The 115,343-nt window shown below is 68.0% G+C and carries 60 protein-coding genes (2 of these 60 cut by a window edge); 34 read left to right on the top strand and 26 right to left on the bottom strand.

What is annotated here, in order from left to right; all coding sequences use genetic code 11:
* From LVJ94_46540 to LVJ94_46515, 6 genes are all read left to right on the top strand, one after another.
* On the top strand, window positions 1-3,443 hold the end of the coding sequence (locus LVJ94_46540; GenBank protein ID WXB04351.1) for a non-ribosomal peptide synthase/polyketide synthase. It extends 17,407 nt beyond the left edge of the window; only the last 3,443 of its 20,850 coding nucleotides appear in the window; its start codon lies beyond the left edge, outside the window; it ends in the stop codon at window positions 3,441-3,443.
* Window positions 3,440-25,186, top strand: a complete 21,747-nt coding sequence (locus LVJ94_46535) for a non-ribosomal peptide synthase/polyketide synthase (GenBank protein WXB04350.1) — start codon at window positions 3,440-3,442, stop codon at window positions 25,184-25,186. Before LVJ94_46540 ends, LVJ94_46535 begins: the two co-directional genes overlap by 4 nt.
* Window positions 25,187-25,194: 8 nt before the next feature.
* Window positions 25,195-26,895 carry a cyclic peptide export ABC transporter gene (locus tag LVJ94_46530; GenBank protein WXB04349.1) on the top strand — a complete coding sequence of 567 codons (1,701 nt, stop codon included), beginning with the start codon at window positions 25,195-25,197 and terminating at the stop codon, window positions 26,893-26,895.
* A 111-nt stretch (window positions 26,896-27,006) separates the two neighbouring features.
* Window positions 27,007-28,218, top strand: a complete 1,212-nt coding sequence (locus LVJ94_46525) for a hypothetical protein (protein WXB04348.1) — start codon at window positions 27,007-27,009, stop codon at window positions 28,216-28,218.
* Between the two features lie 15 nt (window positions 28,219-28,233).
* Window positions 28,234-29,436, top strand: coding sequence for a PepSY domain-containing protein (locus LVJ94_46520; GenBank protein ID WXB04347.1), 1,203 nt, complete (start codon window positions 28,234-28,236; stop codon window positions 29,434-29,436).
* Complete coding sequence (locus LVJ94_46515) at window positions 29,433-29,612, top strand: hypothetical protein (protein WXB04346.1); 180 nt, start codon at window positions 29,433-29,435, stop codon at window positions 29,610-29,612. Before LVJ94_46520 ends, LVJ94_46515 begins: the two co-directional genes overlap by 4 nt.
* Here LVJ94_46515 and LVJ94_46510 read toward each other — a convergent pair.
* The gene (locus LVJ94_46510) at window positions 29,609-30,628 is read right to left on the bottom strand and encodes a hypothetical protein (GenBank protein ID WXB04345.1); all 1,020 of its coding nucleotides are present in this window, start codon (window positions 30,626-30,628) and stop codon (window positions 29,609-29,611) included. The two genes, LVJ94_46515 and LVJ94_46510, sit on opposite strands and share 4 nt — an antisense overlap.
* 64 nt (window positions 30,629-30,692) lie before the next feature.
* On the opposite strand from LVJ94_46510, the gene LVJ94_46505 reads away from it, so the two are divergent.
* Complete coding sequence (locus tag LVJ94_46505) at window positions 30,693-33,431, top strand: hypothetical protein (protein ID WXB04344.1); 2,739 nt, start codon at window positions 30,693-30,695, stop codon at window positions 33,429-33,431.
* 32 nt (window positions 33,432-33,463) lie between these two features.
* Here the strand turns inward: LVJ94_46505 and purS are convergent, their stop codons facing one another.
* The 7 genes from purS to LVJ94_46470 form a co-directional block, all read right to left on the bottom strand.
* Window positions 33,464-33,712, bottom strand: a complete 249-nt coding sequence (gene purS, locus LVJ94_46500) for a phosphoribosylformylglycinamidine synthase subunit PurS (GenBank protein WXB04343.1) — start codon at window positions 33,710-33,712, stop codon at window positions 33,464-33,466.
* Window positions 33,713-33,732: 20 nt separating this feature from the next.
* Window positions 33,733-34,707 carry a phosphoribosylaminoimidazolesuccinocarboxamide synthase gene (locus tag LVJ94_46495; GenBank protein ID WXB04342.1) on the bottom strand — a complete coding sequence of 325 codons (975 nt, stop codon included), beginning with the start codon at window positions 34,705-34,707 and terminating at the stop codon, window positions 33,733-33,735.
* 320 nt (window positions 34,708-35,027) lie between these two features.
* On the bottom strand, window positions 35,028-36,209 hold the full coding sequence (locus tag LVJ94_46490) for a site-2 protease family protein (GenBank protein WXB04341.1): 1,182 nt from the start codon (window positions 36,207-36,209) through the stop codon (window positions 35,028-35,030).
* On the bottom strand, window positions 36,202-36,801 hold the full coding sequence (locus LVJ94_46485) for a hypothetical protein (protein ID WXB04340.1): 600 nt from the start codon (window positions 36,799-36,801) through the stop codon (window positions 36,202-36,204). The genes LVJ94_46490 and LVJ94_46485 overlap by 8 nt, the downstream gene beginning before the upstream one ends.
* On the bottom strand, window positions 36,789-36,998 hold the full coding sequence (locus LVJ94_46480) for a hypothetical protein (GenBank protein WXB04339.1): 210 nt from the start codon (window positions 36,996-36,998) through the stop codon (window positions 36,789-36,791). Before LVJ94_46480 ends, LVJ94_46485 begins: the two co-directional genes overlap by 13 nt.
* On the bottom strand, window positions 36,995-37,846 hold the full coding sequence (locus LVJ94_46475) for an MBL fold metallo-hydrolase (protein ID WXB04338.1): 852 nt from the start codon (window positions 37,844-37,846) through the stop codon (window positions 36,995-36,997). Before LVJ94_46475 ends, LVJ94_46480 begins: the two co-directional genes overlap by 4 nt.
* Entirely contained in the window at window positions 37,843-39,027 is a 1,185-nt protein-coding gene (locus LVJ94_46470) for a thiolase family protein (protein WXB04337.1), read from the bottom strand. The genes LVJ94_46475 and LVJ94_46470 overlap by 4 nt, the downstream gene beginning before the upstream one ends.
* A 178-nt stretch (window positions 39,028-39,205) precedes the next feature.
* Between LVJ94_46470 and LVJ94_46465 the strand changes: the two genes are divergently transcribed.
* Window positions 39,206-40,732, top strand: coding sequence for a serine/threonine protein kinase (locus tag LVJ94_46465; protein ID WXB04336.1), 1,527 nt, complete (start codon window positions 39,206-39,208; stop codon window positions 40,730-40,732).
* Here LVJ94_46465 and LVJ94_46460 read toward each other — a convergent pair.
* Complete coding sequence (locus LVJ94_46460) at window positions 40,680-42,128, bottom strand: MFS transporter (GenBank protein ID WXB04335.1); 1,449 nt, start codon at window positions 42,126-42,128, stop codon at window positions 40,680-40,682. The two genes, LVJ94_46465 and LVJ94_46460, sit on opposite strands and share 53 nt — an antisense overlap.
* A gap of 84 nt (window positions 42,129-42,212) precedes the next feature.
* Here LVJ94_46460 and LVJ94_46455 point away from each other — a divergent pair, with 84 nt between their 5' ends.
* Entirely contained in the window at window positions 42,213-43,103 is an 891-nt protein-coding gene (locus tag LVJ94_46455) for a LysR family transcriptional regulator (GenBank protein WXB04334.1), read from the top strand.
* Window positions 43,104-43,474: 371 nt separating this feature from the next.
* Here LVJ94_46455 and ligA read toward each other — a convergent pair whose 3' ends face one another.
* The 6 genes from ligA to LVJ94_46425 form a co-directional block, all read right to left on the bottom strand.
* Window positions 43,475-45,511 (bottom strand): NAD-dependent DNA ligase LigA, encoded by a 2,037-nt coding sequence (gene ligA, locus LVJ94_46450; protein ID WXB04333.1) that lies wholly within the window; start codon window positions 45,509-45,511, stop codon window positions 43,475-43,477.
* Window positions 45,508-46,758 carry a patatin-like phospholipase family protein gene (locus LVJ94_46445; GenBank protein ID WXB04332.1) on the bottom strand — a complete coding sequence of 417 codons (1,251 nt, stop codon included), beginning with the start codon at window positions 46,756-46,758 and terminating at the stop codon, window positions 45,508-45,510. The genes ligA and LVJ94_46445 overlap by 4 nt, the downstream gene beginning before the upstream one ends.
* Window positions 46,755-51,266, bottom strand: coding sequence for a protein kinase (locus tag LVJ94_46440; GenBank protein ID WXB04331.1), 4,512 nt, complete (start codon window positions 51,264-51,266; stop codon window positions 46,755-46,757). Before LVJ94_46440 ends, LVJ94_46445 begins: the two co-directional genes overlap by 4 nt.
* 41 nt (window positions 51,267-51,307) lie before the next feature.
* On the bottom strand, window positions 51,308-51,685 hold the full coding sequence (locus LVJ94_46435; protein WXB04330.1) for a cytochrome c: 378 nt from the start codon (window positions 51,683-51,685) through the stop codon (window positions 51,308-51,310).
* A 22-nt stretch (window positions 51,686-51,707) separates the two neighbouring features.
* On the bottom strand, window positions 51,708-52,364 hold the full coding sequence (locus LVJ94_46430; GenBank protein ID WXB04329.1) for a hypothetical protein: 657 nt from the start codon (window positions 52,362-52,364) through the stop codon (window positions 51,708-51,710).
* Between the two features lie 129 nt (window positions 52,365-52,493).
* Complete coding sequence (locus LVJ94_46425) at window positions 52,494-52,799, bottom strand: YggT family protein (protein WXB04328.1); 306 nt, start codon at window positions 52,797-52,799, stop codon at window positions 52,494-52,496.
* Window positions 52,800-53,080: 281 nt separating this feature from the next.
* Here LVJ94_46425 and LVJ94_46420 point away from each other — a divergent pair, with 281 nt between their 5' ends.
* The 11 genes from LVJ94_46420 to LVJ94_46370 all read left to right on the top strand — a co-directional run bounded on the left by LVJ94_46420 (window position 53,081) and on the right by LVJ94_46370 (window position 73,549).
* Window positions 53,081-54,970, top strand: coding sequence for a protein kinase (locus tag LVJ94_46420; protein ID WXB04327.1), 1,890 nt, complete (start codon window positions 53,081-53,083; stop codon window positions 54,968-54,970).
* Between the two features lie 92 nt (window positions 54,971-55,062).
* Window positions 55,063-56,367, top strand: coding sequence for a 6-phosphofructokinase (locus LVJ94_46415; protein ID WXB04326.1), 1,305 nt, complete (start codon window positions 55,063-55,065; stop codon window positions 56,365-56,367).
* Window positions 56,364-57,461 carry a PAS domain-containing sensor histidine kinase gene (locus tag LVJ94_46410; GenBank protein ID WXB04325.1) on the top strand — a complete coding sequence of 366 codons (1,098 nt, stop codon included), beginning with the start codon at window positions 56,364-56,366 and terminating at the stop codon, window positions 57,459-57,461. Before LVJ94_46415 ends, LVJ94_46410 begins: the two co-directional genes overlap by 4 nt.
* Window positions 57,462-57,641: 180 nt before the next feature.
* On the top strand, window positions 57,642-57,956 hold the full coding sequence (locus LVJ94_46405; GenBank protein ID WXB04324.1) for a hypothetical protein: 315 nt from the start codon (window positions 57,642-57,644) through the stop codon (window positions 57,954-57,956).
* A gap of 105 nt (window positions 57,957-58,061) precedes the next feature.
* Complete coding sequence (locus LVJ94_46400; protein ID WXB04323.1) at window positions 58,062-58,535, top strand: DUF4279 domain-containing protein; 474 nt, start codon at window positions 58,062-58,064, stop codon at window positions 58,533-58,535.
* A gap of 35 nt (window positions 58,536-58,570) precedes the next feature.
* A complete protein-coding gene (locus tag LVJ94_46395) occupies window positions 58,571-59,155 on the top strand; it encodes a hypothetical protein (GenBank protein ID WXB04322.1) in 585 nt (194 codons plus the stop codon).
* 440 nt (window positions 59,156-59,595) lie between these two features.
* Window positions 59,596-62,442 carry a poly-gamma-glutamate biosynthesis protein PgsC/CapC gene (locus tag LVJ94_46390; GenBank protein ID WXB04321.1) on the top strand — a complete coding sequence of 949 codons (2,847 nt, stop codon included), beginning with the start codon at window positions 59,596-59,598 and terminating at the stop codon, window positions 62,440-62,442.
* Window positions 62,442-64,481, top strand: coding sequence for a hypothetical protein (locus LVJ94_46385; protein ID WXB04320.1), 2,040 nt, complete (start codon window positions 62,442-62,444; stop codon window positions 64,479-64,481). The genes LVJ94_46390 and LVJ94_46385 overlap by 1 nt, the downstream gene beginning before the upstream one ends.
* A 10-nt stretch (window positions 64,482-64,491) precedes the next feature.
* Window positions 64,492-65,487: a hypothetical protein gene (locus LVJ94_46380; protein ID WXB04319.1), complete on the top strand. Its 996-nt coding sequence runs from the start codon at window positions 64,492-64,494 to the stop codon at window positions 65,485-65,487.
* Window positions 65,484-69,710, top strand: a complete 4,227-nt coding sequence (locus LVJ94_46375; GenBank protein WXB04318.1) for a hypothetical protein — start codon at window positions 65,484-65,486, stop codon at window positions 69,708-69,710. The genes LVJ94_46380 and LVJ94_46375 overlap by 4 nt, the downstream gene beginning before the upstream one ends.
* Window positions 69,680-73,549 carry a hypothetical protein gene (locus tag LVJ94_46370; protein WXB04317.1) on the top strand — a complete coding sequence of 1,290 codons (3,870 nt, stop codon included), beginning with the start codon at window positions 69,680-69,682 and terminating at the stop codon, window positions 73,547-73,549. Before LVJ94_46375 ends, LVJ94_46370 begins: the two co-directional genes overlap by 31 nt.
* 12 nt (window positions 73,550-73,561) lie before the next feature.
* Here LVJ94_46370 and LVJ94_46365 read toward each other — a convergent pair whose 3' ends face one another.
* The 4 genes from LVJ94_46365 to LVJ94_46350 all read right to left on the bottom strand — a co-directional run bounded on the left by LVJ94_46365 (window position 73,562) and on the right by LVJ94_46350 (window position 80,863).
* On the bottom strand, window positions 73,562-76,486 hold the full coding sequence (locus LVJ94_46365) for a serine/threonine-protein kinase (GenBank protein ID WXB04316.1): 2,925 nt from the start codon (window positions 76,484-76,486) through the stop codon (window positions 73,562-73,564).
* A gap of 227 nt (window positions 76,487-76,713) precedes the next feature.
* Window positions 76,714-77,292, bottom strand: a complete 579-nt coding sequence (locus LVJ94_46360; protein WXB04315.1) for a hypothetical protein — start codon at window positions 77,290-77,292, stop codon at window positions 76,714-76,716.
* A 94-nt stretch (window positions 77,293-77,386) separates the two neighbouring features.
* A complete protein-coding gene (locus LVJ94_46355) occupies window positions 77,387-79,990 on the bottom strand; it encodes an amidohydrolase family protein (GenBank protein ID WXB04314.1) in 2,604 nt (867 codons plus the stop codon).
* Between the two features lie 72 nt (window positions 79,991-80,062).
* Window positions 80,063-80,863 carry a hypothetical protein gene (locus LVJ94_46350; GenBank protein ID WXB04313.1) on the bottom strand — a complete coding sequence of 267 codons (801 nt, stop codon included), beginning with the start codon at window positions 80,861-80,863 and terminating at the stop codon, window positions 80,063-80,065.
* 106 nt (window positions 80,864-80,969) lie between these two features.
* On the opposite strand from LVJ94_46350, the gene LVJ94_46345 reads away from it, so the two are divergent.
* The 4 genes from LVJ94_46345 to LVJ94_46330 all read left to right on the top strand — a co-directional run bounded on the left by LVJ94_46345 (window position 80,970) and on the right by LVJ94_46330 (window position 87,215).
* Entirely contained in the window at window positions 80,970-82,490 is a 1,521-nt protein-coding gene (locus tag LVJ94_46345) for a B12-binding domain-containing radical SAM protein (GenBank protein WXB04312.1), read from the top strand.
* A 529-nt stretch (window positions 82,491-83,019) separates the two neighbouring features.
* Complete coding sequence (locus tag LVJ94_46340; protein WXB04311.1) at window positions 83,020-83,724, top strand: TlpA family protein disulfide reductase; 705 nt, start codon at window positions 83,020-83,022, stop codon at window positions 83,722-83,724.
* The gene (locus LVJ94_46335) at window positions 83,724-85,898 is read left to right on the top strand and encodes a bifunctional alpha,alpha-trehalose-phosphate synthase (UDP-forming)/trehalose-phosphatase (protein ID WXB04310.1); all 2,175 of its coding nucleotides are present in this window, start codon (window positions 83,724-83,726) and stop codon (window positions 85,896-85,898) included. The genes LVJ94_46340 and LVJ94_46335 overlap by 1 nt, the downstream gene beginning before the upstream one ends.
* 66 nt (window positions 85,899-85,964) lie before the next feature.
* On the top strand, window positions 85,965-87,215 hold the full coding sequence (locus tag LVJ94_46330; protein WXB04309.1) for a Fic family protein: 1,251 nt from the start codon (window positions 85,965-85,967) through the stop codon (window positions 87,213-87,215).
* Window positions 87,216-87,499: 284 nt separating this feature from the next.
* Here the strand turns inward: LVJ94_46330 and LVJ94_46325 are convergent, their stop codons facing one another.
* On the bottom strand, window positions 87,500-89,893 hold the full coding sequence (locus LVJ94_46325; protein WXB04308.1) for a HEAT repeat domain-containing protein: 2,394 nt from the start codon (window positions 89,891-89,893) through the stop codon (window positions 87,500-87,502).
* Between the two features lie 61 nt (window positions 89,894-89,954).
* Here LVJ94_46325 and LVJ94_46320 point away from each other — a divergent pair, with 61 nt between their 5' ends.
* Complete coding sequence (locus tag LVJ94_46320; GenBank protein WXB04307.1) at window positions 89,955-91,421, top strand: penicillin-binding protein; 1,467 nt, start codon at window positions 89,955-89,957, stop codon at window positions 91,419-91,421.
* A gap of 480 nt (window positions 91,422-91,901) precedes the next feature.
* On the top strand, window positions 91,902-92,072 hold the full coding sequence (locus LVJ94_46315; GenBank protein WXB04306.1) for a hypothetical protein: 171 nt from the start codon (window positions 91,902-91,904) through the stop codon (window positions 92,070-92,072).
* A 123-nt stretch (window positions 92,073-92,195) separates the two neighbouring features.
* Here the strand turns inward: LVJ94_46315 and LVJ94_46310 are convergent, their stop codons facing one another.
* From LVJ94_46310 to LVJ94_46295, 4 genes are all read right to left on the bottom strand, one after another.
* Complete coding sequence (locus LVJ94_46310) at window positions 92,196-95,177, bottom strand: hypothetical protein (protein ID WXB04305.1); 2,982 nt, start codon at window positions 95,175-95,177, stop codon at window positions 92,196-92,198.
* 82 nt (window positions 95,178-95,259) lie between these two features.
* Entirely contained in the window at window positions 95,260-96,333 is a 1,074-nt protein-coding gene (locus LVJ94_46305; GenBank protein ID WXB04304.1) for a PilZ domain-containing protein, read from the bottom strand.
* Between the two features lie 74 nt (window positions 96,334-96,407).
* Window positions 96,408-97,274, bottom strand: coding sequence for a hypothetical protein (locus LVJ94_46300; GenBank protein WXB04303.1), 867 nt, complete (start codon window positions 97,272-97,274; stop codon window positions 96,408-96,410).
* Window positions 97,275-97,327: 53 nt separating this feature from the next.
* Window positions 97,328-98,470, bottom strand: a complete 1,143-nt coding sequence (locus LVJ94_46295) for a DHH family phosphoesterase (protein ID WXB04302.1) — start codon at window positions 98,468-98,470, stop codon at window positions 97,328-97,330.
* A gap of 205 nt (window positions 98,471-98,675) precedes the next feature.
* On the opposite strand from LVJ94_46295, the gene LVJ94_46290 reads away from it, so the two are divergent.
* The 3 genes from LVJ94_46290 (at window position 98,676) to LVJ94_46280 (ending at window position 105,447) form a co-directional block, all read left to right on the top strand.
* Window positions 98,676-100,367 (top strand): hypothetical protein, encoded by a 1,692-nt coding sequence (locus LVJ94_46290; GenBank protein ID WXB04301.1) that lies wholly within the window; start codon window positions 98,676-98,678, stop codon window positions 100,365-100,367.
* A gap of 170 nt (window positions 100,368-100,537) precedes the next feature.
* The gene (gene ppk1 / locus LVJ94_46285; GenBank protein WXB04300.1) at window positions 100,538-102,826 is read left to right on the top strand and encodes a polyphosphate kinase 1; all 2,289 of its coding nucleotides are present in this window, start codon (window positions 100,538-100,540) and stop codon (window positions 102,824-102,826) included.
* A gap of 188 nt (window positions 102,827-103,014) precedes the next feature.
* Window positions 103,015-105,447, top strand: coding sequence for a J domain-containing protein (locus tag LVJ94_46280; GenBank protein WXB04299.1), 2,433 nt, complete (start codon window positions 103,015-103,017; stop codon window positions 105,445-105,447).
* Between the two features lie 7 nt (window positions 105,448-105,454).
* Here LVJ94_46280 and LVJ94_46275 read toward each other — a convergent pair whose 3' ends face one another.
* Together LVJ94_46275 and LVJ94_46270 are read right to left on the bottom strand one after the other, a co-directional pair.
* A complete protein-coding gene (locus LVJ94_46275; protein ID WXB04298.1) occupies window positions 105,455-107,947 on the bottom strand; it encodes an ATP-dependent Clp protease ATP-binding subunit in 2,493 nt (830 codons plus the stop codon).
* A gap of 69 nt (window positions 107,948-108,016) precedes the next feature.
* Window positions 108,017-108,631, bottom strand: coding sequence for a class I SAM-dependent methyltransferase (locus tag LVJ94_46270; GenBank protein ID WXB04297.1), 615 nt, complete (start codon window positions 108,629-108,631; stop codon window positions 108,017-108,019).
* Window positions 108,632-108,722: 91 nt separating this feature from the next.
* On the opposite strand from LVJ94_46270, the gene LVJ94_46265 reads away from it, so the two are divergent.
* The 5 genes from LVJ94_46265 to LVJ94_46245 all read left to right on the top strand — a co-directional run.
* Window positions 108,723-109,781, top strand: coding sequence for a phosphotransferase (locus LVJ94_46265; protein ID WXB04296.1), 1,059 nt, complete (start codon window positions 108,723-108,725; stop codon window positions 109,779-109,781).
* A gap of 89 nt (window positions 109,782-109,870) precedes the next feature.
* Window positions 109,871-111,013, top strand: a complete 1,143-nt coding sequence (locus LVJ94_46260) for an STAS domain-containing protein (GenBank protein WXB04295.1) — start codon at window positions 109,871-109,873, stop codon at window positions 111,011-111,013.
* Between the two features lie 10 nt (window positions 111,014-111,023).
* The gene (locus LVJ94_46255) at window positions 111,024-112,874 is read left to right on the top strand and encodes an ABC-F family ATP-binding cassette domain-containing protein (GenBank protein WXB04294.1); all 1,851 of its coding nucleotides are present in this window, start codon (window positions 111,024-111,026) and stop codon (window positions 112,872-112,874) included.
* A 34-nt stretch (window positions 112,875-112,908) separates the two neighbouring features.
* Complete coding sequence (locus LVJ94_46250; protein ID WXB04293.1) at window positions 112,909-115,026, top strand: beta-galactosidase; 2,118 nt, start codon at window positions 112,909-112,911, stop codon at window positions 115,024-115,026.
* 3 nt (window positions 115,027-115,029) lie between these two features.
* A protein-coding gene (locus LVJ94_46245) for a GNAT family N-acetyltransferase (protein WXB04292.1) crosses the window boundary here: on the top strand, window positions 115,030-115,343 show its beginning. 673 nt of this gene lie beyond the right edge of the window; the window shows 314 of its 987 coding nt (coding positions 1-314); it begins with the start codon at window positions 115,030-115,032; its stop codon lies off the right edge, out of view.

Raw genomic sequence — 115,343 nt, 5'->3', positions numbered from 1 at the left:
CGCTTCCCATGACCCTCAATGGGAAGATCGCCCGCGGAGCGCTTCCCGAGGTCGATGCGCGCGAGGCCTACGTCGCGCCGCGCACGGACGCCGAGGTGGCGCTGGCCCGGCTATGGGCCGAGGTGCTCGGGGTCGATGCCGTTTCGGCCCGGGACGACTTCTTCGGCGTCGGCGGGCACTCGATTTCCGCCGTGCGCCTCGTGGCGCGCATCCGGCGCGATCTCCAGCGCGATCTTCCGCTGCGCGCGATCTTCGAGCACCCGGTGCTTGCCGACTTGGCCGCATCGCTCGACCGCGTTGCAGGTTCGATGCACGCGATCGCGGCGCGCCGAAACCGTCCGCGCGCCATCCCGCTGTCATTTGCGCAAGAGCGTCTCTGGTTCCTCTGGAAGCTCGAACCCGAGAGCGCGGCCTACACCGTGGGCGGTGCGCTCCGCCTCGAGGGCGAGCTCGATGTGCCGGTCCTGCGTGCGGCGCTCACGTCGATCGTCGCTCGCCACGAGAGCCTGCGGACCCGGTTCGAAGCTGGCCCCGATGGCACGCCGCTTCAAATCGTCTCCGACGCGCCCGACTTCGCATGGACCGAACGCGACGGCGAGCCCAGCCCCGACGCGCTCGCGCGCCCGTTCGATCTGGAGCACGGCCCGCTCTTCCGCGCCGAGCTCGCGAAGCGGGGTCCGGGTGATCACGTGCTCGTGCTCGCGATGCATCACATCGTCTCCGACGGCGCCTCCGTCGATCGGTTCCTCGCGGAGCTGGCCGCCGCCTACCGCGGGGAGAAGCTCGAGGCCCTGCCGATTCAATACGCCGACTACGCGCTCTGGGAGCGCGACACGGCCAACGGAGCTGCGATGGTCCAAAAGCTCGCCTACTGGCGCGAGCACCTGGGCACGGAGCACCCCGTGCTCGAGCTGCCCGTCGATCGGCCCCGCCGGGGTCCGCGCAGCCCGCGCGGGGCGCGGGTTGTCCGCGAGCTCGATCCCGCGCGCGTGCACGCGATCGATGCGTTGGCGCGCCGGGCCGGCGTCACCCGCTTCGTCGTGCTGCTCGCGGCGTTCGATGTGCTGCTTCACCGCTACGCCGGCGAGCGCGACATCCGCGTGGGCATCCCCGTGACGGGCCGCCGGCACGTGGAGACCGAGCCGCTCATCGGCTTTTTCGTCAACACCGTCGTCCATCGCGCGGAGCTCCGTGCCGCGATGCCCTTCGGTGCACTTTTGCGCGAGGTGCGCGCGGGGATGGCCTCCGCCCTCGCGAACCAGGACGTTCCCTTCGCCCGCGTGGTGGATGCCTTGCGGCCCGAGCGCAACTTGGGCCAGACGCCGCTCTTTCGCGTCACCTTCAACTACGAAGAGGACGACGGCGTCGCCCCGGCGCTCGCGGGCCTGCGCGTCTCGCCCGTCCCGGCGCGCACCGGCGACGTCGCCTTCGACCTGATGCTCGACGCCTCCTCCGGGCGCGGCCGTCTGACGCTCTCCTTCGGCTACGCCACGGATCTCTTCGACAAGGCCACGATGGCGCGCTTGCTCGAAGACTACACGGCCATCCTCGATGCCGTGGCCTCCGACGTCGAGCTCCGCGTCAGCGAGATCGCGCTCGGTGCCGTCGCGCCTGCGTCGGTCGCCGCCGTGCACCCGTTCGAGTCCGTGCCTGCGCGGTTCGCGCGTCAGGTGGCGCTGCGCCCCGATGCCGTGGCGTTGCTCTTCCAGGGCCAGCGCTGGACGTACCGCGAGCTCGATGCCTGGTCGACCCGCATCGGGCGATGCCTGCTCGCGCTCGGCGTGACCAGAGAGGAACCCGTGGCCGTGTGCATCGATCGCTCGGCCGCGGTGGTCGCCGCCATCCTCGGCATCCTCAAGGCCGGTGCCGCCTACGTCCCGCTCGATCCTCGCTACCCGCGCGAGCGCCTTGCCGACACCGTGCGCGACGCCGGGATCCGCCGCGTCGTGCTCGATGCGCCTTCGTCCGAGTGGGCGAGCCTCGACGTCGTCGACGTCTTCCACCTGCCGCACGCCACCGACGACGCAGGCTGGCACGTGCCCGTCCAGCGCGAGCAGCTCGCGTACGTCATCTACACCTCGGGCTCCACCGGGCGGCCCAAGGGCGTCGGCATCACGCACGCGAACGTGGCGCGCCTGTTCGACGCGACCGCGGTGCACTTTGGTTTTGGCCCGGGTGACGTCTGGACCCTGTTCCACTCGCCGTCGTTCGACTTCTCCGTCTGGGAGATCTTCGGCCCGCTGGTCTACGGCGGCTGCCTCGTGGTCGTGCCTTACGCAACGACGCGCGATCCGAGCGCGTTCCACCGCCTGCTCGGCGAGGAGGGCGTCACCGTGTTGAACCAGACGCCCTCGGCGTTCATCCCGCTCATGCACATCGATCGCCAGGCCGAGCACCCACTGCGCGATCTGCGTGCGGTCATCTTCGGCGGGGAAAAGCTCGACCCCGCGCTGCTCGCGCCCTGGGCGCACGCCCGCCGCGAAAGCTTGCCCCGCCTGGTGAACATGTACGGCATCACCGAGACGACGGTGCACGTCACCCACCGCGTCTTTGCGCCGGCGGATCTCGAGCCGGCGCGGGCGCGCAGCCTCATCGGGGCGCCCATCGACGACCTCGAGCTGTACGTGCTCGACGAGGGCATGAACACGGTGCCGGTCAACGGCATCGGGGAGCTCTACGTCGGCGGTGCCGGCCTCGCGCGGGCGTACCTGGGGCGTCCCGGGCTGACGGCCTCGCGCTTCGTGCCCGATCCGCGTGGCGGTGGCCGTCGCCTGTACGCCTCGGGCGACCGCGCGCGCCGCCTGGCCGATGGCGACATCGAATACATCGGGCGCGCCGATGCGCAGGTGAAGATCCGCGGCTACCGCATCGAACTCGGCGAAATCGAGGCTGCCCTGCGGGCGCACCCCGCCGTGCGTGAAGCGGTCGTCGTCGTGCGCTCCGACGGCGAACGCGGTCCACGCCTGATCGCGTATGCGGTGCCGGAGGAGGGCGCCCTCACGCAGGAAGCGCTGCGCGGCCATGCCGTGTCGCGCTTGCCGGGGCACATGGTTCCCACGGCGTTCGTCCTGCTCGAGGCGCTGCCGCTCACGACCAACGGCAAGCTCGATCGATCGGCGCTGCCGGAGCCGGGCTACGACGAATCGGGCGCGCGCACCGCCCCGAGTACGGAGATGGAGCTCCGCGTGGCCGAGGCTTTCGCCGCCGTTCTCGGCGTGCCCGCGGCCTTCGTCGAGAGCGACTTCTTCCACCTGGGCGGCGACTCGCTGGCGGCGGTGCGCGTGGCCGCGCGGCTCTCCGAGTCGGTGGGGCGGCACGTCGAAGTGGCCGCCGTCTTCCAGCACCCGGCCGTACGCGATCTTGCGAAGCACCTGGACGAAGCACACGCGGCGGACGATGGCGCCGTCGCCCTCATGAACGATTGGCTCGATTCCCTCACATGACGATCCCCGGAGTTACGAAGTTGCAGAATACAAGCGACGAGTTCCACCGCCTTTCGGAACGTTACGCGGCCCTGCCGGCCGACAAGCGTGCCGCGTTCCGAGCCCGCCTTGCGGAGAACGCGATTTCGCCGTCGCGCCTGCCCATCGTTCGCCTCGCGTCCCGCCCCGGGGATCTCCCGCTGTCGCATGGGCAGGAGCGCCTTTGGTTCCTCTGGAAACTCGAGCCCGCGAGCGACGCGTACAACGTCGCGGGGGCGGTGCGCCTCGAAGGCGAGCTCGATGCCGCTGCCGTTCATACGGCCCTCGAGGGCGTGGTCGCGCGCCACGAGGCCCTGCGCACCTCCTTCGACGAGATGGACGGACAGCCGCGCCAGCGCGTGACCGCCACCCCGGCCTTCGCATGGGGCACGCACGATCTTCGTGGCGCGGCGTCCGCCGAGGACGAGCTCGGGCGCGTCCTTCGCGAGCGCGCGCGTGCGCCCTTCGATCTGGCGCACGGGCCGCTTCTGCGCGCGGAGCTCGTGCAGCTCGGCGACGAGGAGCACGTGCTCTTGCTGGCGGTGCACCACATCGTCTGCGACGGGTGGTCGCTGCGCATTCTGCTTTCGGAGTTCGTCGAGTTCTACGGTGCGGCCCGCGAGGGGCGCGTCTCGCAGCTCCCGCCGCCGGCGATCGGCTACACGGACTTCAGCCTCTGGCAACGCGAGTGGTTCGGCGAGGGCGCGCTCGATGCGCAGCTCGCGTATTGGCGTGACCGTCTCGGCGGGCCCGCGACGTCGAAGTTTCCCGTCGACCGCGTGGAAAACGGTGGCGCGCGCGAGGGCGCCCAGATCGTCGCGACCGTGGGCGGTGCGCGTGCGGAGGCGTTGCGCCAGCTCGCACGCGCGCGCAGCGTGACGCCGTTCATGACCTTGCTGACCGTCTGGGCCTCGCTGCTGTCCCGTCTCGGCGGTGCACGGGACGTGCGCATCGGTGTGCCGCTTTCGGGCCGCGAGCGGCGGGAGACGCACGGGGTCATCGGCTTCTTCGTGAACACGCTGGTGCTGCGCATCGACGTGGCCCACGGCGCGACCTTCGCGTCGCTGCTCGAGCAGGTGCGCGTGCGGGTGCTCGAGGCCCGGGCGAACCAAGACGTGCCGCTCTCGCGCCTGGAGAGTGCCCTCGGGGATCGCAGCGCCGGCGCGAAGCTCTTCGACGTGACCTTCAACATGGAGGACCTCGACGAGCGTGTTCTCGCCGGGCTCCCCGGACTCACCGTCGAACCGCATGCCCTCGAGGCGGGCGATGCGAAGTTTGCCCTCTCCCTCAACGTCACCGAGTCGGCGGGGGCGTTCCGCCTGGTGTTCGACTATTCGCGCGGCGCGTTCGAGGCCGCCACCATCGAGCAGATGGCCGAGCACTACGCGGCGTTGCTCGAGGCGGTCATCGCGCAGCCGGATGCGAATGTCGATCGCATCGAGCTGGCGTGCGCGGCCGAGGCCTGGGGCGAAGGACGCACCTGGGAGGGCAACGTGCTCGCGCGGGTGGCCGAGCTCGCGCGCACCCGCACCGCCGAGTCCGCGCTGGTGCACGGGGGGCGCACCCTCTCGTGGGGCGAGCTGTGGGTATGGGCCGGCCGCCTGGCGTCCAAACTCGTCGAGTTGGGCGTACGCCGCGAGAGCACCGTCGCCTTGTGCCTCCCGCGGTCCGCGGAGCTCGTCGTGGGCATCCTTGCCGCGTGGCGTGCCGGCGGCGCGTACGTGCCGCTCGATCCGAGCCTACCGGAGGAGCGGCTTGCGTGGCAGCTCGGCGATTGCGGGGCGCGCGTCGTGATTACCGATGCGACGGCGGCATGGGTTCCCGAGGGCACCGCCGTCGTGGCCTCCGACGCCGAAGGGGTTGCCCCGGCTTCGATGGTCGTGCCGCGGGCCGAGCAAGCGGCGTACGTCATCTACACTTCGGGCACCACGGGCCGGCCCAAGGGGGTCGTCGTGAGCCATGGCGCGCTCTCGGCGTACGTGCACTCGCTCGCCTTGCGCCTGCCCACGGGGCTCGCCAGCGCGGCGTATGCCTCGACACCGTCGGCCGATCTGGGGCACACGGTGCTCTTCGGTGCGCTCTTCGGTGGCTTCACCTTGCACATCGTCGACGAGGCGCGCGCGATGGATCCGGATCGCTTCGCGGCGTACATGCGGGAGCACCGCATCGACGCGTTGAAGATCGTACCGAGCCACCTGGCGGCCCTGCTCGAAGCGAGCGATGCCTCCGGGGTATTGCCGGCCCGCTGTCTGGTGCTCGGCGGCGAGACGACGGGGGCGGAGCTTGCGGCGCGCATCGCGGTGTTGGCGCCGGCGTGCCACGTGATGAACCACTACGGCCCCACGGAGACGACCGTGGGCGTGCTCACGCACGACGGTGCCGAGACGTTGCGCCTGGCGCTTCCCTTGGGCCGGCCGCTGTCGCACGCCCGCGTGTACGTGCTCGATGGCGACGGTGAACCGAGCCCGCGCGGGGCGGTGGGCGAGATCGGCATCGGCGGCGAGAGCGTAGCGCGTGGCTACCTGGGGCGGCCCGGGCTTACCGCAGAGCGCTTCGTGCCGGACGCACGGGGCCGCGCCGGCAGCCGTCTGTACCGCACCGGCGACAAAGCGCGGCACCTCGCCAACGGCGACGTCGAGTTCCTCGGGCGCTTCGACGACCAGGTGAAGATCCGCGGTTACCGCGTCGAGCCGCAGGAGATCGCGTCGCGGTTGCGCGCGCTCCCCGGTGTTCGCGACGCCGCCGTGATCGCGCGCCCCGATGCGCGCGGTCGCATGCGTCTGCTCGGCTACGTGGTCGGCGCACGCCTCGGCGGAGAGTCCCTCCAGCGTGCCCTCGGCGCCGAGCTCCCCGCGTACATGGTGCCGGCCGTCATCACGGTGCTCGCGGCGTTGCCGCTCACCGCGAACGGGAAGATCGATCGCACCGCGCTTCCGGAGCCTCGGGAGGACGCGGTGCTCGAAGAGCGCGTGGCACCGCGCGATGAGAACGAGGGCCGGCTGCTCGAGGTGTGGCAGCGCGTGCTCGGGCGGCACGACTTCGGGGTGACCGACGACTTTTTCGCGCTCGGTGGCGAGTCGATCCTCACGTTGCAGGTGGTTGCGCTCGCCCGCAAGGCAGGCCTGGTGTTCACGGCGAAGGACCTCTTCGCCAACCCGCGCATCGACCGCCTCGCGGAGCTCGCCCGCCCGGTGGGCGAGGCGCCCGAGGCCCGGGACGAGGTTCGCGGGGAGCTTCCGCTGACGCCGATCCAGCGCCGATTCTTCGAGCGAAACCCGGAGGGGCGCCATCACTGGAACCAGTCGGTGCTCCTGGGCGTGCGCGGGGAGCTCGAGGTACCGGCGCTGGAGGCGGCGTTGCGCGCACTGGTCGCGTGGCACGACGCCCTTCGTCTGAGGTTCGCCCGTGTGGAGGGCCGCTGGACCTCGCAGGTGGCCGCCGAGGAGACGGCGCCGCTGCTCGAGACGGTCGATCTGCGTCAGGGTGTCGCGAAGCTCGACGACGAGGCGCAGCGTCTGCAGCGAAGCTTGAACCTCGAGCACGGGCCGCTGCTCAAGGCCGGCTATTTCCGAACGGGTGACGCCGAGGGCCGGCTGCTCCTCGCCGTGCATCACTTGGCCATCGACGGCGTCTCGTGGCGCATTCTTCTCGACGAGCTGGGCGAGGCCTACGAGCGCGCCCTTGACGGCGCACCGCCGCAGACCGCCGCGGCCCCTCTGCCGTGGAGCGCGTGGGCGTCGGAGCTCGCGGCGTACGCGAAACGTGACGAGGCACTCGAGGCGCTCCCGTACTGGCGTGGCGTGCTCGGTGGCATCGATGCGGCGCTGCCCTTCGGCGAGGCGGCAGATACGCGGGTGGCGGCCGGTGGCGCGATCGTTCGCCATTGGGACGAGATGGCCACGCAACAGCTTCTCGATGGCGCGCCCAAGGCGTACCGGATGCGGGTCGACGAAGTGTTGCTCACCGCGCTGGCGCAGACGCTGGCGGCATGGGGCGAGAGGCCCGGGGCGCTCATCGAGGTGGAAGGGCACGGGCGCGAGGAGATTGCGATCGGGCTCGATCCGAGCCGCACCGTGGGCTGGTTCACCACGCGCTTCCCGGTGTGGATCGCGCCCGCGCGTGGGCCGGGCGATGCGCTCAAGACCGTGAAGGAGACGTTGCGAACGGTCCCCAAGAAGGGGCTCTCGTGGGGCGTGCTCGCATACCACCCCGACGAGGCGGTGCAGCGCGAGGTCCGCGCCCTGCCGCGTGCAGTGGTGAGCTTCAACTACCTCGGGCGCGTGAACTCCGGCATGGATGCGGCGTCGCGGTTCTTCCTCGCCAAAGAGTCGGCCGGCGATGCCATCGATCCCGAGAGCACGATGGCGCACCCGCTCGATGTGCTCGCGGTGGTCTCGCACGGCGGGCTGGCCGTGCATTGGCGTTATGTGCCCGGGGCCATCGATGAGGCCACCGTGGCTCGCCTCGCGGGCGACTTCGAGCGCCGTCTCGGCGAGCTCGTGGCCCATGCCGCGGAGTGCGACGTCGAGGACGTGTACCCGGCCACGGCGATCCAGCAGGGCCTCGTCTTCCACGATTTGCTCGCACCCGGCCAGGGCGTGTACGTCAACCAGCGGCGTGCGACCTTGGCGCGCGGCACCGATGCGGCGGCGTTGCGCGCGGCGTGGGAGGCTGCGGTCGCGCGTCACGACATTTTGCGCACGCAGTTCGAGTCGATGCCGTCCGGCGCGATGCTGCAGGCCGTGCGGCGCCACGTCACGCTGCCGTACGCCGACCACGATTGGCAGAGCGAGGGCGACTACGAAGCGCGGCTCGCGTCGTTCCGCGCCGACGATCTGGCGCGCGGCTTCGACATCTCCGAGGCGCCGCTTCTGCGGGTGAATACGTTTTTGCGTCCGGACGGCGCGCTGGATCTGGTGTGGACGAACCACCACGCGATTTTCGACGGGTGGAGCACGGCGCGGCTGCTCGCCGAGATCGTGCGCGACTACCGGGCACGCGTGACCGGCACGACGGCGGTATTCGAATCACCGGTGCCATTCCGGCGTTTCGTCGAATGGTATTCGGCGAGGCCGAGTGGGGAATCGTGGTGGCGTGCGGAGCTGGCCAACGCGGGGGCGGCGGGCCGGCTCACCGACGCGTTGGGGCGGCCCGATCGGGTCGAGGCGGGCATTCACCGGCATGCGGTGAGCCTACGGGGCGAGAGCCTGCGCGCGGCGGCGCGGCGGTACAAGGTCACGCTCGGGACGATGGTGCAGGGCGCGTGGGCGCTGGTGCTGGCGCGGTTCGGGAGCTTTCGCCGGGTCGTCTTCGGCGTGACCGTGGCAGGGCGTCCTGCGGAGCTGCCCGAGGCTGCGAACATGATGGGGCCGTTCATCAATAGCCTCCCGTTCATCGCGGATCTGGAGCCGGCGCAGCCCGTGTCGGCGTGGCTGGCGGCGTTGCAGCGGCGCGGAAGCGAGTCGCGCCAGTACGAGCACACGCCGCTGGCGCGCATCCAACAATGGGCTGGCCGTTCGAGCGCAGCGCTCTTCGATAGCCTCCTCGTGTACGAGAATTATCCCGTCGACGAGGTGCTCCGCCGCACCGACTCCGTGGCCACGGTGCACTTCGAGGCGAGCGATCGGACGCACTACCCACTGACGCTTCTCATCCTCCCGAAGGAGGACGCGATCCATCTCGAGTTCGCATGGGACGGCGAGAAAATCGCGCGCCCCCGCGCCCTGGCCCTGGCCCAGCACTACGTCGAGGTTCTCTCGCAGCTCGCCGCCGACGGCGACCGCCCCGTGGGCACCCTCTCCCTTCGTGCCCCGACGCTCCCCCACCCCAGCCCTCCCCCTGAGGGGGAGGGAGCCGCAACGTCGGGAGCCGCAACGTCGAGTGTCGTTTCGGCTCCCTCCCCCGGAGGCGGAGGGTCGGGGTGGGGGGGAGTCCCGCATCAGATCGCCGCGCGTGTCCACGCAACGCCCCACGTCGAAGCCGTCTCCTGCGACGGCGCGCGCCTCACCTACGGCGAGCTCGATGCCCTGGCGAGCCGCATCGCGACCGCGCTCCTCGCGACCGGCGCACACCGCGGCGAGCGCATCGGCGTGTGCGTCGATCGATCCGTGGCCGTCGTGGCGACATGCCTGGCGATCTGGAAGGTGGGTGCGGCCTACGTCCCGCTGGATCCCACCTTCCCCGCGGAGCGGCTGCGCGCGATGGTCCAGGCAGGCGGCATCCGCCGCGTCGTGGCCGACCCCGGGAGCGCGCGTCGCGCATCGCGCGCGCTCGAGGGCACCACCGTCGTCGATGTCGAACGGATTCGCGACGCGGCGGACCGCCTCCCGTTCCCGGCGGTGCACCTCGACGAGCTCGCGTACGTCATCTTCACCTCGGGCTCCACCGGCGAACCCAAGCCGGTGGGCATCAGCCACCGCGCCCTGGCGGTCCACACCGCCGACTACCTGGCGATGTACGCCGTGACCCCGTCGGACTGCGTCTACCAGTTCGCGACCATCAATTTCGACACCTCCGTCGAGCAAATCTTCCCGACCTTGGCCGCCGGCGCGCGCCTGGTCCTGCGCGGTCCGGGCGTACCCGACTGGGATGCCCTTCACGACGTCCTTGCCGCGGAGCGTGTCACCGCGATCTACCTCCCCACGGCGTACTGGGCGCAGTCCATCGCGCACATCCGCACGGAGCCGCTGCCGGCGTTGCGCTTGCTCATCGTCGCCGGCGAAGAAGTCCTCCCCAGCGCCGTGCGCCGCTGGAAGGCGAGCCCCCTCGGCGGTGTACGCCTGATCAACGCCTACGGGCCCACCGAGCTCACCGTCACGTGCACCATGCACGAAACGACGGACGCCGACGCCGAGCGGGCCGTCGTCCCCATCGGCCGCGCCCACGCGAGCCGTCGCATCTACGTACTCGACGGCGACGGCAACGAAGTGCCGCTCTACGGTATGGGCGAACTTTGCGTCGGCGGCGACCCCACGGCCCGGGGCTACTTGGAGCGTCCCGCGGCCACCGCCGATCGCTTCGTGCCCGATCCGCGTGTGCCCGGCGAACGCGTCTACCGCACCGGCGACGTGTGCCGCCTCCTCGACGACGGCGTCATCGCATTTCTCGGCCGCCGCGATCACCAGATCAAACTGCGCGGCTACCGCATCGAGCTTGGCGAAATCGAATCGGCCCTCCTCGGCTGCGAGGGCGTGCGCGAAGCCGTCGCCATCCTCCGCGGAACCGGCGAGGCCCGCCGGCTCGTCGGCTACGTCGCGGGCGACATCGACGAGCCGCGCCTGCGCGCGGAGCTCGAGAGCAAGCTCGCCCCATACATGGTCCCTTCGGCCATCGTCGTCCTTCCCGCGCTGCCCGTCGGTGGAAGCGGCAAGGTCGACCGCGCCGCCCTGCCGGAGCCGGCACTTCGTTCGGCGGCCGGCCGCACCGCACCGGCGACGGAGCTCGAACGGCAGCTCTTGGCCATCTGGGAGGCCGTGCTCGCGCGCACCGATCTGGGCACCGGCGACGACTTCTTCGACGCGGGCGGCGACTCGATCATGAGCCTCCAGATCGTCGCCCGCGCCCGCGCGCTCGGCATCCGCGTGACGCCGAAGCAGATCTTCGAGCAGCCTACGGTGGCGGAGCTCGCGCGCGTGGCCACGTTTGGGGCCTCGTTCGGCGCGGCCGAGACGTACGGTGACCTGCCGCTCACGCCGATCCAAGCCGCGCTCTTCGAGCGGGCCTCGGAGACGCCGTCGCACTACAACCAATCCGTCCTGCTGCGCACCTCGGGTGATGTCTCCCTGCGCGCTCTGGAAGCCGCACTCGGCACGCTGATCGTGCGCCACGCGGCCCTGCGCCTTCGCTTCCACCGCGGACCGGCCGGCACGTGGACGCAGCGCGTCCTGCGCCCCGAGGCGCTTCCCACCCCGCCGAGCGTCACCTCCGTCGATCTGCGGGGAACGCCCTGGGCCGAGCGCCTCGACGAAGAAGGCGAGCGCATCCACCGCAGTCTCGACATCGAACGCGGCCCACTTCTGCGCGCGGCCCACTTCGCGGTTGCCGAAGGCGAGGGGCGTCTGCTGCTCGCCATCCATCACTTGGCGGTGGACGGCGTCTCGTGGCGCGTGCTCCTCGAGGAGTTGGAGGCCGCGTACGGCGCCGCACTCCGCGGCGAGAGGGCCCAGCTCCCGGCGCCGAGCGCGCCATGGACCGCGTGGGTCACGGCCTTGGCGGCGCATGCGACCCGCGCCGACGTGCGCGCAGAGCTCGCGCATTGGACCGAGGCACTCGCCCCTGCGACGACGATGCCCGCGCTGAACGTCGCCCGCGCCCGCGGCGAGGCGCAGGAGATCGCCTTCACCCTCGACGCGGACGCGACCCGCGCCCTCTTGGCAGCCGCGCCGCGTGCGTACCGTTTGCGCGTCGACGAGCTTCTTCTCACGGCCCTGACGCGCGCGGTCGCCCCGTCCGGTGGGGGCCTGCTCGTCGACGTCGAGGGCCACGGGCGCGAAGACCTGGGCACCGATGTGGACGTCAGCCGCACCGTAGGCTGGTTCACCACGGCGTTTCCCCTCTGGGTCGAGTCCATCGAGGACGACCGCACCGCCTTGCTGTCTGCGAAGAACCGCGTTCGTTCGGTGCCGAACAAGGGCCTTCACTTCGGGCTCCTCGCGCACTTGGCCGGTGAGGCCGAGCGCGCCGCCGTGCGGGCGCTTCCACGTGCGCAGGTTCTCTTCAATTACCTCGGCCGCTTCGAAACGACCGCCGAGGGCTCGTTCTCCCTTGCGCGCGAGTCGTCCGGAAGCACCGCGTCGTCGTCGCTCCGGGAAACCCACGCCCTCGACGTGAGCGCGCTGATCGAAGGCGGCACCCTCTCGGTGCGACTGCGCTACGCCGCCGCACTGGGCGAGGAAACCGCGCGCGGTTGGTCGCAGCGCTTCGAGGCCCATCTGCGCCGCTTCGTCGAGCATTGCGCCACCGCCGAGCCGCGCGCCACCGCGGCCGACTTCCCACTGGCCAGCCTCACGGACGCTCAGATCGACGCGCTCGGTCTCGCCGCCGCCGAGGACGTGTACCCCGCGACCCCGGCGCAGCAAGGACTCGTCTTCCACACCTTGCACGCCGGCGGCGAAGGCCTCTACGTCGATCAATTCCGTTTCACCCTCGGCGGCGCGCTCGACGTCGAGGCCCTTCGCGCGGCCTTCCGCCGTGTCGTGGACCGCTACGACGTCCTGCGCACGCGCTTCGAATGGCGCCACGGTGGCGAGCCGCTGCAGGTCGTGGAGCGCGCCGCGAACATCGACTTCGACATGCAACTCGGCGCCGCCGGCCACGACGTCATCGCCCTCGATCGCGCGCCCCTGATGCGTGCCCGCCTGGTGCAACGCCCCGATGGCGTGCACGATCTCGTGTGGACGATCCACCACGCACTTCTCGACGGCTGGAGCACCTCGCGCGTCTTCGGCGAGGTGCTCGAAGCCTACCGCAACCCCGAGGCCGCGTTCACCTCCCGCGTACCGCCGTTCCGTCACTACGTGGCATGGTTGCGCGAGCAACCGAGCGCCGAAGCATGGTGGCGCACGCGCATCGCGCAGGCCGACGCCGCCGCGGGCCTTCTCCCCAGTGTGCGCCGTCCCTCGCCGCCGCGGCCGGGGTCACACAAGCTGGCGCACCGCTTCGACACCGACGTCGACGCGCGTCTCAAGGAATGCGCGCGGCGGTGGCGCATCACCCTGAGCACGCTCGCGCAAGCGGCATGGGCGCTCGTGTTGGGCCGCTTTGGAAACCGCGATCGCGTCGTGTTCGGTGCCACGGTTTCGGGGCGCCCCGCGGATCTTCCGGGGGTCGAGCGAATGGTGGGCCTGTTCATCAACAGCCTCCCCGTCTGGGTCGACCTCCGCGCCGAGGAGCCGGTCGCCGCGTGGCTCCAGCGCCTGCAGACGCACAACACGGAGCTACGCCAATACGAACACACCGCACTGCGCGACGTGCAGCAATGGGCCAAGCGCACGGGCGAAGCCCTGTTCGACACGCTGCTCGTGTACGAAAACTACCCGATCCACGAGGCCATGCGTCAGGACGATGTGTCGCTCGACGTGACGGCCATGGAGAAGACCGACCGCACGCACTATCCGCTGACCCTCACCCTCCAGGCCGATCCCGTGCTGCGCATCGAATGGGAGTGGGACGGCGCCCGCATCGAGCGCGCGCTCGCCGAATCGCTGGCGAGTGCGTACGCGCAGGTCCTCGAGCAATTCGCCGCAGCGGAAAACACGACGCGCGTGGGCGAGCTGGTGACGGGGCCCGCATGCGCGCAGTCGGTGCCGGAGTATCGGTTTGACGCGGTGGGGGAGCGGGTGAGCCGAGCCTCGCGTGCGCACGGGAAGAAGGAGGCGGTGTGGTGCGAGGGAGCGGTGGCGACATACGGAGAGTTGGAGACGTGGTCGAACCGGGTGGGACAAGCGCTGGTGAAGCGCGGGGTGAAGCGCGACGAGCTGGTGGGCTTGTGCGTGGAGCGGTCGGTGGGGTTGGTGGCGGGTCTTCTGGGGGTGTGGAAATCGGGCGGTGCATTCGTGCCGCTGGACCCGACATACCCGGAGGAGCGGCTGCGGGAGATGCTGAGCGGGGTTCGGGTGGTGGTGTGTGACGCGGCGACGGCGGGTCGATTCGCGGATGCCGAGGTGGTTCGGATCGACGAGGTCGGCGTGGAGCCTGATGAGGGAGCGTGGGGAACGCCGCACCCGGAGCAGCTGGCGTACGTGATCTACACGTCGGGATCGACGGGGCGTCCGAAGGGCGTGGGAGTGAGCCACCGGTCGCTGAGCCTGCACGTGGACGACTTCGTGGAGACGTACGAGATAGGAGCAGAAGACCGGGTGTTGTTCTCGTCGACGATCAACTTCGACGTGTCGCTGCACGAATTGTTGCCCGTGTTGACGCGTGGCGGATGCTCGGTGATGCGGGGGAAGGAGGCGTGGGAGCTGGAGCAGTTGACGACGACGTTGCGCGAGCAAGGGGTGACGTTCGCGCGGGTGTCGACGGCGTACTGGCAGCAGTGGGTGCATCGGTTGCCGGAGGCGTTGCCGAAGCTGCGGCAGGTGACGGTGGGCGGAGAGGGGCTCGCCGGCGACGCCCTCGCACGCTGGTTTGCGGGGCCGTTGTCGACGGTGAAGCTGGACAACCTGTACGGCCCGACGGAGACGACGGTGGCCTCGCACCGTCACCGGACGCAGGCGGCCGACGGCGGGGAGACGATCGTCCCGATCGGGCAGACGTTCCCAGGGCGGACGTCGTCCGTGATGGATCGGTGGGGGAACGCGGTTCCGACAGGGGGAGTGGGGGAGCTGTGCATCGGCGGAGCGAGCGTGGCGCGGGGGTACTTGGAGCGCCCGAGCCTGACGGCGGAGCGGTTCGTACCGGATCCGCACGCGGAGGGCGGACGGTTGTACCGAAGTGGGGACGTGTGCCGAGAGCGCGCGGACGGGGTGATCGAGTTCCTGGGACGAGCGGACGCGCAGATCAAACTGCGGGGCTACCGGATCGAGCTGGGAGAAATCGAAACGGCGCTGCGCCGTTGCGAAGGCGTGACGGAGGCGGTGGCGGAGGTAAAGGGGGAAGGGGAGTCGCGTCGTCTGGTGGGGTACGTGACGGGGGCGGCGAGCGTCGATGCGCTCCGCGCGGCCGCGGAGCAAAAGCTGCCGTCATACATGGTGCCGTCGGCATTCGTCGTGCTGGACGCGTTGCCGCTGCTGCCGAACGGCAAGGTGAATCGCCGCGCCCTGCCCGAGCCCGAGCTGGAAACCACGGAGCACGTGGCCCCGCGCACCGAGGCGGAGACGGCCTTGCAGAAGATCTGGCAAGGCGTTCTCAAGCGCGAATCCATCGGCGTCACCGAGAACTTCTTCGAGCTGGGCGGCGACTCGATCCTGAGCCTCCAGATCATCGCCCGTGCGCGCGAAGCGGGATGGAAGCTCACACCCCGCCAGGTCTTCGAGCAGCCCACCATCGCATCGTCCGCGCGCGTCGCCCAGGCCATCGAGGCGAATCTCGAGGTCGAGGCGCAGCAGCCCGTGCGCGGCGACATCCCGCTCACCCCGATCCAAGCGCGCTTCTTCGAGCGCCACCCTCGAGGTCTTGCGCACTCGAACCAGTCGGTCCTCCTTCGGGTCGGCCGTGAGCTCTCCCTCGAGGTCCTCGAGCGCGCCCTTGGCCGCATGATCGCGCGGCACGATGCCCTGCGCCTTCGCTTCACGCGAACCGGCGATGCGTGGCGCCAGCACGTCGCCGACTCCGGCGCGCCCTTCCACGTCGACGTCGTCGACCTGCGCGACGCCCCCGATGCCATGGCCCTCCTCGATGCGGAAGGCCACCGCCTGCAAGGCAGCCTCGATCTCGCGCGCGGTCCGCTCCTGCGGGCCGGCTATTTCCGGCTTCCAAACGACGAGCACCGCCTTCTCCTCGCCGTGCACCACCTCGCGGTGGACGGCGTCTCCTGGCGCATCCTGCTCGAGGAACTCGAGCTCACCTACGCCGCCATCGCCCGCGGCGAAGAGCCGTCCCTCCCGCGGACCGGCACCCCGTGGAGCGCGTGGGCGGTTCGCCTGCACGACTACGCCGCCCGCGAGGACGTCCGCTCCGAGCTCGCCTGGTGGACCGGCGCGCTCGCCGGTGCCCACGGCTCCCTCCCGATGGCCGAAGGCGGTGACCAAAGCCTCCACACGGCCCGCACCCTCACCTGCGAGCTCGATCCCGAGACCACGCGCCGCCTTCTCGAGGCAGCCCCGCGCGCGTACCGCATGCGCGTCGACGAAGTGCTCCTCACCGCCCTGGCCCGCGCCCTCGCGCAGTGGACCGGCAACGCGGGCGCCCTGCTCGACCTCGAAGGCCACGGCCGCGAGGACGTCCTCGCCGACGTCGACATCGGCCGCACCGTCGGCTGGTTCACCACGCGCTTTCCCGTCTGGCTCGAGACCCCGGACGAACCGGTGCGCGCGCTCACGAACGTCAAGGAGCGCCTCCGGTCCATCCCCCACAAAGGCTTGCACTGGGGCCTGCTCCGCCATGCCTCCGAGCCCGCCCTTCGCGAGGCGGCGGCGGCCCTTCCGCGCGCCCAGGTGAGCTTCAATTACCTCGGCCAGTTCGACCAGGCGCTGGACGCCGCGGGCCCCTTCGGCTTTGCCTCCGAGTCCGCCGGCCGCAACGTCGACCCGCGCACCGCCATGGTGTACGCCCTCGACGTGAACGCCCTCGTGGCCGAGGGTACGCTCTCGGTCACCTTCCGTTTCAGCCCGGACGCGCTCGACGCCGCCATCGCCGAGCGCCTCGTTGGAACCTTCGACACCACCTTGCGCAGCCTCATCGAGCACTGCGCCACCGCCCCGCGCAGTGCCACCGCCGCGGACTTCCCCCTCGCGCGCCTCGGCCAGGACACCCTCGAGCGGCTCGAGCTGCCGCTCGGCGAGGTGCAGGACATCTACCCGGCCACGCCGCTCCAACAGGGCCTCGTCTTCCACAGCATGGCGCGAAGCGAGGATGGGCTCTACGTCTACCAACTGCGCCTCACCATGGCCGGCACGCTCGACATCGGTGCGCTGCGCGGCGCGTGGGAGACCGTGGTGGCGCGCTACGACATCCTTCGCACATGCTTCGAGTGGCGGCATGGCGGCGAGGCACTCCAGGTCGTGCACCGCCGCCTCGATGTGCCGTTCTCCGTCCACGATTGGTCCGCAAGCACCGAGTACGCCGAGCGCTTCTCCGCCTTCTGCCGCGACGACGTTGCACGCGGCTTCGATGCCGAGCGCCCGCCGCTCATGCGCGTGGCCCTGTTCACCCGGCCCGACGGAAAACACGACGTCGTGTGGACCATGCACCACGCCCTCTCCGATGGTTGGAGCAGCGCCCGCATGTTCGGCGACGTCATCGCCGCCTACCGCGCCCATCTCCCCCATCACGCGGGAGCGCCCGCCGTGTTCGCCCCGGTGGTGCCCTACCGCGATTACGTGGCCTGGCTCGCCGCGCGCCCCAGCCCCGAGCCCTTCTGGCGCGGCGCCCTGCAGAGGCTCGCCAACCCTGCGCGCCTTCGTCCCTCGTTCGGCCGCGCGCGCATTCTCGAACCGGGCACGCACCATCGCCTCGACGGCCTCGACCCCGCGCTCGTGCGCGATCTCAAAGAGCTGGCGCGCCGCCAGGCCGTGACCTTGAGCACCGTGATGCAGGGGGCGTGGGCCATCGTCCTCGGCCGCTACGGCAACGCCGCGCAGGCCATCTTCGGCACCACCGTTTCGGGACGCCCGCCGGAGCTGCCCGGATCCATGGAGATGGTGGGCCTCTTCATCAACACGCTGCCCACCTGGATCGATCTCCCGCCGGGTCAGCCCGTCGGAGCATGGCTCGCGGACCTTCAGCGCCACGCGAACGACCTGCGCAACCAGGAGCACACGCCCCTTTCCCACGTGCAGCGCTGGGCCGGTCTCGGCGGGGAAGACTTTTTCGACACGCTCTTCACCTTCGAGAACTTCCCCATCGACACGGAGTCCCGCTCCGTCGACGTCGGCCTGCGCATCGAGCGCTCGGAGCGTGCCGACCGCACGCACTATCCGTTCACCCTGACCGTCCTGGCCGAGTCCGACGTCAAACTCGAGTGGGAGTGGGACGGCGATAAATTCGAGCGCGTCTGGGCCGAGGACCTCGCGCAGGGGTACGTGGCCATCTTGCGGCAGCTCGCCTCGTCCAAGGACGAACGGCTCGGGGAGCTGGTCCTCGGCCGCGCGCGCCCGCAAGAGATCCCGAGCTACGCCTTCGACCCGATTTTCCAGCGCATCACCTGCACCGCGCGCGAAAATCCCAACGACGAGGCCATCCACTGCGAGGGCACCGTCACGCGTTACGGCGAATTGGACTCATGGTCCAACCAAATTGCCCACGCGCTCACCAAGCGCGGTGTGGCCCGCGATGAATTGGTCGGCCTGTGCGTGGAGCGCTCGGCCGCGTTGGTGGCCGGCCTTCTCGGCGTGTGGAAGACGGGCGGCGCGTTCGTGCCGCTCGATCCCACCTACCCCGAGGAGCGCCTGCGCGAGATGCTCGCCGGCATCCGCGTGGTGATCTGCGACGCCACCACCGAGACGCGATTCCCCGGGCTCGACGTCGTTCGCGTCGACCGCGTGGGGGATGAGCCTTCGGCGGGCGAATGGACCTCGCCGCACCCCGAGCAGCTCGCGTACGTGATTTACACCTCGGGCTCGACGGGGCGGCCGAAGGGCGTGGCCATCAGCCACCGCTCGCTCAGCCTCCACGTCGACGACTTCGTCGCGACGTACGGCATCGGTCCGAGCGATCGCGTCCTGTTCACCTCGACGATCAACTTCGACGTCTCGCTCCACGAGCTCTTGCCGGTGCTGACCCGTGGCGGGCGCTCGGTGATGCGCGGCAAGGACGCGTGGGAGCTGGAACGACTGACGTCGACCTTGCGCGATCAAGGCGTGACCTTCGCCCGCCTGTCGACGGCGTATTGGCAGCAGTGGGTGCACCGGCTTCCCGAGTCGCTGCCGCGGCTTCGTCAGGTGACGGTCGGCGGCGAGGGGCTCGCCGGCGATGCGCTCCAACGATGGTTCTCGGGGCCGCTCGCGCAGGTGAAGCTCGACAACCTGTACGGCCCCACGGAAACCACCGTGGCGTCGCACCGGCACCGCACCCAATTGGAGGATGGCGGCGAGGCCATCGTTCCCATCGGCAAAGGCTTCCCCGGCCGCACCACCTACGTGCTCGACGTGCAGGGGCAGCCCGTACCGTGCGGCGGCATCGGCGAATTGTGCATCGGCGGCCCGAGCGTCGCCCGCGGCTACCTCGAGCGCCCGAGCCTCACCGCCGAGCGCTTCGTTCCCGATCCGTCCCGCACCGGGGGCCGCTTGTACCGCAGCGGCGACATCTGCCGCGAGCGGCCCGACGGCACCCTGGAGTTCCTCGGACGCGGCGATGCCCAGATCAAACTGCGCGGCTACCGCATCGAGCTCGGTGAAATCGAGGCTGCCCTGCGCGCCTGCCCCGGCGTCGTCGACGCCGTGGCGGAGGTGAAGGGCGAGGGCGAAAGCCGGCGCCTCGTGGGCTACGTCACCGGTGCCGCCACCGTGGAGGCCTTGCGCGCGGCGGCCGAGCAAAAGCTGCCCTCGTACATGGTGCCCTCGGCCTTCATCGTGCTGGACGCATGGCCGCTGCTGCCCAACGGCAAGGTGAATCGCCGCGGCCTTCCCGAGCCGGAGCTCGAGGGCGCCGAGCGCATCGCCCCGCGCAACGACGTCGAGTCCACCTTGCAGGGCATCTGGCAGGCCGTTCTCAAGCGCGACTCGATTGGCGTCACGGAGAACTTCTTCGAGCTGGGCGGCGACTCGATCCTCAGCTTGCAGATCATCGCCCGGGCGCGCGAGGCCGGGTGGAAGCTCACGCCGAAGCAGGTGTTCGAGCAGCCCACCATCGAATCGGCGGCCCGCGTGGCCAAGCCGATCCACGTGCGCCGCACGAAGGAGCAGGTGGTGCGCGGTGATCTTCCGCTCACCCCGATCCAGGCGCGCTTCTTCGAGCGCCATCCGTGGGGGCCGGCGCATTGGAACCAGTCGATCCTGCTGCGCGTGGCCGGCGGTCTCCGTGTGCCCGCGCTCGAGCGCGCACTCGGGGCCATCGTCGCGCGGCACGATGCGCTGCGCCTGCGTTTCACGCGCGAGGGCGATGCATGGACCCAGCGGGTTGTCGATGCGGAGACGAATCCGCTGCTCGACGTGATCGATCTGCGCCAGGAATCCGAGCCGGCCGAAGCCCTCGAGCGTGAATGCAACCGCCTCCATCGGAGCCTCGACCTCACGCACGGTCCGCTGCTGCGCGTGGGGTATTTCCTTCTGCCCAACGACGAAACGCGGCTCTTGCTCACCGTGCACCATCTGGCGGTCGACGCGGTGTCGTGGCGGATCCTGCTCGAGGAAATCGAGCCCGCGTACCTGGAGGCCGAACGCGGCGAGGCGCCGTCGGTGGAGACATCGGGCACGCCGTGGAGCGTCTGGGCCGTTCGCCTCGCGGAGTATGCGCGTCAGGGCGATGCGGTGGAGCGGTTCGCCTGGTGGGAGCGAATGCTCGCCCGCGCCGCGCAGGGCTCCGTACCCGCCATCGGCGACGGCGATCGCCGCATGGGCGCGAGCCGCGCGGTGCACTGGAAGCTCGATCGCGAGACCACCGAGCAACTCGTTTTGGCAGCGCCCCGCGCGTACCGCATGCGCATCGACGAAGTGCTCCTTACGGCGCTCGCCCGGACCTTGGCCGAGTGGACGTCGGGGCCGGGGGCGCTCGTTCACCTCGAAGGCCACGGCCGCGAGGACGTGCTCGACGAGGCCGACATCGGCCGCACCCTCGGGTGGTTCACCACGCGATTCCCGATTTGGCTCGAGGGCGAGGCCGACGCATCGCGCGCCTTGAAGTCCGTCAAGGAAAGCCTCCGCGGCATCCCGGACAAGGGCATCGACTGGGGCTTGCTCGCCTACCTCGGCAACGACGACGTGCGCGCACGCGCACGGGCGCTGCCCCGGCCATGGGTGAGTTTCAACTACCTCGGGCGCTTCGACGACGCGTTGCCGGCGGAAGGCCGATTCGGTTTCGCCAGCGAGGCTGCGGGCGAGGCGGTCACCTCCGAGAGCGAGCTCGCGCACCTGCTCGAGCTCAATGGCCTGCTCGTGAACGGCGAGCTATCCATGAGCTGGCGCTACAGCCCGGACCTTCTCGACGGCGCCACCGTCGAGCGCCTCGTGGCATCGTTCGATGCGAAGGTGCGGGCGCTCACCGCGCACTGCGCCTCCGCAGAGCCGGCGGCGACGGCCTCGGACTTCACGCTCGCGCGCATCACGCAGGCCGAGCTCGAGGCGATGAACCTGCCGCTCGTGCGCATCCAGGACATGTACCCGGCCACGCCGCTGCAACAGGGGCTCATCTTCGAGAGCCTTTTGCGGCCTTCGCGCGGTGCGTACATCAACCAGCTGCGCCTGACGCTGCGGGGCAAGCTGGACCTCGCCGCGTTGCGCGAGGCCTGGTCGTCGGCGGTGGGGCGGCACGACATTCTGCGGACGCACTTCGAGTGGCGCCACGGCGGCGAGGCGTTGCAAGTGGTTCACCGCGAGGCGGTGCTTCCGTTCGTCGAGCACGATTGGTCCGGCGAGGCCGATTACGATGCGCGCCTCGCGCGCTGGCGGGAGACCGATCTCGCGCGCGGCTTCGCGATGGACGAGGCGCCGCTGCTTCGCATCGCCGTGTTTCGCCGCCCCGACGGTGCCTATGATCTGTTCCGCACGAGCCACCACGCGCTGTCGGACGGGTGGGCCGCGCAGCAGCTCTTTGGCGAGATCCTCGCCGACTACGGCGCGCGCGCCCTCGGCGAGCCGTTGACCCTTCCCGTTCCCGTGCCGTACCGGCACTACATCGCGTGGCTGCAAAGCCGCCCGAGCGCGCGCGTCTTTTGGGAGGAGAAGTTCCGCAGGGTGGACGACCCTGCGGGCGTGTTGCTGGCCACGCAGCGGTCGAGCGGTTTCGGCTCGGAATCGGGCGAGCCGTTCGAGCGGCACTTGGGGGCCGACTCGAGCCAGCGTCTGCGCGACAGTGCGCAGCGGCATCAGATCACGTTGAACACGCTGGTGCAGGGCGCATGGGCTCTCGTGCTGGGGCGCATGGCCGATCGGCGGCAGGCGCTCTTCGGGGCCACCGTTTCGGGCCGGCCGCCGGAGTTGGATGGCTCGGATCGGATCCTCGGCCCGTTCATCAACACGCTGCCCGTGGTGATCCACCTGCCGCCCGATCTGCCGGTGGCGGTGTGGCTGCAAGGCTTGCAGCGCGAGGCGACGGAGCTGCGGCAATACGAGTACACCCCGCTGAACGAGTTGCAGCAGTGGGCCGGGCGGGCGGGCGATGCGCTGTTCGACAGCATCATCGTCTTCGAGAATTATCCCATCGACCAAGAGCTTTTCTCCCGCGATGTGGGCGTCATCATCGAGCATTCCGAGCTCGTCGATCGCACGCACTACCCGCTGACCTTGACGGTGGTTCCCAACGACGCCGAGATCAAGGTCGAGTGGTCATGGGATCCGCGCAAGGTGTCGCGCTCACGGGTGGTGGCCATGGCGGACGCGTATACGGCGATCCTCGAGCAGCTCGCCGGCGAGGGAGAACGGGTTCTCGATGCGATTCGGGCGGGTAATCCCCCCCACCCCAACCCTCCCCCGGGGGGGGAGGGAGCCGTAACGGCGAGCGCCAGGGCTTCGTCCCCGGAGGGAGTCGTAACGGCGTTGAACGCCAGGGCCCAGGGTGGGGAAATGGCGAGTGTCATGAACGCCAGGGCTCCCTCCCCCTCCGGGGGAGGGTTGGGGTGGGGGGGCTTGTTGCTCCCGCAACAAATTGCCGAGCGGGTGCAGCTGCAGCCTCACGCCGAGGCGGTCTCCTGCGAAGGCGAGCGCCTCACCTACGCAGAGCTCGACGCGTTGGCGAATCGGATCGCGCGCAAGCTCGGAAACGCAAAGGGCGAGCGGATCGGCGTCCGCGTCGAGCGCTCGGTGGCGATGGTGGCAGCGTGCCTGGGCATCTGGAAGGCAGGCGGCGCGTACGTGCCGCTGGATCCGAGCTACCCGGAGGAGCGGCTGCGCGCGATGGTGCAGGCCGGCGGGGTTCGACGCGTGCTCGCGGAGCTGGATCTCGACGGCATCTCGGACACGCCCGTGTCGACGGAGGTGCACCCGGAGGAGCTCGCGTACGTGATGTTCACGTCAGGCTCCACAGGCGAACCCAAGGCGGTGGGCATCCGCCACCACGCCCTGGCGCTGCACACGGCGGACTTCGCGGCGACCTACGCCCTCGACTCTCACGACGTGGTGTACCAGTTCGCCACGATCAACTTCGACACGTCGGTGGAGCAGATCTTCCCAACGCTGGCCGCCGGCGCCCGCATCGTGATGCGCGGTCCGTCGGTAGCCGACTGGACGAGCCTGCACGAGGTCCTCGTCGCGGAGCGTGTCACGGTGTTGAACCTGTCGACGGCGTACTGGGCGCAGGCCATTGCGCACATGCGCGAGCCGCTGCCCGCGCTGCGGGTGATGCTCATCGGCGGCGAAGCGGCGACGCCGGACATGCTGCAACACTGGCACGCCAGCGCGCTCGCGCCGGTGCGCCTGACCAACGGGTACGGCCCGACGGAAATCACGGTGACGTGCACCGTGCACGAAACGACAGAGGCGGACGGCGCCCGCGCGGTGGTTCCCATCGGGCGCGCGCACGCGAGCCGGCGCATCTACGTGCTCGACGCAGACGGCGGCCCTGTGCCGCTGTACGGCATCGGAGAACTCTGCGTGGGAGGCGACACCCTCGCGCGGGGCTACCTCGAGCGCCCCGGCGCCACGGCGGCAGTCTTCGTGCCGGACCCGTTCGTCCCCGGCGCCCGCATCTACCGCACCGGTGACATCTGCCGCGTGCTCGAGGACGGCGTCTTCGAATTCCTCGGCCGCCGCGACGACCAGATCAAACTGCGCGGCCACCGCATCGAACTCGGCGACATCGAGTCCGCCCTCCGCCGCACCCCGGGCGTCCGCGACGCCGTCGCCGCCCTCGTCCCTCGCACGGGCGCGAGCGACGCACGCCTCGTCGGCTACGTCGTGGGCGACGCCTTGCCCGCCGCCATCACCGCCGCCCTCGAGGCGCAGCTCCCGCGGTACATGGTCCCCTCGGTCCTCGTGCCGCTCGCCGCCCTTCCGCTGCTCCCGAACGGCAAACTCGATCGACGCGCCCTCCCGCGTCCCGACGACCCGCCGCCCGCCGAAGCCGTGCCCCCGCGCACCGCCCTCGAGGCCACCCTGCTCGAGCTCCTCCAAGACGTCCTGCAGCGCCGCGACCTCGGCGTCACCGACGACTTCTTCGCCGCGGGCGGCGACTCCCTCGCCGTCCTTCGCCTTGCCGCCGCGGCCCGCCGCCGGGCCGTTCCGCACTTCTCCATGGAGGCCATGTTCGCCGCACGCACCGCCGAGGCCCTGGCTCGCCACATCGAAACCCAATCGACCCCGTCGAACATCGTCGCCCTCAACACGAGCCAGGCCCCGCAGCATCTCTTCTGCGTCCACCCGCTCTACGGCATCGTCGGCGCCTACGCCCCGCTCGCGGCCTCGCTCGCCGATGTGGCCACCGTGCACGGCATCCAATCGCCCCTCTACACGGATCCCGCGTGGCGCGCCGCCTCCATCGAGGACCTTGCGCGCGAGTACGTGCGCCGCATGCGCCTCGTCCAACCCGAGGGCCCGTACGCCCTTCTCGGCTGGTCGCTCGGCGGATGGATCGCCGCCGCCATGGCCGCCGAGCTGGAACGCGCCGGCGTGCCCGTCGCCTTCCTCGCGATCGCCGACACGCGCGCCATCCTCCCCGGACACCGCACCGACCGCGCCACCTTCGCCCGCGATCTCGAGCGTGCCGCCCTCACCGGCCCCGCCTTTGACACCGCCCTCGAAGTCCTCGTCCACCACGACGACCTCCTGGCCCGCCACCGCCTCGCGCGCCTCCAATCGGACGTCCATGTCTGGCGCGCCACCCGCCCGCTCCCCGGCCGCGGCCCCGTCGAGCACGGCCCGAGCTGGCAGACCCTCACCGCCGGCACGGCCCAGGAGACCGACGTCGACGCCACCCACGAGTCCATCGTCGAGGACGCGCAACTCGTCGCCGGCCTTCGCGCGCTTCTCCAGAAATAAGGAACCCCATGCCTTCCCACGACGAACCGTCCCACCCGCCGCCGCCCGAGGCGACCCTCGCCCGCGAGATCCTGCGCCTGCTCCGGCCCTTCCGCGTTCTCGCCGCCTTCTCCTCCGTCACCGGCGTGCTCTCCGGCCTGGGCATGGCTTGGCTCATCGCCACCCTCAACGCCTCGCTGCACGCGGAAAAGGGGAAGCTCGGTTCCATCCTGCTCGCCTTCGCGGCCCTCTGCCTCCTCGTCCTCGCCGGCGAAACCCTCGCCGCCGTCGGCAACAGCTTCGTTGGCCAGCGGGTCATCGCCAACCTGCGCAAGGAGGTCGTCGCCCGCATCGTGTGCGCGCCCATTCCGGCCATTCAGAAATACCGCGCGCCGCGCCTGCTCTCCACCTTGGGCCACGACGTCGACACCATCAGCGCCTTCTCCTTCAACGCGTCCGGTCTGCTCGTGGCCGTGGCCATCACCCTCGGTTGCCTCACCTACCTCGCGTTCCTCAGCCCTGGCCTCTTCGTCGTGGCCCTCGTTGCCATTGCCGTCGGACTCGCGGGCAACCTCGTCGCGGGGCGCATTTGGATGAAGGCCTACGCGGGCGTGCGCGATGCGCAGGACGATCTCCAAAAAGGCTACGTCGCCATCACCGAGGGGGCCAAAGAGCTGCGCATGAACCGCCGCCGACGCGCCCGCGTGCACGGCGTGCAACTCCGCGGCTCGGTCGATCGCATCCGCGATCTCAAAATGACCGCCATGCGCGCCTTCTGGGCCTCCCGCGCCTTCTCGGCCATGCTCTTCTTCGCCGGCATCGGCGCCATCGTGGCCTTGGGCGACCACTACACCGTCGACGCGGGCACGGTCAGCGGCTTCGCCCTCGTCCTGCTCTACATCAAAGGCCCCATCGAGCAGGTCGTCATCCAGCTCCCCTCGGTGGGCCAAGCGCAAATTTCCCTCAAGCGCGTCGCCGAGCTCTCCGCCGCCTTCCAGACGCCCGAACTCAGCCTCGCCGACACCACCGACACCGCACCCGCGCGCGATGCCCTGCAATCCATCGAACTGCGCGGTGCCCGCTACCGTTTCCCGGCCGCGCAAGGCTCCAGCACCTTCGAGCTCGGCCCCGTCGATCTCACGATTCAACAGGGCGAGACACTCTTCATCACCGGCGAGAACGGCTGTGGCAAAACGACGTTGCTCATGGTCCTTCTCGGTTTGTACGAGCCCACCGGCGGCGAGCTTCTTCTCGACGGCGCATCCGTCGAACCCCGGGCGCGCGACGCCTACCGCCAGCTCTTCTCGCCCGTCTTTTTCGACTACCTCCTCTTTCAGGACCTCATCACCCGCGCCGACTCGGATGCCGACCTGGCCCGCGACTATCTGGAGCGCCTCGAGATCGCCCACAAGGTCACCATCGAGGATGGTGCGTTTTCGACCATCGACCTCTCGGCCGGTCAACGGAAGCGTCTCGCCCTCGTGCAAGCCTACCTGGAGAATCGCCCCATTCTCGTCTTCGACGAGTGGGCCGCCGAGCAGGATCCCACCTTCCGTCGTGTATTCTACACGGAAATTCTCCCCGACCTGAAACGCCAGGGGAAGACGCTCGTGGTCATCTCCCACGACGATCGCTACTTTCACGTCGCCGACCGACGCGTCACCCTCCGCAGCGGACGCATCGTCGAAGACGTACGCCCCGCCTTGCCCTGGGCGGGGGTCGGCTCTTGACGCGCCCTCGAGGGCATGGAAAGAAAATGCGAATCATTCGCGACAAGGCTCCGCGATGAACCCTGCGCGCCGACGGACTGGGCGCGTGCTTACCAAACCGAAGGACGCGTTATGTCGAAATGGGTAAACTGGATTCTCGGCGGCTTGGCGCTGGCCGGGGTGGGCTGCAGCAGCGACAACGACAACAACCAGGCCGCGCCCGGACGTTATGCGATGGCCATCATCGTGTTTAGCCCAGGCGCCCCGCAAGGCACCACGTACCTGACATCGGTCGATTCGCCCGACGTGGCCACCATCGACACGAAAAACGGCCGCGAGTTCGCCGGCCAGGCCAACATTGCCTCGTACAACGGGTTCCTCTACGTGTCGCGCGGCGATCGCCCGGAGATCGAGCGGTACGTGCTGGATGCCAACAACCAGCTCGCGCTGGATACGACGGTCCCCGTTCTCAGCTTTGCCAACTTCGGCGTGCCCGCCGTATCCGTGGACGTCACGGTCAACACCTTCGTCAGCCCCACGAAGGCGTACATCATTGGGACGAACGGCACGCAGGTCGCGTGGAACCCCACGACCATGCAGCTCGGCAATGTGATTCCGCCGAACAACTTGCAGCGCGAAGGGTTCATCGACGTGAAGTCCTCGTCGGCCATCGCCCGCGGCAATCGCCTTTACCGTGTGTTCTATTGGTCGAACTTGACGGTGCAGCCGTACAAATTCTCCGACGAGCAACTGTTTGCCGTCTACGACACGGACACGGACAAGCTCATTTCCATGACGCCCGAGACGCGCTGCCCTGCGCTCGGCGGGCTTGCCTTCACCGACGAAGCTGGCACGGCCTATTTCAGCAATTGGTTTTACAACGTGCCCGGTACCCTGCAGGACGGCAAGCCGCCGAGCTGCATGCTGCGTCTGCCGCAGAACAGCGACACGCTCGACCCCAATTGGGCGCCGAAGTTCCGCGATCTCACCGGGGGTCACGAGGGGGCGCAACTCAGTTATGCCGGCGGGCGCACGGCCATCTTTGCCACCCTGCACCAAGAGGCCTTCCAGGACGTCAAGGCGGTCACCGCATTCCAATTGGTCTCCGGCGAAAATTGGGAGTCGTGGGCGTACAACCTCGACACCGGTGCAGCGAAGCCCATCGCGGGTATCGCCCGGCTTGGCGCGCAGCAGACGACCTTTCGCCTCGACGGGCGCACGTTCTTGCTCGCCCCCAACAAGGCCTTCAGCGAGTCGAAGGGCTACGAGATCAAGGCCGACGGCTCGGTGGCGCCCGCGTTCTCCATCTCGGGATTCAGCCGCGCCTTCGTCAAAATCAAATAGCGTGCGCGCTTTGCCATGACAGCGGCCGCGGGTTCCATTTCCGTGGAGAAAAAGGCGAGCCTCCAACGCTGGAGGCTCGTGCACACGTGGACGAGCGTCGTGTGTACGGCGTTCATGCTCGTGCTGTGCATCACGGGCCTGCCCCTCGTCTTCCGCGACGAGATCGACGCGGCGCTCGCCGCGCGGCCGTATGCGCGCGAGCTGCGCGATCTGGATGAGCGCACGCCCGTGAAGTCCATCGACGCCATCATCGCGCAGGGAAAGAGCCTGTACCCCACGAAGCACGTGCAGTTCGTCTTCTGGGATGCCGAGCGGCCGCACCTCATTGGCCTCGGGGTCGGGGAGGAGTTCGACTCGCCGCTGTCCAAGGTGCAGCGCGTCTTCTTCGACGACCGCACCGGCGAGGTGCGGGGCTCGGCACCGGCGGAAGGCGGCCTGACGGACTTCATCTGGAATCTGCACAAGAGCCTGTGCACCGGCATCCTGGGCGACTTGTTCCTGGGCATCATGTCCCTGGCCTTTCTCGCCTCCATCGTTTCGGGCGTGGTCGTCTACGGCCCCATGGCCCGGCGGATCGGGTTCGGCATCGTGCGCAAAGCGCGCGCGGCGCGGATCCGTTGGCTCGATATCCACAACCTGGTGGGAAGCACCACCTTGGCCTGGGCGCTCGTCGTCGGGGCCACGGGCTTCGTCAACACGCTGGAGGCGCCGTTTTTCGGCATCTGGAACCAGATGACCGTGCCCGCGCTCCTGGCCCCGTACAAAGGCAAGCCGCTTCCCGCGACCCGAAGCTCGGTCGATGATGCCGTCGCCACCGCGCGCGCCGCGCTTCCGGACATGACGCCGACCAGCGTGGGCTTTCCCGAATCGCGCTTTGGAAGCCCGCGCCATTACTTCATTTGGATGCACGGTTCGAGTTTGCTCACCGCGCGCATGTTCACGCCGGTGCTGGTGGAGGCCGACACCGGAAAGCTCGCCACCGCGCGCCGCTTTCCCTGGTACCTGCAGGCCCTGGAGATCTCGCGCCCTCTGCACTTTGGCGATTACGGCGGCATGCCGCTCAAGGTGCTCTGGGCCTTTCTCGACGTCCTCACCATCGTGGTCCTGGGCAGCGGCATCTACCTCTGGGTCGCGCGCCTCCGCGCCTCCCGTCCCATCACCGAGGAGGGCGACGCTGCGGCGGGCGGCCTCCCCTTGTCCGAGGAGCCCGCGGAATGAGCGCTCCGCCTCGCAGCTTCGTCCGCGTCTTCGCCATCCCCAGCGCCTTGGCCGCGCTCACCACGTTGGGCCTCCTCACGGCGTTGCTCGGCGTCGGCGAGTGGACGAGTTGGCTCGCGCTCACCGTTCCGATCGCGCTCACCTTCTACTGCCTCGCGCGCGGTCGCTTGGCTTAGAGCCCATTCGCCTGTTGGACGACGGCGAAGAGATCGCCCTTGTCGTACCAATCGACGCCGACGAAGGTGGGCACGCGCCCCGCTTCGTTCTTGCACTGCTCCACGCGCTTTCCGAGCACGCTCGCGACGTTCACCTGCTCGCCGTTTTCCGGCTTGGGTGGGCTGAGCCAGTGGTTCACCAGGAACAGCGGATTCGTCGTCGCCCCGCGATTGAGCCGGCACGAGAAATCCGTCGTGCTGGCGAACGAATACGGCGTGTCCCAGACGTTCGTCCAGGCCGGGTGCAGGTACGCGGGCGTGCCGCCGTTCTGCTCGAGGAAGATGACCGCGCGCTTGCCGCGGGCGATCATGTCGCCGAGGGTTGGCCACGGGGCGGTGGTCGATTCATGCGTGTACACGTAATCCGCGAGCCCGCTCGCTTGGAGCATCGCGGCCGTGTCGGCGTCGGCGATGCGGTTCTCGAAGATGATGCTGAACACCTCCCCCGGGTGCCCATCGAGGAACTTGGTGATCGTGCAAAGCTCGTCGAGCAGCCGCGTCTGGGCCAAGGCGCATGGCCCGTGGCAGAGAAAGGTCTGGTCCGGGAGCGACAGATCCCCGATGCGCTGCGCGCTGTCCTGCTTCTCGAGCGGATCGAAATAGGCCGTGTCGAGCATCATGCCGCGGATGCCATCGTCGAGCTGCTCGGCGATGCCGCGCGTCTGATTGGGTGGGGTGAAGTTGCCCGACACGAGCGAATAGGCATTGTGGGTCATCGGCACGGCCACGCGATCGTAAGTGCGCGAGCACAACGCCGGTGAGCCGTTGCACGTCGCCGGGACCTCCGTCACGCGCTGCCCGCGCTGGCACGTCTGCGCAAGGCCGGTGGTGCGCAAGGCCGGTGCATCGCTGGCCACGTCGGGGCCCGCATCGGGCTGCGGGGGGCTGGCCGGCGGGCTTTCGTCGTCGCTGGAGCAAGCTTGCATGACCAGAGCGACGGGCACGGAGAGCAAAGCGGCGAGCGCGAACGTCCTCACGATGCCGCAGTATAGCCGCCGCAAGCGTTGACATACATCGGATGAATTCTTTACTGTCGAGCGCATGCGAAGCGGACGATGGCCCCTGTTCCCAGCGCTTCTCGCCTCGATGACCGGATGCGCTTCGCGCGCGATTCTTTACGCATCTCCGGATGGGCGCGGTACGGATTGCACGGAATCCCGTCCCTGCGATCTCGCGGGCGCACAGGCTCGCGCGCGCGACCTAGCGACCGATACATCGGATGATATCACGGTCCAGCTCCTCGAAGGAACGTACCGCCTCGCGCGCGCCTGGACCTTTGGGCCGGAGGATTCGGGGGCCGCGGGCCGGCGGATCGTGTGGCAGGCGGCGCCCGGCGCGCATCCCACGATCCACGGCGGCGTGCGCGCGACGGGGTTCGTGCGCATCGACGAGGCGCGCAACGTGTGGCGCGCGAAAGCGCCCGCCGGTGCGAGCGGCCGTCAGATGTGGGTCGACGGCGTGCGGGCCGATCGCGCGCGCACCGCCCACGGCGCCATCGCCTTTACGCCGACCGCGCGCGGCCTTTCCACCGTGAACGGCGACACGACGTTCCGCGCGTGGACCTTTCGCCCCGGCATCGAGGTGATGAACGATCACCAATGGAAGCACCTGCGCTGTCCCGTGGTCGGCATCGAGCCGACCACCGACACCGTGCCCGTGCCGCACGATCCCGAGAACGAGGGCGGGCCGTTTCCGACGCCGTCGCGCGAGGGAACCACCTTGGTCATGGAGCCCACGTGCTGGCGCATCAATATGCTTTCGCCCTTGCGACCGGGCTTTCCCTTCCACGGCAGCGGCATGCCGCGCATGGACAATGCGACATGGGTCGAGGGCGCCAAGGAGCTGCTCGGCACGCCGGGGCAATTCTGGTTCGACTCCTCGGCCGGCGATTTGTATTACGTCCCGCGCCCCGGCGAGGACCTCACCAAGGCCGACGTCGAGCTGCCCCTCGCCGACGGGCTGCTCCATGTGAAGGGCACGCCGGGGCACCTCACCCCGGTCAACGACGACGATGCGAGCGCGGTGTACGGCGGCGCATGGCAGCACTTCGGGCAGCGCGGGCACGGTGATTTTCGCGACGACGTGACCGCCACGCAGTCGCGCGATGCGGTGGCGACCATCACCTTCACCGGCACGGGCCTCGACGTACTTGGCGAGCGCAACGCGGACCAAGACTCCATCGAGGCCGTAGTGCAGGACGATGCCACCGGCGCCGTCGTGCGCCAGGACACCGCCGACACGGCATCGCCGGATCGCGTCGCGCAGCAGGTCGTCTACTCGGTGGCCGGCTTGCCCAAGGCGAAGTACCGCCTCACCCTGCGCAAGCACTCCACGGAGCCAACATGGCTCGTGCTCGACGGCTACGTGGTTCTGCCCGAGCCGCTGCAAACGGTCCACGATCTCGCCTTCCGCGGGCTGACCTTCGCCTACGCGGCCTGGTCCGAGCCGGATCGCGGCGGGTACATCGACAACCAGGCAGGCAACCTCTGGGATCCGGCGACGGGGCTGCCGCGGCACATCCCCGGCGCCATTGCCGTGCGGCGCGGCCAGCGCATCGAGTTTGCCGACAATACGTTTACGCACCTGGGCGGGGCCGGCGTCGAATTGGCCGACGGTACGCAGGATTCCTCCATCGTGGGCAATCGCATCGACGATGTTTCCGGTGGCGGACTGCTCGCGGGCGAGGTCGATGATTACTATTTGAACGATACCCAGACGACGCGGATGACCCGCGGAAACACGTTGTCGAACAACGCCGTGACGAACACCGGGGTGGACTACCACGACACCGTCGGCATCTGGGTCGGCCACGCGCGCCGCACCACGGTGGCGCACAACTTGGTCGCGCATGCATCGTACACCGGGATTTCACTGGGCTGGGGGTGGGGCTGGGCCTCCACGTGCGAGCAGCAAAAGGCCGACAAACCGAATCAACCGTGCCGCCGCGGCACGCTTTGGTCGGGGGCCAACCGCATCGTGGGCAATCGCATCTACGATGTGATGCGCACCTTGGTGGACGGCGGGCCGATTTACACCTTGGGCGGCCAGCGCATCCTCGACGGCATCGTGCCGGAGGAATCGGGCAACGCCGTTTCCACGGCCGCATCGTGCTTTCACATGCTCTACCACGACGAAGGTAGTTCGTATTGGCGCACCCACGACAACGTGGTGTTCAACACCGGCGGCCATTGGCTCGGTATCTGGCTGCGCACGGCGCACGACAACCAAATTGGGGCCGACGGGACGAATTACACGGACAACCCCGAGAAGCACGGTGACTGGGGGAGCAACAACACGATTCAGCCCGCACAGGTGCTCCCCTTCGGCGAATGGCCTGCGGCTGCACAATCGATCCTCGCGCAATCGGGCCTGGAGCCCGCCTACCGCGCGCTGGCCCCTCGCTCCAACTTCGTCAACGATCCGGACGACGGCCCGCTCTATTCATCGGACGCGCGCTCGCGCCAATGGCAAACATCGACATTCCGCAGCTATGGCGACTTTGGCGGCGATGTGCATTATGCCACCGCCGACGGCGCCGCGGTGAGATTCCCCTTTACGGGTACGGGTATATCCGTCTTCGGCGAGCGCAATGCCGATCAAGGCGAGGTGGAAGTCTACGTCGACGGCACCTCCCGAGGCCGCATCGACACCTCGGCCCCCTCGCGCCAGGTGCGGCAGGAGATCTTCGCAGTCCACGGCCTCGCGAGCGCCCCACACACCCTCACGGTGGTAAAGCGCTCGGGCTCCTACGCGACCATCGACGCGTTCCAGCTGGATTGAGCTTTGGCCCAGCCTGGCCGGATGCCAGGGCTCTAGCCGAGCTTGACCTCGTAGTCCTCGATGACCGGGTTGGCGAGCATCTCGTCGGACATCTTGGCGAGGCGCTCGGTCAGGTCCTTGGGGTCCTTCGAGTGGGCCTCGTCGATTTCGATCTCGACGATCTTGCCGATGCGCACGTTCTTGACGCCTTCGAAGCCGAGCGTGCCCAGGGCGCGTCGCACTGCATCGCCTTGCGGATCGAGTACCTCGGACTTGAGCCTCACCACGACGGTCGCCTTCATGTCATCTCTCCGTGTTCTTCCTAAAGACCCAAATTTTTGCGAATGCGGGCGATCGGTTCGTCGGTGTCGGGTACGAATGTCTCGCCGGTGATGCGTTCGTACGCGCTGATATAGCGCTTTGCGGCGCCCGCGCGCACCTCGTCCGGTAGCGGGGGCGGCGGTCCGTCGTAGTTGTAGCCGAGGTTCGTGTAGTAACTTCGGACGAAGTCCTTGTCGAAGGGCGCGGGATCTTCGCCCTTGGCGAAGCGCTCTTCGTAGGTGTCGGCCATCCAGAAGCGCGACGAGTCCGGTGTGTGGATCTCGTCGATGAGCACGATGCGACCGTCCTTGGTCTTGCCCATCTCGTATTTGGTGTCGGCCAGGATGAGTCCGTGCGCACCCGCCAGCTTGGCGCCGACGTCGAAGAGGCGCATGGCCATGTCCGCCGCCACGTCGAAGTCCGCCGCGGTGACCTTGCCCTGGGCGAGGATCTCCTCGCGCGACATGGTCACGTCGTGCTCGCCGAGCGGCGCCTTCGTCGCGGGCGTGAGGATGGGCGCGGGCAGGCGCTGGTTCTTGCGCAGGCCTTCCGGCAGCGGGTGCCCCGCGAAGACGCGCGCGCCCTTTTGGTAGTGCGTCCACGCGCTGGTTCCCGTCGAACCGGTGATGTATGCGCGCACGACCATCTCGACGAGAAGCGGCTCGCACTCGACACACTCGAGCACGTTGGGATCGGGCACGCTGAGCAGGTGGTTGTCGGCGACGGAGCGCGTTTGCTCGAACCACCACGCGGCCAACCGATTGAGCACCTGCCCCTTGAACGGGATGGTCCCCAGCACATGATCGAACGCGCTGATCCGGTCCGTCACGACGATGTAACGGCGCCCGTCCGCGGTGCTGTAATTGTCGCGGACTTTGCCCTCGTACTTGGCACCCAGCGACGGAAAATCCGTCCCGCCCAGCGCACGCCCGAGCCCCAGACGGATGTCCTGGTCGAGCTTCTCGTCGTTCGACATGCCCCCGTCCTACTCCCCAACGCGCCGCGCCGGAAGCCGTTTCATCGGATTCCGCGTAAAATTCGACGAATCGTGGCGAACTCGCCCGTCCTTGGCCGAGGCCGCCCAAGAGGTAGACGGGCCGTTACGTCAATGGGCGGTTCGCCGCCTTCCTCGGCGCCTCGTGGGCAGCGACGATGGAATGGTCTTCTACTTTCAATACGATGGATCGAAGTCCGTTCTCGTATTTGCCAATGAGCAGTTTCAATGGTCCGCGGCAACGCGGGGCTCACCTCGCGCTGATCATTCGCCATTGTTTCGTGTCCGTGCTTCTTTGCCGCTCACATCGTGATCGGAGCGGGCATGAAGAGCAGCACGAACATTGCCAATGTCACGATGGCGATGACCGCACGCCCGCGCCCGAGGGGCTCGGCGCTCGTGATGGGGTGGTCGAACAAGGCGTGACGTCGGAGCACGCCCCAGCGGACGTCCATCGCGAGAAACAAGCCGAGCCCCACGAACCATCCGAACCAGAGGAGCGTTCCCTTTACACCGGTGAGCTCCTGGCCGAGCATGGCCATCATCACCAGGCCCACGGTGGCCAGGATGCGGGTGCGCAAGGACATCGCATCGGCCGAGCGCGCGTGGCGTTGGCTCGAGAACGTCCCGAGGACGGCCATGAACTCGAAGAGCCCGAGCCAAGGGATGGCATTGGCCACGTGCTGGCCGATGCGAAAGAGCCCGAACCCGGCGCGCACGTCCCGCAGGATGAAGCTTGCCAGGCTGACGAAGAAGAAGGCCAACAGCGAGCGGTGCACGAAGGGGGCGACCTTGTCCTGCTTCGGGCCCAAGAGCGCGTAGGCGATGTGGCCGCCGTCGAGCTGGCCGATGGGCAGCAGGTTGATCATCGTGATGAACATGCCAATCCATGCGGCGTAGGCCACCGGCGACAGCGACAGGTCCATCCCCGCAGGGATCGCGGGTGCGAAGAAATGGTCGAGCGTCTTGAGCAGAATGGACTCGCCGAGCTGGCCCGCTTCCATCGTGTTGGCCACGAGCTGCGAGTGCGCCGCTCCCCACGCGTAGGCGGGGATGGCCACCACCAAGCCGGCCAGCGGCCCCGCGGCGCCGATGTCGAGCAGGGCACGGCGCGTGTCGATGTCCCCGCGCATGCGAATGACGGCCCCCATCGTGCCGAAGGGCGAGACGGGAAACGGCAGCGGGATGAAGAATGGAAGCGACGCGTCCACCTTGTGGAGCCGCGCGGCGATGAAATGCCCGAATTCGTGCGCGAGCAAGATGGCCAGCAAGGTCACCGTGAAGGGCGCGGCCATGGCCGCCCGCTCCGCCCAATTCGCGGAATCGCTGAACGCCTGCGTCCCCGTCCAGAAGACGCTCGCGGCGGTGGCGAGAAAGAGCCCGAGGTTCGTGCGCCAGGCCAGCGGCCGCCGTTCGTCCTGGGTCACCTCGCCGGGCGGTCCCGGGTCGGCGTTGGGGGCCGAGCTTGCCCGATCGCTATTCACGGAGTGCGTCACGGAGTGCGACGGCGAGTCGCTCGAGTTGGGGTGAGAGCCTTGCATCCAACGATCCGAGGTCGGTTTGAAGGGAGAGGGACCCCGAAGCAAGCTCCGGGTTTTCGCGGATTTCCACGCATTCGGGTGGGAGCCCGAAAGCGGAAACGTTGGACCGAAGCTCCTCCACGTCGAGGGGGCACGCCTCAATGACCACCTTCCGCGCGCCCCTCGCTTCCGCCAAGGCTGCCTGGGCCATATGCACGATACGATGGTGTTCCACGCGAAGCGTTGCGCCGATGAGCCGCTCCGCCAGGAGCACGGCAAGCGCGACCGTGCGATCCAGATCGTCCTCCGCCTGCTGCTCGTTTCGCCGCCGCAAGGTCAGGTAATGCGCGGCCAGCTCCGTTTCCACGTGCGCCCGCGCCTCGTGGTACGCGCGTGCCCGCGCCCGTTCGGTCACCTCGGCGGCGGCCTGGTGGGCATCGACCAGAGGGCGCGGAAGCACCCGCCCACGCGGGCCATCGCCCACGTGCCGCCCGAACGGCGTGGCCTTCTCCGCCGCCTCGCCGCGGATCACCGTCCCGCGCGCTATGTGGGCCATGGCTGCTCCATCCGCTCGAGATCGCGCAAGATCGACTGAATCGCGTCGGCCAGCTGGCGCGCCCGGGCCTGTTTGCTCGAATGCGCATCCAGCGCGAGCTCTCTCCGCACCCCGTCGACGCTCGAACCGAGCGCGCGTGCCGCCTCCGGCTCCTCGAGCACGATGCAGGTGGCCAGGTACGCCTTCTGCCACGTCATGACGCCCGCCAGAGATCGCCGTCGAAGGCGGCGGCGCCGTCGTAGACGAGCTTGTCCAAGTGCGCACGCAGGCTCAAACGCGCGATGGGCCACAGATGCACGGGCGTATCGTCGTAGGCGCTCGCCACCAGATCGTCCAAGTCCGCGCCCTTCTCGCCCTCCGCACCGAGCGCCGCGCGCACCTTCGCCTCGCGCATACCGCGGTGCACGATGTACTTGCGAAACAGCGCCGACGGCTCGTCGATGGGATCGCCGTGGGCCGGCAGCGCCAGCCGCGCGCCCAGCGACTCCAGCCGCGCCAGCTGCTCCAGGTAGATCCGCATGTCGCCGTCGCCCGGCGCAATCAAGATGGTTCCCACGCTCGCCACCATGTCGCCCACCACGACGGTGCCGCGCTCTCGTTCATGGAGGCACACGTGGCCTGGGGCATGCCCCGGCGTGTGCAGCACCTGCCACGTCTCGGGGATCGGCCCATCGAGCGCGAGCGTGTCTCCATCGGCGAGCGCCCGCGTAACGTGCGCGGCGAGCTCCGGCTCGAGCCGCGCCGTCGTCTCCGGGTGCGCCCAGACGGGCAGCGAAAGCTCGCGCGCGAGCACGGCGAGTCCGCCCACGTGGTCCGGGTGATGGTGCGTCGCGCAGATAGCCACCGCACGCCGCCCTTGCGAGGCGAGCGCGCGCGCCCACTCGAGGAACGCGCGCTGCTCGTCGTCGTACGGCGTCGAGGGTTCGACGAGAAGAACATCGCGCGAGCCCAACGCATAGCTGTTCGTGTGCGTCGCCGGCGGCAAGGTCGGCGTGCGCACCGGAAACAGATCCAGCGTCGCGGAGAGCTCGCGCGGGCGAATCACCGCTCGACGACCAGGGCCAAGGCCTCGCCGCCGCCGATGCAGATGGCCGCCACGCCGCGCTTCTTGCCTTGATCCTGCATCGCATGCAGCAACGTCGTCACGATGCGCGCACCCGAGGCGCCGATGGGATGGCCGAGCGCCACCGCACCGCCGCGCACGTTGACGCGCTGCGGGTCGAGGCCCAGTTGCTTGATGGCCACCATCGACACCACCGCGAAGGCCTCGTTGATCTCGTACAGATCGATGTCGCCCGTCTTGAGCCCCGTGCGCTTGCACACCGCGTCGATGGCCTTGATGGGCGCCGTGGTGAACTGCGTCGGCTCGTGCGCCGCGCTCGCGTACCCGACGATGCGCGCCAGTGGCGTCAGGTTGTGCGCCTTCACGGCGGCCTCACTGGCCAACACCAGGGCGCACGCCCCATCGTTGATCGACGACGCGTTGGCGGCCGTGATGGTCCCATCCTTCGAGAAGGCCGGCTTCAGCGAGGCGAACTTCGACGGATCGCCCTTGGCCGGCCCCTCGTCGTCCTTCACCTCGAGCGGGTCGCCCTTCCTCTGCGGAACCTTGACCGGCGTGATCTCCTTGGCGAAGAGCCCCTCACGCTGGGCGGCGAGGGCGCGGCGGAAGCTCTCGCGGGCGTATTCGTCCTGCGCCTCACGCGTGAAGCCGTACTCCTTGGCGCACGAATCGCCGCAATTGCCCATGTGGATGTTGTTGTACGGATCCCACAGGCCGTCGAAGATCATCCCGTCGACGATTTTTCCATCGCCCATGCGGTACCCGCCGCGGGCCTTGTCGAGGTAGTAGGGCACATTTGACATCGACTCCATGCCGCCCGAAACCACGAGCTCGGCATCTCCCAGCGCCACCGTCTTGGCGCCAAACAGGATTGCCTGCAGGCCCGAGCCACAGACCTTTCCCACCGTGGTGGCGGGCACCGTGTTGGGAATCCCCGCATAAATCATGGCTTGGCGCGCAGGGGCCTGGCCGATGCCGGCCGAGAGCACATTGCCCATGAAGACCTCGCCGACCTGATCGGGCGTGACGTTGGCCTTCTCCAGTGCGCCTCGAATGGCGGTCGCGCCCAGCTCCGGCGCGCGCAAGGAGGAGAGGCTGCCCAAAAAGGCCCCGATGGGGGTACGCGAAGCCGAAACGATGTAAACGGGCGCGGTCGTCGTCATGGGAAATCTCCTAGGGGTTAGGGGCTAGCCCCTGACCCCCTAGCCCTAGCACACCTCCGCGTACCGAACGGCCATTGCGGGGGTGACACGGCGGCGGACGTTGCTAGAGCCCCTCGCTGGGCTTAGTCTTCGAGGAGATACGGTGCCCCGTTCCATTCCTTGCCCTCACTGTGCACGCATGCACGACGAAGCTCTTCCCGTTTGCCCCATTACGGGAAGAAAAATCGCGGAGAGCACCGCGTTCTCGTCTTCTTCTTCTGCGTCCGCGCCGGCACCGGCCCACCGCGGCGCCATCTCCAATACGGGCGGCGGCTCGGACCGCCCGGGTCTCACCGGTCCTACTGGCGAGCGTCGGTCGTTGATCGAACGCGGCGGTCGCAACCTGCTGGGCAAGCGAATCGGTGGAAAGTACATCGTTCGCTCCGTCCTCGGCGAGGGCGGCATGGGCACCGTGTACGAGGCCGAGCACGTGGCCATCGGCCGTGCGGTCGCGGTGAAGGTGCTGCACCCCTCGCAGGCCCGCAAAAAGGTCAGTGTGAAGCGCTTCCACCACGAAGCGCGCGCGGCCGGTGCCATCGGCCACCCGAACATCTGCGAGGTCTACGACCTCGGCGAGCTGGAAGATGGCAGCCCCTACCTGGTGATGGAGCGCCTCCTTGGCGAGACGCTGGCCGATCGCATCGCACGCGAAGGCGTGCTGCCCTACGACGAAGTGCTCGACCTCATCACGCAGGTCCTCTCGGGCCTCATCGCCGCGCACGAGAAGGGCATCGTGCACCGCGACATCAAGCCGGAGAACGTGTTTCTCGCGCGCCGTGTGGGCTGCCCGGCCATCGCGAAGATTTTGGACTTCGGCGTCTCCAAGATGCTGCCCTCGGGCGATCGCGCGGAGGAGGAGCTGCACCTCACGCGCACCGGCATGGTCATGGGCACGCCGTTTTACATGTCGCCCGAGCAGGCGCGCGGCGATCGCGATCTCGACGCGCGGGTCGATCTGTATGCGTGCGGCGTCATCATGTACGAGGCGCTCACCGCCCGCCGTCCGTTCCTCGCGCCGAACTACAACGCGCTGCTCTTGCAGATCCTCACCACGTCGCCGCGGCCCATTCGGGAGCTGCGCCCCAACGTGCCCGACGCCATCGAGCGCGTCGTCGAAAAGGCCATGCGCCGCTCGCGCGACGATCGGTACCGCAACGCGGTCGACTTCCAGAGCGATCTGAAAGGCCTGCGCGACGACTACAGCGGGCCCACACGCCTGCACCCCATCTCGCCCGAGTTGGTCGAGGCCGCGCGGCAGTCGTTTCTGCGATCGCCCACGCCCGCGGCATCGCGCCAAGTGCCTACGCCGGCCCCTGCAAGGCCGCCGCCCCCATTTCAGCCCGCAGTGACCGGCCCGAGCGACGAAGAGCGGCGTCTGGCCGCCCAGGCCGACGCGTTCGACGACATGCCCACCGAGATCCAGCGGACGGATTTTCGGCCGCGCCCCTATGACGACGACGACGAAATCGCGGCCACCGAGGTGCGGCACGACGCCATCGAGATGCTCCGCGCCGCGCGCACGGGTCAGCGGCGCGCGGCCGCCGCCACGCCGCCTGCGACCGAGGGTGAGGACATCACCTTGAAACTCGACAACCCGGACGACGTGACGGAAATCATGCGCGAGGCACGGGATCGCCTGCGCGGTTCCAAGACGCCGCGAAGGTAATCGCCCGCCCGCCGGCCAGCGCCAGCAGCGCCAGCACGAGAAAGCGCCCCTGCGCGGAGGGCAGCAGCGCGAGGAGCGCCACGATGGTCGCACCGCCCAACGTGCGCCCGACCTGCATGAAACCGGTTACCGCGCCGCGTTTTGCCCAAGGCACGCGCGACTGCGGGCCCACCAGGGTCGAGTTTGCGGTGGCACCCAGGCCGAGCCCCACGATGCCCAGGGCGGCAAAGACGCACCACGTCGGTGCATGCATCCGCGCCGCGAGCGCGACGAGCAAGGTGCCCACGCCGGAAAGCGAGATGGCTGCGCGGGAGACGGCCACGGCACCGAGGCGCACGAGGAGCTTCACACCGAGCGCCGAGCCGACAGCCCACGCCACGAGGAAGGGAATCAGCGCCACACCCGCGAGCACGGCGCTTTCGTGCCGCTCGGTCGCGAACCAAAACGGGACGTAGGCCGGAATCGCGTACATGAGTCCACCGGCGAAAAGGCTTCCGATGGCCCCGGCACGCACGACGGGATCCGCGAGCTCGGCGAAGGGGAGCAGGGGAGGCGTGCCCGCATCGTCGCGCAGGCTGCGCTCTTCGCGCACGAGCATCACGGCGAACACACCGGCCATCGCGAGCAGGGCCACGCGCACCGCGTGACCGAAGGCCGCCTGATCCTCCAGGCCGAGGAGCATGGCCGAGGCCGCGAGGGCGAACAGAATGGTCCCGCGCACGTCGAGGTTCGTTTTCACGAAGGCCGAAAGCTCATGCCACGAGCGCACGTTGGCGGAGCTCGCCGCGCGCCCCGGCGGGTCGACGTACGACGCGAGCAGCAAGGCCACGGCGGCGACCCCGAAGGGGACATTGACGTAGAAGACCCAGCGCCACGACACCGACGAGACGATGAGGCCGCCGATGACCGGCCCCGCCGCATTGGCCGCGCCCCACGCGGCCATGAACAGAGCCTGCACGCGGGCGCGCTCTTCGAGCGTGTACAAATCGCCGATGACCGTGGGCACGAGCGGGCCGATGGCGCCGACGCCCAGGCCTTGAAGCGTGCGTGCGGCGATGAGCTCGTGCATCGAGTGGGCGGCCCCGCAGAGAACCGAGCCGAGCAAAAAGAGGGTCATGCCCGCCGTGAAGATGGGGCGCCGTCCGGCGCGGTCGGCGAGCTTGCTGAAAACGGGAATGGAGACGGCGGAGGCGACGAGGAAGCTCGCGTAGACCCAGGAAAACAGATGCGTCCCCCCCAATTCGCGCACGATGCTGGGCATGGCAGTCGTCGGCACCGTTCCTTCGAAGGCGCTGACGACCAACGCCGTCATCATGGCGAGGGTCGCGATCTTCCGTCGTGTCCCCGCGGTGGCTGCTGGTCCGTCCAGCAACGACGAAGACACCGTGGAAGTCATGGTCTGACTATGGTCGCGGCAACGCCATGCGTCGAGTGAATGACCCGAATAGCCGGCATGCAGATTCGGTATAGACTGGAACGCATGGACGAAAGCGAACTGCGCGCCTTCACCGCACTTGCCCGCGAGCTCCGGTTCACGCGCGCCGCGAAGTCGCTCAACGTTTCGCAGCCGACTTTGTCGCGCCTCGTGCAACGTCTCGAACGGCAATTGGGGGCGAAGCTGGTCGTCCGCGCGCCGCAAGGCGTGGTCCTCACCGATGCGGGTGAGCGCTTTCTTCCACACGCCGAGCGCGCGCTCGCATCCATCGATTCGGGCGTGGCCGAGGTGAGCGAGCTCGCGGGCGAACCACGCGGTGAGGTAAGGCTCGGCGCACTCCCCACCGTGGTCGCGTACGTGCTCCCTCCGGTGGTGGCCGCGTTCCACAAGTCGTACCCCGCGGTGAAACTCATCGTGCTCGAAGGTGGCACCGGCGGCCTAGAGGCGAAGGTCGCCCGCGGCGAGCTGGATGTCGCCATGGTGCAGTACCCGCCGAAGAGCGAGGAGCTCTCCGCGTTGCTCCTCTGGCGCGAAGAGCACCGCCTGGCCCTTCCGCCGCACCACCGACTCGCGGGCAGCAAGAAGCCCATCGCGCTGCAGTCGCTCATCGACGAACCGTTCGTCGTCATCCCCGGCACCATCGGCATGCGCAAAATGGAAGAAGTCTGCGCGGCCGCCGGCAAACGCCCCTCCGTCGCCCTCGAGACCGACAACCTGGAGAGCGTCCGCCGCATGATCGAGGCCGGCCTCGGCGTCTCCCTCGTCCCCGAGCTCATGGCCCGCGACAAACGCTGGCGCGTCGAGCCTATCCCCATCTCGGGCGGTGTCGTCTTCCGCCAAGTCTGCGTCGTCCACCGCGGCGCCGGCTACCTCACCGCCGCTGCCCGAGCCCTGCGCAACGCGATCGTGGCACACGCCAAGACGCTCAAGTTCTAGGCCCCTTCTCAATGGAGCGGCAGGCACAGAAGATTGAGAAAAAAGAAGAGAAGAAGAGAGATGAGCTGCCCCCACTCGCCACGCGTCCTCGGCGGCGGGCCGCCTGCGGGCGCGTGGCGGTCTCCCCCAAATGCTCGGCGGCTGGGCCGCCTCGCATGGGGGAGACAGCCGGCTGGAAGCCGGCGGACCAAGGTGCATGGGAAGCAAGCCGGCTGGAAGCCGGCGAACCGCCGCCGAGACGGCGGCGCTCCATCGCGCATTGCGCCCTCCAACTCCGCCCATGCCTCGCGCCCAAAAAGCGCCCTGCGCTCATGGAGCGCCGGCTTCCAGCCGGCGGTTCGCCGGCCTCCGGCCGGCTGTCGCCAGTGACGTTACGCGGGGGGCAATTCCTTGCCGTCCAAAAGCACCGCCAGCTCCGTCTCGGTAATGACGCGCGCGGCGTGCTTCTTCGCTTGATCGAGCTTCGTCTTGCCGGTCTTCTCGCCGGCGACGAGGTACGTCGTGCCCTTTTTCACCGAGTCGAACACCGTCCCACCCAGGGCGCGGATGTCCGCGTGCACGTCCTCGCGCTTGCGCGAGAGCACGCCCGTCACGCAGAACGAGCTGCCCACCAGCGGCCCCTCGGTGACCACCGTCTCCTTCGGCTGCGGCTGGCCGACGCCGTGCTTCACCAGCTTCTCCATGATGCGCCGCTGCTCGGGGTCGAGCAGAAACGCCACCACCGCGTCGACCATCTTCGGCCCGAAGCCATGGATGCTCGCCACCTGCTCGCGCGCTTGCTCCTCGCTCCACGCGAGCACATTCTCCAATGTGCCCGCCTGCTCCGCGAGCTGCCGCGCCGCCACCTGCCCGATCTGCGGGATCCCCAGCCCGCACAGCAACCGATCGAGCACCCGCTCGCGCGATCGCTGGATCGAGTCGATCACGTTCTGCGCGCTCTTGTCGCCCATGCGCTCGAGCTCGAGCAAATGCTCCTTCGTCAGATCGTATAGATCGGCCACGTCCTTCACCGCGCCGCGCTGCACCAGTTGCTCCACCAGCGCCAGGCCCAGGTGATCGACGTCCATCGCGAAGCGGCGCGCGAAGTAGAAGATCTGCGCCTTCACTTGCGCCGGGCAAAGGCGGTTCGGACAGCGGATGGCCGCCTCCATCTGCCCCTTTTCCTCGTCCAGGTGCCGCGCCATCACCTTGGTGCCGCACTCGGGGCACTTGGTGGGCATCTGCCACGGCACCTCGTTGCCGCTGCGCGCTTCCATGTCCACCAAGACGACCTGCGGAATGATCTCCCCCGCCTTCTCGATGGCTACCTTGTCGCCGATGCGCGCATCGAGCGCGGCCACGAAGTTGGCATTGTGCAGCGATGCACGCGACACCGTCGTGCCCGCGAGCTGCACCGGATCGAGATAGGCCACCGGCGTGAGCGTTCCCGTGCGCCCGACCTGCACCTGGATGTCCGTTAGCTTCGTCCACGCGCGTTCGGCCGCGAATTTGTAGGCCACAGCCCACTTGGGAAACTTCGACGTGAAGCCCAGAATGTCCTGCTGCGCGTAGCTATCCACCTTGATGACCGCGCCGTCCGTCTCGAAGGGGTAATCCGCCCGCGCGCCGTCGATGCTCAAAATGGCTTCGGTTACGCCCTCCCACGGCACCGCCACGTGCCGCCGGTGCGAGGGAAGCCCCTCCTTGGCCAACCAATCGAGGCTCTCGCTGTGGAACTTGTGCAGACGAGGCCCTTCGACAATTTGATAAAAGACCACCCGCAGCGGCCGGCGCGCCACCTCGCGCGCATCCATCATGCGCAGCGATCCCGAGGCCGCATTGCGCGGGTTCGCAAAGGGCTCGAGCCCCTCCTGCGCCCGCTCCACATTCAGCGACTCGAGGTCCTTGCGGTAGAAGACTACCTCGCCGCGCAAGGTGAGCTTGCCCTTGTGCGAAATGGAAAGGGGCACACCGCGGATGGTGCGCACGTTGGTGGTGATGTCCTCACCAATTTCCCCGTCGCCGCGCGTGCAGGCCATCTTCAAACGGCCGTCCTCGTAGACCACCTCGATACTCGCGCCGTCGAGCTTCGGCTCGATCACGTAGCGCACCGTCTCGGTTTCCGAGAGGCCGCCCTTCACCCGCCGCGCGAACTCCGTGAGGTCCTCCACCGAGTACGTATTGTCGAGCGAGAACATGCGCACCTCGTGGCGCACCTTCACCACGTTCGCGCGCGCTTGCTCGGCGACACGCTGGGTCGGCGAATGCTCGTTCACCAACTCGGGGTGCTTCTCCTCCAAGGCCCGCAGCTCGCGCAGAAGCCGATCGAATTCGGCATCGGTGACGTTCGGATCGTCCAGCACGTAGTAGCGGTAGTTGTGCGCGTCGATCTCGCGCACCAGTGCGGCGTGGCGTTCTGCGGCGTTCATGAAGCGTTGGAGTCTACGTTGACTTCGTCCGATTCGTCGGCGCCTGCGCCGTCGCCCTCGAAAAACTCGAGCAGCTCGTCGCGCCGGGCGCGGGCATCGGCCCGCCCCATCTCGATGAGTTGGCGCGCGAATTGGCCGTCGAAGAGCAAGTAGCTCGCGAGATCGGCCTCGTCCCCCACGCCGAAGTCGAGCAGCGAGAGCACCCGCTTGGTCACGAACGGATCGCCGCGGTAGCGTCCGCGCCGCACGAAATCCGCCGCAAGCCGCCCCATGTTTTCGCTGGGGCGCACGTTGAGGCAGTGCACGTACTTGCAGGGCGGCGCCCCGCGGCGTGCGGCCGTCGTGTTGAGGCGCTCGAGAAACTCCGGCCCGAACGTGTTCGTCCCATCGAGCACCACGTGGTTGATCCGCGTGAGCAGCTCGATGTCCACGTCGATGTGGTCCAGCAAGAACGCGTTCAGCACCTTGCCCAAGAGAAACGCCGCCGCCGGTGTCTCCGTTGTCTTGGCCGGTCCCTCGTTGGTCACCACCCCACGCACCTCCGACGAGGCGCCGATGGCAAAGATGTGCGTCGCCCCGAGGCGCAAGGCCGGGGCAATCGGCGTGTTCTGGCGCAAGCCGCCATCCAGGTAGAGCTCGCGATCGATGCGCACCGGCGGAAAGAGCAGGGGAATCGCCGCGCTGGCCAAGGCGTGGTGCGGTCCCACGTGCACCGCCCGAAAGAGGGTCCGCGGCGGCGCCGTCTCCGGAATGACCAGATGGGGCGAGGTCTGCATGAAGACCACCGTCCGCCCGCGCGACACCTCGGTGCACGAGACGCTCAGCGCGAGGAGCTGCCGCCGGCGCAGGCACCGACTTACCGCGCGCCAGCTGATTTCGCGCGTGACCAGATCGGCCATGGGGCGCACGTCGAACAGACCGTGCCCATCGCCCGCACCGCCCAGGAGAAGGCGCGGCAGGTTGAGCACCTGGCGCACGCCGAAGCCGAGCACCCGCGGAAGCTGCAGCTCGGTCCAGAGATCGACCAGCCGGCGCAAGCCGAGCACGGGATCGCCCAAGTGCGCCGCCAGGTAGCACGCATTGATGGCGCCCACGCTGGTGCCGCAGAGAATGTCGATCTTCGGCGGCCCGCCGCGAATGCGCGTGAGTTCGTCGAAGATGTACCAGAGGACGCCCACCTCGTAGGCTCCGCGGGCTCCTCCTCCGGACAGGATCATGGCGACGCGCCGCCGGGTCTTTCCAGTCATTCGATCTCGCTCATCGGTGCAGACGACAGCACTAGCTGGGGAACGGGGGTCTTGTCGAACAGTCCGCTCACCATGGGGCGTTGCAGGAACAACGTACGCAACCGTGGATCGCGGATGCTTCCCACCACCGCAACCGCGCGATCCACCGCCCGCTGATGCGCTTCGGGCGCCTGGGGCGAACCGGCACGCTTGAGCGCATCGGCGCACAAAACGCGGATATCGAAGCCATATTCGCAGCCCTGGAGCGTCTCCACTGCCCCCAGCGCCGTGGTGGCCAGAAGGGTGGCGGTGTGCATCTCCCCGGCGTCCACCCGCGCTGCCGCTTCGATGGCCAAACCGTAAAAGTGAAAGCTCACCAGCGAGCGGTCCTCGGCCATGCGCCGCCCCTGGATGGCCTGCACGATCGCTGCGTGCGGATCGCGCCGCAGGCGATGCAGCTCCGCGCGCACCACCAGCTCGTGGGTCGTGTCGTACGCGTTGTGGGTCACCGCATTGATGGCCGCCGACTCGGTGAGGAAATGCTCCGCCTCGTCCAAGTCGCCGTTCTCCAGGAGAATCTCCGCGGTCACCGTGAGCGTGTCCGCGCGCGCGTCCTGGTCGTTGTAGCGCTGGTGCGCATCGCGGGCGCGCTTCAAATACGCGAGCGCGCGCGGCGTGTCGCCGACCTTGCCGTACGCGTGCCCGATGTTCGTCAGGGTGTTGGCCAGCTGGAAACGCCCGCCGATGGCCAGGTCGATCTGGATCGATTCGAGCCCCAGCGCAATGGCATCCTCGTAGCGCCCCTGGCAAAACAGCGCGAACGCGAGCGCATGCTTGACCCGCGCCTCCTGCCGCCGCGCGCCCACCTTGCGGAACACCGCGATGGCGTCGACGTACGCATCCACCGCCTCGCGCACGCGCCCCACGCGCCGCAGCAGGATGCCGCGCGAACGCAGCACGTCGGCCCGCGCCCGCGGCGGCGCCGTCGCGTTCACGTTGGGGTTGCACGCGGCCAGGGCGCGATCGCACGCGGCCAGCGCGCCCTGCACATCGCCGAGTTCGCGCAAGAAATCGCTCACCATGGCCTCGGCGTCGATTTCGTAATTGGATATCTGGTGCGCGTGCGCCACCTCCGCCGCCCGCCGCGCCAGCGGCAGCCCGTGCGCGAGGCGCCCGTCGTCCAAATCGAAGCGCGCCGAGCGAAGCAGCGCGAGGCACGTCACCCGCGGCGTTCCCAAGTGGCGGGCCAGCTTGCGCAGCGCATCGAGGTGCCGCACGCGCTCGCGCCGGCGACCGAGCACGCGAAAGATGGATTCCAGCGCCTCGTGCGCGCCGATGCGGCGCCCGTCGTCGGCCGGCAAGAACGAGAGCGCGCGGTTGTAGTACCGCATCGCCAGCTGCATCTGGTTGCCGTTCTTCGCGGCGAGGGCGGCCTCCAGGTAAAAATTCGCTGCTTGATCGCCCGCCTCGCCCTTGGCCAGGTGCTTGGCCACGATGGCCGCCGACAGCCCGCGCCCCAGGTTCGTGCCGCCGAGGTGCTCGCCCAGCGTGCGGTGCATCACCACGCGATCGTGCGCCTGCAGCGCGAGGTAGGCCACGTCGCGCGTGAGCGGGTGACGAAAGTCGACGACGTCGCCCTTGCGATCGCACAGTCCGCGCGCACACAACCGCACGACGGCGTCGTCGCCACCCGCGCCGGAGAGCTTCGACAGATCCACCATGGCCAGCGGCCCGCCGGCGATGGCCAGCCAATCGACGACCGCATGCTCTTCGTTGGGGAGCTCGCGCAAGCGATCGCCGAGCAGCTGCTCCAAGGTCGACGGCAGCGCCGAGAGCCCGCCCTCGATGCGCTCGGTGCGCACCAGCGCATGCTCCACCCGCCCGTCGTCCGTCTGCTCCTCGCGGATCTCCAGGGCCCCCCGCTCGAGCAGGGCATCCACCATTTCCAGTAAGAAAAAGGGATTGCCGCCCACTCGCGGCAACAGATCCGCGCACACGTTGCGCGCGCCTTTGCGGACGCCGAGCCGCGCCTCGACCAGGCGCACTTGCTCGTCGCCCGAGAGCGCCATGAGCTCGATGCGCACCACACCGTCGAGCAGCGCAGCGCTCCGTTCATCCTGCCGCGACACCAGCAGGATGAGCACGGGCAGGGGATCGTGCGAGTGGATGATCTCGCCCAGTAGATCGTGACTCTGCTTGTCCGCCCACTGCAGCCCTTCCACCACCAGCACCAGGGGCTGCTGCAGCGCGATGGCCGCGAGCAAACTGCGCAGGCCCTGGCTGACCAGCTTGCGCCGGTAGTGCGCGTTCTCGTCGTCGCCGCCGCCCAGCGGGCGGTTCGTGGCCAGCTCCGCCAAGCGCGCGACCATGGGATGCGACGCATCGCCGTGCGCAGCCCCGCCGCCGGCGCGCGCCACCAGATCGACCACGTCCTCGAAGGGCTCTTCGCCCGTCGTGCCGATGGCATCGCGCACGATGTCGCCGGCGGCGCTGAAGGGCACCTCCATCTTCACCGGCGAGCACTCGACCCGCACGATGCGCGCGTTCGGCGGCAGCTCCGCCAGGAACGTCGTCACCAGCGCGCTCTTGCCGATGCCCATCTCGCCGACCACCGCGCGCGAGGTCAGCTTGCCGCTGCCGCCGCCCGAAACGGCGCGATGGTAGGCGGCGTGGAGATCCGCCTTTTCCGCATCGCGCCCCACGAGATCGTTGGGCGCGGCCGACAGCTCCAAGAGCCGTTCCTCGCGCGACAGGCTTCGCTCGAGGGCGTAAATCCGCATCGTCGGCGGCACGTTCTCGAGGCGGGTGGCCGGGTCGAGCTGCAAGGTGGGCGCATCGCCCCAGCGGAAATCGCGCCGCACCAGGCGATACACGCCGCCGGCCACCCAGGTCACCCCGCGCGGTGTCGCTTGGCTGAGCACGTCCGCCAAATACGACGCGGGATCGTGCAGCCGGTAGCGCACCAAGTTGCCGTGCGGATCGCGCGTGCCGGAGGCGATGCCGCGCACGATGCCCAGCGACGCGCCCAGCGCGATGGGCAGGTCCTCGCTCATGCCGCCCACGGCTTCGTGCGTATCGAGCGCGAGCCAGGCCGCCTCCGAGGCCGCCCTCCCCGGGTTGCGCGTGAGCCCGGCCACCGCGCGCGCTTCGGAATCGCTGGACCAGATCCAACAACGCATCCCGCGCTTGTAGGCGATGTCGCCGAGCATCTGCCGCAGGCGGTCGAGCGTGCGCTCCCCGAGGGCGCGATCGCGCGCGAGCAGCTCCTCGACGCCGTGGAGCCGCAAGGTGACCACCGCCACGTGCCGCACTTCGCGCGGCCCCGCGTTGGGCCGGTCCGAGGGCGTCGGCACCGAAATGGGCGGCTTTTCGGCGCGTGCGGCGCTCAAATGCGAGAGCCCCAGCGCGATCTCCACGCTGCTCTTCGCGAGCGGCACCGCGGCTTGCGTGCGCTGCTCCAGAGAGAGAGGCTCCGACGGCACCTCCGAAGGCTCCGGCACCACGTCCGAAGGCGCGGCTTCCGGCTCGCTCTCCATCGGCACCTCACTCGGACCTTCGTCGGCGTCTTCCGGATCCGGCGCCGTCTCGCTGCCGAGGAGGCGCGGCGCGACCAGGTGCGCGATCGTCGTCTCCAACGTCGACGCATCGACGAGCACCTGCTTCGCGAGCAGCGCCCGCGCAATCGCACCCGACAGCTCGCGCCCGGTGGCAAAGCGATCCTCGGGGCGCGCTTCGAGCGCCTTCATGGCGATGGTCTCGAGCTCGGTCGGCAGATCGCGCACGTAGGTGCTCGGTGGCTCCACGTAGCCCGAGCGCACGATGTCGAGCAGCGCCTCGCCGCCCAGGCCGCCGTGGATCGGCCGCCCGGCGAGGATTTCCCAGAAGATCACGCCGAGCGCGTAGAGATCGCCGCGACGGTCCACATTTTCGCCGCGCGCTTGCTCGGGCGACATGTACCCGAATTTGCCCTTGATGACCCCGGCCTCCTCGACGAACAGCCGCGCGCTGGCGATGCCGAAATCCGCGATTTTGACGGCGCCCTCGAAGGAGAGCAGCACGTTCTGCGGGGAGACGTCCCGGTGCACGATTTCGAGCGGTGCGCCGCCCTCGTCTTTCTTCTCGTGCGCGTAGTGCAGGCCCTTGGCGGCCTCCGCGATGATCCATGCGCCTACCCAGGGCGGAATCCGCGTGCCCTTCGCCTTGGCATTCGCCATCAGCATGCCCAGGTCAGGTCCCTCGACGTACTCCATGGCGAGGAGCTGCCCTTCGTCGCCGCCGTCGTAAAACTCGAAGACCTGCACGACGTTGGGGTGATTCAGCCGCGTGGCGAGCTGCGCCTCCTCCACGAACATCGCCCGAAACCGGCGCGAGGTGCCGTGTGTGGGCAAGATGCGCTTGACCACCAGCAGCTTGAACGTGCCCTCGGCGCCCCGCTTTTTGGCGAGAAACACCTCGGCCATCCCACCCGCCCCCAGTCGGCGCACCACTTCGAAGTGCGCGAGTTGGTGGGGGGCGGCACGTGCTGGCATGAGCCCTTCAGTCTAGCGCCGGACGCGAAGAAAGCGTGGCTCTAGTTGCTGGGGGCGCCGCAGACGAGCCACTTCACCAAGGTGGCGCGATCGTCGGCGCTGGGCTGCGGTGCTTCCTTCGGCGGCATCGTGCAGCCGTAGACCCGTAGCAGCGCCTTGGCCTTGTCGCGCTGGAGGATCTCGTACTTGGAGAAATCGCGCCCCGCAGCGCCGACGCCCGTGCCGCCGGGGGCGTGGCATGGGAAGCAGTGCTGCTCGACGAGGGCTTTGACCTCCGTCGCGTAGCTGGGCGGCGTTCCCGTGCACTGCTGGGGAAGTTCGGGGCAACTCGGCGCGGGATCTTGCCCCGACGAATCACTTCCGCACGCGACGAGCGTGGCGACGACGACGCTCGTCGCCAAAGCAAAAAAGGATTTCACGACTTCACCGAAATTGACGAGTTCAAGGAACCGATACGTAGAAGGCCGCGTGCCCGTGCGGCGAGTGTTCGCCGTCGTTGCACTCTTCGTGGAAGTGGAAGCGCACGGTCCAATTGCCGGCCGCATCGAAGCGCACCGGCCCCACGCGGTAGACGCCGGGCGACGTCTCCGAGGAGCTGGTGGTGCGGGGAACGGAAGGATGCGTGTCGTTCAAGAACGAGTCGGGACGAACGGGAACGTTGCGCGCCGGGGCGCCGTCGACCTTCGTGCTGACGGTCACGTTGAAGTACACGTCGCCGTTCGCGCAGACCTGCGTGTCCGACGCGGGCGCCCACTTCACGTGGTACTTGCACTCGTCGTCGTCGCCTTCGCCGTTCGACAAAGTCGGCCCGTATTCACTGGCGCCGGCGTCTTCTTCGTGCCCAGCATCGTGATGCGCAACGTGGAGGCTCGGCGCGAACGACGTCGTGCCCGAGCCTTTGCACGATGCCGTCTCGATGGTGGTCGCGTTGCTTCCGCAGTGCGAATCCGCCGCGCCGTTGACGGTGCCGCCGGGATTCGCGCAGGTGAGGGGACCGGGTGACTTGTTGTCATCCGAATCCGAGCAAGAGGAGGTGAGGATGAGAACCGCGAGGCAGGCGAGCGACGACGCAACGCCGAGCGCTCGAAACGAGGTCATGGCCACGCTTCAACTCGTACAGGCAAATTCTCCCGCGGCAACTTCAAAATGCTGCGCGCGCCTGCGATGATTTGCCGCAGGACTCAGTGCCGTTCAGCGAACATCGCTCGGTCCTCGCCTCTGCCGCGCTCACTCCTCGCGGAGCGCAGGACGCGAGCTCGCGCGCAACAACCCGCGCACGACGACGTGAACGACGAAGAACGCCAGCATCGCCGCGAGGATGGACAGGACCAACGGATGTCCCCCGGGATCCGGCAGTACCGGCAACAGCCCGCGGAAAGGACGGTAGAGCGGCTCCGTATAACGGTGCACGTATTGCACGAAGCGAATCTGCTCGTTGGCCCTCACGTACTCGACGACGAATCGCGCGAAGAGCATCGCGTAGACGCAAAAGAATGCGAAATTGACGAGTTGGATGAGCCTCACCCAAATCATCGATCGCGCGATAACCCCCCGGTGGATTACGAAACCGGTATCGCCCCGCATCTTCGAAAGATGCCACGCCCTAACGGCAGGTTGCGAGCGGAACAAGCTTTTTGCTCCCTCTTTTCCATCCCGCCTAAACTCAGCCCAAGCGTGTCATGCTGCGCCGCATCGTTTTGTCCCTTTCGCGCCAAGACCTCTCCGGGATCGTTCCACCATGGCAAGAACACCAAGCGACCTCATCCTAAACCTAGGAAATCTCGGCCATTTCGTGGTACAGATGCGAGATTAGGATGGCTGCACCCGAGCTCGTAGAGCGCTCAAAGGCACGCATTGGCAGTGTGCTGCGCGACAAATGGCGGTTGGATTCCTTGCTCGGCGTGGGCGGAAGCGCGGCTGTTTATGCTGCAACGCATCGCAACGGCAAGCGTGGGGCCATCAAGCTGCTTCATCCTGAACTTTCGGTTCAGACGGACTTCGTGACGCGCTTTCTGCGCGAGGGCTACGTCGCCAACAAAATCGAACACCCGGGTGCGGTCTCCATCTTGGACGACGACCACACCGAAGATGGGACGGCGTTTTTGGTGATGGAGCTGCTCGAGGGCTACACGCTCGAGCGGCGCCTGCGAAAGCAATCGGCCTTTCCCGTCTACGACGCGTTGAAGATCGTGGAGGACCTGCTCGACATCGTGAGCGCGGCCCACGACAAGGGCATCATCCATCGCGATCTGAAGCCCGCGAACATTTTCGTGACGAAGAAGGGCGAGGTCAAAGTCCTCGACTTCGGTATCGCGCGCCTCGGAGAAGCGCACCACTTGAGCGGGTCCACGCAAATGGGCATGCCGCTCGGAACGCCCGCCTTCATGCCGCCGGAGCAAGCGCGCGGTCGCTGGGGCGAGGTCGACGTGCGCACGGATCTGTGGGCCGTGGGCGCGACGTTGTGGGCGCTGCTGTCCGGTCAGCGCCCGCGCCGCGCGGAGACGGCGAACGAGGAGCTTCTGCTCGCGATGACCGAGCCGCTGCCGCCCATCGGATCGGTGGCGCCGCACGTGTCGCTCGAGGCGTGCAAGCTCGTCGATCGCGCGGTGGCCTTCGACATGAGCGCGCGCTGGCCCACCGCGCGCACGATGCAGCAGGCGCTTCGCCTCGCGTTGCTGCTCGAGCAAGCGCACAAGGGTGATCCGGTGGTCGAGAAGCCGCGCACGCCGTCGCTGCCCGCAGGCGGAGAAGCGGCCGTGTCTTCCGGCGGAACGATCGCCGGTCTCGGTGGCTACATCGTGCCGGTCGAGCCGCCGGCGGCGGCCGCGAAGGCGTCGGTGCCACCCGCGGCGGAAGTGGTCGCGACGACCGCGTCGCAGCCTGCACCTCCGCCCGATCCTCCCATGTCCACGACGACGGTGCGGCCGTTTGCCACCTTGGTGGGGCCTCCGTCGCCGCTGGCCGGGCCGGCGGGGCCAAGCCGGACGAGCCGCACGGAAGACTCGGTGGTGACGTCGCTCGAGGGGCCTCCGTCGCTCAACTACGGCGGTCAGCTGTCGCTCTCGCGCTACGACGCGCTCGGAGAACGTCGGCCGCGGCCGGGGCAAGCTGCGCCGCTTCCGGGTGGTGCCAATCCGACGCCCACCGGCGAGACGCGCTTGTTGACCACCGAGACACCGCTGATGACCGGCGCACGCGCCATGCTCTCGAGCGAGCCGGAGATCGCTCCGCGGCGCGGTGGCTTCTTCGTCTCGGCGCTGTTGGCCGTCGCCCTGGTCGGGGCGGGGTTCTTTGCCTATCGATCGGGTTGGCTCGGTGGCCACGCCACGCAGGCGGCTCCGTCGCCCGCGCCGGAACCCGCGGCGGTGGTGGTGGATGCCGGTGTAGTCCAAGAGACGGTCGCGGATGCCGCCGTCGCGGCTGCGGCCCCTGCCGAGCAAGTGGACGCCGCGGCCTTGGCCGCCGTGCCCGATGCTGCGGTCAGCGCGCCCACGGAAACAACGGCCGCATCGGCACCCGCCCCGGCGGTCGCCACGCCCGTGCGCCCCAAGCCGCGTCCGCGCACGCCGTCCAAACCGAAGCTGCCGGCGGGTGAAGCGAGCGGCAGCACCACGCCCCCCGCCGCCCCCAACGCCGCCCCGGCGGAAGGGCCCACGCCCACACCCATCCCCCCGTTCATCGATCCGGATTCCAATCAGCTGTAGGACGATTGTAGCGATCTCGAGCAATTTCCGGCGGTGGCGAATTGTGTTTTCGCGAAACCAAATCGATGCGTGCAATGGAGTAGCATCCGCCCATGCTTGAACGACGGCTCGGCATTTTGGTTGGCGGCGGACCCGCCCCCGGTATCAACAGCGTCATCGGTGCAGCGACGATTCGCGCGTGCCTCTCTGGGTACGAAGTCCTCGGTATTTACGACGGCTTCAAGTGGCTCATCGAGGGCAACACGTCGCATGTGCACCCCCTCACCATTACGGAGACCAGCCGCATTCACTTCCGCGGCGGTTCGCATATTGGCATTGCGCGCGCCAATCCCACCAAGGATCCGAAGCACCTCGCAAAAGCGCTCGAGAGCCTGCGCCATCATCGCATCAGCAAGTTGATCACCATTGGCGGTGACGACACCGCCTTTAGCGCGCACAAGCTGGCCGAGGCCTCCAATGGCAGCTTGGCCGTCGTCCACGTGCCCAAGACGATCGACAACGATCTGGACCTGCCGGCGGACATCGTCACGTTCGGCTACCAGACCGCGCGCCACATCGGCGTGGACATCGTGAAGAACCTCATGGTCGACGCCAAGACGACGTCGCGCTGGTACTTCATCGTGGCCATGGGCCGCAAGGCCGGCCACCTCGCGCTCGGCATCGGCAAAGCTGCGGGCGCCACGCTTTCCCTGATCCCCGAGGAGTTCGCCCCCGGGCTGCGCCTGAAGACCATCGTCGACACGCTCGTCGGGGCCATCGTCAAGCGCCTCGCGTACGGCCGCCAGGACGGCGTCGCCGTGCTCGCCGAAGGCTTGGTCGAAATGCTCTCCGAGGAAGACTTGAAGGGCCTTTCCGGCGTCGAGCGCGATGCCCACGGCCACATCCGCATCGCCGAGGTGAACTTCGGCGACATCGTGAAGCGCGCCGTGCAAGAGCGCCTGGGCCAATTGGGCATCAAGCTCACCGTGCAGGCCAAGGACATTGGCTACGAAGTGCGCTGCGCCGACCCGATTCCCTTCGACATGGAGTACACGCGCGACCTCGGCTACTGCGCCGCGCGGTACATCACCGAGGGCGGCAATTCCGCGCTCGTGTCCATTCAAGACGGGCGCTTCCGTCCCATTCCGTTCTCGCAAATCATGAATCCGGAAACGGGCCGCATGCGCGTGCGCATGGTGGACATCGAATCGGATCGCTACAAGATTGCCCGTAGCTACATGCTTCGTCTGAAGGAGGAGGATTTCCAGGACGACGTCGAGCTGAAGAGGCTCGCGGCTGCGGCCAACCTGACGCCGGATCAATTCCGCGAGGAGTTCCTCCCGCTGGTGCAGCACGACAGCCCGCATTCGTTCAACCTGCGTTCGGAATCGAGGATTCCAAAGGCGAGCGCGGGGTGAAACCGCCCGACGCGATTCTCAGGCAGATGCCGGTTCCGGTCGCCATGTTCAAAGGGCCGGACCACGTCTATGAGTTCGCCAATCGGTTGCACGACGAGGTGATGGGCCGGTCGAACGTGATCGGAAAGACGTTTCGAGAGGTGTACCCCGAGCTCGTGGGTACACCGATTCTCGAGGCCTTCGATCACGTTTACCGCACCGGCGAGCCGTTTTCGGCCGACGAGTTTTCCCTGCCGTTGGTGCGTGGCGGCAAGAAGAAGGAAGCGATCTTCAAGTTTTCCATCGAGCCTCTCCGGAACGACGCCGGTGTGATGGAGGGGCTTTTGACGGTGGGCATCGAAGTCACCGAGCAAGTGCTCGCCCGCTGGGATTTGGGCGCCGCGCTGAACGCGGAAAAGCGCACCGAGACGTTGCGCGAGCGTTTGCTGGGCATCGTGGGCCACGATCTGCGCAATCCCTTGTCGACCATCACCGTGTCGGCGCACATGATGTTGAAGCAGGAGTCGCTGACCGCGCAACAGACGAAAATCGCGCGCCGTATTTTGAATAGCGCCGAACGCATGGCGCGCATGATTTCCGAAATCTTGGATTTCGCCCAAGGCCGGTTGGGCGGCGGAATACCGATTACGCGCGCATTGGTGAATCTGCACGACATTGCGACCCAATCGGCCGACGAACTGGGCGCCGTCTACCCCGATCGCACCATCGTGCTCTCCCTCGAGGGCGACGCCAAAGGCCATTGGGACGCGGATCGCATGTCCCAGGTCATCGTGAACCTGGTGCTCAACGCGATGCAACACGCCGCCCCAGGCACCCCGGTGGAACTCACCGTCCGCGCCGACGGCGACGACGTCGTGATCGACGCCACCCACACGGGCCCCGCCATCTCGAGCGAGATCCTGCCCATCATCTGGGACCCATTTTTGCGCGCCAACGAAGGCCAAAACGCCGCGCGCCCCCTGCGGGGATTGGGCCTCGCCCTCTACATCGTCGAACAAATCGTCCGCTCCCACGGCGGCACCGTGAACACGCGCTCCGACGACGCGAGCACCACGTTCACCGCACGCCTCCCGCGCACCGAACCGCAGCCTTGAGCGGGTAAACGCCACCTCATCGTTGGCCCTACGTTTCATTGACGGCCAAGCATGATCCACGCCGTGTCGCGCTCCGTGTGTACGTGCGACCTGTCGTAGAGGCAGTGTATTCGTCACATGCTTGGAAAAGTTGCGTAGATAGTTAGGGTGCTCTTCGCGCGCTGCTACGGCAAAAGGTAAATGATGAATTGGAAGAACGTGGCTCTGCATGGTTCGAATGGTATTGCCAGAGTATGTGGAGAGTACGAGATCACGGATACACGCCTGCCAGCCGCAAAATATAAGATCAAAGTCTTGGAACGACGCGAGAGCTTCTTTGCGTCTCCGAATGTTGCAGTGAAGGAAAGCGACGGCACGCCCGAATGGATCGGTGGCCTTGGTAGGACGGAACTCGAGGCGCTCCAGGATGCGATTGCTCGAATGGGAGAACGGTTTGCTCTTCGGAGTCGGTGGAATGAAGATGAGTTGGAATGGAGCGACCCGCGGGATTTTTGAACTTCGCTTCAACGCGATTCAAACGACGCTACACGACGCAATTGTTTCGAACAGCTTCCGGGTGGCGGGTCAACTGCAGCCGAATTTCTACCATGAGAGGTCGCAATGAACGATAGAATCCGGTCGCGGCGCACACCCTATGACGATAACTATGAAACGTGCCTCGAAACGCGAACGGTCTTTACCGTCTACCCCAAACGAATATCCCCTGATGAGCTGACTCGGCGTCTTGGACTCGAGCCCTCATCCACCCAACGAGCGGGTGAAGCGCGGACCAATAGTCTCGGACGACAGCGCGTGGTTCCTGTCAATGGCTGGTTCCTCTCGTCGGAGGGCCACGTGACGTCGAATGATCTGCGCCGTCACCTCGATTGGTTGCTTGCGAAACTGCAGCCCGTCAATGCGGCAATAAGCGCCCTTCAGAACGAAGTCGATGTTTCGATGAGTGTTAACTGTATATGGTGGTCACGAGGCAGTGGAGGACCGACGCTGTGGCCCGAACAGATGCTTGCCCTTGCCAATCTCGATTTGGAATGTGCGTTCGATATCTATTTCGTAGATGAGGATCCGCGCGAGTAAGCTGAAGGTGAAACATGGCTTCGGAACCATCGCTTTTGACGATCGCGGACGAGTATTTGGACGAGAACCGGTTTGCGCTTGCTCGCGACGCATACCGAAATGCCTTGGCGGAAGGCGAAGGGGGTTCTCATGCTTTTGCGAATCTCTCGACCTCCGAAAACGCCGAAGCGTTCGGCTTTTTGATCGAATTGATCACGCGCTATCCGGAATGGGTCGAGGCGCGGCTGGCTTTGGCGAATGCTTATTCGGCAGCTCGGAAGCTGCCGAATGCCATGGCGCAATATACCATCCTGCTCGATAAAGGCTTGTCTCCTGACGAGGTGCGGCGTATTCGCCTGGCTCGGTACCGGGTGGCGGTTCCCGCCATCGCGATAACGACCGCACGGGATGATTTCATGTACCTTTGGGGGCTGGCCCGTCAACACGAGAGGTTCCGTCGACTTCGCGGAATCTTGGTGGGAAGACTGGCCGAACTGCGGACGTCGAGGGGGATGAATGTCTTGGCAGCGATTCGAGACGCGCTTCCCGAAGAGGCCGAGCTTCGCCAATTCTTGGATGCGAAAGAGCACGAGCTGAAGGCCTTGTCCGCCCTGACCGATGGAACGAATTCGGCCGAATAACATGACCGGTTGATAGTTTGCGCGGCCATGGCCCTCAAGACGTTACGGGGCGGGGCCCGTCCGCTCCACGAAGGTGGAGTACCCACTCGTGTAGCTGTTGGATTTGAACAGGGAGATCGGGAGATCGGGAGGTTTTTTTTGATTCAGATCTTCAGATCTCCCGATCTCCCGATCTCCCTGTTCAAACTCAAATGGCTTCTACTCGACGAGCACGACTCCGTTTCTCGCTAACGGCTGCGCTCTCGTTCCCTGGGCTCTTTTCTCACCAGGCGGACGTAGACGATCCACGCAGACATCGATGATCCATGCGGAATCCCGATTTCCGCACGGGGCGTGCTCTGTTTTCCGCGCAATGCGATGGATGAGGCGCGCGATCCAGGGCGGAACGCGCATTGCACCAGGGAGGGTTGCCGAGACGAAGCGTTTCCCAAGCGAGCACCATGCACGCCCTGGCCATTTTTCCGTCGTCGGGCTTCGATCAATCGGTCACGACGCCGGTGCTCATCGGGGTTCTGATCTCGTGGTTCTTTACGGAGACCTTTGGATGGGTCTTCGCGGGACTTGTCGTCCCCGGCTATCTCGCGGCCGTGTTCTTGGTGGAACCCGCGTCGGGGGTCGTCGATGTCGTCGAGGCGGTTCTGACCTTCGGGGTGGCCCGCATCATTGGAGAGTACCTACCGCGCAGTGGGGTCATGAGCCGCGTCTTCGGGCGCGAGCGATTTCTGCTCATCGTGCTCGTGAGCATCCTCGTGCGCCTCGCGGTGGAGGGGTGGCTCCTTCCGCGTACGCTGACCCGTGCGACATGGGCGTATTCCGTAGGGCTGGTGCTGGTGCCGCTCGCGGCCAATGCATGCTGGAAGACCGGACTCGTTCGCGGCATCGTCCAGAATGGGGCCCCCGCGCTCGCGGTGTACCTCCTCGTTCGATACGTCTTCCTTCCCCATACGAACCTTTCGCTGTCCGGCTTCGAGCTCGCCACGGAGAATGTCGCGGCCAGCTTTCTCGGGTCGCCCAAAGCGTACACGTTGCTCATCACCGGTGCGCTCCTCGCCGCCGTGGCCAATCTCCGTTACGGGTGGGACTTCAATGGCATCTTGATTCCGGCCCTTCTCGGGCTCGTGGTCACGGAACCGGTGAAGTTGGTCGCCACATTTGCCGAAACCGCGATCCTCTACACGGTGGTCCTTGGCCTGCGCCGGTTCACGCGGCTGTCGCGCTCGAACATCGCAGGTCCGCGCCGTGTGGTCCTCTTCTTCACGGTGGACTACGCGCTGCGGTTCGTTTGGGCGGCTGCCATGGGGCCTCGCCTGCCGGGGGGCGACATCGTGGCGTTCATGGGCTTCGGGTACCTCTTGCCGACCCTGCTGGCCGTGAAAATCTCGGAACGCGACAACCCCGCGCTCGTGCTTCTTCCGACATTGAAGGTCAGCGTCGTCGGGTTCGTCCTCGGCTCGCTCGTGGGCTTCGGTGCGCACCTCACCGATCGCGCCACGGGGATCGCGCTGGCGGCCCCCGTGGTGCGGTCCCTTCCGCCGCCGCCGCGCATGGCCGCCGGTGCCGCGCTCTGGGCGGGGGCCACCGCCATCGATGGCGTGTCGGAGCCCGACGAGGCCATCACCGGCGACCTCTCGCTCGTCCGCGACACCTTGCTCGCGGCGTGCGCAGACCCGCAGCGTGCACGCGACGGGGGCATGGATGCCACCCGCATCGACGACGACGTATGCCTCGTGCGGGAGCGCTTCGAGCGACTGGGCACGAGGCGCGGCGTTCCCACCTACCTTTTGCGCGCGAACCTCCCGCCCGACCCGATCGTCGCGCTCGTGCCCACGCCCCTGGCGAGTCCGGCGATGGCCGCCGCGGCGGGCCAGCTCCTGAGGCTCGGCGAGGTGGATGCCGCCGTCATCGCGGGCATCGAGGAGCCGAAAACGGCGTGGATCGACCTCGAAACGACGGCGCACGCTGCGGCGCGGTGGCTGGCCAGCGGGGGCGTGCTTCTCACCGTGCGCGACCGCGAGGATCCGCGGATGAGCGGCTTCCGACCCTTTCCGTCGGGGATGGCGGCACGCCTTCGTGGCGCAGAGGCGCGCTTCGAGAACAGCGGCCTGGGGGCCATCGAGCGCGACGTGGTGCTCTCGCTCGACGCGCGTGCCATCGGACGCGCCTTGGCTCCGCCGCCCGTCTCGGTGCGGCTCGATAGCGCCACATCGATGGCGGCGGCGCTGGAGACGGTCCGGCCCATCACGCGGCCCGACGAGGTCGAAGACTTGGTGGCGCTCCGCAGACTGGTCCTGGAGCCGCTTCTTTCGAGCCAGGCGACGGAGGCCGCGCGCGAGCTTGCGCCGTTCGCGGCCTCGGTTCTCGGCTATCGGCTTACCAAGAAGACGGCGTGGGCCATGGGTGGCCAAGGCGTGGCCCTTCTCCCAGAGGAGGGCCCTCGTCCGGTGGCGATTTTCGTCCGTGCGAGCGGTGCGCACGAACGGGTCCTCGAAGCGCCGCTCGGCGTCGACCGCGGCGTGCGCGATCTGGCGTTGCGGCTCGGCGTCGCGCTCGAAGCGGACGCCGTCATCCTCGGCGAGGTCTTCGACGGAGCAATGCGCGGTGGGGCCGTGCGCGCGGCGCACACGGCGGCGACCGAAAGCCGCAGCCCCACGGTGTTTCTCGTCCGCCAGGATCCGTCCCGTGACGATGCGACGGTTGCGGCGTGGATGGACGACGGGACCGCCATCGCGGCCGCGCGCGCGGCACTCGAGGGAGTCGGGCTCTCCGCCCCGGAGGTGCCGCTCGACCCTTCGCTGCGGCACCTTTCGACGCGGACGCTGCTGCGCCCGACCTCGTTCGTGGCCATTTCGGCGGGGGCCCGGGCCCTTCGCACGGCGTCCCTCGACGATGCCAGGCGCTCGTGGGAGCGGATGCCGGCGTTGACCTTGCACGATGGAACCCTCGGCGCGATGGCCGCCCTCGTGGCCGGCGATCTCGACGCCGCGATGGAGGACGCGGTGGCCGATGATCGAATCGAAGAGACCGTCCGGCGCGCCGCGGCGGATGCAAGCATCGCCTCCACACGCCGCCTCGAGACGGACATCCAGAGGGGCGCGGTGCGCGCGACCATCGTGAGCGCCCGCGAAGGAACCTTCTTGATCGCGGCGGCCCGCAAACGCGGTCGCCGCCTTCTGGTGGCTGCGCCCATTTCGTCGAGCGTCCGCGATTGGCGCGTCGAGCGCCGTGAAACCTTCGCCGCGTGCACACGCGAGCCGGTGCTGGTCGGCGTCTGCGAGGCGGACGGGTGATGGCTCTTCGCGCACCCGCCCGCCGCGCGCCCGCCCCGCGCGCGAGGGCCCTCTCCATGGCCACGCAGACCCTCGAGCTGGTCATCGAGCCGCAGATCCGGCGCTTCCCCGTCCACCGCTACCGGGGGGCGGCGCTCGGCGTGTTGATCTTGGGCATCGCTGCGTTCTTTGCCGTCCGCGAGATCGCCCAGATGGAACCGCTCCTCGCCGCCCAAGGCTCGAATGCCGTGCGCGCGGTCCTTTACGAATTGCCGAACGGCGGTGAACTCCGCGTGCCCATCGAGCCGGGCACCGACGTCGTGCGCTTCGTCGCCCATGCCTACCGGCGTGGGGACCTTTCCCTTTCACCGCGCGTCGTGCACCTCGTCGTTTCCGGGCGCGGCGAACACGCCGCGCGGACGGAGGAACTGCACCTCGAGGCACCGGGTCTTTGCTCGCGCGTCACCCCCGAGGAAAGCGCTCTCCAGGTGGGCGATCCCATGCCGTTCGAAATCGACGTGCACGATCTCGGGGTCGGAGAGCTCTCGGTGAAGCTCGTCACCGTGGACGGGGCCGATGGCCTGCTGGCCCGCGCGTACCGCCGAGAGCAGCTTTCCAATGCCGAGGCTGCGATCCGCGATGCAGCGCTCGCGCGTTCCCGCAAGGACGAGCTTGCGCGTTCGGCGTGGGAGCTCGGGTGGGACGACCTTACGGCGCTGGAGCGTGAGGCGATCTTGAGGACGCGATGGCACAAACTGGGGGCCTTGCGCGGCGCGACGCACGAGTTGCGCTCGGCCTCCGTCGTGATGTCGCCGCCCCCGCGCCGCGAGATCGTGGCGCGGCGTGACGAGCTTCTCGGTCGCGTACCGCTGCACGGAGACGAACGGATCGCGTTGCGCTTGCATCCGGGAGCCCGCCTTCGCGTGGCCTCGGAGGAGTCCACCACCTTGCATGTACTGACGCGCGACGCCCTCGGTGTCGAGCAAGAGACGACGGCGCAAGCCGACGCGGAGATCGGTCCCTTCGGGGATCTTCGCAGCGTCGAGGTTCAGGCCAATCGAGATGGCTCGGTCGAGGTGGGCGCATCCTCGGCGGCGCAGGTCGACTGGTTCGGATGGACCGACGCCTACCGGGCGACGGTGCGGTTGCCCGTGGAGGTGGAGTCGTCGGACGCTGCACGCGTTCTGCGCGTGACCGTGCGCCGGCCGATGGACCGCAGCGATGCCTCGATGGCCGCCACGGATGTGCGCATCGCCGTGAAAGGTCCAAAGACCGCGCTCTCGCAGACGTTTCGTGCCCGCCGCCCGCGTTCGCGCATCGATCGGTACGAGGGCGAAGGGCTCTCCGAGGCGCCGAGCGATGGGGCTGTATTTTACGTGGTGCTTCTTCGAGGCATGACCGCGAGCATCGTCCCCCTCGAGGGTGCGCTCGACGTATCCCTCGCGGAGCTCGATGAATCCGCGCCGGCCCTCCCGCTCGGGCTTCGACGGACGCCCGAGCCGGCGTCGCGGCCGTTCGTTCCGCGGCGTCCGTCGAACGCGGCCGCATTCGAGCCGGATGCGCACGAGGTCGTGCGGACCGCGCGATGGATCCCACCGGTGACGGCCCACCCCGGCGTCGCGCTGGGGCACGCGAAACACGGCCGCGGCGAGCGGATCCTGCGCGATGCGAAGACGTTCGAAGTGCTCGGCGACGGGGGCTTCGAGCTCGAGAACGATGGCCGCCGGCCGCTCGTGGTCCCCATCGTCGCGCTGTCCAACACGACCACCACGTTGACGATTCAGGCCGAGCGCGGTGCTGAGCCACCCCGTCCGGGGCTCCGCGAGGCGTGGACCTTGCCGCGCACCATGGAGGTTCCGGCCGGGGAGGCCACCCGCGCGGCCTTCGTGATCGGAGAGGACATTCCACCGGGGCGGCTGCGCCTTCGCATCACACGGATGGACGAGCTGGATGGGCATTCGGATGGGCACCGGGCGCGGGTGCTCGTCCACCTTCCGTGGGCGATCACGAACCGCCGAGCGGCCGGGCCGCGTTGGGTTTCGGGTTCTTTCGAGGAATAGGTGGCAGAAGGTGAATTTTCGGTCGGTTCGCATCCCCAGTTTGATTGTCGGCACCGCACTCGTCGCGGGGGCATGCCGGTGCAGCCCGACGCCGCCGCGGGGCGAGGTCAAGACCGCCGCGCCCAAGATCGAAGAGGAGCCCGTTGTGATGGCCAAGCAAGATGACCCGCCGGACCTCGAAGTACCGACGGAATGCCCTGCAGCGCTGGCGCAAACGCGGCGCCACGGAACCCGGCCCAACGCGTACGTGATCCCCAGCGTCGACGAGCTGCGCCAAGGACGCGCATGGATGGCGCAACTTCTCGCGGGCGACGCGCGCATGGACGCGGCGCACCGCCTCGGTTTCGAGACCGTGCCCCTGGAGGAGTGGCCCGACACCGTGCTGGTGCGTGAGGTGGGGGACCGACGCCGCGGCGGCGGCGCGTACGTCGTGCGAAAGGGTTCGGCCTCGTCGCTCCTCGTGCAGGCGCCGCACACGTTTTACGACCAAGGTACCTTCCCACTGGCGTGCGAGCTCTTTCAACGGACCCGCGCGCGGGCGCTGTTCATCAACACGGTGCATCGCTACCGAGCATCGCCCGCCGCCGAGGACGGCAGCCACCCCTCCGACGTGGCCCACGCTGCGAATTCGATCTTTCACGCCTTCACCGAGGGGGCCGTGGACGCCATCACCCCCATCTCGGTGGTGCAGCTTCACGGGTTCGTCGAGCGAAACGTGCCCGCCCATGCCGTTGTGTCGACCGGCGAGAAGCAGGCAGGTGGGCCGCTCGTCGCGAAGACCGCACGCGCGCTCGAAGGCGTGTTGGGCCCCCGCGTGTTCCGCTACCCGGAGGACACGCGCGAACTCGGGGCGCTGACCAACGTGCAGGGCATCCTCGTGCGTCGCGCCGGCGGTCGCTTCTTGCACGTGGAAATGGCCGAAGCCACGCGCCGAGATCTCCTTCGCGACGCGTCGTTGCGCGCGAAGACCCTCGACGCCCTTGGTGCTTCCGTGATGGCGCCATGATGCCGCCGACCCTTGGCCGCTCTCTCGGAGCGCTCGCCGGTGTGGGCTTCTTGTGTCTCGGGTGCACCAACCCGCGCACACCCGTATCCGGAATCGTCGTCTGGCAGCGCGCGGGTGAAACCCAAGAGCTACCGGTTTCCCCCGGCGACGTGCTCCGTGTTGCATCGAAGGCGAGGATGCGGGTGGTCGACGTGATCCGCGGGCCCGAAGGTGAGGTCGAGGCCGCGCATTGGCTGGAGCCCACGAACGGTGTGGCCTTGGTGCGACCCCCGCTGGGGGTGAGCGCGATGCGCTTTCCGCCCAACACGACCGTGTTCATGGGCTCTGCGAAAGAGCCCGAGGTGGGGTGGTTCGCGTTGGAGCGTGAGGCGCTTGCCTGGGCGCGCGCGCCGCTGCGTACGCCGTTTCCGTCGCTCGCGGCGGCGCCGAGGCTCGATCCGAGCGACGCCAAGGATCTCGACGGCGCCCTCGCTCAGGCGCACGCGCCGGAGGGCATCGCGGTGGCGATTCGGTCCATCTTCGCCCTTCGCGCCGTGCGCACGCTGGAGGGGCTGCGCCCGTACCCGTACGCGCGAAACCTGGGCCTTACGCCTTCGGGAGCGCCACGTCCGACGCGACTCCTCGACGAGCGAACCTATTTCGAACTGCCCGAGGGGCAACCCGCCAGCGTCACCGTTTCCGGTCCGGCGAACCTCGTCGTTCTCGCCCGCGTTGCGCGAGCGTCGGCCGACGCGATGGCCGAAGTGCGCGTGACGGAGCGGGATCACGTGCGTGGGACGACACGTGCCAGGATTCGGCGCCTCGCCGCCGCGGATCCCGAGCCGGTGGCGTTGCGGCGCGTGTTCGTTCACGTTCCGCCGGGCCGCCACACGTACGTCGTGACCGCGTCGGGGGCTCCGGCCTGGGTTGCACCCGTGCAGACGTCGGCCTCTCGGCGCATCGAGGACGCGGTCCAAGGCGTCGACGAAACGCACTGGCTTGCCGCGGCCCGTCGCGCGTGCGATGCACCGGAGCAGGCGGCACCCTGCGCGATGGCCCTCGCGCTCGCGGGCGAAGACGATGGACCGGTTTTTCAGAGGGCCCGTGTGGCCGCCTCTCCCCTCGCGCGGCAGGTGGCCGAGGGGCTCGCGGCCGGGGCCCCGGCGGATCGCGCCGCCGAGCTCGAGTCCGAGGCCTCCCTTGGAGATCCCGAGGCGCTCGCCCGGGTGGCCGAGGATTCTGCATCCAGCGTCGATGCGAGTCTGCGCGATGCATGGTGGCGTGGAACGCTGCGCGGCACGTCGTGGACGCCCGTCGATCCTGCCCAAGAGCGAACGTGGTTCCGCATCCCCCGACCGGGTGAGCCACAGCTCGACGAGAACGCCGTCACGGTGGTGGCCTTGCCTTGGCGCCGCATCAAGGCCGTCCAGTTGCTCGCCACGGCACCCTGCGCGTCGGGCGAGCCGATCCGCCTCGAGGTCGACGGGCAAACGCTGACCGCGCAGCCGGGGTCGTCGCGCGCGCTATGGCATGTTGCCGTGCATGGGCCCCAAGCTCGGATCCGGCGACTCGATCGTGGTCCCGGTCAAGTGTACGTCGTGCCCAACGACGGCGGCGAAGGTCTCGGTACGTTCATGCACCCGGCATCGCCGCTCGGCGTTGCGCGCGCGCTTTCCTTTCCGGCCGATGTTTCTGCGGCCGGTCTCGAAGTGTGGCTGGCCGAGGGGATGGGCTCACGCCCCTTCACCCTCGAGTCGCATGATGGCCGGCACCGTATCGAGGGCACCGCACGCGCGGGCACCGCGGGTGTGACCGCCATCGACGAACGCGGCACGCGATGGCGTCGCGTGGCGACCATCGCTTTGCCGGCTTGGGCAGCCCAAGGAGCGCGTGCATTGGGGAGCGACGGCATCGCCGTGCGGGCCGTGGTCCGCGGCGCGACCCGCCAGGAGGCCACCATCGCGGCCCCGCACGCGCAACCGGCCGATGTCGATGCCGTTTTGGCGGCGTCACGGAGACTCCTCACCGTCAAGACGCGTGCGGATCGAGGCGCAGCGCATCTCGAACGCGCGCTTCTCCTCGCCTCGTACGGATTCGATCGGGCGGCCATGGACGATGCCACGCTGGCGAAGGAGTACGGTGCCACCGCCGCGCACGGAGAAGATCCGGTGCTGGCCGTGCGCCGGGCGACCCTCCCCGCGCCTCCGAAGGAGGTCGAGCTCACGGGGCCCGCGTACGGGATCGAGCCCGACTTCGATGCCAAGGCCGTGCGCTGCGCGGAGGCCGACGGCCCGCGTTCGCGCCTCGCCCAGCTCGATGCCACCTTGCGGGAGCGTGGCAAAGGCGCATCGTTCGATCGAGCGCTCGCCGCAAAGGTGGCATCGCTGGCCTTCGACGCGCCGAACGACCCGCGTTCCGAGGGGCTCCTCACGCGGGCGATGTCCGGCTCCAAGTGGCGATTGCTGCGGGACGTGGATGGCGGAGGCGGTCGCGTCCCGCGGGTGCATACCAAGGAGGAGAACCCCGTGATCGATGCCGACGGCCGCCTCAAGCCACGCATGCTGGCGGGCGATCCGTTCGGAGCGCGGTTCGTGAGCGTCTCCGCCGAGCGACCGGCTCGGGCCTTCCTCGACCGCGGTGCCGCCAAGGCGCGCCTCGATGTGCTCTGCGTGGCGCGCAGGCCGAACGCCGACACGGCGTGCCCGCTGAAGATCGTCTCGGGGGACGCTCGTGTGGTCCCCCGGCTCGACGGCGACGGCCGCGGGAGCGTCGAGCTTCCGCCGGGGCGCGGTCGAGGCAAAGGTGCCGAGCTCGAGATCGCGCTGCCGGAGGTGCCGGAGGATTTCGTCGCGTTGATCCGCGTCGTCCTCGATCGCCCCACGCCGGGCGCGACCCAGGTCCCCGGTGTGGGGTGGGTGCTCGACACGCCGAGCCTCCAATACCGGTTCCTGCTCGCTCCCGGCCGCCCGATCCGCGCCCATCCTTCGACGCCGACCCTCGTGCGCGTCGATGCCCTTGCCGAGGAGGGCGCGTCGGCCGACGTCGTCATCTCCGTCGGCGGTCGCAGCATCGCCCTCGCGGCCACCGGTGAAGCGCGCATCCTGCCCGTGCCCAAGGGGGCCGAGGTCGTCGTGGCCGCGCGCTCCGGCTTGGCCACCGTCGCCATCGCCGAGCGCATCGAATCCGAGAACGTCGGGGGCGGAGCGGGCACGGAAGCACCGTCGCCAGCGGGCCAGCTCGAGTTCCACCCGGCCCGCGTGAGCCTCGACCCGGGCCGCGTTCGCGACGTGGTCGAATCGTCCCCGCGGCCACCCACGTGGCTCGAGGAACGCCTCGGCACCGTGGAGTCCAACACCGGCGGAGCGTCCCGAACGTTGCGGGACGGCGTCCGCGACGACACGGCCTCCGACACCTACGGGTTCCAGAGCATCACCTACCGCCGGCACATCGAGTCCATGAACCTATTCGCGCTCGGTGGTGTGCTTGCGCGGGTTCGCGACGGATCGCCCAGCTACGGAATCGCCGCGGCATTCCACCATGACGTCGAGCCCCTGCACCTGCGCCTCTCGGGCACGGCGGGCACCTTCACCCAGAGCATCGAGGGCGGGGCGGCGTACACCGTCCAACCTCGCGCATTCGTCGAATACCGCGGCCGCCTCACCAGCGATCTGTTCGCGATGCCGCGCCTCGGAATCGACGGCTATTACACTTCGTTCGCCGGCGCCCCCTCCTCGGTGCAGGGCATCGACGACGACGTGTACAACGCCTTCCGAGCGCGTCGAAACACGCTGCTCTATGTTCAGGGCCTCCTTTGGTACGCGCCCTTTTTCAACGACATCGTCTACCTCCGAACGCGGGGAAGCTACGACGCGACGAACAACGCCTTCAGCCATGCATCGCTCCGACCCGGGACCTACCTCCTCGTGCGCGCGCTGGAGTTCTCGGCCTTTCTCGATGCGCAGTACTACGCCGCGACCGCCTCGGCACGCTCGGAGTCCAGCCTCGACGTGGGGGCGGGTGGTGGCGTCGTCGTTCACCTGCCGCTGGTACCCGGTAGCTTCGAGATCCGCCCGAACGCGACGGGGCTCGTTCGCGACGATGGCGGATGGCACGTGCTTGCCGGCCTTGCCCTGGTCGCGAGCCCTCGGCGCGGCGCGCGTGACTATGCCTCGCTCGAGCTCGCGTACCCGGAAGGCACCAGTGGAGGTATCCCATGGCGGAACGAAGGCCGCGGCCAGCCTTGAGCGGTTCCCGCGACGATGATGTACTCGGCCCCCTGCGCCGCAAGCTTGCCGCGGCCGAAATTGCACGGGTCGAGGCGGTGGCTTGCCGGGGGCCGCGTGCCCTTCTGCAGCACGCCGCCGACCTCGATGCGCGAGCCGCCGCCCGCCGGGAAGGAGCGATCCCCAAGTCGGCCGCGCAGGTCGAGCGCACCGCGACCGAGGTCTTTCGCCTCGAGCTCGAGTGCGAGATCGCGCTAGTGGTGCTCCGCTCCCTGGGTACGGAAGCCGATGAGCGTACGCTTGGCGCCATCATCGCGTTGGCGCTGCGCCCCGGGAGGTGGTCGCGTCGCGTGGAGGCGTTCGCCCTGCTGCGCACCTTGGCCGAACCCGAGCTCCACGCCGAGTTGCGATGGTCCGCCGTCAAGGCCTGCCTCGATGGGCTGCTGCCGGTGCAGCACCGTTGGGTCCAAGTGGCCGCGGCGGAGACCTTGGCGCACCTCGATCCGGAGCGTGCGCGCGTCCATGTGCTCGCCCGATTCACCCATGCGCTGCCCGGCGACGACTTCCTCGTGCGCGCGCGCTTGGTCGAGCTCGCGGCGCGGCTTCCGTCGCGCACGTGGGGCTTCGTCCTCGACGAGGCGGTGCGCGATCCCAGCGAGCACGTGCGCCTCACGGCTGCACGCCTCCAGCCCGACCCACGCCAGCTCGCGCACACGGCCACGCACGCGTCGACCGGTAAGGTCCGCACCATGGCGCTCGTCTCGCTCGCGAAGCGGGGAAGCGGCCAAGAAGCGCAGCCCACGTTGCGGGCCGCGTTGGCCTCCGAGTCCTACCCCGACGCCATCGAAGCGGCCGCCGAGGGCTTCACCGTCCTGGCGAGACGCAAGGTCCTTCGCAACCTCGACCAAGCGGAGTCGTCCCTCGCGCTGGCGGCCGCGCGAACCGATCTCCCGGGCCGCACGCGCGCCGCCGTCGTGGAGGAGCTTTCTGCGGTCTCGGTTTTGGGCGATCCCTTCCTGCGACTCGTTCACGATCTCGTGTCGGACGCCGTCGTTCGCATCCCCGTCGGGAGCAGCGCCGTGCTCGCCCACGAAGCCCTCGAGGCCGTCACCGATGATCAGATGGGGCGCGTGCTGTCCGTGCTCGCGCGCGGTGACTTCGGGCTCTGCGCCGAGCGCCTTCGCGACGGCTTCCTCGTGCACCGCGGCGAGGTGCGAAGCTTCTCCGCGTGGCGCTGGCTGTTCGAGCTCCTCCACCCGATGCCCAGCAAGCGACAGGGCTACAGCCACACTTGGGCGCGCCGCCTGCGCGGAAACGTGCGCGCTCCCCCGCAAGGGCTGGCCGAGCTCTCCCCGACGCAGGTTCCGGGCGAGCGACTGCTCGTGGGCAAGCGCGGTGACTGGGGGCGGCATCTGCCCCTGGTCGACGACCTGCTTCACGCGGGCATCTTCGCCCCGCAGCCCGCCCGCATCGTCAGCCCGCTGGGAACGACCGTGGTGACGCCGCCCCGCGCGTTTCATGCGCGCCTCGCCGCGTGGGCGCGTCTATCCATGCATTATGCACGATTCGCCGCGCAGCGGCACCGATCGCTCGAGTCGGACGAAAAGGCCGTGCAGCGCGGCTTCGTGGATTCGGTTCGCCATGAAACGGGCATCGCCATCGACTTCATCCCACACCCCTTTGCCGCCCGGCTGCCCAGGCCTCCCGAGCTCGCCGCTATGGCACCGATTGCCGCATGGGGCGCATTCCCCGACGGCATCGTTCGCGATCTCCTGCACTATGCGGTCAGTGCGGAAGGCAACCGCCTCCCTCACGTGGGCGCGTACGCGGCAACCCTTCTCGTGGGCATGATCGCCCGCGCGGTGATGGCCCGCCGCCGCATCGACCAGGATCGCAAGGCCATCCCGCTCGTGGTCGGCGGCTGGGGAACGCGCGGGAAATCCGGGACGGAGCGGCTCAAGGCAGGCCTCTTCCAAGGACTCGGGTACGACGTTCTGGTGAAGACCACCGGCTGCGAAGCCATGTTCATCCACGGCATTCCCGGGCTGCGCGCGCAGGAGGTCTTCATCCACCGCCCGTACGACAAGGCGACCATCTGGGAGCAACGCGCACTCCTCACGCTCGCGCGACGCTTCGGGGTTCGCGTCTTTCTCTGGGAATGCATGGCGCTGCAGCCCGATCTGGTCAACCTCCTGCAAATGCAGTGGATGCGCGACGACTACTCGACCATCACCAACGCGTACCCCGACCACGAAGATGTGCAAGGCCCGGCCGGCTACGACGTGGCGCAGGTCATCAGCGAGTTCGTTCCCAAGAACGGCCGCCTCTTCACCACGGAGGACCAGATGCTGCCCTTGCTTCGCGAATCGGCGAATGCGCGCGGCACGTCCGTTCGTGCGGTCTCCGAGCGGGAAGCTGCGCTGATCGGTGACGACATTCTGGCGCGCTTCCCGTACCACGAGCACCCAAAGAACATGGCCCTCGTGGTGGCGCTCGCGCAGGCCCTGGGCGTCTCGTCGTCGGTGGCACTCGCGGAAATGGCCGATCACGTCGTGCCCGATCTCGGCGTCCTCAAGACGTACCCACGCGCCGAGTATGCCGGGCGTTCTCTGTCCTTCACCAATGGAATGAGCGCCAACGAGCGCACCGCGGCGCTGTCGAATTGGGTTCGCGCGGGCTTCGTGCGTGACGCGGACGCGGATCCCTCGCGTTGGGTCGTCACCGTCGTGAACAACCGCGCCGATCGGGTTGCGCGCAGCGAAGTCTTCGCGCGGTTCATCGTCGAGGACATCGCGGCGCACAAGCACGTCATCATCGGGACCAACGTCTCGGGCTTCTTGCGCTTTACCCGGGAAGCCCTGAATCGGTTCCTCGAGCGCACCGCCCCCACGCGCGATCTCGAGGGCGACGAGGCCGCGCGGTACGAGACGGTGGAGGAGCGGCTTCGCAAGGCATGGCAAAGGCTGTCCATTGGCGCCGCGACGACCGAAGCCGTGCTGGCCGAGCTCGAGGCGCGCTCGTGGCCGGATCTCGCGCCGGCCCTCGTTTCCGCGCTTCTCACCCCGTCGGGCGCCGGAGAAAGCGTGGAGCAAGGGCGGCGGGCCGTCGAGGCGGGGATGCCTTCCGGGTATCCGGCCGACGCACGCGCCTTCGTCGTCGACAGCCTCGCCCGCCGCCGCGCCACCCGCGCCGTGGATCTCGCGGCCGTCGCCCATGCGATCCGCGAGCCTGCGCGGCTCGACGCCATCTTCGCGCAGACCTACCGGGCGCTCTTCGAAGAGCAGCTCGTAGCGATCGACGAGCCGGCCATCAAGGGCGACGCCCTCATCGCGCGCATCGCGCAGACGGCGCCACCCGGAGCGCGCGTCGACATCATGGGGCTGCAGAACATCAAGGGCACCGGCCTCGATTTCGTCTACCGCTGGGTGAGCCTCGACACCGTCGCGCGCGCACTCGACAAAGTTGGCTCGCCGTCGCCCGAAGCATGGGACGAAGGCCTGCGCGAGCTCCTCACGTACGAAGGCTGGGGTCACGTCGAGGCATCGCACGCCCTGGCTGTGCTCGAGTCGCACCGCGCGCACGTCCCGCCGGATCGGGCCGTCCGCATCGACGCCGTCCTCACCTACCTGCGCCCCATCGAAGAGCAGCGCCGCCGCGCCCTCACGGCCAAGGCGTCCCGTTCCTTGCGCGAACGCCTGCGCGACTTCACGGGTCGAACCTTCGACTACCTCGATGCCATGCGCCGTCAGCGCATGGCCAAACGCGTCCTCGACGACCTCGTCACCCAGCGCATCTCCCACGCCGAAGCCGCCCTCGCCATGCGCGCCATCGTAGCCCGCGGCAAAATGGGGCAGGCGTAGCGTTCGTCCATCTCAAAGCGTCGCGTTCTTCGCCAGCCACGCCTGGACGGCGGCGGCATTCTGGGCATTCGCGCGGCCGGCGTGCTCGTAGTCGTCCGCGGCCTCGGTGGCCAGGTGGCGGGCGCGCTCGCGGTCGCCGCCCGTTTGCCAAAGAACGCGGGCGAGGCCGAAGTCGATGATGGCGCGGTACTCCCGTCGCGGTGACTTTTCGCCGTCGAGAAGCTTTTTGGCGCGCTCGAGTGCCGTGAGCGCTTGGGGGAGTTGGCCAAGTTGTTCGTAGCTTTCGCCGATGCACGAGAGGGCCATGGCGATGTGGACACCTTTTGGCCCGCCTTTGCGCTCGCCGTCCTCGAGCAGTTGCGTGCAGAGCTGCAGCGCCTCGCGCTCACGATGCAGAAGGCGCAAGATCCGCCCGAACCGCGCACCGGACGTGAGCGTGCCTGGATTGCCGGGACCGAGCAATTTTCGATTGGCGGCCAGTACCTGCTCGAATGTAGTCCGCGCCGCCTCCAGATGCCCGAGCGCGTCCTCCGCGCGGGCGATGCCCGCCAATGAGACCGTGGCGTCGGTGGTCTTCACGGGAAATAGGTCATACGACCGACGAAAGAGCGCCAAGGCCTCCGCCGGCTGGGCATCGACCAACAGCGCATTCGCGATTTCCGAGAGTGAAACCGGAACATCGGGGTCGATGTTCTCGGCCGAAGATACTTGCTCGACGATGCGCAAGGTCCGTTCCGCGACCGCGCGCGTGCCGGCACTGTCCCCTTGCTCGCTCAGGATGCGAGCCAGGATCGACAGCGTTTTCATGTTCTGCGGATGCTCGGGACCGAACATCGCCTCGGTCTCCGTCAGGGCCGCCCGCGCGTGCGCTGCCCCCGCGTCGAGTTGACCGATGGTCCGCTCGGTGATGGCGAGCTGCTGGTAAATCATGATACGGCGTATGTCGTTTTCGCCATAGGCGTGCCGTGACATGTCCAGGGCTGCATTGAATTGCTCCATCGCGCGCTCGTAACGCCCGCCTTCCTTGTCGAGGAGACCGCGTGTGGTGGCAAATTCGATATTTGCAGGGCCTCCGGGGTCGAAGCGCTTCACCATCGATTCGACCAATGGAATCAGCCGTTCGACCTCATTGGGCCGATCCGTCTCGAAACCGACGGTGATGATCAATTGATTCCAGAGGAACGGCAACAGCCTCTCATGTCCACTCGCTTCGGCCTCGGCGAGCGCCTGAACGATGTTTGCCTCCGACGCCTCGAAATTGTTGCCGGTACTTTGTATTTGACTGAGTCGATAGAGCGCTTCGGCCGCGAGCGCCTGATGGTGGTGCGTGCGTGCCAAATCGAGGGCTTGCCGCGCCGCCTCCTCACCCGGCCCGACTTGGCGTGCATCGTTGAACGCCCGGCTCTGCGCGAGAAGGTCACGAATGCGCTCCACGGTGGTCGCGGTGGCCTTGTCGTAAGCCGGCAACGGAGTGAGCGCGAGCGCCGCCACGTTCGTGCAGGCCGAGAGCGAGTCGAGCTGAATGAGCATATCGGGGGCCCGAAGACGCACGTCTCGGTCGCCACCGGAAAGCACGTCGGTCACGGCGCGCAACTCTCGGCGCCGTTCATCGAGGCACGAGGATGACCGCTTGTGCATCGCATTGTCTTCGTTGCGCCACCAATCCGTGCTTCGACAAAGCTCCATGCTCGTCTGTTTCCACTGGCCGGCATAGGCATCGAGGGTGGCCGCGACCTTTTGCCAAATATCGCGACCGAATGCCTTGGCATCGCCCACGAAGACACCTTCGACCTTGTCCCGTCGCGGCGTATCCCAGATATCGGCGAGTGCCTGCGTCGCCACCGCCTCGCATCGCTGCGCGCGGTGCTTTTGGAGGACCGGCACGCCAATGAGCCCGGCCGCCGCGCACACGATGGCGGCGATGCCGACACCGCGCCGGCGCCGCCGTCGTGGAACGGCGGCCAGTTCATCGAGCAGGTGCTCGATCGAGGAATATCGATTCGAGGGATCACGTGATAGACCCCGAGTCAGCACACGCAAATAGCCGGGGTCCAATCGACGGTTCGATATTTCGATTTCACCGGCGCAGAGCGCCTCCGCGGAAATGTGTCCACGCTTGTTTAGAAATGGATGCCGCCCAACGAGCGCTTCGTAGGCCACGCAGCAAAAGCTGAATTGGTCGCTGCGTGCATCGGTGGCCAAACCCAGATATTGCTCGGGCGACATGTAGGCCGGCGTTCCGAGGAACGCGCCGGTCTCCGTGATGCGCTGATCCAATACGGATGGCCACTCGCCGGGCGGCATGGGCACGGGGTCTTCGGATTTGTAGGCGTCCACGGCCCGCGCGAGCCCGAAATCGACGACCTTGACCCGTCCTTCCCGATCGATGAGCACATTTTCGGGTTTGAAGTCTCGATGCACCAGACCGGCATCGTGCGCGGCCGCGAGCCCGCGGCCCGCATGATCGAGCAGCTGCAGCAGCTTCCGGCGATCGTGCGCGCCGCGACGCAGCACGTCCCGCAAGGTGCTGCCCTCGATCAGCTCCATGGCGAAGAACACCTGCTCGCGAAACTCACCGACGTCGAAAATGCTGACGACATGCGGGTGAACGACCTTCGCCAGTGCCTGTGCCTCCCGCAGGAGCCGCGGTCGCGGACCCGTATCGCCGGCGTCGCTCGACCGGACGCGAATGACCTTTACCGCCACATTGCGATTGAGCTTTGGGTCGTAGGCACGGTAGACGCTGCCCATTCCCCCCGTACCGATCAAATCGATGACCAGGTAGCGGCCGACGTACGTTCCCGGTTCAATGGGGGGTGGGCGATCCTTCGTCCGGCGATCGGCCGGAGAGCGAGCATGCGAGGTGAGCGTTGCGCTGGGAGGGCTTTCCTGGGGCGTCAGTCTCCTTGCGCGCTTGCACGTCTCGCATTCGGACACGTGCGCTCGAATGGACTCATGCGAGGTCGCGTCCAATTCCCCCTGGGTCCACGCGAGGAGCTCTTCAGGCGAGGGGCACGGCATTCTTCGCTGACGCTGCGCCGAGCGTCACGAAAAATCAAGGTCCCGCAAGCGTGCGTGCCACGGCGGCGCTCGCCGCGCGCACGATGAAATTTGGTCCCAAAAGACCAATTGGTCCGCGCGGGCGCAGAGCCTTTGATCGCGCTTTAGTAATCGACGATCATCGGCAACCGCAGACGGAGCGCGTCGCTCAAGGCATCGTGCAAGGTTTGCCGCGCGGAGGAGGACTTTTCCGTCCACGTGCAGCTCTCCAACTCGCGCAAGGCGGCGCCCGCGGAGCCGGCGGTCCGTTCGAAGATGACCGGCATGTCGAAGGGCTCCTCGAACTCGACGGGGAAAAACAGGGTTGCACGGAGGTGCCTGGCCGTCAGCGCTTTCGGTTTCAAGAATCGGAAGATCGAACGCGTAGGTTCGGCGGCGGCTTCCGCGGCAAGGCTGTCGTACGACTTCGGGTCGACGCGATGAAACGTCGGGTCCGCGGCGGACGATTCATCCCAGAGATTCGTCGCGATCGGCGGCGGCAACATGCCCAAGTCATCGAGAAGCATGGGCAGCATCGCATGACGATGTCGAGGAGCATCCGGACCGCCGAATGGGATGCCCTTGGGCAGTTCGCGTGGCCCCTGCGGACCGACCATCACGTACGGGATCCCCTGATTCCAGACGAAGGTCATCGTCGGTGTGACGAAGTCGCCGCTGATGTACCGGCTCAAGGGCATTGTCATGAAATCGATGGCCACGCCCTACTGCTAAATGCAGTCTCTACGTTTGGCTACGTGGCACTGCGCCATATCCTGGTGCGCCAATCAGGTGGAGCGGTCATGGCGCTTTCGGCATATCGTTGGCGTCGCGGGGCGCCAATTTCGTATTGCTGAACGAGTAATACAGGATTCCTCGCATGCCGCTGTAGGTCGTGCCTTTCGGCGGTACGACGCTGTCTTTGAACTTGGTGAAAATCAAATCATCGATGCGCAGGCCCCCGGTGACCACGAATTCGAACGACTTGATGTCCTTGTCGGGGGCATCGTCGGTCACCGTCAGCGGGCCATTGATCTTCAGCAGCATCGATTCGTACGTCTCGGCTTTGCTGCCACCGGTGACGATGTCGGAGACGGCGACCTCGATGGGGTCGAAGATCTTCGTCTCCACGGGATCGATGGTCACGCGCGAGGCGTTGATCTGGCTCACGCCGAAGTTCTCGACGTAGAAGCCTTCGACCTTGACCTTGCTCCCGATGGCCACACCGTAGCGATTCGAACCCGTCAGGACGTAAATGCCGTTGTACGCGTCCGTACCGGTTTGCACGTAGAATCCCTGCGGGGACTTGTTGTCATAGGGCGTCAACGCCGTGACGTAAGCATCCCCGATGCCCACCACGCCGTGCTGCTTCGGGTGCTCGGCCGCCTGCGCATTGCGGATTTGCGCCACCGTCACCGCGCACGGTGTTGCTCCCGCATTCGCCGTCCCGCACTTGTCGCACGCGTCGCCCCAGCCGTCGCCATCGCCGTCGGCTTGATCGGTGTTGGCCTGCTCGGGGCAGTTGTCCTTGCCGTTCACCACGCCATCGCCGTCCGTGTCGTTCGGGTCGGCCGGCGGTTTGCCGTCTTGGTTCTGCGCCGCGCCACCGCGCACGGGGCACGTGTTCGCCGGATCGCCGGGGCAGCGGTCGCACGCGTCGCCGCGGCCATCGCCGTCGCCATCGGCTTGCTCGTCGCCATCGGCGCCGCGCGGCGGGTTGAACATCGTCGGGCAGTTGTCCGCGTCGTCGGCCACGCCGTCGCCGTCTTGATCGCCGTCCTTGATCCCGTCCTTGTACTCCTCGCGGTACGGTGTGCACGAGGGCTCGTCCTTCGGTACCTCGCCCCTGCAGAAGAACAGCGGATAAAACGCTTCGCCCGCACCCTTGATGTCCGCCAGCTTCACGCTGCCGCCGCTGTCACGGGCCACGCACGCCTTCTTGGCGACGCTGCACACATCGAGCGCTTCGCAGTCCGCGGCGCCGATGACCGCATCATCGAGCAGCGCCGCATCGCCGTAGAGCACCTTCCCGCCGCGCAGCACCAGCGCCACGTCCTCGACCCCCGCGTCGATCACCGCGCGGTGATCCTTCTTGTCCTTCCCATTGAAGATCGCGAGGTCCGCCACGTACCCGGGCTTGATCGCGCCGATCAGCCCCTGCGCGCCCACGGCAAAGGCGCCGTTCTCCGTGGCCATGCGCCACAGATCCGAATCGGAGAAGTGCTTCCCAAAGTACTTCGTGTTCAAATCATCGGCGCATTTCAGCTCGCGCAGCATGTTCATCGAGCCGCTGGGCACCCAATCGGTGCCGAGCGAGATGCGTACACCCGCCGCGTCGAGCAAGGTGACCGGCGCCGTGTTCCCGTACAAATCGATGTTCGAGCGCGGCGACCACACGAGCGACGTCTGGTTCTTGCGGAACGCCAGCGCATCCGCCTCCGTCACGGCAATGCCGTGGATGACCGCGGTCTGCCGGCCGAGCAAGTCGTACTTGCTCTGCGTGGCATCGTCGACGTTGCTGCAGGCGAGCTCGTTGTGCGCCTCGGCGTTGATGCCCTCGGAGATGTGCGGCAGGTATCCATCGAGCGCCTGCACCGCGGACGTCTTCGTCCGGCTCGTGCCGTACGTGCAATCCGACGTGCGCATCGTCCCGTTGCTGTCGCCCAGCGGGAACGTGTCCGAGTCGGCCGGCTGCACCGGCAGCCCCTCGAGCTGCACGGGATCGGAGCTGTCCAAATTCCGCACGAGCCCCGGCTGCCCGCCCGCGCCCGCGATGCTCGTCACGCCGCCCATCACGAAGCGAAGCTCGGCGAAGCGCACCACGTTCTGCGGCGCGCTCGCCTTGTACGTGATCTTCGTGTGGCCATTCAGCCCGATCCGCCACTCGTGCCGGTGCGCGTAGCGCTCCGTCCCGTGCCCCACCGGCGCGTTGTTCGCGTACGTGATGTGGTCGTGCGGGTTGACCAACCCCGGTGAAATCACCCCGTCGGCACACTGCACGACGCTCGCCGCCGCATACTGCGCTACGGTGGAGCAATCGCAGGCGCCGCAGAGGATGTTCCCGTCCTCGCCGACCACCACCTCACCCCGGTGCAGCGTCTCGTCGGGCAAAAGCACGGTCCCTTGGAACACGCGCGCCCCCGTTCCAGGCTTCGTCACTTGGCAGGTGCCCGACGCCGGCGCGGCGATCGCGGGTCGCGAACACTCCGTCACCTTCACCGAGGCATTCGGTTTCAGCTCCGACTCGCCGCCCGGCTCCGGCCGATCGCCGCCCGCATCGCGTGTGAGGCGTGCGGGCCGGTCTACGGTTTGATCCGTGCACCCTGACACGAGGGGTGCCACCGCGAGGCCCACCGTGGCGAACGAGAAGAGAGCAAGGCCCAGAAAATACTTGGAAGAGCGCATGCAGCCGGCATGCACCTTACCTTGTCACACCCGACATTGCAGCAACGGCCGTGTGAAAAGGACAACCGAGGATTAATTCAGAAACACCGCATCGATCTCGTCGCGGGGACCATCCGGCTCCGAGGCCGGCTGCATCGGTTCAATCGGCCCTGCGCCCGAGAGCAGCGAGGTTTTCGTCAGCTCCGTCTTCGTCGCCAGCGCGTCGAGCACCGCGATCAAGATGGGCGCCTTCGTGAAGTGCACGATCTTCTCCCATCCCAACGCCGCCACGAGTCCGCGCGGCGAGCCGTCGGCGCTTTGATGGATCGCGCGCACCCACTCCGTGAGATCGGCCTTGGACAACCCCTCCGAGAGCACCTCGATGCCATTGAGCGCCGTCGTGCGCGCCGGATCCTGCGCCGCGGCCGGAGCTTCGAGGGCGGAGAGGAACCACGCTGCGTCGAAGAGCCCGAGCTCGTACGCCGTCGACAGCGCCTTCAAGATCGCGCGCTCGGACAGGTTGCCCCCGCGCCAGAAGGACCACCAATCCGAAAGCGGCACCCAGCGCACCAACGTCTCGGCGGTGATGCCCACCTCGAACGTCTGCGGATCGATGTCGCCCGAGACCAACGCATCGTGCACGGCCTCTTTCACCTTCGCGTCGTCGTCGCGCAGCGCCGTCTTCTGCCCGCGGATCTTCCAGGCCGAAAGAATCGGCCCGCGCACCTCGCGCGGTAGGTGACGAAAGACGAGGTCGGTCGCGTCCTTCGCGTCGTGCGCGAAAAAGTGCGACACGAACTCGCGTTCGCCGCGGACACGCCCGTCGGGCGTCCGGCGAAATTCTTCGAGGGTCAGGCAAAATCGGGCGAGGGAAGTGTTGGGGTCGGTCGTCACGTCGGTGTTTCTCCTCTTACGTCGTCGTCCAAGTCTCGCGAATCGAAGCGAGCAATGCACCATCACCTTGCTTTGTGGCGGAAGATCGCTCACGAAGAGTCCCACAATGTCGGTCGCAACCTTCGAAGCACTGGTCCGCCGTCGGCTCGCCGACGAGGTCGGGCGGTGCCCCAAGGAAGCGCCGACCACCGTGGCGCTCCTCTATCCTTCGCCCTACGGCGCGGGGATGAGCTCGCTCGGATACCAGCGTATTTACCGCGCAATCAACGACATGCCGGGCTTGGCCTGCGAGCGCGTCTTCCTCGACGACGAAGCCGAGCAGGACCTGTCGGTCCAGGCGCGCCCGCTTTCGTACGAGAGCCTTCGGCCGCTGGAAGAATTTCCCATCGTGGCGGTGAGCGTCGCCTACGAGCTCGAGATCGCAGGCCTCGTGCGCATGCTCGACGCGGCGAACATCCCCGCGCACCGCACCCAGCGCGACGAGCGGCATCCGTTCATCCTCGCCGGCGGCCCGCTCACGTTCTCCAACCCGCTGCCCCTCGCGGGCATCGTCGACGCGATCATCATCGGTGAGAGCGAGGAGCTCATCGAGCCCGTGATGGACATCCTGGCCAGCGAGGCCACCGACGTCGCGATCACGGCGTCGACACGCGCGCGCACGCTCGAGCGCCTCGCGGCCCTTCCCCATGTCTTCGTGCCCGCGCACCATGGCGTGACGTTGCCCACGGTGGCCAAGGTCGACAACGCGCTCCTACCCGCGTGGTCACCCATCCGCACGCCGCACTCCGTGCTCTCGAACATGTTCCTCATCGAGACGGAGCGCGGGTGCTCGCGCACGTGCACCTATTGCGTCATGCGCCGATCGACCAACGGAGGCATGCGCCTCGTGTCGATGGAGCGCATCCTCGAGACCATTCCCGAGGACGCGCGGCGGGTTGGCCTGGTGGGCGCGGCGGTGAGCGATCACCCGCGCATCACGCAAATCGTCAACGCGCTCGCCGACCGCGGCGCGGAGGTGGGCCTCTCCTCGCTGCGCCCCGATCGATTGAACGACGACTTCGTCGCCGCGCTCAAACGCGGCGGTTACAAGACGCTCACCACCGCGATGGATGGACCGAGCGATCGCCTGCGCGAATCGCTGGAGCGGCGCGCACGCGTCAAGAATCTCGTCCGCGCAGCGGAGCTAGCGAGGGCGCACAAGATGGAGCGCCTCAAGTTGTACTTGATGGTGGGGCTCCCCAACGAGACGGACGCCGACATCGACGAGTGCATCGCCTTTTCGACGGAGCTCTCGCGCATCGTGCCGCTGTCGCTGGGGATCGCGCCGTTCTGCGCAAAGCGCAACACCCCGCTGGACGGCAAGCCGTTCGCGGGCATCAAGGTGGTGCAAGATCGGCTCGAGCGGCTGCGTCGCGGCTTGAAAGGCCGCGTCGATGTTCGCTCCACGAGCGCGAAGTGGGCGTGGGTCGAATACGTTCTTGCGCAAGGGAGCGAAGCGGAAGGCCTCGCGGTCATCGATGCCGTGCGTGAGGGCGGACGGTTCGCTGACTACAAGCGGGCCTTTGCTTCGCTTCCCGCGCCTACGATGGCGAAGCCGCGTCGCAGCCTCGCCATCGCGCAGGTCTAAACTGAAGACCTGACTGAGTTTCTGATGTTCGTTGAAGCCCGCCCCCCGAGAAGGTCAGGGAGTGGTGTTGGTGGTGGACGATGCAGCGGATTGCACGAGCTGGTCGCTCGTGTTGCCACCGACGCCATTCGCGATCTCACTCGCGTGGGCGTCGAACCAGCATGCTGCACCTAAAATAATGAGGAACCCGACCAGAGCTGGAAATGCACTTTGCATGAACCGCGGTCTCTCTCTCCCCTCCGCGACAGGACACCGGGCGACCTTGCACGAGCAATGCCGTTGTCGGGCATTGCAGATTCCCGTGCTCCGTTGTCAGAAACGAACCCGGCAAGGCCTTCACCGTGGCGCTTTGGCGAGGGATTCGCGAGCACGCCACACTTTCTGCGCCCTCCAGTGCGCATGTCTGTCGCCTCTAGGCCGCTGTCGGTGCGTACGCGCGTGAAGCAGTGCGTACGGGGATGACGCGCACCCCGTACGGCTGAGCGATCCGACGTCGCATGACCGCGCCCGGTGGACTATAAGGCATGGCATGCCCGACGCGACCAAGGGGGGTCTTCCGTCTCGCAGCAGCTTCGCTGGCTTCACCAGTGCGGCCTATGTCGGCTTCGTTCTTGCGGCTGGGGTGCTCGTCTACAGCTTCGTATCCGTCGCACGCGAAGGCGAAACGCGCCGGCGCTGCGCACCCATGTGCCTGCTCCACCCGGAATACGCGGCCACCAATCGCCGCGCGCCAGATTTTTCCTTGAAGGACATGAAGGGTGAGACCGTCTCGCTCTCGTCGTTCCGCGGGAAAACCGTGGTGTTGAATTTCTGGACCAAGACATGCGGCCCCTGCCTCGAAGAGCTCCCCAGCATCGCAGACCTCACCAAGATCCTGCGTGAGCGGTCCAAGGACGTCGTCGTCCTCACCGTTTCGGTGGACCAGGGCCCGGAGGACGTGGACGACACGCTGAAGGCCGTCCTGCACGATCCTCCGCCCTTCCCGGTGCTGTTCGACCCGGACAACGAGATCGTCGGGGGCAAGTACGGCACGAACCTCTTCCCGGAGACGTGGGTCATCGATCCGCGCGGCATCATCCGCGCTCGCTTCGACGGCAAGCGCAACTGGTCGAGCTCCGCCGTGGTCGAGCTCGTGGACCAGCTGCGTGTGGGTGGCTACTGCCCGATGGAAGTCCACGACGGGCGGCCGAACGGAGACGGCGCCAAGGTCTGCGAAGACGTCGGTGGTAGCTGATGCCGCGTCTTTTATTGGTTTCGAACCGTCTCCCCGTGACGGTGAAGGCCGACCCGCGCGGCGTGACCGTCACGCCCAGCGCCGGCGGACTCGCCACGGGCCTCAGTGGACCGCATCGCCGCTCGGACGGCCTTTGGATCGGCTGGCCAGGCGACGTGTCGAAGCTCAAACCCGAGCAGCTCGCCCGCGTGAACCAAGAGCTCACCGACCTGAAAACGGTGCCGGTGCAGCTCAGTGCGAGTGAGGTCGCGCGCTACTACGAAGGCTTCTCCAACGGCGTGCTCTGGCCGCTGTTCCACTACCTGTTGCACCGCATCCCCATCGATGCGCACGATTGGGACTCGTACCGCCGCGTGAACCAACGCTTCGCCGAGGCCGTCATCGCGCAGTACCGCGAGGACGATCTCATCTGGGTGCACGACTACCAGCTCACGCTGGTTCCGGGCATGCTGCGCAAGGCGCTTCCCCGCGCGAAGATTGGCTTTTTCCTGCACATCCCGTTTCCGGCGACGGACATCTTCCGCATCCTGCCGTGGCGTGAGGAGATCCTCGACGGCATGCTCGGCGCCGACCTCGTCGGCTTTCACACGTACGGGTATCTGCGCCATTTCGCCAAGTCGATCGTGCGCACGCTCGATGCGAGCTTCTCCATCGATCGGGTGCCTTACCAAGGCCGTACCATCCGCCTCGGCGTCTTCCCGATGGGCATCGACGTGGCGGCGTTCGAGAAGCTCGCCAACGACGAGGACGTCATCGCGCAAGTCACGGGCATGCGCGAGCAGGCCAAGGGGCAGCAGATCTTCCTCGGCGTGGATCGGCTCGATTACACGAAGGGCATCCAGCGACGTCTGCTGGCGATGGAGCGATTGCTCGAACGTGAGCCGCGGCTTCGAGGCCGCGTAAGGTTGGTGCAAGTCGCCGTTCCTTCGCGCGAAAAAGTCGACGCATACGCCTCGTTCCGACGCGAGCTCGAGGAGACCGTCGGGCGCATCAACGGCGCGTATGGCTCGGTGGGACAAGTGCCCATCCACTACCTGTACCGCTCGTTCTCGCAGAAGCAGGTGACCGCACTCTACCGCGCCGCGGACGTGATGCTCGTCACGCCGCTGCGTGATGGCATGAACCTTGTCGCGAAGGAGTTCGTCGCCTCGCGCACCGACGGCGATGGCGTTCTCGTCCTGAGCGAATTCGCCGGAGCTTTCGCCGAATTGGGTGAAGCGATCACGGTGAACCCGCACGACTTGGACGGCATGGTGGCGGCGTACAAACACGCGCTGCGCATGCCCGAAGAAGAGCGCCGCTCGCGCATGCGTACGTTGCGCGAACGCGTGCAGCGCCACGACGTGCATCGTTGGGCCGATTCGTTCATCTCCAAGTTGGAGCATCTGCCGCGCGCCGAGCCGCTGGGCGACTCGCCCTCGACGTCCGCCGAGATCGAAGACTTGGTGGAGCGCATTCGCGAGGCGCCGTCGCTGGCGCTCTTGCTCGACTACGACGGAACCTTGGCGCCCATCGAGCGCGTGCCCGAGTTGGCGGCGCCCACCAAGGAGGTCAAGGCGCTCCTGGCGTCGCTCACGCACCGAAGCCAGCCCACCGACGTCAACGTGGTGAGCGGCCGCACGCGCGAATCGCTCCAAGAGTGGCTGGGCGATCTGCCCATCTCGCTCTACGCCGAGCACGGAGCGTGGGGACACGAGCAAGGCCAATCGTGGGTTCCGATGCGGGAGCTGCACAGCGAGTGGAAAACGTCGCTGCGCACCATCCTGAACGACTTCACGGATCGCACACCGGGCTCGCGCATCGAGGAAAAGTGGGCCTCCATCGCGTGGCATTACCGCATGGCCGACGCAGAATTCGGCCCGCTGCAGGCGCGCGAACTGGCCACGTACCTGACGGACATCCTGTCCAACGCCCCGGTGGAAGTCATCCACGGCCACAAGGTCGTGGAGATCCGCCAGCAAGGCATCCACAAGGGCATCATCGTCGACCGCGTTCTCGAGCGCGCGCAGCCGGCCTTCGTCCTCGCCATCGGCGACGACCGCACCGACGAAGACATGTTCCGCGCCTTGCCCCCGAGCGGCGTGGCCATCCACGTCGGCAAGGGCCGCAGCGCCGCGACCTACCGCCTCGCCGACCCCGCCGCCGTCTCGAGCTTGCTGCGCGCGCTGATCTGAGCCGGTAACCGTAAACAAGGGGCGCCATAGTTACGTTTGTTACGACAAGCGTTACTATGGTACGCCATGGTTACGGTTCCCTGGCCAGCTCTACAGTTCGAGGAGCGGACCTGGAGCTGGGCGGAACATGGCTCGCGTCCTTCCCGGCGAGAGGATCGCACCTTTCGTAGCTACGCCTCGGCGATTCCTCCGGAGATCGCGCCCCTTCGCCCCGCGCTCTCCTCCGAGGCAATGACTCTCGTGGTCGAAGCCGAGCGTCGATGTGCAACGCTCGATGGCCACGCCCGTCACGCGGGGCCGGAACTGAACGAGTTGGCGGCGTTCCTCCTTCGCTCGGAATCCGTGGCGTCTTCCAAGATCGAGCGCGTCGAAGCTCCCGCCCGGGCCGTCTTCGAAGTGCTCGCGGGCTTGCGGGGTGGCCAGACCATGGCAGGGCAGGTGGCCGCCAACATCCGTGCGATGCAACGCGCTGTCGAAGTGGGCGCGCAGAGCACGGCCTTCGGCATGGATCCGTTTCTATCCATCCATCGCGAGCTTCTTCGCGATGATGCCGCGGAGCATGCGTGGGCTGGACGATTGCGCATGCAGCAGAATTGGATCGGTGGCAGCGACGACAGTCCACGCGGCGCACTCTTCGTTCCTCCTCGTCCCGAGCGCGTGGAGGGCTTGCTCCACGACCTATTTCGATTTGCTGAACGGCTGGATATTCCGCCGATCGTGCAAGCGGCGATCGCTCATGCGCAACTCGAAACCATCCATCCGTTCACCGACGGAAATGGTCGCGTCGGGCGGGCACTCATTCATGTGATCTTGAGGCGTCGTGCGGTCATCACGCGAAGCTTGGTACCTGTTTCGACCGTCCTACTCTCCGAGCCAGAGGACTATTTCTCGGGTCTGACCCGGTACCGTGAGGGCGATCTCGACACCTGGGTGTCGGACTTTGCGCGCGCCGTGATCGTTTCCGCGCGCCACGGGGATATCCTCGCCGATCGCATCCTGGAGCTACGAGCTGCATGGCTCGAGGTGGCGCGCCCGCGAAAGAAGTCTGCGGCGGCCGCGATCTTGGAAGGGTTGATCCGTCAGCCCGTCGTCTCCATCGACACGGCGCGACAGATCGTGCGGGACGATACAGGGCGGGCGGTTGCAGACAAGAACGTGTACGAGGCCATCGAGCGGCTCGTCGATGCCGGCATTCTCGTGGAGATCACGCGCCAGCGGCGGAATCGGGCATGGGTCGCGAACGATGTCCTCGACTTGCTCGAGCGGTTTCAGCGCGAGGTCTCGAAACAGCGTCGTCTTCCCGATTCGCTTCGCTAACGTCGGCAGCTGCCCCGCCCCGACGGGACGAATACGAGCCCTCCTACTCCGTCTCGACCTCAAACCTCAAACCTCTGCCTCGCACTCGCACTCGCACTCGCACTCGCACTCGCACTCGCACTCGCACTGGTGCGAGCGTATCTCGAGTACGCAGTCGACAAAGCGTTCTCGCCTCGCAGCGATCTCTGAGTGGAGAGGCTAGTGCGAGTGCGAGTGCGAGGCTGAGTTAGAGATCGAGGCAGAGGTTTGAGGTTTGAGGTTTGAGGTTCGGGATCGATTTGGTGCTAGCGGCGGCAGATGCCCGGGGCGGCCATTGCTTGTTGGGCGGCGGCGCGGGCTTGGGCGCGGGCGTCTTTGGACATGACGCGCTCGAGGCGGCGGGCGAGGTCGCGCGGATGGATCTTTCCCAGGGCGTCGATGGCGGCGAGGCCGAGGGTTAGCTCGTTTTCGGCGTTGGGGGAGGCGGCTTTGGCCGCGAGCTCGGTGAAGGTGTCCAGCGCGTTGGCGTCGCACATTTGCGCGAGGGTGCGCACGGTGGCGAGGCGAACGTCGGGGGAGTTGTCCTCGTCGAGCAGCTTGCGCACGCGGCCCGCGTACGATGCCGCGCGGTGCACGCCCAGCGCGTCCACCGTGGCGACGCGCACGGCGGGGACGGGATCCTCGAGCGCCGTGGCCAGCGACGCGTCGATGTCCGGCGATTGCGGCATGGCCCCCAAGGCCCCCGCCGCCGAGACGCGCACGAAGGTCCACGGATCGCGCGCGAGCAACGCTTCCACCGCCACCGCTGCGGCGGAGAGGTGCTCTTCGGCGATGGTGCGCAGGGCAGCCTCGCGCGGGCGCGGCTCCGGATCGCGTAGCCGCTCGATGAGCTCCTGCTGCGCGCCCGGAATGTGCAGCGCGAGCTCGGCCGCGCGCGCCCGCACCGGCCACGCCGTGTCGTGCCCCATCAACGCCACGAAGTGGTCCACCGATTCACGGTGACCTTGCCGCGCCAGCTCGGCGACGGGCCCGAGCGCCAGGTACCGCATCGGCAGATCGGGCGTGCCCTTGAGAAGATCGTCCAGATCCGTCCGCGCATCCTCGCGCACGTCGGCGACACGCGGCCCCATCGCGCGCAGCAGCTCGAGTCGCGCCGCCGGATCCCCCGAGCGCCGCTCGCGCAAGAGCTCGGTGAGCTTCGCCGCGTCCGCACTCCGCGCAGCGCGCATGAAGGCGGTGCGGAGCATCTGCCGATCCGCAGGCGATCCCTGCCCGAGCAACGCCGCAATGGGCGGCACCGCCGCACTGGGCGCGAGCAACGCGAGGAGCGACGCGTAGCGCGCCTTCTGCGGCACCGGAGCATCGCGCATCGCCGTGAGCAGCGCCGGTGCGGCCGCGCGCCCGCACCGTTCGAGCTTCTCGCGCCCCTTGCGCTCCACGTTGCGGTCCTTGTCGTCGAGCGAGGCCACCAAGAGCGGCCCGCCGTCTTCGCATGACGTGCGCACCGCCACGTCCACACCGAGCGCGCGCCCTGCGGGATCGAGCTCGTTCCACGCCTGCACCACGCCCTCGACCCCGCGCTTGCCCGCGCGCTGGAGCACCCCCGCCGCCGCCTGCGCCCGGGGGCCTCCGCCGAACAGAAGCCGCGCGACCGACACGGGGGATGCCCCCGTCGTATCGAACTCGCTGAACGCCGCGAGCTCCGCGATCGTGACCTCGGGCCGCGCGTTCCCGCGTGCGTACGCCTGGTCGAGCACCAGCGCCACGCAGCTCGTACGCAGCGGCTCCTTCAGCGCGATGTCGTACGAGGCACCCGGTTTGAGCCACCCGTCTTCCGGCAAGGTCACCGAGAACGTCTTCGCATCGGTCACCAGAAAGAACGACCGCGGCGCCGTCCCCGCCGTGGGGTTCGCCCCGGGTGGCGCCACCGTGATGGCCAAGCGCGTGATGGGCACCTCCGACGGTGCGCGCATCACCACGAACTCACCGAGCCCCGTCCCCGGGCGCGCCTCGGCCCACACAGTCGCGGGATCCCCATCGGTCAGCGAGGCGGGCTTCCCCAGCGCCGTGCTCGCGCCCGTCGCCACGAGCAAGCGCCCGAGCGGCGTCTCCGCCTGCGTGCGCAACCCCGCCGCGATCTTCTCCGCCCCTTCGCGCTGCGCGCGCGAAAGCCGCTGCAGCGACGCACCACGGAGCTGCAACGTCTTCGCGTCGACCACCTGCGGGGCGAGCAGCGTCGTCTCCTGCCCGCACAGCCGCAGATCCTCGCGCATCTCGCCCACCGCCACGATCGACGTCCCATCGCCGCGCGGCATCACGTCGATGGCCGTGCCCGTGCGATCCCCGTCCTGTCCGCGCACGTAACCGGTCACACCGGAGTGCAGCACCTTGCCGGCCACCGCGTTAGCCTGGGCCACGCCAGACTGGGCCACGAGAGCCTCCCACGCTACGCCCTTGCGCGTCTTCGAAGGCACCACCACGCGGGCCACGCTTCGCCCTTCACCGAGGGCAACCGTCTCCACGCGCACGGCCTTCGCGTCGGGCAGCTCGCTGCGGTCGAGCGCGATGGACACCGATTCTCCCGGTGCGCCGTACTGCAAGGTGGCCGACGCGAGATCCACCTTGGGGGCCGGCTCGGCCAGCGCAACCGAGGCAAACGGCAGCGATGCAAAAACCACGGCGCAAACGAGGCCTTTCATGGCCCGAACGATACGCATTTCTTGCCCCGTGCGGCGGCCGTATGTCACACGAGGAGCCTCGATGCGAAGGTGGATACTCGGACTGTCGGCCGCGGCCGCGTGCGTTGGCCTCCTTTACCTCGTACGAAAATATCCAGTCAGCCAGACCGGTGGCCTTTTCGGTGCGAGCGGGAGCGACCAGGTCGAGGAGTCCTCGGCCTCCCACGTGGCCCCGACGTCGCCCGATGGTAAGGCCCCTCGGCCCGAGACGAGCGCGTCCGCAGCAGGCTTTGCCGGCGCGCCCTCCGCCTTGGCCGGCCTCGACCTGCTTCACATCGCCTTCGACGACGAGGGCACCACCGCGCCGTTGCCCAACCAAGGTGTCGCCCGCCTATCGCTCGATCCCGAGCTGCAACGCATGGCGAACTCCCTGCTGGCGAGCCGCCATCTCCCGCTGGCCGCCGTCGTGATGGTCGACCCCACCACCGGCCACGTGCTCGCCTACGCAAGCCACGTCGAGTCGGGCCCCGCCCGCGATCTCTGCGCCGAGGCCAGTGCGCCCGCCGCCAGCGTCTTCAAAATCGTCACCGGCACCGCCTTGGTCGACGCCGAGGGGCTCGGCCCCGATGCGCGCGAGTGTTACGCGGGCGGTGGCATGCAGCGCATCCACGCCCTCGACCTGGAAGACAACCCGCGACGCGACCGATGGTGCATCACGCTTTCGGATGCCATGGGGAAGAGCATCAACCCTGTCTTCGCGCGCCTCGCCTTGCGCCGGTTGAAGCCGAAGTCCCTCGAGGAGGCCGCCCTGGCCTATGGCTTTGGGCAGAAGGTTCCGTTCGACGTGGATGTGCAGCCAAGCAGCCTCGAATTGCCGCCCGAGCCCCTCGAGTATGCGCGCACGGCGGCGGGCTTCTTTCACACCACGCTCTCCCCGATGCAGGCCGCGGCGATCAGCACCACCTTGGCCCGCGGCGGGGAGGCCGTGCGCCTCCGCATCGTGCGCGAGGCGATGGACGGCGAGGGCAAGCCGATCTTCGCCGAGCCCGAGAAGCCATCGCTTCGGCGCATCATGAAGCCCGAGACCGCGCAGGCCGTGGCCACGATGATGGAGCACACGATCACCGAGGGCACCTCGTACCGCGCCTTCCGCGATGGTGCGGGCCGCCCCTTTCTGCGCGGCATCGCCGTTGCGGGAAAGACGGGCACCCTGTCCGATCACGAATCGGGGCGCCTCTTCACGTGGTTCACCGGCTTTGCGCCGAGCCGCCCCGTGGCCAACGTGAAGCCCGTCGCCATTGCGACCCTCGTCGTCAACGATCCCGCGTGGAGCATCAAGGCCAACGTGGTCGCGCGCGAGATGCTGCGCACGTACTTCGCGCAACAAGGCGTCGAGCACGTCTCGCGACCGGGCGTTGCCACCGCCGGGAATCCTCGTCGCACGCCGAAGCCCGCGACAGGCCCGTCACGCCGTGAGCACGCGAAAACCGCCGCTCAGCCCGTGCTTTCGGCGATGGCGTCTTCGCGCCCCCGCACTTCGAGGCGATAACGGCTGTTAATCGTCTCGATGTAAAAAACTTCACGGCCGCAGATGCGGAGTACGCGTTTGACAGGTGTCGTCACGTACTCGTGCATGCCGTCCGGAAATTCGATGACGACCACAGAGCCTTTGCGCGGTGCTCGGACCAATCGGCCCGCAACGGCGCGCGAGCCCTTCCCAAGCTTTCGCAGGACCACGTCCACAACCTCAATCTAGCATCCTCGATTCCGACGTCTACTGAGGTAATTGTGCACCCGTGTGCTCGACGCTCCGCGACACGAGGTGGCGCCTGGTTCAACCGACATCGGTCCGCCATATGCAAGCCCGGTCAATTCGCCGTACGGAACATCCGATCACCTTGTGGAAATCTCCATCGTTGACAAGTGTTGACGCCCTTCGCGCAGCCCGCTAGTTGATGGCGATCTGTGCTCCAAGGCTCGTGCTTGCCGAGTGCAAGCAGTTGAAATCGTTAGATTCTAAGAGGAAAAGATGGGCAAGTTCGATCGCCGCAATTCGCAGAAGATGAAGCGCCGTAAGGGCCAGGTTAAGAAAAAGGCGCGTCTGAAGCGCCAGGCTCAGGCACGCTCGCAAGCAACGAGCGCGCCCGCCCGCAAGGCCAAGAAGGCCGCCGCCCCCAAGGCGGAAGCGAAAACCGAATAGAGAAATTTATTTTAAAACTGCCAGGGACGCCAGGGTCGCCACCTCGAACGGCGGTGCCTGGCGTTTGGTTTTTGTCCCTGCGTCAAATTCGTGCCCGAACCGGGTCGAACTCCACGAAATCGCTCAGAAAGGCACGGTCGCGACGAAGTAGAACTTGTCGAGCCCACCGCTGGCGAGCCCCTTCGCGTAGCCAAGGCGGAAGGTGAAGTCGACGACGTACGCCATGAGCGTGTCGACCCATAGTTCGCCGCCCGCGCCCGTCTTGAACTGCGCCGTGGCCGCGTCGTCGAACGCGCTGCCGTAGTCGAGGAAGGCCGTGCCCGTGATGCGCTTGAAAAAGAGGGGCAGCGTGGAAAATCCCCGGTCGATGTTCACGATGGGGAAGCGGTACTCGGCGTTGAAGAGCGCGTAGTTTCGCCCTGCCAGGATGACGGGCGGGTAGCCGCGCAGCGCGATGCCTCCCTGAATGAGCGTGTTGCGAACGATGTCGTAGAGTGGCAGGTCGACGAAGCCGCCCACGTAGAACGGCCCGCGCCCGGGGAAGTTGCCGCCGCTGAAGCCCGTGCCTGCGTGCAAGGCCAGCGAGTGGTGCGCGAGCCACGGCATCAGGTGGTACGACGTGAAATTGATGTCCGCGGCGTAGCCCGAGTAGTCGCTGGCGATGGCCGTGTTGGTGAGGTCGAAGTTTGCCCCGATGCTGAAGCCCTTCTCGGCGCCCACGCTGTAGAGGAAGCGTTGCGCGTTCGAGTAGCCCCAGCCCAGATGCACCGCCGCCATCATGTAGCGATCGCGCGGAATGACCGGCGTCTCGTAGGGGTCGAGCTTGTCGGCCGGCATGGGGAGCTCGCCCCCGAGCCGAGTGACGCCATAGTTCAGGGCGAACGACTGCCCATCGAAGCCCGACGAGTTGGGCAAGTTGTACGAGACGCCCGTGGAGAAACTCAGGGCCTCCTGGATCCAGATCGGCTTGTAGTTTTGCCCGAGCTGGTAGCCACCGCGCGGGGCGATGCTGCGCGAGACGTTGAAGTTCAGATCGACGGGAAGCCGCGCGTACGTATAGCCGAGGCCGAACTGCAGGTACGGCCGCTCCACCTCGGTGGTCATCGAGGCGGTGAAGGCATGATGGCCCGCGATGTCTGCGCCGTCGGCGGTGACGATGACCGCCTGCCCGAAGTTGCCGGGCGTGATCGACACGCCGAAGCGGCGCGGTCGCAAGGTGTGCAGCGGGTTGTACGACTGCCAGGGAAACTCGACGTGCGGCGCGGCCGGGTAGGGGGCAGGGCGCGTGTTCACGTACGGCTCGGCGTCGAGCCAATCGCTCTCGCGGAGCGGCATCGCGAAAAGGTCGAAGCCCACGTGCGTGTAGCCGAGGTACGCGAGCGTCTTGCCGTCCGGCGAAATCTCGGGCTGGTAGGCGCCGTTGACGACGTTGGTGACCTGCTTCAACTCCGCCGTCTCGACGTTCCAGGCGAAGATGTTGCTCACGCTGCCGGTGCGATCCGAGTGGAAGAAGAGCCATCGCCCATCGGGTGAAAATGACGGGCCGCCGTCCTGCGCGCGGTCGTGGGCGAGCTCGACGTAGGTGCCATCCGCCGTGTCGACGTAGCGGATGTCGCGGTAGCCGCCTTCGGTCCACACGCTGTAGGCCACGTGGCGGTTGTCCGGCGACCACTCCGGCGCGAAGGCTTGCTCGAAGCGGTTGCTCCGCACGAGTGAGCGCACGTTGGTGACGCCTTCGTCGGAGACATCGGCGATCTGCAGGTAGCGCGTGCCGCGGTGGTTCGTGGTGAACACGACGCGGCGCCCGTCGGGCGAGAGCGCGGGGTCGCTGGCGCGGAAGCCCTCGGTGAGGCGGGTGCGCTTTCCATCGAGGCCCGTCGGGCTTTTCTCGCCGGCGGGGAGCTGGAACAGATCGGTGAAGTTGAAGATGCGCCGAAACGGGGCGCTCGAATCGAAAATCGCGCTGCCGTCCGGCGCGAAGGTCACGTGCGAGACCCCGTTGGTGCGGATGACCAGCTCGCGCTTCTTGTCCCCGGCCGCCACCACCGCACCCTGCGCGTCGCGCTGCAGGTCGATCGCGTAGAGACCCGGCGTGCTGTGCCCGTCGTCGCGGAAGTACACGAGACCGCCCTGGTGATCGGGCCACGCGTTCTTGGGGACCCACACCGGGTGCTGCGCGTTGTTGCCGCCGTAGGTGAGGCGCACGCCCTCGCGAAGCCCGCGCGCCACGATGGCATCACGCTGCGCGCCGAAGCCCTTCTTCAGCGAGGCGATCCACTCGGGGTACAGCTCCTCGTAGGTCTTTCCGATGGCGCGCCGGAGCGAGCGATTGAACCCGAGCGGGATGACCTGCTGGCCGAAGTCGTCGATGACTTGGCGCATGACGCCTTCACCGTACGTCTCCTGGATCCACTTCATGAAAAAGGACCCGTACAGGTACCAAATGTTGCCCTGCGGCCAGCGGCGCGGCGTGCCGGTGAACTGATCGAGCGGGGCGATGTTGTTCTCGAGAATGTCGGCGCGCATGAACATCTGCCACTGCGAGGAGCGCAGACGTCCACCGCTCGTGCGCACCGACTCTTCGTAGACCGCGAGCCCCTCGATGAACCAGCGCGGCTGCACCTGGTTCGGGGAGAAGCGCTTGCCGATGAGCGCATTGCCCAGCGCGGGCAGGCCGCGGATCTGGTCGATGTGCAGGGTGTGCGTGTATTCGTGCGTGAAGAGCGTCGTCTGCCAGCCGTCGTAGTCGCTCAGCGGCGAAAGATCGTCGGGCGCGGTGACGAAGAGCCGGATGGCGTTGAACGGGACGATGGAGGTGAAGCCGTTGGCCCCGTCGGTCTGGTCGAAGAGGGCCACCTCGACCTTTTCGGCCGGCGACCAATTGAGGACCGGCGACAGGCGCGCGTGGATGGCCTCGGCCTCGTCGGCCAGGTGCTTCGCGATGTCTTCCTCACCCGAGTAGTACGAGATGCGGAAGTGCGGCGTCGTGATGGTCTTCCAGACCAAATTGGGATCGTTGGCCGCACGCGCACGCCCCGGCACGAAGGCCGACAGCACGCCGAGCGTGACGCAAACGAAAAGAGCGCAAAGGAAGATACGACGCAAGCGAGGGGCCCGCGAGTCTACACGGCTCGGCCTTTGCGCTCACGAAAGCTCGACGCTGTCGTGCACCTCCCCGGCTTGGCCGCTACAAATCGTCGTGAAACAGGGGCTCGCGGTTGCGCACGTAGCGGTACACGAGCTGGCGCGCCTCGGGCGTGATCTGCGTGAATTGGGCGCCAAATCCCGGCGGGGCATCGCTGCCGTCGGACTGCTCCCGCGCCCAGCGCACGATTCCATTGGCCTCGAACTCGTAGCCGCCCGGGAGCGAGACCTTGAGGCGGATCTGGGTGCCGAGCTTCGGAATCATGTACGTCGAGACGAAGAGCCCGCCGTGGTCGATGATGTCGTTGCCCGAGAGGCCCTTGTAGAAATTCGTGGCGCTATGGGTGCCCAGATCGGCCGAAACCACGTGCAAATCCCCCGCGGGACCGGGCGACGGCGCAAACCCGGGCGGCGCAGGATTCGGCGCCGGCGGCGGCGTGTAGGGATAGGCCCCGGGACCCGTTCCTGGACCGATGCCCCCACCGAAGTGTTGCGGCTGGGGTGGCGCCTGAAACACGGGCTGCTGGGGCGGCGGCGGGAAGGCCGGGCCAGGCGGGGGCTGCTGCGCGATGTACGGCGGAGCGGGGGGCGGCTGGAAGGCGGGTGCCCCAGGCCCGGCTTGGGGGGCCGCTCCTGGATGCGGGGAGAACGCCGCCTGGTGCGGGTTCGAAAGCGGCTTGGTGAGCGGAATGGGCGCGCCCTCCAGCGGAGCGATGGGCGCGATCCCCACCGGCGGCATGGGCGGAGGCGGCGGGGGCGCGGCCGCCAGGGGCGCGGTGGCCAGGGGTGCCGGCGAGCTCGCGAGCTGGTGGAGCGAGTGCACGAGGCCCAGCGACGACGCCACCGATTCCATGGCCACGTTCACGGCCGGATGCGACGTGTTGACGCTTTGCAATTGGCTGAGCACCTTGCGCACGTTCTCGAGCGCGATGCTGGCGTGCGGGAGAAGCTGCGTGCCGTTCGAGCGCTCGATCTGGTGCAACGCCCCCATCGACTGCGCAATCACCGCGGCCAAATCGAGCAGTTGCGGTGGCACCGTGGGATCCGACTGCAGGGCCTGAAGCCCACGCGACAGGGATTCACGGGCGATGCGAGCGGTTGAAGCGGGATCGGGCACGGTCATCTCCTTCGAGCAGGGTAAATCCTAAGGGAAAGTTGCATGCTACAGGGTCGGCGAATGCCGTGAAACGATCATCGGACGGCGCCAGACGGAACCGATGTGATCAAGTCTGCGAGCTCGCTGGGTGAAAGCTCCTCGTCGGTGTCAGCGTCGCGCGCGGAAATCAGGCGCAAACCGCGATCGCCGGCCCGCACCACGACACAACCGTGGACGAGTGCGGCCTCCGCCGGCTGCAGTGCGCGAGGCACATCATCGGTGGGCTCGGCGCGCGTGATGAGGATCGCGCGCTCTCCAATTTCCGCCAGCATGCCCGGCCACGGAGCGGCCGCACGAATGCGGCGCGCGATGCGGTCGGCGTCGTCGTTCCACTGCACGACGAGATCGTCCTCGCTCGGCGTCGGCGCGTGCGTGGCCAGCGCCTCGTCTTGCGGGCGCGCCTCGAGCGTTTCACCGCGCGCCAACCGCGCAACGGTCTCGCGCAGCAGCGCGAGCGTGACGCGATCGAGCTTCAGGGCGAGCGTCCACGCGTTCCAGGTCGCATCGACGGCCATCGTGCGCTGCGCATAGATGGTCCCCGTGTCGTAGCGATCCTCCAGGCGATGCGCCGTCGCGCCGGTGATGGCGTCGCCCGCATCGAGGGTCCAAAAAATGGGATCCGCGCCGCGATGGCGCGGCAGCAGCGACGGGTGCACGTTGAACGCGTCGAGCTTTGCCGCACGGATGACCGCCGTCGGGATGCGCTTGGTCCAGAACCAGCTCACCACCAGGTCGGGCTCGAGCTCCTTCACCCGCTCCGCGTGCGCGGCGAGATCCGGCTTCACCAGCACGCGCTCACGCCCCAGCACCCGCGTGAGCCGGCGCAGGCCGGATGCATCGCTTCGGCTGATGGCCGCGAGCACGATGTCGTGCCCATCGTGCCGAAGCGCCAACGCCCCCATCGGGAGGCCGCAAAAAACGATGCGGAGGCAGCGGAGAGAACGAAGAGGCGCTGTCACACGGTTTGAACGAGCACACCGGTGGCGGGTTCGTCGCCGACCATGCGCAAGAGCGCGGAGCGCATGGCGTGTTCGACCAAGGTCCAGAGCTGGGCCCGATCCGTCGAACGGCCGAGGAAGCCGATGGGGATGCGGAAGCCGCCCTTGTCACGCCGTCCGCCGCCGTAGGGGCGGCCTTTGTCGTCGTAGCCGAAGGCTTGCTCGAGCCACGCCGACGGATCGACGCTGGGCGAGTGCGTGCGCAGCGAGCCCTCGATGAAGCGATCGCCCACGACGCCGTAGACGACCACGGTGTCGATGTCTTCGCGGCGCACCAGGAAATCCGCCGCTTGCGCGATGGTGTCGCGGTCACCCTCGGAGACGAAGCCGATGCCGGCCATGGCGAAGTTGCGGCGCACGACCAGCGACGCGAGGGCGCGGGCCATCACGTCCATCGCGCTGGGCGCGATGAGGCGGCGGCTCAGGTCTGCGAGCAGATCGCGATCGCACACCTCGATGATCTCGGAGGCGGCGCGGAAGTCGCCCGCGCGGGCCAACATGAAGTCGTCCGTGTCGGTCGACAGGCCGTGCATGAGGGCGGTGGCGATGCGCTGATCGTCCTCGACCTCGCTGTCGAGCGGGGCCAGCTGATCCAAGTACTCGACGAAGATGGTGGCGGTGGCGCCCACGTCGAGCCGCAGATCCACGAAGCGCGCCTTCGGCGGCGTGGGGGCACGGTGATGGTCGACGATGGTGAGCACCTCGATGCCCTCGGCGTCGGCCAAGTCCGGATCGACATCGTACGCGTCGACGAACGAGAGAAAGTCGACGTTGCCGACGTCCTTCACGCTCTTGATCTTGCGAAGCTCCACCCCGAGCAGCTTCACCAACGCGCGGTTTTCGCGATGACTGAGCTCGTGGCAGTAGCCGATGGTCGTCTGCGCGACGCCACAGCGCTGGGCGATGTGGGCCTGCGCCATCGCCGAAGCAATGCCATCCGGATCGGGATGGCCGCGCAGGGCAATGAGGACGTGTTTCCCCTTGGCCTCCGCCAACGTATCGGCGAATGCGCGCGCTCGTTCGGGGGGCGCAGCGGCCGGAACGGGTAAACGTCGGACCGGATCGGTCATCTTTTGACTCGGGCTGGGTTTCGAGGTCACCGCGGAAACCATACCAATTCTACTCCGATTTCCAATTCGCATGCCCAAACCTTCGGCTTGAGCTAGCTACCACATCTTGTAAGGTGCCCGCCGTGAATCGAAGGTGGAAGGTACGGCGATGGCGAGCACCGCGCTGAACACACGCTCGGTGCGAGCTGCGTGGAGGGTATGGATAACCATCCGACGTTCGCTCGTCCTCCCCCTCGTGATCGCACTCCCTGCGCTCTATTGGGTGGTCGAGGCGACCAAGCGCGCCTCGCTGACCACGCTCGGTCGGGACCAGGGGATTTTCCAGTACGTGGCGTGGGCCATCGAACGCGGCGCGGTCGACTACCGCGACGTGCGCGACGTCAACGGGCCGCTCACGCACCTGATTCACATGGTCTTCCTTCGGTTCGGTGGCGCTGATGAACATCGGTTCCGTGTTCTCGATCTGGCCATCACCGGCATGACTTTCGCGTTCGCCGGCGCCTGCCTGCCCGGCATCGCGAAGAAGAAGGTGCGCTGGATCGATCGCGCCGGTTGGGCGCTTGCCGCGTGGGTCGTGCTGAGCAGCCAGCACGTCATGTACATCTACTGGGACCTCGCCCAGCGCGAGAGCTTCTTCGACTGGTTCATGCTGAGCGCCGTCGCGCTGCAGTTCGTCGCGCAGCGGCGTCTTGCAAAGTCGCGTCCGACCCGCGGACCGCTATGGCCGCTCGCCTTGGCGGGCGCGCTCGGCGCCATCCCGTGGTTTGGCAAGCCGACGTACGTGCTCTTCACCTTGGTGCAGCTGGTGGCGCTGGTCGTCGATGACGAGCTGTCGCTGTCGCAGAAGCGAAGGTTCGTGGTGTTCTCGCTGGGCGCGGCCGCCGGCGCCGCCACGCAGATCGCGTTTCTGCTGCGCTACGCGGACATCGGGGCCTTCGTGCGGATCTACATGGTCGATGTGCCGGCGATGTACCGCTTCATGATGCCGCGCACGACGGCGGAGATCCTCGGCCTCAATTGGGGCGCGCCTCCGGCGTTGATGGCGCTGGTCACCGCGCTCGTGCACCTCGGGCTCGTGGTGGAACGACAGATGCCACGCCGCACGGTCGGCTTCGCGCTGGTGCCGCTCGCCGCGATCGTGAGCGTGCTCGCGCAGGCCAAGGGCTTTCCGTACCATTTTCACCCGGTGAGCGCGGGCATTCACCTCGACTGGCTCGTTCTGGTCGTGTGGCTATGGGAACGGCTGGGGCGTGCTCCGTTTGGATTGCGCCTCGTGCCGTACGGTGCGGCGGCGGCGCTGGCGACGAAGCTCGCGGTCACGCTCCCCTTGTCCCCGCACGTGGTCGACGAGTGGATCCTGGCCAAGGCGCGCGACAGCGAGGAGCGTGCGAGCCACGATTACTTGGTCTACTTCGAGAACTCGGACTTTTTCCCCTGGGACATGCGCCAGGCGGCCGACTACCTGCGCACGCACACGCAGCCCAGCGATCGCGTGCAGGTCTACGGCATGGATCCGTACGTGCTCTTCCTGGCGCAGCGCATGAGCGCCTCGCCGTACATCTACGTGTACGACCTCAATGCGGACGCCGCCATCAGCGGCTCATGGCTGCCCGATGGACCGCGTCCCAATCCGCAACAGGCCGCCGTCATCACGCGGATGCGCGATGAACACGAGCGCGACATGCTCGAGCACCTCAAGAAACAGCCGCCGGCGGCGTTCGTGTTCTTCGATAAGTCGCCGTTGACATCGAATGGAAGCGCCGCACAGGATTTCGAAGAGCATTGCCCCGATGCCGCGGCCTGGGTGCACGAGCACTACCGTGAGACCGCCGTGTTCGGCCAAGATCACGTGTGGATGCGCAACGACGTGGCGGGGATCGCGGGGGTGGATTCACCCGAACGTCACGCAATCGAGACGCATCCGTGACGTGATTGTCACGCAAGGGTGTTGGGAGTGCGACAATCGTTGCCCGGCGCGGTGGGGGATCTGGGCTAGTATAAATTTCGTCAAATTGACGGTTCGCGGTCTCCCTCATGGAAGAAACCAGTCCCAGCTCTGACTTTTCCCCGTCCTCGCAGACACCACATTCGGGGGCCGTGGCCCCGATTCATGGGCCGGCCTCGTCGGGAAACATCAACAACGGTAGTCCGGCCTACAGCGCCCCGCACCTGCTCGTCAGCGACGGGGTGCCCGATCTGCGTTCGCCCTACCTCTATTTGAACCGGGAGCTGTCCTGGCTCGAGTTCAACGCCCGCGTGCTCGCGGAGGGCGAGAACGAGGCGGTGCCGTTGTTGGAGCGGCTCAAGTTCCACGCCATTTTCGCGTCGAACTTGGACGAGTTCTTCATGGTCCGGGTCGCCGGTTTGAAGCAGCAGATGACCGGCGAGGTGGGCGATTTGCCCCCCGATGGCATGACCCCGGCCGAGCAGCTCTCCGCGGTGTCGCTCCGGGTGCACGCGTTGGCCGCGCAGCAGGCGGCGTCGCTCGAGACCCAGGTTTTGCCGCGCTTGGCGGAGCAGGGCACGCTCGTCGTGCGGCCCGAGCAGCTGTCGCAGGACCAGCTGTCGCAGCTCGACCAGATGTTCCACAACGAGATTTTCCCGATCCTGACCCCCATCGCGGTCGATCCCGGGCATCCGTTCCCGCACTTGCGCAACAAGAGCCTGAACATCGGCGTGATGTTCGCGCGCGAAGGCGAGGGCCACGCGTCGGGCTTCGGCGTGGTGCAGGTTCCCGTGATGTTGCCCCGCCTCATCGAGATCTCCGGCGTGCGCCTGCCCGATGGAAGCCTGGCCAAGCACGCGTTCGTGCTGCTCGAGGCGCTCATCTCGCGGCACGTGGGCACCATCTTTCCCGGCGTGCGCGTCAAGGGCGTCTACTCCTTCCGCGTGACCCGCAACTTCGACCTGGAGCTCGACGAGGAAGAGGCCGAGGACCTGCTCCAGATGATCCAGCAGGAGCTGCGCCGGCGCGAGCGCGGCAATGCGGTGCGCCTCGAAGTCGCGGGCGAGCCGACACCGGGATCGCTGATGAAGCTGGTGAAGGCGCTGAAGCTCGATCCCGAGCGTGACGTGTACCGCACGAGCAGCATGCTCAACGTGGCCGACTTGATGCGCATGGTCTCGCGCGACGAGCGGCGCGAGCTGCGCGACGAGCCCTTCGCCGGTTACGTGGCCCCGCCGCTGCGCGATGCCGAAGACCTCTTTGCCCTGGTGCGCGAGAACGACGTGGTGCTGCAGCACCCGTACGACTCGTACGACACCATCGTGGACTTCATCACGCGCGCCGCGGACGATCCCGACGTGCTCGCGATCAAGCAGACCTTGTACCGCGCGGGCGGCGACTCGCCGATCATCAAGGCGCTCACGCGCGCCGCGGAGGCGGGCAAGCAAGTGACGGCCATCGTCGAGCTCAAGGCGCGCTTCGACGAGGAGTCGAACATCCAGTGGGCGCGCACCCTGGAGCAAGCGGGCGTGAACGTCGTGTACGGTCTCTTGGGCCTGAAGACGCACGCCAAGTGCCTGCTCGTCGTGCGGCGCGAGAAGGGCAAGCTGCGCCGCTACGTGCACCTCGCGACGGGCAACTACAACCCGACCACGGCCAGGATGTACACCGACGTGTCGCTGCTCACGTGCAAGCCGCAGATCGGCGAGGACGCCTCGTCGCTGTTCAATTTGCTCACGGGCTACAGCGCCCCGCCGAAGTGGAACTCGCTCATCGTGGCGCCGCTCGGGTTGCACGAGGCGGTCCTTGGGCTCATTCAGCGCGAGACCGAGCATGCGCGGGCCGGACGGCCGGCGCGCATCATCGCCAAGATGAACGCGCTGGTGGACGAAGACGTCATCGAGGCGCTGTACCGCGCGTCGCAAGCGGGGGTGTCGATCACGTTGCTCGTGCGCGGCATCTGCTGCTTGCGCCCCGGCGTGCCCAAGGTGAGCGACACCATCGAGGTCCGCGCCGTCGTGGATCGGTTCCTCGAACACGCGCGCGTGCTGTACTTCGCGAACGGCGGCAAAGAGGAGGTGTTCATCGCGAGCGCCGACTGGATGCCGCGCAACTTCCACCGCCGGGTGGAGTTGCTCATTCCCATCGAGGATGCCGCCGCGCGTACCCGCCTCATCGAGGTGCTGCACGTGCAGTGCGCCGACAACGTGAAGTCGTGGTTCCTGCGCTCGGACGGGAGCTACATGCGGGTGGCGCCGCCCGTCCCTGGCCAGCCGGCGGTGCGGTCCCAGCAGCGGTTCATGGAATTGGCCCGCGATCGGGTCAAAACCGCGGAAACCGCGGGTCGGCCGACCCGGTTCCACCTGCAGACGATGCCGGCACGACAACTTGACGCCCCCAGGGTGCGACGTCGCCGGGAAGCTCCGCCGGTAAAGAAGTAGCGCCCGGCTGACCGAAGGGAGGCCTCGCGCCGCCAAACGCGATATGCTCGAGGCGTCGTGATCTTCGGGATGACAAGGGGCGAGATTGCCCTGGTGCTCTTCATCTTTGCGCTGGTCTATGGTGCCGGGCTGCTGCCGCGCCTCGTCCAGCGTTTAAGTGAGCGCGGCGAGAAAATCGATCGAGAGTCATGAGCCTGGGGAGCGTGCGGCCACAGGACGCGGAGAAGCCCAGGGTGAGCAAGGCCACCGTGTTCGTCAGCGATCCGTCCGTCGAGGCGGAGCGCATTTCGCAGGCCTTGCGCAACGACGGGTACATGGTGGTCGACGTGCCGCTGGCCATGCTGGTAGCGCGCGTGGCCGTGCAGCGCCCGCGTGTGGTGCTCGTCGACGCGGATGCCGACGGCGCGCTGGAGACCGTGGCCCGCATGCGCGAGCTGCCCGACGGTGAGTCGATCGACGTCTTGTACATCGGCCGGGCGCCGCTGGAGGCTGCCTACGATTCTCCGTCGCACGCGCAAAGCTTCGTGGCGCGCCCCGTGGACGTGGCGGCGCTCGTGAAGAAGGTGGACTCGCTGCGTCAGCGGGCGATGGAGATGTCCGCGGAGCTGAGTGCGCACGTGCCCTCGGGGCCGCACCAGGTCGCGCCCGCGGCGTCGGAGCTGTCCGCGGTGGCGGAGGTTTCGCGGGAGTCGCGCGAGTCGCGGGAGCTGCCGCCACCGTCGTCGCGGCGGAGCAGCCCGCCGCCGCCGTCGAATCGAAGCTTTGCGATTCTGCCGCCGCCGAGCATGCGCGCGGAGCGGCCGAGCCAGCCACCCGCGTCGATGGGCTCGCTCGCGTCCTTGTCGTCGCTCTCGTCTTTGTCGTCGATGGCATCGATGCCATCGAATGTGCCGCTGGCCGGATTCTCGGCGCGCAATGCGCTCGTGGCGCAGCGCCTCGCCAGCCTGCAAGGCCCGCTCAGCAACGAGCTCGCGCAGCTTCTGGCCGAGGCCGAAGAGCGCGTGGGCGGCGCGCAGGTGAACGCGCACGAATCGAGCCCGCCCTCGCCCGACGAGGAAATCGAGGCCGTGCTCCCGGAGGAGATCCTCGCCGCCCTCGACGAGCCGCTCGTCGATTCGGAGGGCGAGCGCGATCTCGGCGAGAGCAACGAAGGCCCGCCCGCGCGTGCGACCACATCGGGGGGCGCCAAGCATACGACCGGGGCCGAGGGGCGCGATCGCACCTACCCCGCGGTGCCGCCGCCGGCGCCCTCGGTGCGGCCGGCCGATGCTCCCACGCAGCCCGCTCCCCCGGAGGGACCCCCGCGTACGCCGCCGATGTTCGGGCGCGCGCTGGCCAGCGATGCCATCGTCGATGCGCTTTCGCCGTCGCACGAGACGCCCACCACGCCACCCCCGCAAGACGCGCGCACCGCGCCCCCGCCTCCACAGCCGACCACGGGCGCGCAGACGCTCGCACCTGCCGCGCCGCCGGCGATCCCGCCGATGGCCATTCCACCGCCGCCGCCCACGCCCATCCCGCGGCTGGTGAACGCGCCGCCACCACCGGTGCCGAGCGTGCTCGGTGAGAGCGATGCTCCGTTGGTGCTCGCGCGCGCGATTGCGTCGCGGGTGACGGGCACCCTGTGCTTCGAATCGAAAGACGGCGTTCGCCGTGCCGTCCTTCGCGAGGGCGATATCGTCACGTGCGCCTCGGGCGTCGACGACGAGAGCCTCATCGCGTACCTGGTTGCCCGTGGCGATCTTCCGCGCGAAAAGGTGAGCCAGCTCGCGGGCCGCTTCGCGACGTTCGGGCGGCACGCCGGTGCGGCGCTGGTGGCGCAGGGCTATCTGCGGCAGGACCAACTCTGGCCCGTGCTACGCGGGCACGCCGAGTGGATCCTGGGCCGCGCCCTCTTGATCAAAGAGGGCACGTCGCTCATCGAGCCGGAGCCTCCGGGGCGGCTGCGCGGAGAGCCCAGCGTCTTCGGCGGCTCCACCGGTGCGGAGGTCATCGTCGAGGTGCTTCGACGCGTGGTGGCTCCGGAGGACGCGCTCCAGCGCATGGGCGGTGTCCACTCGCGCATCGCCGAGGGACCCAAGCCGCAGCTGCTCACCGAGTGCGCCCTCGGTCCCGCCGAGTTGGCCATCTTGGAGCAGGGTCGCGGCCTCTCCATCGAGGCGGCCCTCGCCACGCACGCCGACACGGACATGGGCTCCGTGCTCTACGCGCTGTCGCTGCTCGGCGTGATTCACGTGGCGCGCTCGATCAAGAGCGGCCCCCAAAGCGGGGCCTGGGGCATTCGCGCGGGTGCCGACCATGCATCGCCCGCGGAGGTCGACGCGCTCGACGTCGATGCCGTGCGCGCCCGCGTACGCACGCGCATGCAACTGGTCGACGAAGGCGACTACTTCGCCATCCTCGGCGTACCGCGCAACGCCACGGGCTACGAAGTCCGTCGCGCCTTCCTCGAGCTTCGCCGCACCTTCGAGCCCGCGCGCCTCCTCACGCCGCGCCTGCTCGACCTCGCTCCCGACGTGCGAAAAATCGTCGAGGTGCTGGAGGAGGCTTACGAAATCCTCCGCGACTCCGCCCGCCGTGAACGCTATCGCCGGGCTATCGACGGACTTCCCGACAACTAGCCCCCTTCTAGGGCGTGACGGCGTCCACGACGATGGCGCCGTCTTCCACGTCGACGGTGGCGATGTCGCCGCGGCGGACTTCCTGGCGGAGGAGCATCTCGGCGATGGGGGCCTCCACGAGGCGGGCGATGGTGCGGCGCATCGGGCGCGCGCCCATTTCGGGATCGAAGCCGCCGGCGTCGAGCAGTGCGGCGATCGCGTCTTCGCTGGCGTCGAGGCGGATGCCCCGCGTTTTCTCCAGTTCGGCGCCGAGGGCGGCGAGCATGCGGCGCGCAACCTCGGCCACGTCGATGCGGGTGAGGGGCGCGAAGGCCATCACCTCGTCGAGTCGGTTGTAGAGTTCGGGTGGCAGTGCCGAGCGGGCCGCGGCGACGATGGCGTCGGCGTAGGCCGTGGCCTCGCGTCGGTCGGCGTCGTCGAGGGCGGCGTCGGGTGAGAAACCGATGCGGCGGGTCGAGGGACGGGGGCGCGCGACATCGGCGCCGATGTTCGACGTCAGCAGGATGACCGTGTTGGTGAAGTCCACGGTGCGCCCGCGGCCATCGGTGAGCCGGCCGTCGTCGAAGACTTGGAGGAACGCCTCCAACACGTCGCGGTGGGCCTTCTCGATTTCGTCGAGGAGCACCACTTGGTACGGGCGGCGGCGCACGGCCTCGGTGAGGAAGCCGCCCGCCTCGTGGCCGACGTAGCCGGGCGGGGCACCGACCAGGCGCGAGACCGCGTGCGGTTCGGCGTACTCCGAAAGATCGAGCCGCGTCATGGCATTCTCGGAGTGGAAGAGCAGCTCGGCGATGGCCTTTGCCGTCTCCGTTTTGCCCACGCCGGTGGGGCCGAGGAGCAAGAACGACCCGATGGGGCGGCGCGTGCGGAAGCCGGAGGCATTGCGGCGCAGCACGGCGGCGATCCGCGCGAGCGCGTCGGTGTGCCCCACGATGCGCTGGGCGAGCAGCGCTTCGAAGCGCAGCATGCGCTCGGCGTCGGTTTCCAGCAGCCGCTCCACGGGGACGCCGGCCAGCTCGGCGACGACCTCGGCCACCTGCTCGGGGCCCACCTCGGCGAGCTTGCGCCGCCGGCTCCGCGCGCCCGCGAGATCGAGCACGCTGATCGACTTGTCGGGCAGAGCGCGGCCGGGCAGGTAGCGCACGCTCCAGCGGAGCGAGGCGGCGAGCGCCTCCTTCGCGTAGCGCGCGTGGTGGTGGCCCTCGAACAAGGGGATCACGTTTTCCATGATGGCCAGCGCTTCATCGTCGCCGGGCTCCTCGACCTCGACCACGCTGAAGCGGCGCGCGAGCGCGCCGTCGGCCTCGATGACCCGGCGGTACTCCTTCGGCGTGCTCGTACCGATGCACCGCACGTGGCCGGAGGCGAGAGCAGCTTTCAGCTCGGAGATCCCCTCGTCGCCGCCGTCGGCACCGAAGAGCGCGTGGATCTCCTCGAAGACGAGCACGATGCGGCCTTCGCTCTTTTTCACCTCGGCGAGCAGCTGCGACATGCGCTCGGCGAGCTGCCCGCGCATGCCCGTGCCCGCGAGCAGGACCGGCGGATCGATGGCCACGAGGATGCGGTCGTCGAGGGACGTGACGTGTTCGCCGGCGGCGATGCGGCGGGCCATGCCGCGCACGATGCTGGTCTTGCCCACACCCGGTTCGCCCACGAGGCAGGCGCTGTTCGCGTGGCGCTTGGCCAGCACGTCGAGGGTGCGTTCGATCACGGCCTCGCGCCCGATGGCCGGATCGAGCTGTCCTTGTGCGGCGGCGAGCGTGAGGTTCGTGCCCATCTGCGTGAGCAGCGGGAACGCCTTGGGATCGAGGGCGAAGGTTTGCGCATTCGTGGCCGCCGCGGTCGTCGTAGCCGGCGGCGCCGCGTGCGGGCGCGGGTGGTGGTGGCGCTTGCGCGGGGTCGGGGCCACCGGCCGCGGCACCGGTGCAGGAACGGGCGCTTTGGCTTGCGGCTTCGGGGGAGGAGGAAGCGGCGGCGAGACCAGCGCCGGCGGCACCGGCGGCGGAAGCGATGGCGCGAGCAGGGGCCGCGCGGAAATCGGGATCGACGAGCGCATCGTGCGGCGGGGCATGGCGATGCCCGTGGCCAGCTGCAGCGCGTGGGTTCGCACCTTGGCGACGTCGGTTCCGCATTGGGCGATCGCGCGGTGCGCGGCGCAGGTGCGGTCCTGGCACAAGGCGTAGAGCAGATGAAGGCCGCTCGGCTCGGGCGCCGTGGATCGGGCGGCGAACTCGCGGGCGCGTTGCACGGCGCGCCCGATGGCGTCGGGCGCATCGTCGGTCACCACGCGCGCGGCCTTCAAGAGCACGTCGACGTCGAGCAGCCGGTCCTGGAGAAGATCCGCGGCCACACTGCGCCGATCGGCGATGGCGGCCAGCAAATGGCCGGTCGTCACGCGCTCCTTCCGCTGGCGCGCCAGCTCCTCGGCCAGTTTGCGAAGTGCCACGAGCTCGCCCTCACGAGGCGCCCCCTTCACGCTGCGTTCGCGGGTCGTCGTCATGGAATCGAACGAGCGTTCGCACACGGAAGGGCTGTCGGGCAAAAAAATGGCGGCCCCTTCGCGTGGGGCTTAGGCGGCGACGTAGCGCACGGCGCGCCGGGCGCGCTGCTGGTTCGGCCACTCGTACGCGAAGTCCTCCGCGAGCGTCATCCCCTCGAGGGCAGGAGCTTCCTCGCGCGCGAGCAGCACCCACACCGAGCCGCCCGGCTCGATCAAGGTGCGCCCCACCGCGAGCCACTCCGGCGGCGCGAACGTGGCGCGCGACAGCGCCACGTCCCACGTCGTTCCAGCGAGCTCACCCGCTTTCCCGTGGTGGAGCTTCACATCGAGGCGCCCGATCGCGCCAATCACCGTCCGCAGGAAGCTGATGCGCTTGGCGAGCGGTTCCACCAAGGTCACCGCAAGATCCGGCCGAATCAGCGCCAGAGCCAGCCCCGGCGCCCCCGCGCCCGACCCGATATCGACCAGCCGCGCTCGTTGGGGAAGATGTTCCGACAACGCAAATGCATCGGCCAGCATCAAATCGAGCAGCTCACCCTCCGAGCGCGCCGCTGTCAGATCGTGTTTCGCGTTCCAGGTGACGAGAAGGTCGAGCCACGTGCGAAGCCCCTTGTCGACGCTAGATCCCTTGGTCGTGTCTGCCGCCGTCGCCGACGTGACGGAAAGCCCGAAATGGGAGGCCATGCTGGCGAGATCCCAGCCTTCCCCCCTCGTGCGTAGACCTCCGGACCGTGATTCGCCCATGCGTGCCGGCTGTGATAGCACGCGGCGTAGGATGCTTGCGCCCGACCCCACGGCCATGGCGGCCCTCGACGCACTCCTTGCCCGGCTCGGCCTGGTAAAGGTGGGCGTCCAGCCGATGGCGGCCGGGGCCTCGACGCGCCAATACGTCCGCGTGCTGCTCGCCGGGGATCGCTCGGCCGTCGGCATGTTTTTTCCGCAGGGCGTCCAGACCGACGAGATCCAGCAGCCGCTGAACCCGCGCCGCTGGCCCTTTCTCGAGGTGGGCGATCTGCTCCGCGAGCGCGGGGTGCGCGTTCCCGAGGTGCTCGGCGACGCGACCGACGACGGCTGGCTTCTGCTCGAGGACCTGGGCGACGATACGCTGGCCAACTACCTCCTGCGCCACCCCGAAAAGAAAGATGCGCTGTACACGAAAGCCGTCCGCGATCTGGCGGCCGCGCAGGATCGGCTCGCGACCGCGCCGGAGGGATCCATCGTGGCGTCCCGCGCCTTCGACGAGGCGCTGATCCGCGGGGAGCTCGAACATTTTCGCGAGTGGGGTCTCGAGGCGCGCGGTTACCATCTTGCGCGCACGGACCGCGAGGCCTTCGAAGGGATCTCCGACCGGTTCGCTCGCCGCGTCGCCAGCTTTCCGCGCGGCTTCACGCACCGCGATTACCAGTCGCGCAACCTGATGGTACGTGCTCACGCGACCAACGGCGCGGGCACGCCCGACCTGGTGTGGATCGATTTCCAGGATGCCCTACGCGGCCCGCGCGTCTACGACCTGGTCACCCTTCTCAACGACAGCTACCAAGACTTCGACCGCACTTTCATCGAGGCGCGCCTGGACGATTATGCCCAGGCCTGTCGTCTCTCCACCGAGGAGCGCTCCGAGCTCGACATTCAATTCGATCGCGTCACGGTGCTGCGCAAACTGAAAAATGCGGGCCGATTCGTGTTCATCGATCGCGTGAACGACAACCCCACGTTCTTGAAGTTCCTTCCGTCGACGTACGCCCGCATACGGGCTTCACTTGCACGCCTCGCCCCACACGACGAAGACATGCGAGCACTCGAGGCCATCCTCGACCGCGTCATGAAGCCCTAGGTATCTGCCACCAAACATGACAAGCTGCCGATTGATGCGCCCGACCTCTCCCGGGAGGCTATCGGGCGGGTAGCTTATCGGAGGTGGAAATGGCTACGAGTACGCCGGAAGCCGAAAATCCGAAATGTACCGTAGGGACTTTGCGGTTCGAGTGGGATCAAGAGCGCGGCCTGTTCCTGTGTGAGGGTATCCCCTGCGTGGCCATGTGGGTCGAGACCACGATGGCCAGCTTCATGGCGGGCATCCACAAGATGGTGGGCACCGAGCGCTTTCAGCTCGCGCTCTACGGCGCCGGCGAGGAAGTCGTCGAGAACGAGTGGAACCTCTTCTTCAAGACGGCGCCGAGCTTCGAAGAGGGCATGCGCCGCATCGGCGTGGGCGCCAACGTCGTGGGCCTCGGCCACTGGGAGCTCACGTTTCTCGATCGCGAAAAGAAGGAAGCGCGCTTCCGCGTGCGCAACAGTTGGGAGGCGCTCTACCAGCGCGCGCTCGGCGTCTGCTGGGGAACGAGTTCACTGGCGGGGCGCTTCGCGGGCTTTGCGAGCATCCTCTTCGGGACGAATTGCTGGGCGGAGCAGACGAAATTTCTCGCCAGCGGCGACGAGGCGGACGAATTCGTGGTGCGCCCGTCGACGCGCACCATCGCCGGGCAGCTCGATCAGCTCATCTCCGCGGACAAGGCCACGCGCGCCGATCTCGATGCCGCGCTCGAGCGGCTGAAACTCGAGGTGCACGAGCGCACGCAGGCCGAGGAACGCCTCAAACAAGAGATCCACGATCGCATTCAGGCCGAGCAGATGTTGCTCGACAAGCTGGAGATCATCCGCCGGCAGGAAGACTCCATCCGTGCGATGTCGACGCCCATCCTGCAGCTTTGGGAGGGCATTCTCGCCTTGCCGGTCATCGGCCTGGTGGACAGCCGGCGTGCGAATCAAATGCTGGAAAGCCTGCTCGAGGCCATCGTGCGGACGCAGGCGCGGTTCACCATTTTGGATCTGACCGGCGTCGACGAGATGGATACGGCCGCCGCGGATCATTTGCTCAAGGTCGTACGGGCCGCGGCGCTGCTCGGCACGCGGTGTGTCGTTTCGGGGATTTCGCCGCACATGGCGCAGACCATCGTGGGGCTGGAGCTCGATCTGGCCGAACTCACCTCGTTCAGCACGCTGGAAGCGGCGCTTCGGTATGCCTTGCGCACCGAAGAACGGAAGGGCAGGCCAGGCGTAGTATAGAAGCCGGGCCATGCCCATTCTTTCGGCCCGTGGACTCAACAAAGCCTACGGCGCGCGCCCGCTCCTCACGGACGCGACCTTCACGCTAAAACGAGGTGAAAAGGCGGCTTTGCTCGGGCCCAACGGCACGGGGAAGTCGACCTTGCTGCGGGTGCTCGCCGGGCTCGAACCGGAGGATTCCGGCGTGGTCGACCGGCGGCGCGAGGCGTCCATGTTGTACCTGCCGCAGGAGCCGGTGCTCGATGGCGAGCGCAACGCCCGCGAAATCGTGGCGGAAAAGCTGGGCCCGTGGAGTAGCGAGCACGAGGTGGACGAGTTTCTCGACCGACTCGGGGTGCTCTACCGCGATCGGCCCGTGGCCACGTTGAGCGGTGGCGAGAGGCGCCGGGTGGCGCTGGCGCGTCTTTTCGTCGCGCGGCCCGATCTGGCGCTGCTCGACGAGCCGACGAACCACCTGGATGCCGAGACCATCGCGTGGCTCGAGGGGTATCTGCGCGACGTGTTTCGTGGTTCGGTGCTCATGGTGACGCACGATCGCTACGTGCTCGATGCCGTGGCGACACGCATCTTCGAGCTCGATGCGGGGCGGCTCACCGAGTACACGAAGCGCGACGATCACCTGGGGGCGTACGCGGACTTTCTCGAGCAGCGCTCGGAGCGCGATGCGCAGGAGGAGCGCGTCGAGCGAAACCGGCAGAACCTGCTGCGGCGCGAGATCGAGTGGCTGCGGCGCGGGCCGAAGGCGCGCAGCACGAAGCAAAAGGCGCGCATCGATCGGGCGAACGCGAAGATCGCCGAGCCGGGCTTGGTGCAGCGCGCGAAGGTGGATCTCGTGGGCCTCGAAGAGGGCGCGGCGCAGTTGGGCGGGACGATCCTCGATTTGGATCGGGTGACCGTGGAGTTGGCCGGCCGCACCCTGGTGCGCAACCTGACCTTGAACGTGGTGCGCGGCGAGCGCATCGGCGTGGTCGGGCCGAACGGTGCGGGAAAAACGAGTTTGCTCCGCGTGGTGCAAGGCGAACTCGAGCCGGTGCACGGTACGGTGAAGCGCGGGACGCAGACGCGGATTGCGCTGTTCGATCAGGCGCGGGCGATGCTGCAGGACGATTGGAGCGTGCTGGACAACGTCGCCGAACGCGAGGGCGCGGAGCGCACGGGTGCGGGCATGGTGACCATCGGCGATCGCACGATGGACATGCGCACGTACCTGGAGCTTTTCATGTTCGATGGGCAGTCGTCGCGTCGCAAAGTGTCGGCGCTGTCCGGCGGCGAGCGCGCGCGGGTGGCGTTGGCGCTGTCGTTGAAATCGGGCGCCAACATGTTGCTCTTGGACGAGCCGACCAACGATCTGGACATCGTGACCTTGTCGGCGGTCGAGGAGTTGCTCGAGTCGTGGCCGGGGTGCGCGATCGTGGTGTCGCACGATCGCTGGTTCCTCGATCGGGTGGCCACGTCGATCCTCGCTTTCGAAGGTGACGGCAAGGTGACGTTGTACGGCGGCAATTGGTCGGCCTACCGGGAGCGGATTGCGGCGATTCGGGCGGAGGAGCGGGAGAAGGCGAGCCCGAGCCCGGCGACGAGTGCGAAGACGGGCACGGGCATGGGCACGGGCGAGGGCACGGGCACGGGCACGAAAAAGCTCACGTATGCCGAGAGGCTCGAGCTGGAGAAAATCATGGACGTCATCATGGCGGCCGAAGAGAAGGTCTCTACGCTCGAGGCAAAGCTCGCGGACGGTTCGCTCTGGGCCAAGGCCCCGGACGAGGCGCGCGAGACGCAGGCCCAGCTCGATGCCGCGCGCGCCGACGTGGAACGGCTCACCGCGCGCTGGGAGGACCTGGAAAGCCGCAGGCCTGCCTGAAAGTGTGGTAGCAACCGCTTCCAAGAGGACGCCAATGCCCGAGAGCCGCACGCGATCCCTGCGTGCACGCCGCCTCAAGATCGACCCCGGCGAACCCGTTTCCCAACGGGCCCCGCAGATTGCGCGCGTGCGCTTGCACCCGCACGGCCTCGAGCTACCGACCGGGGGCCCGCACACGGAGCGCGCCTCTTCCGTGCTGCCGCTCTACGCCGGGTCGATGCACTACTGGCGCCACCACCCCTCCACGTGGGCGGCGGGCCTCGATGCGATGCGCGAGATGGGGTTGCTCCTCGTCGACACCTACGTCCCCTGGGGCGTGCACGAGCGCGAGCCCGGAGTCTACGACTTCGGCACCAAGGAGCCGCGCCACGACGTGGGCCGCTTCCTGCGCATGGCCCACGAGCGCGGTCTTCGCGCCGTCGTTCGTCCGGGCCCGCACATCAACGCCGAGCTCACGTACTTCGGCTTGCCCGAGCGCATCGTTTGGGACCGCGCCTGCCAAGCGCGCACGCCGCGCGACAACCCGGTGATGCTCCCCATCGTGCCGGTGGCCTTCCCGGTGCCCAGCTACGCGAGCCGCGTGTTCCACGCCGAGGTGGAGCGCTGGTTCGATCGCGTGGCCAAAGAGCTTGCGCCGCTGCGCTACCCCGAGGGCCCCATCGTCCTCGTGCAGATCGACAACGAGGGCGCGCTCTATTTCCGCGACGGCGCCTACGACCAGGATTACCACCCCGACGCCATCGTCCTCTTCCGGCGCTTTCTCCGCGGGAAGTACCGCACCCCGCGCGAATTGCGCGCGGCGTGGGGGCAGTCGGATCTCTCCTTCTCCACCGTCACGCCGCCCGTGCGCTTCGAGGCGACGACGGCCGACGATCTCGTTCGCCACATGGACTGGATGGAGTTCCACGAGCACCTGCTCGCCGGCGCCATGCAGCGCATGGCCCGCACCCTCGTGGCGAGCGGCTTCGATGGCCTGCCCACGATGCACAACTTTCCCTTGGCCGAGGCGGTCACGCCGCTCAATGCCGGGCGCATCGAGCTCGATCTCATCGGGCTCGATTACTACCACCGGGCCACGCCGCAAGATCACGTGGCCATCCTGCGCCGCACCAGCGAGCTCGTCTCGCGCTGCGCCGGCATGGGGGCGCCACCGTACGGCGCCGAAGTGGGCGCGGGCTTTCCGCCGTTCTTCTCGCCGCTCACCGAGGACGACTCGATTTACACCTTGATGGCCGCCATGGCCTACGGCCTGCGCGGCTACAACCTGTACATGGCCGTCGAGCGCGATCGCTGGGTCGGCGCGCCCATCGATCCGCAAGGTCGCCGCCGGCCCTTCGCCGATCGCTTCGAGGCGCTTTCGCGGGCGCTCGAGCAGACGCGCTTCCACACGCTCACGCGGCGCGCGCCCGTGCGGCTCGTGGTCCCGCGCTCCCTGCGCCGTCTTGCGCGGGCCACCCACGCCTTCGGGCCGATGACGCCGGCCATGTTCCACGTCATTGGCGCCGGCTTTCGCGAGAGCTGCCTCGAGGACGACTTCGGCCTCGGCGGAGGCGCCCCCACCCTCGACGCCGAAGCGTACCTGCGCGCCTTCGAGCGCGCCCTCTCCGCGCGCGGTGTTCCCTTTGCGTACGCGGGCGGCGAGACCTTCGACGTCAGCACGCGCGATGCCCGCTGGCTCATTTGCGCGACCGCCGGCGGCGTCAAGCGCGAGCTCTGGGCCTCTCTGCTCTTGGCGGCGAACACCGAAGGCACCCGCGTCACCGTCGGGCCGCGCATCCCGGATCGCGATGGCAGCCTGCGGCGGCTCGACGTGCCCTACGAGCGCGGCGCCATCGAGCTCGAACCGCTCGAGGAAATGGCCCAGGCCGATTCCCTCGTCGCGCGGCGCATCGAGGAGCTCGCATTGCCCACGTACCCGCACGCGCCCGACGACATCTTCGTCGCCGTGCACGAAGACGAACGCGGTACCGCCAAGGTCGCCTTCTTCATGAACCCCACCGCGGCCGAGGTGAGCGCACGCGTGGCCCTTCCCGGGGCCGGTGCGCTGGTCGACTTGATGGCCCCGCGTGCACGGCGCATCGCCCGCACCGCCGGTGGCTTCGATCTCGTCGTGCCGCCGCACACGGTGCGGATGATGGCCATCGAGAGCTGACCCATGCGCGTCTTGTTGAAAGAAACCCTCTCCCCCGTCGAGGCGGAGGAATACGACGCCTTCGTCGCCACTGCGCGCGGTGGACACTATTCGCAGGCGCGCTCGTGGAGTTCCGTCGCGACCGCGGGCCGGCCCCTCACCGTGCGGTGGTTTCTCGCACGCGACGGTGGAAAAACCGTGGGTGCGGGCCTCTTGCTCCGCCCGCGGGCCGCGCGCTACCTCCTAGCGCCGGTCGCGCACATGGACCGCGGACCGGTGTGCGACGATCCCGAACGGGTCGGCCGTGTGGCGCGTGCCCTCGTCGCGCGAACGCGGCT

This window comes from Sorangiineae bacterium MSr11367 (assembly GCA_037157805.1).
Classification (GTDB): domain Bacteria; phylum Myxococcota_A; class Polyangia; order Polyangiales; family Polyangiaceae; genus Pendulispora; species Pendulispora rubella.
Note: the sequence above shows the minus strand (reverse complement) of the source record. Positions and strands in the feature narration are given on the sequence as shown.

Coding starts and splice junctions, on each gene's coding strand:
- LVJ94_46535 (WXB04350.1), top strand. CDS start 3,440: ATGACGATCCCCGGAGTTACGAAGTTGCAGAATACAAGCGACGAGTTC.
- LVJ94_46530 (WXB04349.1), top strand. CDS start 25,195: ATGCCTTCCCACGACGAACCGTCCCACCCGCCGCCGCCCGAGGCGACC.
- LVJ94_46525 (WXB04348.1), top strand. CDS start 27,007: ATGTCGAAATGGGTAAACTGGATTCTCGGCGGCTTGGCGCTGGCCGGG.
- LVJ94_46520 (WXB04347.1), top strand. CDS start 28,234: ATGACAGCGGCCGCGGGTTCCATTTCCGTGGAGAAAAAGGCGAGCCTC.
- LVJ94_46515 (WXB04346.1), top strand. CDS start 29,433: ATGAGCGCTCCGCCTCGCAGCTTCGTCCGCGTCTTCGCCATCCCCAGC.
- LVJ94_46505 (WXB04344.1), top strand. CDS start 30,693: ATGCGAAGCGGACGATGGCCCCTGTTCCCAGCGCTTCTCGCCTCGATG.
- purS (WXB04343.1), bottom strand. CDS start 33,712: ATGAAGGCGACCGTCGTGGTGAGGCTCAAGTCCGAGGTACTCGATCCG.
- LVJ94_46495 (WXB04342.1), bottom strand. CDS start 34,707: ATGTCGAACGACGAGAAGCTCGACCAGGACATCCGTCTGGGGCTCGGG.
- LVJ94_46485 (WXB04340.1), bottom strand. CDS start 36,801: ATGGCCCACATAGCGCGCGGGACGGTGATCCGCGGCGAGGCGGCGGAG.
- LVJ94_46480 (WXB04339.1), bottom strand. CDS start 36,998: ATGACGTGGCAGAAGGCGTACCTGGCCACCTGCATCGTGCTCGAGGAG.
- LVJ94_46470 (WXB04337.1), bottom strand. CDS start 39,027: ATGACGACGACCGCGCCCGTTTACATCGTTTCGGCTTCGCGTACCCCC.
- LVJ94_46465 (WXB04336.1), top strand. CDS start 39,206: ATGCACGACGAAGCTCTTCCCGTTTGCCCCATTACGGGAAGAAAAATC.
- LVJ94_46460 (WXB04335.1), bottom strand. CDS start 42,128: ATGACTTCCACGGTGTCTTCGTCGTTGCTGGACGGACCAGCAGCCACC.
- LVJ94_46455 (WXB04334.1), top strand. CDS start 42,213: ATGGACGAAAGCGAACTGCGCGCCTTCACCGCACTTGCCCGCGAGCTC.
- ligA (WXB04333.1), bottom strand. CDS start 45,511: ATGAACGCCGCAGAACGCCACGCCGCACTGGTGCGCGAGATCGACGCG.
- LVJ94_46445 (WXB04332.1), bottom strand. CDS start 46,758: ATGACTGGAAAGACCCGGCGGCGCGTCGCCATGATCCTGTCCGGAGGA.
- LVJ94_46440 (WXB04331.1), bottom strand. CDS start 51,266: ATGCCAGCACGTGCCGCCCCCCACCAACTCGCGCACTTCGAAGTGGTG.
- LVJ94_46430 (WXB04329.1), bottom strand. CDS start 52,364: ATGACCTCGTTTCGAGCGCTCGGCGTTGCGTCGTCGCTCGCCTGCCTC.
- LVJ94_46425 (WXB04328.1), bottom strand. CDS start 52,799: ATGATTTGGGTGAGGCTCATCCAACTCGTCAATTTCGCATTCTTTTGC.
- LVJ94_46420 (WXB04327.1), top strand. CDS start 53,081: ATGGCTGCACCCGAGCTCGTAGAGCGCTCAAAGGCACGCATTGGCAGT.
- LVJ94_46415 (WXB04326.1), top strand. CDS start 55,063: ATGCTTGAACGACGGCTCGGCATTTTGGTTGGCGGCGGACCCGCCCCC.
- LVJ94_46405 (WXB04324.1), top strand. CDS start 57,642: ATGATGAATTGGAAGAACGTGGCTCTGCATGGTTCGAATGGTATTGCC.
- LVJ94_46400 (WXB04323.1), top strand. CDS start 58,062: ATGAACGATAGAATCCGGTCGCGGCGCACACCCTATGACGATAACTAT.
- LVJ94_46390 (WXB04321.1), top strand. CDS start 59,596: ATGCACGCCCTGGCCATTTTTCCGTCGTCGGGCTTCGATCAATCGGTC.
- LVJ94_46385 (WXB04320.1), top strand. CDS start 62,442: ATGGCTCTTCGCGCACCCGCCCGCCGCGCGCCCGCCCCGCGCGCGAGG.
- LVJ94_46375 (WXB04318.1), top strand. CDS start 65,484: ATGATGCCGCCGACCCTTGGCCGCTCTCTCGGAGCGCTCGCCGGTGTG.
- LVJ94_46370 (WXB04317.1), top strand. CDS start 69,680: ATGGCGGAACGAAGGCCGCGGCCAGCCTTGAGCGGTTCCCGCGACGAT.
- LVJ94_46360 (WXB04315.1), bottom strand. CDS start 77,292: ATGACAATGCCCTTGAGCCGGTACATCAGCGGCGACTTCGTCACACCG.
- LVJ94_46355 (WXB04314.1), bottom strand. CDS start 79,990: ATGCGCTCTTCCAAGTATTTTCTGGGCCTTGCTCTCTTCTCGTTCGCC.
- LVJ94_46345 (WXB04312.1), top strand. CDS start 80,970: ATGTCGGTCGCAACCTTCGAAGCACTGGTCCGCCGTCGGCTCGCCGAC.
- LVJ94_46340 (WXB04311.1), top strand. CDS start 83,020: ATGCCCGACGCGACCAAGGGGGGTCTTCCGTCTCGCAGCAGCTTCGCT.
- LVJ94_46335 (WXB04310.1), top strand. CDS start 83,724: ATGCCGCGTCTTTTATTGGTTTCGAACCGTCTCCCCGTGACGGTGAAG.
- LVJ94_46330 (WXB04309.1), top strand. CDS start 85,965: ATGGTTACGGTTCCCTGGCCAGCTCTACAGTTCGAGGAGCGGACCTGG.
- LVJ94_46325 (WXB04308.1), bottom strand. CDS start 89,893: ATGAAAGGCCTCGTTTGCGCCGTGGTTTTTGCATCGCTGCCGTTTGCC.
- LVJ94_46320 (WXB04307.1), top strand. CDS start 89,955: ATGCGAAGGTGGATACTCGGACTGTCGGCCGCGGCCGCGTGCGTTGGC.
- LVJ94_46315 (WXB04306.1), top strand. CDS start 91,902: ATGGGCAAGTTCGATCGCCGCAATTCGCAGAAGATGAAGCGCCGTAAG.
- LVJ94_46300 (WXB04303.1), bottom strand. CDS start 97,274: ATGGGGGCGTTGGCGCTTCGGCACGATGGGCACGACATCGTGCTCGCG.
- LVJ94_46280 (WXB04299.1), top strand. CDS start 103,015: ATGAGCCTGGGGAGCGTGCGGCCACAGGACGCGGAGAAGCCCAGGGTG.
- LVJ94_46275 (WXB04298.1), bottom strand. CDS start 107,947: ATGACGACGACCCGCGAACGCAGCGTGAAGGGGGCGCCTCGTGAGGGC.
- LVJ94_46270 (WXB04297.1), bottom strand. CDS start 108,631: ATGGCCTCCCATTTCGGGCTTTCCGTCACGTCGGCGACGGCGGCAGAC.
- LVJ94_46265 (WXB04296.1), top strand. CDS start 108,723: ATGCTTGCGCCCGACCCCACGGCCATGGCGGCCCTCGACGCACTCCTT.
- LVJ94_46260 (WXB04295.1), top strand. CDS start 109,871: ATGGCTACGAGTACGCCGGAAGCCGAAAATCCGAAATGTACCGTAGGG.
- LVJ94_46255 (WXB04294.1), top strand. CDS start 111,024: ATGCCCATTCTTTCGGCCCGTGGACTCAACAAAGCCTACGGCGCGCGC.
- LVJ94_46250 (WXB04293.1), top strand. CDS start 112,909: ATGCCCGAGAGCCGCACGCGATCCCTGCGTGCACGCCGCCTCAAGATC.